Origin of the sequence: Achromobacter sp. HZ01 (genome assembly GCF_003267925.1) — a bacterium.
GTDB classification, from domain to species: domain Bacteria; phylum Pseudomonadota; class Gammaproteobacteria; order Burkholderiales; family Burkholderiaceae_B; genus Achromobacter; species Achromobacter pulmonis_A.
The window spans coordinates 1,685,107-1,795,607 of record NZ_LWKV01000001.1; the positions used below are offsets into that span (position 1 = coordinate 1,685,107).

109 protein-coding genes (2 of these 109 only partly in view) are annotated in these 110,501 nt (G+C 69.1%); 56 read left to right on the forward strand and 53 right to left on the reverse strand.

Annotation, left to right across the window (positions count from 1 at the left end; genetic code table 11):
- Positions 1-790: the final stretch of an aromatic amino acid ammonia-lyase gene (locus A6B37_RS07835; protein WP_246842434.1), read on the forward strand. The gene continues 872 nt to the left of window position 1, outside the view; only the last 790 of its 1,662 coding nucleotides appear in the window; its start codon lies beyond the left edge, outside the window; it ends in the stop codon at positions 788-790.
- A 17-nt stretch (positions 791-807) separates the two neighbouring features.
- On the opposite strand, the gene A6B37_RS07840 is transcribed toward A6B37_RS07835, so the two are convergent.
- The 4 genes from A6B37_RS07840 to A6B37_RS07855 form a co-directional block, all read right to left on the reverse strand.
- Positions 808-1,401, reverse strand: a complete 594-nt coding sequence (locus A6B37_RS07840; RefSeq protein WP_111825393.1) for a 2-hydroxychromene-2-carboxylate isomerase — start codon at positions 1,399-1,401, stop codon at positions 808-810.
- Positions 1,398-2,732: an MFS transporter gene (locus tag A6B37_RS07845; RefSeq protein WP_111825394.1), complete on the reverse strand. Its 1,335-nt coding sequence runs from the start codon at positions 2,730-2,732 to the stop codon at positions 1,398-1,400. The genes A6B37_RS07840 and A6B37_RS07845 overlap by 4 nt, the downstream gene beginning before the upstream one ends.
- A gap of 46 nt (positions 2,733-2,778) precedes the next feature.
- Positions 2,779-3,564, reverse strand: coding sequence for an aldolase (locus A6B37_RS07850; protein WP_102771463.1), 786 nt, complete (start codon positions 3,562-3,564; stop codon positions 2,779-2,781).
- A 128-nt stretch (positions 3,565-3,692) separates the two neighbouring features.
- On the reverse strand, positions 3,693-4,568 hold the full coding sequence (locus A6B37_RS07855) for a LysR family transcriptional regulator (RefSeq protein WP_111825395.1): 876 nt from the start codon (positions 4,566-4,568) through the stop codon (positions 3,693-3,695).
- A gap of 177 nt (positions 4,569-4,745) precedes the next feature.
- Here A6B37_RS07855 and A6B37_RS07860 point away from each other — a divergent pair, with 177 nt between their 5' ends.
- Entirely contained in the window at positions 4,746-5,180 is a 435-nt protein-coding gene (locus A6B37_RS07860; RefSeq protein WP_102771465.1) for an NUDIX hydrolase, read from the forward strand.
- Positions 5,181-5,187: 7 nt separating this feature from the next.
- Here A6B37_RS07860 and gcvA read toward each other — a convergent pair whose 3' ends face one another.
- Positions 5,188-6,075 carry a transcriptional regulator GcvA gene (gene gcvA / locus A6B37_RS07865; RefSeq protein ID WP_102771466.1) on the reverse strand — a complete coding sequence of 296 codons (888 nt, stop codon included), beginning with the start codon at positions 6,073-6,075 and terminating at the stop codon, positions 5,188-5,190.
- A gap of 109 nt (positions 6,076-6,184) precedes the next feature.
- On the opposite strand from gcvA, the gene A6B37_RS07870 reads away from it, so the two are divergent.
- The 5 genes from A6B37_RS07870 to A6B37_RS07890 all read left to right on the forward strand — a co-directional run bounded on the left by A6B37_RS07870 (position 6,185) and on the right by A6B37_RS07890 (position 12,409).
- Positions 6,185-7,621, forward strand: a complete 1,437-nt coding sequence (locus A6B37_RS07870) for an amidase (RefSeq protein ID WP_111825396.1) — start codon at positions 6,185-6,187, stop codon at positions 7,619-7,621.
- Positions 7,618-8,871 (forward strand): MFS transporter, encoded by a 1,254-nt coding sequence (locus tag A6B37_RS07875; protein WP_111825397.1) that lies wholly within the window; start codon positions 7,618-7,620, stop codon positions 8,869-8,871. The genes A6B37_RS07870 and A6B37_RS07875 overlap by 4 nt, the downstream gene beginning before the upstream one ends.
- Positions 8,872-8,932: 61 nt before the next feature.
- Positions 8,933-9,742: an aminoglycoside phosphotransferase family protein gene (locus tag A6B37_RS07880; RefSeq protein WP_111825398.1), complete on the forward strand. Its 810-nt coding sequence runs from the start codon at positions 8,933-8,935 to the stop codon at positions 9,740-9,742.
- A 78-nt stretch (positions 9,743-9,820) separates the two neighbouring features.
- Entirely contained in the window at positions 9,821-11,215 is a 1,395-nt protein-coding gene (locus tag A6B37_RS07885) for a GntP family permease (protein ID WP_102771474.1), read from the forward strand.
- Between the two features lie 309 nt (positions 11,216-11,524).
- Positions 11,525-12,409 carry a crotonase/enoyl-CoA hydratase family protein gene (locus A6B37_RS07890; protein WP_102771476.1) on the forward strand — a complete coding sequence of 295 codons (885 nt, stop codon included), beginning with the start codon at positions 11,525-11,527 and terminating at the stop codon, positions 12,407-12,409.
- A 33-nt stretch (positions 12,410-12,442) separates the two neighbouring features.
- On the opposite strand, the gene pdeR is transcribed toward A6B37_RS07890, so the two are convergent.
- Both pdeR and A6B37_RS07900 read right to left on the reverse strand, forming a co-directional pair.
- Positions 12,443-14,440, reverse strand: coding sequence for a cyclic di-GMP phosphodiesterase (pdeR, locus tag A6B37_RS07895; RefSeq protein WP_111825399.1), 1,998 nt, complete (start codon positions 14,438-14,440; stop codon positions 12,443-12,445).
- Between the two features lie 278 nt (positions 14,441-14,718).
- Positions 14,719-15,714 carry a tripartite tricarboxylate transporter substrate binding protein gene (locus tag A6B37_RS07900; RefSeq protein ID WP_102771478.1) on the reverse strand — a complete coding sequence of 332 codons (996 nt, stop codon included), beginning with the start codon at positions 15,712-15,714 and terminating at the stop codon, positions 14,719-14,721.
- 219 nt (positions 15,715-15,933) lie between these two features.
- Between A6B37_RS07900 and A6B37_RS07905 the strand changes: the two genes are divergently transcribed.
- Positions 15,934-17,709, forward strand: coding sequence for an IlvD/Edd family dehydratase (locus A6B37_RS07905; protein ID WP_168202130.1), 1,776 nt, complete (start codon positions 15,934-15,936; stop codon positions 17,707-17,709).
- 8 nt (positions 17,710-17,717) lie between these two features.
- A complete protein-coding gene (locus A6B37_RS07910) occupies positions 17,718-18,401 on the forward strand; it encodes a GntR family transcriptional regulator (protein WP_111825400.1) in 684 nt (227 codons plus the stop codon).
- Here A6B37_RS07910 and A6B37_RS07915 read toward each other — a convergent pair.
- On the reverse strand, positions 18,398-18,982 hold the full coding sequence (locus tag A6B37_RS07915) for a cysteine hydrolase (protein WP_111825401.1): 585 nt from the start codon (positions 18,980-18,982) through the stop codon (positions 18,398-18,400). The genes A6B37_RS07910 and A6B37_RS07915 overlap by 4 nt on opposite strands.
- A gap of 223 nt (positions 18,983-19,205) precedes the next feature.
- On the opposite strand from A6B37_RS07915, the gene A6B37_RS07920 reads away from it, so the two are divergent.
- The 5 genes from A6B37_RS07920 (at position 19,206) to fes (ending at position 25,185) form a co-directional block, all read left to right on the forward strand.
- Positions 19,206-21,314: a TonB-dependent receptor gene (locus A6B37_RS07920; RefSeq protein WP_111825572.1), complete on the forward strand. Its 2,109-nt coding sequence runs from the start codon at positions 19,206-19,208 to the stop codon at positions 21,312-21,314.
- A gap of 23 nt (positions 21,315-21,337) precedes the next feature.
- Positions 21,338-21,631: a hypothetical protein gene (locus tag A6B37_RS07925; RefSeq protein WP_246842397.1), complete on the forward strand. Its 294-nt coding sequence runs from the start codon at positions 21,338-21,340 to the stop codon at positions 21,629-21,631.
- Positions 21,618-21,908, forward strand: coding sequence for a hypothetical protein (locus A6B37_RS07930; RefSeq protein WP_111825402.1), 291 nt, complete (start codon positions 21,618-21,620; stop codon positions 21,906-21,908). The genes A6B37_RS07925 and A6B37_RS07930 overlap by 14 nt, the downstream gene beginning before the upstream one ends.
- 12 nt (positions 21,909-21,920) lie before the next feature.
- Positions 21,921-23,537, forward strand: a complete 1,617-nt coding sequence (locus A6B37_RS07935; RefSeq protein ID WP_111825403.1) for a PepSY-associated TM helix domain-containing protein — start codon at positions 21,921-21,923, stop codon at positions 23,535-23,537.
- 64 nt (positions 23,538-23,601) lie between these two features.
- Positions 23,602-25,185: an enterochelin esterase gene (gene fes / locus A6B37_RS07940; protein ID WP_111825574.1), complete on the forward strand. Its 1,584-nt coding sequence runs from the start codon at positions 23,602-23,604 to the stop codon at positions 25,183-25,185.
- Positions 25,186-25,198: 13 nt separating this feature from the next.
- Here the strand turns inward: fes and A6B37_RS07945 are convergent, their stop codons facing one another.
- The 8 genes from A6B37_RS07945 to A6B37_RS07980 all read right to left on the reverse strand — a co-directional run bounded on the left by A6B37_RS07945 (position 25,199) and on the right by A6B37_RS07980 (position 32,431).
- Complete coding sequence (locus A6B37_RS07945) at positions 25,199-25,948, reverse strand: amino acid ABC transporter ATP-binding protein (protein WP_210405783.1); 750 nt, start codon at positions 25,946-25,948, stop codon at positions 25,199-25,201.
- A 27-nt stretch (positions 25,949-25,975) separates the two neighbouring features.
- Positions 25,976-26,668, reverse strand: a complete 693-nt coding sequence (locus A6B37_RS07950; protein WP_102771485.1) for an amino acid ABC transporter permease — start codon at positions 26,666-26,668, stop codon at positions 25,976-25,978.
- A complete protein-coding gene (locus A6B37_RS07955; protein WP_111825405.1) occupies positions 26,665-27,441 on the reverse strand; it encodes an amino acid ABC transporter permease in 777 nt (258 codons plus the stop codon). Before A6B37_RS07955 ends, A6B37_RS07950 begins: the two co-directional genes overlap by 4 nt.
- Before the next feature lie 16 nt (positions 27,442-27,457).
- The gene (locus tag A6B37_RS07960; protein ID WP_102771487.1) at positions 27,458-28,360 is read right to left on the reverse strand and encodes a transporter substrate-binding domain-containing protein; all 903 of its coding nucleotides are present in this window, start codon (positions 28,358-28,360) and stop codon (positions 27,458-27,460) included.
- Between the two features lie 67 nt (positions 28,361-28,427).
- Positions 28,428-29,582 carry an aminotransferase class V-fold PLP-dependent enzyme gene (locus tag A6B37_RS07965; protein ID WP_102771488.1) on the reverse strand — a complete coding sequence of 385 codons (1,155 nt, stop codon included), beginning with the start codon at positions 29,580-29,582 and terminating at the stop codon, positions 28,428-28,430.
- Positions 29,583-29,612: 30 nt separating this feature from the next.
- Entirely contained in the window at positions 29,613-30,014 is a 402-nt protein-coding gene (locus A6B37_RS07970) for an OB-fold domain-containing protein (protein ID WP_111825406.1), read from the reverse strand.
- 9 nt (positions 30,015-30,023) lie between these two features.
- Complete coding sequence (locus A6B37_RS07975) at positions 30,024-31,175, reverse strand: thiolase family protein (RefSeq protein WP_146748000.1); 1,152 nt, start codon at positions 31,173-31,175, stop codon at positions 30,024-30,026.
- An 8-nt stretch (positions 31,176-31,183) separates the two neighbouring features.
- Positions 31,184-32,431 carry a CoA transferase gene (locus A6B37_RS07980; protein WP_102771491.1) on the reverse strand — a complete coding sequence of 416 codons (1,248 nt, stop codon included), beginning with the start codon at positions 32,429-32,431 and terminating at the stop codon, positions 31,184-31,186.
- Between the two features lie 89 nt (positions 32,432-32,520).
- Between A6B37_RS07980 and A6B37_RS07985 the strand changes: the two genes are divergently transcribed.
- Positions 32,521-33,300 (forward strand): IclR family transcriptional regulator, encoded by a 780-nt coding sequence (locus A6B37_RS07985; RefSeq protein WP_111825408.1) that lies wholly within the window; start codon positions 32,521-32,523, stop codon positions 33,298-33,300.
- 21 nt (positions 33,301-33,321) lie between these two features.
- Here A6B37_RS07985 and A6B37_RS07990 read toward each other — a convergent pair whose 3' ends face one another.
- A complete protein-coding gene (locus A6B37_RS07990) occupies positions 33,322-33,873 on the reverse strand; it encodes a type 1 glutamine amidotransferase domain-containing protein (RefSeq protein ID WP_111825409.1) in 552 nt (183 codons plus the stop codon).
- A 257-nt stretch (positions 33,874-34,130) separates the two neighbouring features.
- On the opposite strand from A6B37_RS07990, the gene A6B37_RS07995 reads away from it, so the two are divergent.
- Complete coding sequence (locus A6B37_RS07995) at positions 34,131-34,502, forward strand: cupin (protein ID WP_102771494.1); 372 nt, start codon at positions 34,131-34,133, stop codon at positions 34,500-34,502.
- Positions 34,503-34,512: 10 nt separating this feature from the next.
- Here A6B37_RS07995 and A6B37_RS08000 read toward each other — a convergent pair whose 3' ends face one another.
- Both A6B37_RS08000 and A6B37_RS08005 read right to left on the reverse strand, forming a co-directional pair.
- Complete coding sequence (locus tag A6B37_RS08000) at positions 34,513-36,087, reverse strand: hypothetical protein (protein ID WP_111825410.1); 1,575 nt, start codon at positions 36,085-36,087, stop codon at positions 34,513-34,515.
- Positions 36,088-36,108: 21 nt separating this feature from the next.
- A complete protein-coding gene (locus A6B37_RS08005; RefSeq protein WP_168202132.1) occupies positions 36,109-36,846 on the reverse strand; it encodes an N-acetylmuramoyl-L-alanine amidase in 738 nt (245 codons plus the stop codon).
- A 201-nt stretch (positions 36,847-37,047) separates the two neighbouring features.
- Between A6B37_RS08005 and A6B37_RS25955 the strand changes: the two genes are divergently transcribed.
- Positions 37,048-37,830 carry a hypothetical protein gene (locus A6B37_RS25955; RefSeq protein ID WP_146748001.1) on the forward strand — a complete coding sequence of 261 codons (783 nt, stop codon included), beginning with the start codon at positions 37,048-37,050 and terminating at the stop codon, positions 37,828-37,830.
- Positions 37,823-38,773 carry a hypothetical protein gene (locus A6B37_RS25960; protein ID WP_146748002.1) on the forward strand — a complete coding sequence of 317 codons (951 nt, stop codon included), beginning with the start codon at positions 37,823-37,825 and terminating at the stop codon, positions 38,771-38,773. Before A6B37_RS25955 ends, A6B37_RS25960 begins: the two co-directional genes overlap by 8 nt.
- 9 nt (positions 38,774-38,782) lie before the next feature.
- Here A6B37_RS25960 and A6B37_RS08015 read toward each other — a convergent pair whose 3' ends face one another.
- Positions 38,783-39,691, reverse strand: a complete 909-nt coding sequence (locus tag A6B37_RS08015; RefSeq protein ID WP_102771499.1) for a LysR family transcriptional regulator — start codon at positions 39,689-39,691, stop codon at positions 38,783-38,785.
- 107 nt (positions 39,692-39,798) lie between these two features.
- Here A6B37_RS08015 and A6B37_RS08020 point away from each other — a divergent pair, with 107 nt between their 5' ends.
- From A6B37_RS08020 to ccmI, 16 genes are all read left to right on the forward strand, one after another.
- Positions 39,799-40,761: a 3-hydroxyacyl-CoA dehydrogenase NAD-binding domain-containing protein gene (locus tag A6B37_RS08020; RefSeq protein ID WP_111825412.1), complete on the forward strand. Its 963-nt coding sequence runs from the start codon at positions 39,799-39,801 to the stop codon at positions 40,759-40,761.
- A complete protein-coding gene (locus tag A6B37_RS08025) occupies positions 40,758-41,603 on the forward strand; it encodes a 3-keto-5-aminohexanoate cleavage protein (protein WP_111825413.1) in 846 nt (281 codons plus the stop codon). Before A6B37_RS08020 ends, A6B37_RS08025 begins: the two co-directional genes overlap by 4 nt.
- 141 nt (positions 41,604-41,744) lie before the next feature.
- Entirely contained in the window at positions 41,745-41,903 is a 159-nt protein-coding gene (gene napE, locus A6B37_RS08030) for a periplasmic nitrate reductase, NapE protein (RefSeq protein ID WP_042793085.1), read from the forward strand.
- Positions 41,904-41,926: 23 nt separating this feature from the next.
- The gene (locus tag A6B37_RS08035; protein ID WP_102771502.1) at positions 41,927-42,244 is read left to right on the forward strand and encodes a chaperone NapD; all 318 of its coding nucleotides are present in this window, start codon (positions 41,927-41,929) and stop codon (positions 42,242-42,244) included.
- On the forward strand, positions 42,228-44,723 hold the full coding sequence (gene napA / locus A6B37_RS08040) for a periplasmic nitrate reductase subunit alpha (RefSeq protein ID WP_102771503.1): 2,496 nt from the start codon (positions 42,228-42,230) through the stop codon (positions 44,721-44,723). The genes A6B37_RS08035 and napA overlap by 17 nt, the downstream gene beginning before the upstream one ends.
- A gap of 20 nt (positions 44,724-44,743) precedes the next feature.
- Positions 44,744-45,220, forward strand: a complete 477-nt coding sequence (locus A6B37_RS08045) for a nitrate reductase cytochrome c-type subunit (RefSeq protein ID WP_102771504.1) — start codon at positions 44,744-44,746, stop codon at positions 45,218-45,220.
- A 16-nt stretch (positions 45,221-45,236) separates the two neighbouring features.
- Complete coding sequence (locus A6B37_RS08050; protein WP_111825414.1) at positions 45,237-45,872, forward strand: cytochrome c3 family protein; 636 nt, start codon at positions 45,237-45,239, stop codon at positions 45,870-45,872.
- The gene (ccmA, locus tag A6B37_RS08055; RefSeq protein WP_102771506.1) at positions 45,859-46,533 is read left to right on the forward strand and encodes a heme ABC exporter ATP-binding protein CcmA; all 675 of its coding nucleotides are present in this window, start codon (positions 45,859-45,861) and stop codon (positions 46,531-46,533) included. The genes A6B37_RS08050 and ccmA overlap by 14 nt, the downstream gene beginning before the upstream one ends.
- Positions 46,499-47,164 (forward strand): heme exporter protein CcmB, encoded by a 666-nt coding sequence (gene ccmB, locus A6B37_RS08060; RefSeq protein WP_102771507.1) that lies wholly within the window; start codon positions 46,499-46,501, stop codon positions 47,162-47,164. The genes ccmA and ccmB overlap by 35 nt, the downstream gene beginning before the upstream one ends.
- Positions 47,165-47,168: 4 nt before the next feature.
- On the forward strand, positions 47,169-47,936 hold the full coding sequence (ccmC, locus tag A6B37_RS08065; RefSeq protein ID WP_111825415.1) for a heme ABC transporter permease CcmC: 768 nt from the start codon (positions 47,169-47,171) through the stop codon (positions 47,934-47,936).
- On the forward strand, positions 47,933-48,097 hold the full coding sequence (gene ccmD / locus A6B37_RS08070) for a heme exporter protein CcmD (protein ID WP_102771509.1): 165 nt from the start codon (positions 47,933-47,935) through the stop codon (positions 48,095-48,097). The genes ccmC and ccmD overlap by 4 nt, the downstream gene beginning before the upstream one ends.
- Positions 48,094-48,549 carry a cytochrome c maturation protein CcmE gene (gene ccmE / locus A6B37_RS08075; RefSeq protein WP_102771510.1) on the forward strand — a complete coding sequence of 152 codons (456 nt, stop codon included), beginning with the start codon at positions 48,094-48,096 and terminating at the stop codon, positions 48,547-48,549. The genes ccmD and ccmE overlap by 4 nt, the downstream gene beginning before the upstream one ends.
- Complete coding sequence (locus A6B37_RS08080) at positions 48,546-50,543, forward strand: heme lyase CcmF/NrfE family subunit (RefSeq protein ID WP_111825416.1); 1,998 nt, start codon at positions 48,546-48,548, stop codon at positions 50,541-50,543. Before ccmE ends, A6B37_RS08080 begins: the two co-directional genes overlap by 4 nt.
- Positions 50,543-51,064, forward strand: coding sequence for a DsbE family thiol:disulfide interchange protein (locus tag A6B37_RS08085; protein ID WP_111825417.1), 522 nt, complete (start codon positions 50,543-50,545; stop codon positions 51,062-51,064). The genes A6B37_RS08080 and A6B37_RS08085 overlap by 1 nt, the downstream gene beginning before the upstream one ends.
- The gene (locus tag A6B37_RS08090) at positions 51,061-51,525 is read left to right on the forward strand and encodes a cytochrome c-type biogenesis protein (protein WP_111825418.1); all 465 of its coding nucleotides are present in this window, start codon (positions 51,061-51,063) and stop codon (positions 51,523-51,525) included. Before A6B37_RS08085 ends, A6B37_RS08090 begins: the two co-directional genes overlap by 4 nt.
- Positions 51,522-52,760 (forward strand): c-type cytochrome biogenesis protein CcmI, encoded by a 1,239-nt coding sequence (ccmI, locus tag A6B37_RS08095; protein WP_111825419.1) that lies wholly within the window; start codon positions 51,522-51,524, stop codon positions 52,758-52,760. Before A6B37_RS08090 ends, ccmI begins: the two co-directional genes overlap by 4 nt.
- 2 nt (positions 52,761-52,762) lie before the next feature.
- On the opposite strand, the gene A6B37_RS08100 is transcribed toward ccmI, so the two are convergent.
- The 4 genes from A6B37_RS08100 to A6B37_RS08115 all read right to left on the reverse strand — a co-directional run bounded on the left by A6B37_RS08100 (position 52,763) and on the right by A6B37_RS08115 (position 58,456).
- Positions 52,763-55,951 (reverse strand): tetrathionate reductase subunit A, encoded by a 3,189-nt coding sequence (locus A6B37_RS08100; protein ID WP_111825420.1) that lies wholly within the window; start codon positions 55,949-55,951, stop codon positions 52,763-52,765.
- 24 nt (positions 55,952-55,975) lie between these two features.
- On the reverse strand, positions 55,976-57,013 hold the full coding sequence (gene nrfD / locus A6B37_RS08105) for an NrfD/PsrC family molybdoenzyme membrane anchor subunit (protein ID WP_111825421.1): 1,038 nt from the start codon (positions 57,011-57,013) through the stop codon (positions 55,976-55,978).
- 11 nt (positions 57,014-57,024) lie between these two features.
- Complete coding sequence (dsrO, locus tag A6B37_RS08110; RefSeq protein ID WP_102771517.1) at positions 57,025-57,792, reverse strand: sulfate reduction electron transfer complex DsrMKJOP subunit DsrO; 768 nt, start codon at positions 57,790-57,792, stop codon at positions 57,025-57,027.
- Positions 57,793-57,916: 124 nt separating this feature from the next.
- Positions 57,917-58,456: a DNA-deoxyinosine glycosylase gene (locus A6B37_RS08115; protein WP_102771859.1), complete on the reverse strand. Its 540-nt coding sequence runs from the start codon at positions 58,454-58,456 to the stop codon at positions 57,917-57,919.
- A gap of 156 nt (positions 58,457-58,612) precedes the next feature.
- Here A6B37_RS08115 and A6B37_RS08120 point away from each other — a divergent pair, with 156 nt between their 5' ends.
- Positions 58,613-59,476, forward strand: coding sequence for a pirin family protein (locus A6B37_RS08120; RefSeq protein WP_102771518.1), 864 nt, complete (start codon positions 58,613-58,615; stop codon positions 59,474-59,476).
- Positions 59,477-59,533: 57 nt separating this feature from the next.
- Here the strand turns inward: A6B37_RS08120 and A6B37_RS08125 are convergent, their stop codons facing one another.
- Genes A6B37_RS08125 through A6B37_RS08135 form a run of 3 tightly spaced genes read right to left on the reverse strand, consistent with a single transcriptional unit; the run spans position 59,534 to position 63,457 of the window.
- Positions 59,534-60,526 carry a tripartite tricarboxylate transporter substrate binding protein gene (locus A6B37_RS08125; RefSeq protein ID WP_111825422.1) on the reverse strand — a complete coding sequence of 331 codons (993 nt, stop codon included), beginning with the start codon at positions 60,524-60,526 and terminating at the stop codon, positions 59,534-59,536.
- A gap of 34 nt (positions 60,527-60,560) precedes the next feature.
- Positions 60,561-62,669, reverse strand: a complete 2,109-nt coding sequence (locus A6B37_RS08130) for an acetate--CoA ligase family protein (protein WP_111825423.1) — start codon at positions 62,667-62,669, stop codon at positions 60,561-60,563.
- A complete protein-coding gene (locus tag A6B37_RS08135; protein WP_102771521.1) occupies positions 62,666-63,457 on the reverse strand; it encodes an enoyl-CoA hydratase/isomerase family protein in 792 nt (263 codons plus the stop codon). Before A6B37_RS08135 ends, A6B37_RS08130 begins: the two co-directional genes overlap by 4 nt.
- Before the next feature lie 124 nt (positions 63,458-63,581).
- Between A6B37_RS08135 and A6B37_RS08140 the strand changes: the two genes are divergently transcribed.
- Positions 63,582-64,400, forward strand: a complete 819-nt coding sequence (locus A6B37_RS08140) for a helix-turn-helix domain-containing protein (protein ID WP_111825424.1) — start codon at positions 63,582-63,584, stop codon at positions 64,398-64,400.
- A 33-nt stretch (positions 64,401-64,433) separates the two neighbouring features.
- Here A6B37_RS08140 and A6B37_RS08145 read toward each other — a convergent pair whose 3' ends face one another.
- On the reverse strand, positions 64,434-65,327 hold the full coding sequence (locus A6B37_RS08145) for a LysR family transcriptional regulator (RefSeq protein ID WP_111825425.1): 894 nt from the start codon (positions 65,325-65,327) through the stop codon (positions 64,434-64,436).
- A 121-nt stretch (positions 65,328-65,448) separates the two neighbouring features.
- Between A6B37_RS08145 and A6B37_RS08150 the strand changes: the two genes are divergently transcribed.
- The 3 genes from A6B37_RS08150 to A6B37_RS08160 are packed head-to-tail and all read left to right on the forward strand — an operon-like array spanning position 65,449 to position 67,982.
- Positions 65,449-66,357 carry an NAD(P)-dependent oxidoreductase gene (locus A6B37_RS08150; protein WP_111825426.1) on the forward strand — a complete coding sequence of 303 codons (909 nt, stop codon included), beginning with the start codon at positions 65,449-65,451 and terminating at the stop codon, positions 66,355-66,357.
- Positions 66,358-66,399: 42 nt separating this feature from the next.
- Positions 66,400-67,368: a tripartite tricarboxylate transporter substrate binding protein gene (locus A6B37_RS08155; RefSeq protein ID WP_246842398.1), complete on the forward strand. Its 969-nt coding sequence runs from the start codon at positions 66,400-66,402 to the stop codon at positions 67,366-67,368.
- A 32-nt stretch (positions 67,369-67,400) separates the two neighbouring features.
- A complete protein-coding gene (locus A6B37_RS08160; protein ID WP_111825427.1) occupies positions 67,401-67,982 on the forward strand; it encodes an amino acid synthesis family protein in 582 nt (193 codons plus the stop codon).
- Between the two features lie 36 nt (positions 67,983-68,018).
- Here the strand turns inward: A6B37_RS08160 and A6B37_RS08165 are convergent, their stop codons facing one another.
- Together A6B37_RS08165 and A6B37_RS08170 are read right to left on the reverse strand one after the other, a co-directional pair.
- The gene (locus A6B37_RS08165; protein ID WP_111825428.1) at positions 68,019-68,969 is read right to left on the reverse strand and encodes a tripartite tricarboxylate transporter substrate binding protein; all 951 of its coding nucleotides are present in this window, start codon (positions 68,967-68,969) and stop codon (positions 68,019-68,021) included.
- A gap of 131 nt (positions 68,970-69,100) precedes the next feature.
- Positions 69,101-69,790 carry a FadR/GntR family transcriptional regulator gene (locus A6B37_RS08170; protein ID WP_102771527.1) on the reverse strand — a complete coding sequence of 230 codons (690 nt, stop codon included), beginning with the start codon at positions 69,788-69,790 and terminating at the stop codon, positions 69,101-69,103.
- A gap of 106 nt (positions 69,791-69,896) precedes the next feature.
- Between A6B37_RS08170 and A6B37_RS08175 the strand changes: the two genes are divergently transcribed.
- From A6B37_RS08175 to A6B37_RS08205, 7 genes are all read left to right on the forward strand, one after another.
- Positions 69,897-71,468 (forward strand): amidase, encoded by a 1,572-nt coding sequence (locus A6B37_RS08175; RefSeq protein WP_111825429.1) that lies wholly within the window; start codon positions 69,897-69,899, stop codon positions 71,466-71,468.
- Between the two features lie 156 nt (positions 71,469-71,624).
- Positions 71,625-72,836 carry an ABC transporter substrate-binding protein gene (locus tag A6B37_RS08180; RefSeq protein WP_111825430.1) on the forward strand — a complete coding sequence of 404 codons (1,212 nt, stop codon included), beginning with the start codon at positions 71,625-71,627 and terminating at the stop codon, positions 72,834-72,836.
- Between the two features lie 83 nt (positions 72,837-72,919).
- Positions 72,920-73,810: a branched-chain amino acid ABC transporter permease gene (locus tag A6B37_RS08185; protein ID WP_102771530.1), complete on the forward strand. Its 891-nt coding sequence runs from the start codon at positions 72,920-72,922 to the stop codon at positions 73,808-73,810.
- 2 nt (positions 73,811-73,812) lie between these two features.
- Complete coding sequence (locus A6B37_RS08190) at positions 73,813-74,781, forward strand: branched-chain amino acid ABC transporter permease (RefSeq protein ID WP_111825431.1); 969 nt, start codon at positions 73,813-73,815, stop codon at positions 74,779-74,781.
- Entirely contained in the window at positions 74,781-75,518 is a 738-nt protein-coding gene (locus tag A6B37_RS08195) for an ATP-binding cassette domain-containing protein (RefSeq protein WP_111825432.1), read from the forward strand. Before A6B37_RS08190 ends, A6B37_RS08195 begins: the two co-directional genes overlap by 1 nt.
- A complete protein-coding gene (locus A6B37_RS08200; RefSeq protein WP_102771533.1) occupies positions 75,511-76,245 on the forward strand; it encodes an ABC transporter ATP-binding protein in 735 nt (244 codons plus the stop codon). Before A6B37_RS08195 ends, A6B37_RS08200 begins: the two co-directional genes overlap by 8 nt.
- Complete coding sequence (locus A6B37_RS08205; RefSeq protein ID WP_102771534.1) at positions 76,245-76,739, forward strand: ureidoglycolate lyase; 495 nt, start codon at positions 76,245-76,247, stop codon at positions 76,737-76,739. The genes A6B37_RS08200 and A6B37_RS08205 overlap by 1 nt, the downstream gene beginning before the upstream one ends.
- A 187-nt stretch (positions 76,740-76,926) precedes the next feature.
- Here the strand turns inward: A6B37_RS08205 and A6B37_RS08210 are convergent, their stop codons facing one another.
- From A6B37_RS08210 to A6B37_RS08220, 3 genes are all read right to left on the reverse strand, one after another.
- A complete protein-coding gene (locus tag A6B37_RS08210) occupies positions 76,927-77,553 on the reverse strand; it encodes a class I SAM-dependent methyltransferase (protein WP_111825433.1) in 627 nt (208 codons plus the stop codon).
- A 7-nt stretch (positions 77,554-77,560) separates the two neighbouring features.
- On the reverse strand, positions 77,561-79,417 hold the full coding sequence (locus A6B37_RS08215) for a phosphoenolpyruvate carboxykinase (GTP) (RefSeq protein WP_102771536.1): 1,857 nt from the start codon (positions 79,415-79,417) through the stop codon (positions 77,561-77,563).
- A 141-nt stretch (positions 79,418-79,558) separates the two neighbouring features.
- Positions 79,559-81,181, reverse strand: coding sequence for an acyl-CoA synthetase (locus A6B37_RS08220; RefSeq protein ID WP_111825434.1), 1,623 nt, complete (start codon positions 81,179-81,181; stop codon positions 79,559-79,561).
- Positions 81,182-81,318: 137 nt separating this feature from the next.
- Here A6B37_RS08220 and A6B37_RS08225 point away from each other — a divergent pair, with 137 nt between their 5' ends.
- From A6B37_RS08225 to A6B37_RS08235, 3 genes are read left to right on the forward strand one after another with little or no spacing between them, the layout of a single operon-like run.
- A complete protein-coding gene (locus tag A6B37_RS08225) occupies positions 81,319-82,596 on the forward strand; it encodes a Zn-dependent hydrolase (protein WP_111825435.1) in 1,278 nt (425 codons plus the stop codon).
- A 4-nt stretch (positions 82,597-82,600) separates the two neighbouring features.
- Positions 82,601-82,936 carry a thioredoxin family protein gene (locus A6B37_RS08230; protein ID WP_102771539.1) on the forward strand — a complete coding sequence of 112 codons (336 nt, stop codon included), beginning with the start codon at positions 82,601-82,603 and terminating at the stop codon, positions 82,934-82,936.
- Complete coding sequence (locus tag A6B37_RS08235) at positions 82,933-83,880, forward strand: DMT family transporter (RefSeq protein WP_111825436.1); 948 nt, start codon at positions 82,933-82,935, stop codon at positions 83,878-83,880. The genes A6B37_RS08230 and A6B37_RS08235 overlap by 4 nt, the downstream gene beginning before the upstream one ends.
- Here the strand turns inward: A6B37_RS08235 and A6B37_RS08240 are convergent, their stop codons facing one another.
- Positions 83,881-84,777, reverse strand: a complete 897-nt coding sequence (locus A6B37_RS08240) for a DMT family transporter (protein ID WP_111825437.1) — start codon at positions 84,775-84,777, stop codon at positions 83,881-83,883. It abuts the gene before it with no gap.
- Complete coding sequence (locus A6B37_RS08245; protein WP_111825438.1) at positions 84,768-85,496, reverse strand: GNAT family protein; 729 nt, start codon at positions 85,494-85,496, stop codon at positions 84,768-84,770. The genes A6B37_RS08240 and A6B37_RS08245 overlap by 10 nt, the downstream gene beginning before the upstream one ends.
- 120 nt (positions 85,497-85,616) lie before the next feature.
- On the opposite strand from A6B37_RS08245, the gene A6B37_RS08250 reads away from it, so the two are divergent.
- Positions 85,617-87,095: a PLP-dependent aminotransferase family protein gene (locus A6B37_RS08250; protein WP_111825575.1), complete on the forward strand. Its 1,479-nt coding sequence runs from the start codon at positions 85,617-85,619 to the stop codon at positions 87,093-87,095.
- On the opposite strand, the gene A6B37_RS08255 is transcribed toward A6B37_RS08250, so the two are convergent.
- Positions 87,088-87,384, reverse strand: a complete 297-nt coding sequence (locus A6B37_RS08255) for a hypothetical protein (RefSeq protein WP_102771543.1) — start codon at positions 87,382-87,384, stop codon at positions 87,088-87,090. The genes A6B37_RS08250 and A6B37_RS08255 overlap by 8 nt on opposite strands.
- On the reverse strand, positions 87,384-88,016 hold the full coding sequence (locus A6B37_RS08260; RefSeq protein ID WP_102771544.1) for a LysE family translocator: 633 nt from the start codon (positions 88,014-88,016) through the stop codon (positions 87,384-87,386). Before A6B37_RS08260 ends, A6B37_RS08255 begins: the two co-directional genes overlap by 1 nt.
- 139 nt (positions 88,017-88,155) lie before the next feature.
- Between A6B37_RS08260 and A6B37_RS08265 the strand changes: the two genes are divergently transcribed.
- Positions 88,156-88,965, forward strand: coding sequence for a DUF72 domain-containing protein (locus A6B37_RS08265; RefSeq protein ID WP_111825439.1), 810 nt, complete (start codon positions 88,156-88,158; stop codon positions 88,963-88,965).
- Positions 88,966-88,967: 2 nt separating this feature from the next.
- Here A6B37_RS08265 and gorA read toward each other — a convergent pair whose 3' ends face one another.
- The 3 genes from gorA to nirK all read right to left on the reverse strand — a co-directional run bounded on the left by gorA (position 88,968) and on the right by nirK (position 91,892).
- Positions 88,968-90,326: a glutathione-disulfide reductase gene (gene gorA / locus A6B37_RS08270; RefSeq protein ID WP_102771546.1), complete on the reverse strand. Its 1,359-nt coding sequence runs from the start codon at positions 90,324-90,326 to the stop codon at positions 88,968-88,970.
- Between the two features lie 92 nt (positions 90,327-90,418).
- Positions 90,419-90,745 (reverse strand): c-type cytochrome, encoded by a 327-nt coding sequence (locus A6B37_RS08275; protein WP_111825440.1) that lies wholly within the window; start codon positions 90,743-90,745, stop codon positions 90,419-90,421.
- 64 nt (positions 90,746-90,809) lie between these two features.
- Entirely contained in the window at positions 90,810-91,892 is a 1,083-nt protein-coding gene (gene nirK, locus A6B37_RS08280; RefSeq protein WP_102771548.1) for a copper-containing nitrite reductase, read from the reverse strand.
- Between the two features lie 196 nt (positions 91,893-92,088).
- Here nirK and A6B37_RS08285 point away from each other — a divergent pair, with 196 nt between their 5' ends.
- Entirely contained in the window at positions 92,089-92,919 is an 831-nt protein-coding gene (locus A6B37_RS08285; protein ID WP_102771549.1) for a Crp/Fnr family transcriptional regulator, read from the forward strand.
- Positions 92,920-92,966: 47 nt separating this feature from the next.
- On the opposite strand, the gene A6B37_RS08290 is transcribed toward A6B37_RS08285, so the two are convergent.
- Both A6B37_RS08290 and A6B37_RS08295 read right to left on the reverse strand, forming a co-directional pair.
- On the reverse strand, positions 92,967-93,692 hold the full coding sequence (locus A6B37_RS08290) for an SUMF1/EgtB/PvdO family nonheme iron enzyme (RefSeq protein WP_246842436.1): 726 nt from the start codon (positions 93,690-93,692) through the stop codon (positions 92,967-92,969).
- A gap of 196 nt (positions 93,693-93,888) precedes the next feature.
- Positions 93,889-96,174: a nitric-oxide reductase large subunit gene (locus tag A6B37_RS08295; protein ID WP_102771551.1), complete on the reverse strand. Its 2,286-nt coding sequence runs from the start codon at positions 96,172-96,174 to the stop codon at positions 93,889-93,891.
- Between the two features lie 218 nt (positions 96,175-96,392).
- On the opposite strand from A6B37_RS08295, the gene A6B37_RS08300 reads away from it, so the two are divergent.
- On the forward strand, positions 96,393-97,151 hold the full coding sequence (locus tag A6B37_RS08300; protein ID WP_111825442.1) for an amino acid racemase: 759 nt from the start codon (positions 96,393-96,395) through the stop codon (positions 97,149-97,151).
- Here the strand turns inward: A6B37_RS08300 and A6B37_RS08305 are convergent.
- On the reverse strand, positions 97,099-97,809 hold the full coding sequence (locus A6B37_RS08305) for a Crp/Fnr family transcriptional regulator (RefSeq protein ID WP_102771553.1): 711 nt from the start codon (positions 97,807-97,809) through the stop codon (positions 97,099-97,101). The two genes, A6B37_RS08300 and A6B37_RS08305, sit on opposite strands and share 53 nt — an antisense overlap.
- 151 nt (positions 97,810-97,960) lie before the next feature.
- Here A6B37_RS08305 and A6B37_RS08310 point away from each other — a divergent pair, with 151 nt between their 5' ends.
- Together A6B37_RS08310 and A6B37_RS08315 are read left to right on the forward strand one after the other, a co-directional pair.
- Positions 97,961-99,616, forward strand: coding sequence for an acyl-CoA synthetase (locus A6B37_RS08310; RefSeq protein WP_102771554.1), 1,656 nt, complete (start codon positions 97,961-97,963; stop codon positions 99,614-99,616).
- A gap of 28 nt (positions 99,617-99,644) precedes the next feature.
- Complete coding sequence (locus tag A6B37_RS08315) at positions 99,645-101,411, forward strand: acyl-CoA dehydrogenase (RefSeq protein WP_111825443.1); 1,767 nt, start codon at positions 99,645-99,647, stop codon at positions 101,409-101,411.
- 167 nt (positions 101,412-101,578) lie between these two features.
- Here A6B37_RS08315 and A6B37_RS08320 read toward each other — a convergent pair whose 3' ends face one another.
- Positions 101,579-102,814, reverse strand: coding sequence for an MFS transporter (locus A6B37_RS08320; RefSeq protein WP_246842399.1), 1,236 nt, complete (start codon positions 102,812-102,814; stop codon positions 101,579-101,581).
- A 91-nt stretch (positions 102,815-102,905) separates the two neighbouring features.
- On the opposite strand from A6B37_RS08320, the gene A6B37_RS08325 reads away from it, so the two are divergent.
- Positions 102,906-103,355 (forward strand): helix-turn-helix domain-containing protein, encoded by a 450-nt coding sequence (locus tag A6B37_RS08325; RefSeq protein ID WP_111825444.1) that lies wholly within the window; start codon positions 102,906-102,908, stop codon positions 103,353-103,355.
- Here A6B37_RS08325 and A6B37_RS08330 read toward each other — a convergent pair.
- The 9 genes from A6B37_RS08330 to A6B37_RS08370 all read right to left on the reverse strand — a co-directional run.
- Entirely contained in the window at positions 103,352-104,314 is a 963-nt protein-coding gene (locus A6B37_RS08330) for a pyridoxamine 5'-phosphate oxidase family protein (RefSeq protein ID WP_111825445.1), read from the reverse strand. The two genes, A6B37_RS08325 and A6B37_RS08330, sit on opposite strands and share 4 nt — an antisense overlap.
- A gap of 17 nt (positions 104,315-104,331) precedes the next feature.
- Complete coding sequence (locus tag A6B37_RS08335; protein WP_111825446.1) at positions 104,332-104,970, reverse strand: glutathione S-transferase; 639 nt, start codon at positions 104,968-104,970, stop codon at positions 104,332-104,334.
- 107 nt (positions 104,971-105,077) lie between these two features.
- Complete coding sequence (locus tag A6B37_RS08340; RefSeq protein WP_168202133.1) at positions 105,078-105,983, reverse strand: LysR family transcriptional regulator; 906 nt, start codon at positions 105,981-105,983, stop codon at positions 105,078-105,080.
- An 87-nt stretch (positions 105,984-106,070) separates the two neighbouring features.
- Positions 106,071-106,433, reverse strand: coding sequence for a hypothetical protein (locus A6B37_RS08345; protein WP_111825447.1), 363 nt, complete (start codon positions 106,431-106,433; stop codon positions 106,071-106,073).
- Positions 106,430-106,888: a hypothetical protein gene (locus A6B37_RS08350; RefSeq protein ID WP_102771561.1), complete on the reverse strand. Its 459-nt coding sequence runs from the start codon at positions 106,886-106,888 to the stop codon at positions 106,430-106,432. Before A6B37_RS08350 ends, A6B37_RS08345 begins: the two co-directional genes overlap by 4 nt.
- 8 nt (positions 106,889-106,896) lie before the next feature.
- Positions 106,897-107,883 (reverse strand): tripartite tricarboxylate transporter substrate binding protein, encoded by a 987-nt coding sequence (locus A6B37_RS08355; RefSeq protein ID WP_111825448.1) that lies wholly within the window; start codon positions 107,881-107,883, stop codon positions 106,897-106,899.
- A 54-nt stretch (positions 107,884-107,937) separates the two neighbouring features.
- Complete coding sequence (locus A6B37_RS08360; RefSeq protein WP_111825449.1) at positions 107,938-108,993, reverse strand: 3-keto-5-aminohexanoate cleavage protein; 1,056 nt, start codon at positions 108,991-108,993, stop codon at positions 107,938-107,940.
- Between the two features lie 110 nt (positions 108,994-109,103).
- Positions 109,104-110,072 carry a tripartite tricarboxylate transporter substrate binding protein gene (locus A6B37_RS08365; RefSeq protein WP_102771564.1) on the reverse strand — a complete coding sequence of 323 codons (969 nt, stop codon included), beginning with the start codon at positions 110,070-110,072 and terminating at the stop codon, positions 109,104-109,106.
- An 89-nt stretch (positions 110,073-110,161) separates the two neighbouring features.
- Positions 110,162-110,501: the 3' portion of an AraC family transcriptional regulator gene (locus A6B37_RS08370; RefSeq protein WP_111825450.1), read on the reverse strand. Its footprint extends 710 nt past the window's final position; only the last 340 of its 1,050 coding nucleotides appear in the window; its start codon lies off the right edge, out of view; its stop codon occupies positions 110,162-110,164.

The window sequence follows — 110,501 nt, forward strand, 5'->3', positions numbered from 1 at the left end:
GCAGCAGGACGCCCAGCGGCCGCTGCAGGACCCGCTGAGCTTTCGCACGGTGAGCCAGGCGCACGGCGCGGCGCGCGACATGCTGGACCTGCTGCAACGGCAGCTGCAGCTGCAGATCAACAGTTCCGACGACAATCCCACCGTGGCCCTGGACGCCCGCCCGCCCGAGACGGCGCAGCCCTACGAGCGCCAGTTCTACGTCACCGAAGGGCCCGTCCGCGGCGCCGTGCTGCCCAGCGCCGGATTCGATCCCAGCGGCTGGGCGCTGCCCCTGCAGGGCATGACGGTGGCCCTGTCCCAGGTGGCGCAATTGTCGACGCAACGCACGCTCAGGCTGACGGACCCGGGCTTCACCGGCCTGCCGAGGTTTCTGAGCCCGGGCAACGGCGCGATCGGCTATGGCCCCATCCAGAAAACCGTCTCCTCGCTGGCGGCGGAGATCCGGACCCTGTCCATGCCGATGTCGACCGACGTGCAGCCCCAGGCCGGAAACATCGAGGACGTGGGCACCAACGCGCCCGCCTCCGGACGCAGGCTGGCCGCCCAGGTCGACCGCATGACGACGCTGCTGGCGGTGGAGCTGATGCACGCCGCCCAGGCGGTGGACCTGCGCATTGCGAAACAGCCCGATTTCAAGACCGGTGCGGGCACCGGGGCCTTGTGGCGCGAGTTCCGCAAGCAGGTTCCTTACATGGCGGAGGACCGCCGCAACGACGTCGACATCGTGCGTGCCGCCGAATTCCTGGCGCGCGGCCGCAGCCAGGCCGAAGCAGGCGCGACCGCGCGGTGAAACGGGCGGCGCGCCGCCTAGGCCGCGACCGCCTCCTCCAGCATGTCGAGCCTGTCCTGCCCCCAGAACAGCTCGCCGCGATAGACGTAGGACGGCGACCCGAATACCCCGGCTGCCACCGCGGCATCGGTGTTGCGCCGATAGGCTGCCTCCGTTTCGGGCCGCGCCGCCGCCTCCAGCAGCGCCGCGGCGTCCAGGCCCTCGCGCTGCACGATGGCGCGTAGCGTGGCCGGGTCGGAAATATCCTGCTCGTCGCACCACTGCGCTTTCAGAATGGCCTTGTACAGGGCCGCCACCGGCAGGCCCGCGCTGTCGGCCGCGATGACGATGCGCGAGGCCAGGCTGGCGTCCGGGCACATGTGGGCCGGCTGCGGATTGACGTGGATGCCCAGCTTGCGGCACCAGCGCGCCAGTTCCGCCACGCGGTAGGCCTGGCGCTCTGGCGCGCGCCGGCCCAGCAATATGCCGCCGGTGCGGGCGTAGACCTCGGGCAGGTCTACCGGCAGGTAGCGGATCGCCGCCTGTCGCCTGGCCGCCAGCGCCTCCAGGCGGTCGGCGCCCAGGTATGCCCAGTCCGAATTCATCCAGAAGTAATAATCGATGGTCTTCATGGCGTCCTCAGGTCCGTGCGGGTCGGCACGCGCAGCACGGGCGCAGCGGCTTCGCTGCGCATGCGCCAGGCGCTGTACAGGGCGACCAGCCCCAGGAGCGCCAGATACCACACCACGTACTTGGGATCGCCACCGCCTTTGGCCAGCAGCCAGGTCGCCACGATGGGCGCAAGCCCGCCGCCGATGGCGCCGGAGACCTGCACCGCCAGCGAAATTCCCGTATAGCGCACATGGGCCGGGAACTGGCTGGAAAACAGTGTGCCCTCCGGCCCGTACAGGCAGGCATACACCAGGCCGATCGCCAGGCACACCGCCGCGATGATCCAGCCAGTCTCACGGCTGCCCAGCCACAGGAAGAACAGCGGCGCGCACACCAGGATACCGATGGTGCCGGCCATGAACACCCACTTGTGACCGATGCGGTCGCCCAGCATGCCGAACAGCGGCATGGTGATGAGCGCCAGCGCCGCGCCCCAGATGGTGGCGTCCAGCATCACCGAGCGGGGGATGCCCAGCGTGCCGGTCGCGTAGGCCAGGGAAAACGTCACCACGGTATAGAACCAGGTCACTTCCGCCAGCCTCGCGCCCACCACCACCAGCAGCGCGCGGCGATGGTTTTTCAGCACCTCGGCCACCGGCACTTCGACCTTGGCGCCCTTGTCGCGCATCTGCTCGAAGTCCGGCGATTCGGCCACCTTGACGCGGATGAACCAGCCCACCAGCAGCAGCACCACGCTGGCCAGAAACGGCAGGCGCCAGCCCCAGGCCAGCATGTCGGCCTCGGGCAGGGACGCGACCGCCCCCATCGCCAGTGACGACAGGATCAGGCCCGGCGCCACGCCGGCCTGCGGCAGGCTGCCGAAGAAGCCCTTTTTGCCATTGGGAGCGTGCTCTACCGCCATCAGCACCGCCCCGCCCCATTCGCCGCCCACCGCGATGCCTTGCAGAAAACGCATCAGCACCAGCAGCACCGCGGCCCAGTAGCCGATCTGCTCGTAGGAAGGAATCAGTCCGATCAGTATCGTGGGCACGCCCATCAGCAGCAGCGTGATCAGCAGCATGGACTTGCGGCCTATCTTGTCGCCGTAGTGGCCGAAGATCACGCCGCCCAGCGGCCGCGCGAAAAAACCCACCGAATAGGTGGCGAACGCCGCCAGCGTACCGGTCAGCGGATCGAAGGCCGGAAAGAAGATCTTGTTGAAGATCAGCGCCGCGGCCGTGCCATAAAGAAAAAAGTCGTACCACTCGATCGTGGTGCCCATCATGCTGGCCAGTCCGGCCGTCACGTATTCGCGGCGCGAGCGCGCAGCCGCTGGCTTGGTCGTCATCATGTCGTGACTCCCCGAAAAGTGTCTGGAGGAATGCCGCGCAGCGGCGTCAGGCGGCCGGCAGCGGCAGGGGCGCGACGCCATGCGTCTGCCGGGCCCAGTAGTTGAACGTCGCGTTGACGATCGAGGGCTTGAGCAGGTAGTCGTGCGCTTCGCGCGCCAGCGCATCGTCCACGGGCGTGAGCGGGCCGAACGCCTGGGCGCGGATCTGCATGCGGGCGGCGCGTTCGAGGTACACCGACAGGTAGGTCGCCTCTTCGCAGGACTGGCCCGCCGTCAGATAGCCATGGTGGGCCAGGATGATGGCCCGCTTGGCGCCCAGCGCCTGGGAGATGATGACGCCCTCCTGGTCTGCGATCGGCACGCCCGGCCATTCGCCCAGAAAGGCGCAATCGTCATGCAGCGGCGTCATGTCCATCTGGGCGACCACCAGCGGCTGGCGGGCCGCCGCCAGCGCCGAGGCCCAGGGCGAATGCGTGTGGATGATCGACTGCACGTCGGGCCGGGCCTCGTAGACCCACAGGTGAAAACGCGTGGCCGGATTGGCCATGCCCTCGCCCGTCAGCGTGTGCAGGTCGCGGTCGACCTCGATGAAATCGGCCGGCGTGGCTTCATCGAAGCCCAGGCCGAAGCGCAGCGTCCAATAGGCGCCGGGCCGCTGCGAGCGCATGCTGATCTGCCCGGCCAGGCCGGCCTCCTGCTCGGTCATGGCCAGGATGCGACAGGCGTAGGCCATGGTCTCCTGGATGCTGCGCGGCACGGCATGCAGATGGCGCGCCATTTCCTGCGTGGCGCGGGTGTCGAAGTAGGATTTTTCCCTTAACGCGGTATTCATGTCTTCCCCTGTTATGCCTGCGGCGCACGGCGCGCGCAGTATCGACAGTATGGAAACCGCGGCGCAATCCAGCCATGCAGCCAGGGTCATAGCTGCTATTCGGCGCGCCGTTCGAGGCGGCCGCCGGGCTATTGCAGGGCGATGCGGACGGCGCTGGCCAACAGGTCGCTCACCAGAGGCAAAGGCTGGCGGCGCGCAAGCGTGATGGCGACCACGCGCCGCCGCAGGATCGGGCTGTGGATGCGAACCTTGCGCAGGCCGTAGTCGTTGAGCAGCTTGTCGGGGATGCGCGAAGGCAGGATACAGGCGCCCACCCCGGAAGACACCAGCTTGAGCATGGCGTCTATGGTCTCGGCCTCGGCGACGAACTCGGGCTCCAGCCCGGCGCTGTGGATCATCTTGCGCAGGGCGTAATGCGGCGGAAAACCGACCAGCCGCAGGCTCATGCCAGCCAGGTCCGCGTTGTCCACCAACGGCTGGCCGCCCTGCACGATCAGGCACATATCGTCGTCGAACAGCGTGGTCGAGGCCAGGTTGTCCGAGGCGACCGCCGAATCGTAGACGAAGCCCACGTCCGCCTTGCCGCTTTCCACCAGCGCCACCACCTCGGGCGAACTGCGGCCCATGACGGAAAGATTCACGTGATCATGCCTGCTGACGAAACTGGCCACCACCTCGGCCATGAAGTAATAGCTCAGCGTATGCACCGTGGCCAGACGGACCGTCCCCTGGGTGATGCCCTCGCGCTGGCGCACCGCCTCCAGCGTACGGTCGATGCTGCGGTAGGCCGGCGATATGCCGTCCAACAGGCGGGCCCCGGCCTCGGTCAGTTCCACCCCGCGCCCGGTGCGCGTGAACAGCGGCTTGCCCACGTGCGCTTCCAGCGCGGCCAGTTGCCGGCTGAGTCCGGACTGCGTCTGATCCAGCTCCTCCGCCGCCCGCGACAGCGATTTCAATTCGGCTATCCGCAGGAAATAGCGCAACTGCCGGTCCGGTGTGTCCATGCTGCAAGCCCCTGTTGTCGATCGCATGCGCTCGTGGCGGCGCGTGGCGACAGTGTGCACCAGGAATCGGGGCCGGCACCACGGGGATTTGCGCTACTGTCATATGATGAACGGGTCAACACGACAGGCAGGTCCGCCGCGGCGTATCCCGGCCCGGCGCTCAAATAACACTCCGCAATGACCACACATCCCATTCCCGCCACGATCGCGGCCGTGGTGCGCGACGGCCAGGTGCTGCTGGTTCGCCGCGCCAATCCTCCCGATGCGGGCCGCTGGGCGTTTCCCGGCGGCAAGATCGAGGCCGGCGAGCGCATCGAGGACGCCGCCGCGCGCGAACTGCTGGAGGAAACCGGTGTGCGCGCCGAGCCGGTGCAGGTGTTCGACGCGGTGGACGTGTTCGACCGCGACGAGTCGGGCGCGCTGCGCCGCCATTTCATCCTGATCGCGGTGCTGTGCCGCTGGCGGTCGGGCGAGCCCGTCGCCGGCGACGACGCCAGCGAGGCCCGCTGGGTGCCGCTGCACGAACTGGAACGGCATACGCTGGCCACCAGCCTGGGCGTGGCGGAACTGGCGCGGCGGGCCGCGGCGCTGACCGCGGCGGGCAGCGCCTGAGGCGCGCTCATCGGGCGCCCGATTCCCGCAGCCAGTCGCGAAACGCGCGCGCCTTGTCCGGCAGCGCGGCCCTGCCCGGCCAGACCAGGTAGTACGCAAACTCTTCCAGCCTGGCCTGGTCCGCCAGTTGCACGAGGCGGCCCGAGGCCAGTTCGTCGGCCACCATCGCGGCCGGCAACAGGCCCGCGCCCTGCCCCGCGGCGACCGCTTTCAGAAGCAGGCCGCCGTCGTCGAAGGCCGGACCTCTCGGCATACCCGCGTCTTCGACGCCCTGGGCCGCGAACCATAGCTGCCAGCCGCTGCGCGCCTGATCGTGCACGCGCGGCCAGTCCAGCAGGTCGCGCGCGCTGCGCGGCATGCCCAGGGTGGCGACGAGTCCGGCCGCGGCCACGGGCACGACCGCCACGGTCAACAGGTGTTCGCTCTGCAAGCCCGGATAGCGGCCCAGTCCGTGGCGGATCGCGATGTCCGCGCCGTCGCGACCGAACGCCGCCAGGGCGTTGCCCGTGACGATCTGCAAATCGATTTCGGGATGGCGGGCATGAAAATCGGCCAGCCGCGGGATCAGCCAGGCCGAGGCGAAGAACGCGGTGGTGCCGACCACGAGAACGCGGCTGGCCGGCGGCGAGGCGACGCGCGCCGAGGCCGCGAGTATCTGGCGGAAGGCGTTGCGCACCGGCGGCAGGAAATCGCGGCCCGCGTCGGTGAGCTGGATGCGGCGGTTCATGCGCAGAAACAGCGCCACGCCCAGATGCTGCTCTAGCGTCTTGACCATCTGGCTGACCGCGCCGGGCGTCACGCACAGTTCCTCGGCCGCGGCCTTTACCGACAGGTGGCGGGCCGCGGCCTCGAAGGCGCGCAAAGCGTTTAGCGGAGGCAATCTGGATGGCGACACAATGTTTAGTTTTTCTAATGCGAAAAGCATAGAAATCATGGCTTGTACGGGCTTGTTTCCAGGGATTAACTTGCAGTCCTTGCCCTTGTACACGTTAGATAAAGCATAGATGAACTCCCTACCAGCCATCAAGCCGGGCGCTGCCCTCCATTATCTGGAACTGACCGAGCTGGCCGCGCTGATCCGGTCGGGCGACGCGTCGCCGGTCGAGGTCACGCGCGCCCAATTGCAGCGAATCGAAAAACTGGACGGCGTCTTGCGCAGCTATGCCCGCGTTACGGCGGCGTCGGCGCTGCGCGAGGCCGAGGCGGCCGAGGCCGAGATCCGCGCCGGCCGCTATCGCGGTCCGCTGCACGGCGTGCCCATCGCGTTGAAGGATCTGTTCCGGCGCAAAGGCGTGCCGACGGCCGCCGGCGGCGTGCTTCACCGTGACAAGCCGGCGGACTACGACGCCACCGTGACGCGCCGGCTGCGCGAGGCGGGCACGGTGTTGCTGGGACAGTTGCAGATGACCGAGGGCGCCTATTCGGATCACCATCCCGACATCGCGCCGCCGCGCAACCCATGGAACGCCGCCTACTGGACCGGGATCTCGTCCAGCGGATCGGCGGTGGCGACGGCGGCGGGCCTGTGTTTCGGCGCGACGGCCTCGGACACCGGCGGCTCGATCCGCTGGCCGAGCGCCGCCGCCGGGCTGACGGGCATCAAGCCGACCTGGGGCCGCGTCAGCCGCCACGGCGCCTTCGAACTGGCGCCGTCGCTGGATCACATGGGCGTCATGGCCCGCAGCGCGCGCGACGCCGCGGTGCTGCTGCAGGCTATCGCCGGCCCCGACCCGCTGGACCCGACCGCGTTGCAGGCGCCCGTGCCGCCTTACGCCCGGCTGGCCGGGGAGCCGGCGCAAGGACTGCGGATCGGCATCGACGCGGACTGGAACGGCGACGGCGCGGACGCGCAGACGCTGGCCATGACGGCCGCCGCGGCGCAGGTGTTCCAGGAACTGGGCGCGACGCTGGTGCCGCTGCGCTTTCCGGCCGCCGACGCGGAACAGGCCGTACGCGATTGGGCGCCGAACTGCGCGGTGGAAGCGGCCGTGGCGCACGCGTCCAGCTATCCCGCGCGCAGCGCCGACTACGGCCCGGTCCTGGCGTCCGTGCTGGACGCGGGGCTGGCGCTGTCCGGCACGGACTACCAGCGCATCCTGCTGCGGCGCATGGCCTTGCGCGGCAAGGTGGACGCGTTGTTCGGCGGCGTCGATGCGCTGCTGACGCCGGTACAGCCGATGGCGCCGCTGACGCTGGCCACCGTCAGCACGCTGGGCCGCCAGCCAGGGCTGGTGGCCGCGTTGCAGCGCTATACCTGCGTGTTCGACATGACCGGCCATCCCTGCCTGACGCTGCCCGCCGGACTGTGCGAAGCAGGCATGCCCATGGGCGTGCAGCTCGTGGCGGCTCATTTGAACGAGGCCACGCTGTTGCGCCTGGGCGCCGCCTTCCAGGCGGCGACGCGCTGGCACCTGAGCCGCCCGCGGGAGTACGCCGAATGACCACCCCCGCGCAACCGCTGGGCGGCCGCAGCCGCGCCGCACCGATCTTCCACGGATGGCGGGTGGTGGCCGCCGCCTTTGCCATTACCTTGCTCGGCTTTGGCAGCGCGTATTCTTTCAGCGCGTTCGTCGAGGCGCTGCAACAGGAGTTCTCCGCCACCCGCGGCGCAGTATCGCTGGTGTTCTCGCTGGCGGGTTTTCTGTATTTCGGCTTCGGCGCCATCAGCGGTCCGCTGGCCGACCGCTACGGTTCACGACGGCTGGCCGTGGCCGGGATGCTGCTGCTGGCGGCGGGCCTCGCGCTGGCGGGCGCGGCGCGCAACATGACGCAGGTCTACGCGGCGTATGGCCTGGGCGTCGGACTGGGCATAGGCTGCTCTTACGTGCCGGTGGTCGGCGCGGTGCAGCGCTGGTTCGAACGCCGCCGCGCAATGGCGTCGGGACTGGCGGTCAGCGGCATCGGAGTGGGCACGCTGCTGGTGCCGGCGCTGGCGGCCGTCCTGATCGACCACTGGGGCTGGCGCGGCGCGTATCTGATACTGGCCGCGGGCGTGGCGCTGGCCGGCTGCGCGGCGGCGCGCTGGATCGAGAATTCTCCCGCGGACCGCGGCCTGCTGCCCGACGGCGCAGCCGGTCCGCGGCCCGCCGACGCGGCGCGCGCGGCGGCGCCCGGCCTGCCGGTGCGGACGGCGGTGCGCAGCAAGGCTTTCGTCCTGTTGTACCTGGCCTGCCTGGCCGGCGCCTTCGGCGTATTCGTCCCCTTCGTGCATCTGGTTCCTTACGCCCTGGACCGGGACATCGAGCCGGCGCTCGCCGTACTGCTGCTGGGCTCGATAGGCGCGGGCAGCACGGCCGGCCGCTATCTGCTGGGCGCGCTGGCCGACCGCCTGGGCCGGCGCGCGTCGCTGGCCGCCATGTATGCCGGCATGGCGGCGACGCTGGCGTTATGGGGCGCCTGCGGCCAGTTCTGGACGCTGGCGCTGTTCGCGCTGGCCTTCGGTCTGTTCTACGGCGGCTGGGTCGCGCTGCTGCCTGCCGTGGTCATGGACTACTTCGGCGGCCGCCATGTCAGCGGCATCATCGGCGTGCTGTACACCAGCGTGGCGTTCGGCACCCTGATCGGCCCGGTTGCGGCCGGCTACGCCTATGACCTGCGCGGCGGCTACACGCTGCCCATCGCCATCAGCGCCGCGGTCAATCTGCTGGCCGCGGCGCTCACCGGGCTGCAGCCGGGTCGCGGCGCGCGCTGAGCCGGAGCCGAGCGCCGCTTCCACTACCATAGGCCTTCCGATCAAGACCGCCACGGCTGCCATGTTCGACGCCTACCTGTCCCGTTGGAATCTGACGCCCGACGGCGCCCCCATCGTCACCCATGCGGCGCGGCTGCTGCCGGTGCTGCATCGCGGCCAGCCCGCCATGCTCAAGGTCTCCCACGAGGAAGATGAAAAACAGGGCGGCGTGCTGATGCGCTGGTGGGACGGGCACGGCGCGGCGCGCGTGCTCGCGCACGACGACGAGGCCATTGTGCTGGAGCGCGCCACCGGCGGCCGCTCGCTGGCGGAGTATGCGCGCAACGGCCGCGACGACGAGGCGACGCGCATCATCTGCAGCGTGCTTCAGGAACTGCACGCGCCGCGGGCCAAGCCCTTGCCCGAACTGCGCCCGCTGGAGTCCTGGTTCGCCGATCTCTGGCCCGCCGCCCGCGCGCGCGGCGGCATCCTGGCCGAGAGCGCCCGCCATGCCCGCGTCCTGCTCGACAGCCAGCGGGACCTGGCGGTGCTGCATGGCGACGCGCACCACGACAACATCCTGGACTTCGGCGCTCGCGGCTGGCTGGTCATCGATCCCAAGCGCCTGTATGGCGAGCGCGCGTTCGACTACGCAAACATCTTCTGCAACCCGGACCTGTCGGACCCCGAACCGCCGGTGGCCATCGTGCCCGGCCGCTTCGAGCGGCGCCTGGAAATCGTGGCCGGGCAAGCCGGCCTGGAGCGCCGCCGGCTGCTGCAGTGGGTGGTGGCCTGGTGCGGGCTGTCCGCCGCCTGGTACCTGAACGATGGCGACGACGCCGCCGTCGACCTGGACATCGCGGCCCAGGCGCAGGCGCTGCTGGCGCGCTGATCGCGCAATAAGCAATCCGGTTTGTTGCGGTAAGGTGGAGGCCCCTCACCCCTCGTCTCTTCATTCCTGGAGTACCGAATGACCGGATTGATCATCGTGGTGACGGCGCTGGCGTTCCTGATGCTGGCGGCGTATCGCGGCTATAGCGTGATTCTCTGCGCGCCCATCGCGGCCATGGGCGCGGTGCTGCTGACGGACCCATCGGCGCTGGCGCCGGTGTTCTCGGGCATTTTCATGGAGCGCATGGCGGGCTTCGCCAAGCTCTATTTCCCCGTCTTTCTGCTGGGCGCCGTGTTCGGCAAGCTGATCGAGCTGTCGGGCTTTTCGCGCGCCATCGTGCAGGCGGTGCTGCGCCTGATCGGTGCCGAGCGCGCCATCATGGCCATCGTGCTGGTCTGCGCGGTGCTGACCTACGGCGGCGTGTCGCTGTTCGTGGTGGTGTTCGCGGTGTACCCCTTCGCCGCCGAGATGTTCCGCCAGGGCGGCATCCCCAAGCGGCTGATGCCGGGCGCGATCGCGCTGGGCGCGTTCACCTTCACCATGACCGCCCTGCCCGGCACGCCGCAGATCCAGAACATCATCCCCACCACGTTCTTCGAGACCACGACCTGGGCGGCGCCGTGGCTGGGCCTGATCGGCGCGGCCTGCACGCTGACGGCCGGCATCGCCTACCTGGAATGGCGGCGCAAGCGCGCGGCGGCGGCCGGCGAAACCTACGGCACCGACCTGCGCAACGAGCCCGCCACCCCGCCCGGCGAGCGCCAGCACCATCCGCTGATCGCGCTGCTGCCGCTGGTGGTGGTGGGCGTGGCCAACTATCTGCTGACGCGCTGGATTCCGGGCTGGTATCCGGCCGGTTCCGAAGTGGCGCTACCCGGCCTGCCCCAGCCGCTGCCGGTCAACGCGCAGGACCAGGTCGCGCTGTGGGCGGTCATGGGCGCGCTGATCGCGGGCATCGCCACCATCCTGCTGTTCTCGTTCTCGGCCATCCGGGCGCATTTCGCCGAAGGCAGCAAGAGCGCGGTGTCGGGCGCGCTGCTGGCCTCCATGAACACCGCCGCCGAGTACGGCTTCGGCGGCGTGATCGCCGCGCTTCCGGGTTTTCTGCTGGTGGCCGACGCGCTCAAGGCCATACCCGACCCGCTGGTCGGCGAGGCGGTGGCCGTGACTTCGCTGGCCGGCATCACCGGTTCGGCCTCGGGCGGAATGAGCATTGCGCTGGCCGCCATGGCGCAGACCTTCATCGACAGCGCCAACGCCGCCGGCATCCCGATGGAGGTGCTGCACCGGATCGCCGCCATGGCCAGCGGCGGCATGGACACGCTGCCGCACAACGGCGCGGTGATCACGCTGCTGGCCGTGACCGGCCTGACCCACCGCCAGTCCTACGGCGATATTTTCGCCATCACGCTGATCTCGACGCTGTCGGTTTTCGTGACGATCGCCGTCTATTACCTGACCGGCATCGTCTGAAGGCGGCGGCCGTCGCCCTCTCCCCCTCGTTCCTAAGCATGAGCCGGGCCACCCCGCCCGGCTCGCCGGGCGCCGCCCGGAGAGCCGCGTATTTGCTCGCCCCCTCATCCCTTCTCCGTATGCGCGCCTCGGCTGAGGGGTTGAGCGCCGCGCCGCGCCCGCATTTTTTCTCCAACGATCACTCCGGCCTTTGCATTACGGAGAACTCTGGCCAGTCGCATGAGTTTTGCATGAGACGGAAGCCCGAAGGTCTGTATTAGGCTGAAGCCGCAGTACTCCGACTCACCTTGATCGATTGGACGAAAGTAAATGAATCAGCTCATTCATCCGGACTGCCACCCCTTCACCGCCGCCGGCAATCTGAAGCAGATCTCCGCGTTTTACGAGGAGGGACGTCGAGTCATGTGGATGATGCTGCGGGCACACCCGCGGCCGTGCTTCAACCATGAATTGATCGACGAGATCATGACCCTGGCGCGCGCCGCCAAGGATTCCGGCCTACCCATCGACTTCTGGGTCACGGGCTCGCTGGTGCCGCAGATCTACAACGTCGGCGGCGATCTCAACTTCTTTGCCGAGGCGATCCGCACCGGCCGCCGCGAGGCCCTGCGGGCCTACGCCCGGGCCTGCGTGGATTGCGTGCACGCCGCCACCCGCGGCTTCGACACCGGCGCGATCTCGCTGGCCATGATCGAGGGCACCGCGCTGGGCGGCGGCTTCGAGGCGGCGCTGGCGCACCACTTCGTCCTGGCCCAGAACACCGCCCGCATGGGCTTCCCGGAAATGGCGTTCAACCTGTTCCCGGGCATGGGCGGGTACTCGCTGGTGGCGCGCCGTTCGGGCATGAAGCTGGCCGAGGAACTGATCGGCACGGGCGAATCCCATACCGCCGAATGGTTCCATGCGCGCGGCCTGGTGGACGTGCTGTTCGAGCCGGGCGACGCCTACAAGGCCACGCGCACCTTCATCGACGTGATGCGGCCCAAGCTCAACGGCATGCGCGCCATGCTGCGCGCGCGCCAGCGCGTGCTGAGCCTGCCGCGCTCCGAGCTGATGGACATCACCGAGGATTGGGTCGAGGCCGCGTTCTCGATCGATCCCAAGGACCGCGCCTACATGGAACGCCTGGTGATGGCGCAGAACCGGCGCAGCGCCGTCACGTCCGAGTCGGGCACGGAAGCCACCATGCATTGATCCCCGGCGCGCCGGGCCGGCTGCTGCAAGCGATCAGGCGATCAGGTGCAGCCGGCGGCGCTGGGCCAGCCAGGCCGAGAATTCGGCCGCCGGCATGGGCTTGGCGTACAGATAGCCCTGCTTGGCGTCCACCCCGAGCGAGTCCACGAACACCGCTTCCTCCAGGGTTTCCACGCCCTCGGCTATCACCTTCAGTTCCAGCGTGCGCGCCACGGCGACGATGGCGCGCGCCAGCGCCTGCGACACCGGATTCTCGTTGACCCCGCGCACGAAGCTGGCGTCGAGCTTGATCGCGTCCAGCGGAATCCGGGCCAGCTGCGACAGAGAGGAATAGCCGGTGCCGAAGTCGTCCAGGTGCACCCGCGCGCCCAGCTGGCGGAACTGCTTGATCAGTTCTATGGCCGCGTTTTCGTCTTCGATCAGGCAGCTTTCGGTGAGTTCGATGTCCAGCAGGCACGGATCCAGGCCGGCGTCGCTGGTCGCGCGCATGAACTCGCTGACCACGCCCTTGTCGTTCAGCTGGCGCGCCGAGATGTTGACGGCGATCCGGATGTTCAGGCCGTCCTGCTTCCAGGCGGCCGCCTGGCGCGCGGCCTCGCGCATGACCCAGACGCCCAGCGGCGAGATCAGGCCCGATTCCTCGGCATAGGGAATGAAGGCGCTCGGACAGACCATGCCGCGCTCGGGCGAACGCCAGCGCAGCAGCGCCTCGACGCTGGTGACCTCGCCCGTGCGTCCGGCCAGCTTGGGCTGGTAGTACAGCATCAGGTGGCCTTCGGTCAGGGCCTTGCGCAGGTTGGTGTCGAGCCACACGTAGTCCGCGTTGCGGCGGTCCATCTCGGGCTGGAACACGCGGTAGGTATGGCGTCCGGCTTCCTTGGCCACGTACATGGCGATGTCGGCGCTGCGCACCACGCTGTCGAGGTCGTCGCCGTGGTCGGGGTACATGGCGATGCCGATGGAGCAGCTGGTGTAGACCTCGATCAGCCCCTGGCGGAACGGTTCGCGCAGGCGCTCGATGATGCGCTGGGCGGTGGCTTCCAATTCCCAGGGCTGGGCTTCTTCCTGCAGCACGATGAATTCGTCGCCGCCCAGCCGCGCCAGCGTCTGGCCTTCGGACAGGCAGGACGAGATGGCCACCGCCACCGCCTTGAGCAGGTGGTCGCCGAAGCCGTGGCCGTAGTGGTCGTTGATGCGCTTGAAATTGTCCAGGTCCAGGAACAGCACGCCGCCGCGCGCGTCCGCGCCGGCCGCCAGCGCCGTCTTCAGCCGCGTCGTGATCGCGTGGCGGTTCGGCAGGTTGGTCAGCATGTCGGTATTGGCCAGCACGCGCAGGCGTTCCTGGGCCTGGCGTTCTTCCGTGATGTCGGTGCCCGAACAGATCAGGTAGGTGCGTTTCTCGCCGCTGCCGCTGGTGACGAACTTGTTGCGGAACAGGAACAGGCGCGGGCCCTTGACCGTGTTGATCACCCGCTCGGCCTCGTAGGACTGGCCGTGCTTGTAGAACTCGGCGATGTTGCGCCGCGACGCGATGGCCTCTTCGCGCGTCATGAACATGTCGAACACGCTGCGCCCGACGATGTCCTGTTCGCGCTTGCCGGTGTATTCCTCGCTCAGCTTGTTGAAGCGCTGCACCCGGCCGTGCTGGTCGACGATGACGATGACCGAGTTGGCCTCGGACACCACGGTCTCGGCGAAGGACAGGCCCTCGACCAGGTCCTTGGCGACGGATGCGGTATCGGAATGGGCGGACGCGGTGCCGGCCCATTCGTTGGGGTTGATCTTGCGGCCCACCAGGTGCAGACGCACCGGGTCTCCGTACAGCGTGATGTCGATCTGGAGGCTGGAGGTAATGCCGGTCAGCGCGCGTATCGCCGCCGCCTGCTCGGGACGCAGGGCCGTGGCGATGTTCGCCGCGCCCTTGACCGCGGCCAGCTCGAATGCATCGCTATCGGCGGCAAGGCGCCAGTACGGGCTATGCGTGCCGAAATGCGTATACAGGATCGATCTTTCGTCCTGGCTGTCTGTCACGTTTGTATCCCCCTGCCGCCCTAGAGCGGCCCGCAAAGTACATTACGGCTTAGTCAATTCAGGGTCAACCTCCCCCAGAGGGGCCGCCGGGGATTATTGCGGAATATTGCGGCCGGTCCCAGGGGCGTTGCGGCGTCTTGCCGCAACAATCCCCAGGGGCCGCAAACCGTTTGATGCGCGCGCTTGCATTTTCACGCAAGCCTTGTTGCGCGCCCGACACAGCCGCGCCGGAACGTCCGCAAGTGACGTAACGGCGCAACCTCGACGCGGGCGTATCGTCACTCTCCCTTGACGCCGGCCTCGTCGATCACCTTGGTCCAGCGCGCCACTTCGGCCGACACGCGGGCGCTGGCGTCGGCCGGCGTGGTCCAGGTGGCGATCGCGCCCTGCTTGAGCAGGGAGGCCTGGACGTCGGGCTTGGCCAGGATCTTCTTCAGTTCGCCGTTCAGGCGCTCGATCACCGGCGCGGGCGTGTTGGCCGGCGCCACGATGCCGAACATGGAGCTGACCTCGAAGCCCTTCAGGCCGGCCTGCTCGGCGGTGGGCACGTCGGGCAGCGCGTCCACACGCTGCGGCGAAGTCACCGCCAGCGCGCGCAGCTTGCCGGCCTTGATGTTGGCCTGGGCCGCCGGCACCGTCTCGATCATGCTCAGTACCTGGCCGCCCATCAGGTCGGTCATGGCCGGGCCGCTGCCCTTGTAGGGCACGTGCAGCACGTCCACGCCCGCCGTGCGCTTGAACATTTCGCCGGCCAGGTGCTGCGGCGAGCCGTTGCCGGCCGAGGCCATGGTGATGAAGCCCGGCTTGGACTTGGCCAGCGCGATGAATTCCGCCAGCGTGTTGGCCTTCACCGACGGGTTCACCACGAACACCAGCGGCACCGTGCCGACAATGGAAACCGGCGCGAAGCTCTTTTCCACGTCGTAGGTGACGCGGCCGCGGTACAGCGCGGCGTTGATCGAATGGCTGGTCAGCGCGCCCATCAGCAGCGTATAGCCGTCGGCCGGCGCCTTGGCGACCTGGTCGGCGCCGATGTTGCCGGCCGCGCCCGCGCGGTTCTCCACCACCACCGACTGGCCCAGCGCGCCGGTGAGTTCCTGCGCCAGCACGCGGCCGATCACGTCGGTGGCGCCGCCCGGCGGATAGGGCACGATCATGCGGATCGGCTTGTCGGGATAGCTGTCGGCGGCCAGCGCCGGAGCGGAAACGCCGGCGCACAGCGCCAGCAGGGAAAACAGGACGGCGCGGCGCGGCCGCAGGCGCAGGTCTGACATGTAGGTCTCCTGCCGGGATGGGTATAGGAATTGGAGCAACGCCCGGCTCGTCAACGGCGCCAGTTTAGGGTGGGCCACTTGATTGAAGAAGCAGAATTTTTCTATCGACTGATCTTATATTCAGATCAATAGAAATCGTCGTACAAAGCGCTTGCGGCTGTGTGCAAAGGCTCGCTATGATGCCGCCATCAAATTATCAATAATATTATCGAGATAAAGATGACGGACGAGACCCACAACGACAAGCCGGCCCCCGGCCCCTTCGACAGCGCCGGCGCAGCCGCCCGCGGCGTGGCGCGCGGGCTCACCAACTACGGCGACACCGGCTTTTCGCTGTTCCTGCGCAAGGCCTTCATCAAGGGCGCCGGCTACACCGACGACGCGCTGTCGCGTCCCATCATCGGCATCGTCAACACCGGCAGCAGCTACAACCCGTGCCACGGCAACGCCCCGCAGCTGATCGAAGCGGTCAAGCGCGGCGTGATGCTGGCCGGCGGCCTGCCGATGGACTTCCCCACCATTTCGGTCCACGAAAGTTTCTCGCAGCCCACCAGCATGTACCTGCGCAACCTCATGTCCATGGACACCGAGGAAATGATCCGCGCACAGCCCATGGACGCCGTGGTGCTGATCGGCGGCTGCGACAAGACCGTGCCCGCCCAGCTGATGGGCGCGGCCTCGGCCGGCGTGCCGGCGATCCAGCTGGTCACCGGCTCCATGCTGACCGGCTCGCACCGCGGCGAGCGCGTGGGCGCCTGCACCGACTGCCGCCGCTACTGGGGCCGCTATCGCGCCGAAGAGATCGACGCGCAGGAGATCGCGGACGTCAACAACCAGCTGGTGGCCAGCGTGGGCACCTGTTCCGTGATGGGCACGGCCAGCACCATGGCCTGCATCACCGAAGCCCTGGGCATGATGGTCGCCGGCGGCGCCTCGGCGCCGGCCGTCACCGCCGACCGCGTGCGCGTGGCCGAGAAAACCGGCGCCACCGCCGTGGCCATGGCCGCCGCGCGGCTCACGCCCGACCGCATCCTGACCGGCAAGTCCATCGAAAACGCCCTGCGGGTGCTGCTGGCCATCGGCGGCTCCACCAACGGCATCGTGCACCTGACGGCGATCGCCGGACGCCTGGGAATCGACATCGACCTGGCCGGCCTGGACCGCATCAGCCGCGAGACGCCGGTGCTGGTGGATCTGAAGCCCTCCGGCCAGCACTATATGGAAGACTTCCACCACGCCGGCGGCATGCCCGCGCTGCTGCGCGAACTGCGCCCCTACCTGCACCTGGACGCGCTGACCGTGTCCGGCCGCACGCTGGGCGAAGAGCTGGACGACGCGCCGCCCGCCTTCGCGCAGGACGTGATCCGCAGCGCCGCCTCGCCCATCTATCCCGTGGGCGGCCTGGCCGTGCTGCGCGGCAACCTGGCCCCCGGCGGCGCCATCATCAAGCAGTCGGCCGCCAACGCCCAGCTCATGGAGCACGAGGGCCGCGCCGTGGTGTTCGAAGACGCCGAGGACATGGCCCGGCGCATCGACGACGAGGCGCTCGACGTGACCGCCGACGACATCCTGGTACTCAAGCGCATCGGCCCCACCGGCGCGCCCGGCATGCCGGAAGCCGGCTACATGCCCATTCCCAAGAAGCTGGCGCGCGCCGGCGTCAAGGACATGGTGCGCATCTCCGACGGCCGCATGAGCGGCACCGCGGCCGGCACCATCGTGCTGCACGTCACGCCCGAAGCCGCCATCGGCGGGCCGCTGGCCTATGTCGAGAACGGCGACCGCATCCGCCTGTCGGTGTCGCGCCGCGAGATCTCGCTGCTGGTCGACGACGCCGAACTGGCGCGCCGCGCCGCGGCCCGGCCGGTCAGCCGCCCGGTCGCCGAGCGCGGCTACCGCAAGCTGTTCCTGCAGACGGTCACGCAGGCCGACCAGGGCGTGGACTTCGACTTCCTGCGCGCCGCCGTCACGCGCGACACCGTGCCCGGGAAGTAAGCCGGCCCATGAACGCGATCGCGCCCGACAGCCTGCAAGCGCAGGCCCCCGACGCCGTCCAGGCCGCCATGGAGGCGCTGGAAGAAGACATCGTCTTCGGCCGCCTGCACCCGCGCGAACGGCTCACCGAAGACGAACTCATGGCGCGCTTTTCCATGAAGCGCCATGCCGTGCGCCAGGTGCTGGCCGGGCTGGAACTGCTGGGCGCGGTCGAAAAAAAGCGCAACGTCGGCGCCGTGGTGCGCGCCTTCCCGGCGCGCGAAGTCCGCGAACTCTACGCGCTGCGCGAAATGCTGGAGGTCCAGGCCGCCAGCCTGATCCCGCTGCCCGTGCCGCCGGCCAGGCTGGCCGCGCTGGTGGCGGTGCAGCGCGAACATGACGCGGCCGTCGCCGACGGCGACGCGCGCCGCGTGTTCCGCAGCAACCAGTCCTTTCACCGCGAATTCTTCAGCCTGCCGGACAACACAGTGCTGGCCCAGGCCATCGAGGAATACGCCCGCCGCACCCATCCCATCCGCTTCGGCACGCTGACCTCGGCCGCCAGCCGCGAACGCTCGCGCCAGGAACACTGGGCGCTGATCCACGCATTGCGCGACGGCGACCGCGACACGCTGATGACCGTGTGCCGCAACCATCTTCAGCCCTCGCGCGACGCCTACCTGGCCTCGCTGCAGGCGCGCCTGGGCGGCTAGGCGAGCAGCGCCAGGGCCTGCTCCAGGGACAACACCGTGCTGCGGGACTCGAACGCCGTCGCGAACAGGCGTTCGTGCACCACCGGGTCCGGGTCGTAGCAGCAATCCTTGACCGTGAACAGCCGGAAGTCCGCATCGCTGGCATAGGCGATGGACGACAGCATCACCCCGGTGGACGCGATGCCGGCCATCATCAAGGTATCCACGCCCGCCGCCGACAACCGCTCCTGCAGCCCGGTGCCGAAGAATGCGCTGGCCCGGTGCGCCACGATCAAGGGCTCGTCCTCGCGCCGGCCCAGTTGCGGCGCGATCTCGTCGTCGACGAACAGCCCCATCCGCCTGATCCCCTGCCCGTTCTTGTTCAGCGCGCTGACCTCCGGGTAGCCCGCGCTGAATCCGATGCGCACGAAATACACCGCGACGCCCCGGCGCCGCGCGGCATCGCACAGCGCGCGGGTGTTGGCCAGCAGCGCCGGCGCGGCCGAAGGAAACAACGCCATGATGTCCGTCTGGTAATGCATGACCAGCAGCGCGGTGCGCGCGGGCGCGATGGCGGAATCGGAATCGAGGTCTGAGGACATATCGGTCGGCTGGCAGTGGGGAAATCGACTCTAGCACGGCTTGTCATGGATCAAGCCGGCGTTGCGGCAAGCGTCCCAGATTGGCAAACAGGGCTAGTCTTAAAAGATATTTATTCGATATCATTCTCATTTGCATTTTGAAATGGAGCGGAAATTGTCCAACCAGCGGCTACACCAACTCGACTCGCGAATGCTGCGGCTCGCGCCCGGCCTCGCGCTAAGCATGCTTCTGCCGCTGCCCAACGCCTGGGCGCAGACCGCGCCGCCGCCGGCCACGCTGCAGCCGGTCACGGTCACCGCGGGTTCGCTGGGCGACGAGGACCTGCCCCCGCCCTATGCCGGCGGCCAGGTGGCCGAAGGCGCGCGCCTGGGTCTCATGGGCAACCAGAGCGTCATGGACACGCCCTTCAACGTCACGAGCTACACCGCCGAACTCATCCAGAACCAGCAGGCGCGCACGCTGGCCGATGTCATGGCCAACGACCCGTCGATCCGCTTCACCACGTCCAGCGGGCACGCGTACGAAAACTTCCGCATCCGCGGCTTCGACGTCAACCAGAACGACGTGGCCATCAACGGCATGTACGGCCTGGCGCCCATGGGACGCACTCCGCTCGAATTCGTCGAGCGGGTCGAAGTGCTCAAGGGGCCGAACGCCCTGTTCAGCGGCATGGCGCCCAGCGGCGCGGTCGGCGGCAGCGTCAACCTGGTGCCCAAGCGCGCCGGCGACACGCCCGCCGCCACCTACGGCGTGAACTGGCAGGCCGACGGCCAGCTGGGCGCCACCATCGACGCCGGCCGGCGCTTCGGCGCGGGCAACGCCTGGGGCGCGCGCGTCAACGGCTCGTTCAGCGACGGCGCCACCACGCTGGACGGCCAATCCCGCAAGCGCGAATTCTTCTCCGCCGGCCTGGACTATCGCGGCAGCGCGCTCACCGCATCCATAGACGCCTACCATAGCCAGGAATCGTTCAGCGGCGGCACGCCGGCCATGTTCTGGTTCGGCGGCTCGGTCGTTCCCGAAGCCCCCGATCCCCGCACCAACCTGTTCAGCACCGGCTACGGCAACATACAGAGCAACGCCGTCATCGGGCGGGCCGAATACCGTTTCAACGACCATGTGTCGGCCTTCGCCGGCGTGGGCTGGCGCGCCAGCCACCAATCGGGGCTGATCAACGGCACCCACGCGCGGCAGATCGACGCCGAGGGCAATTTCACGGGCGTCATCGTCGGCCAGCGCGCCTACACCGACGCCAGGTCGGCCGAGGCCGGCCTGCGCACGCGCTTCGAAACGGGCGGCGTCGGCCACGAACTGGTGCTGCAGGCCTCCCGGCTCGACCTGGAAGACGGTTCGTCCATAGGCGCGCGCTCCACCTTCAGGTCCAACATCTACGATCCGGTCACGCCGGTCATGCCGGCCATGCCGGGCAGCGCGCCCAAGACGGCGGAGAACACCCTGTCCAGCCTGGCGCTGGTGGACACCATGTCCTTTCTCGACGACAAGCTGCGGGTGACCGCCGGCTTGCGCAACCAGCGCGTCAAGACCACGAACTTCGACAGCGCCGGCAAGACGACGACCCGCTACGACAAGGACGCCGTGACGCCCGCGGCCGCCATCGTCGTCAAACCGTGGGGGCCGGACGTCTCGCTCTACGCCAACTACGTGCAGGGCCTGAGCAAGGGCGACAGCGTCACCGACACCACCGCCAGCAACTACGGGCAGGTGTTCGCGCCCTACAAGACCGAGCAGAAGGAACTGGGCGTCAAGTGGAACGCGGGCGCGTTCGTCAATACGCTGGCCGTTTTCCAGATCGACAAGCCCATGCTGGTCGCCCAAGGGTCGGCCTCCAACCCCACGTATGCCGACGGCGGCGAAAAGCGCGTGCGCGGCGTGGAATGGAACACCTTCGGCGAACTCGCGCCCGGGCTGCGCGTGCTGGGCGGCGTCACCTATTCCCAGGGCAAGCAGGTCAAGACCGCTTTCGGCCGCTACGACGGCAATACCCCGGTCGGCGCGCCGCGGTGGCAGGCCAATACCGGGCTGGAATGGGACACCCCGTGGGTGCCCGGCCTGACCCTGAGCGGCCGCGTGCAGGCCACCTCCAGCCAGTACGCCGACGCCGCCAACAAGCTGCGGCTGCCGGGCTGGGGCCAGCTGGACCTGGGCGCGCGCTACGCCATGCAGGTCAACGGCCGCGACGTGGTGCTGCGCCTGAACGTCAACAACGTGTTCGACAAGCACTATTACGCCGGAAGCTTCAGCGACACCACCCCGATCGCCACGCTGGGCCCGGCGCGCACCGTCACGGCCTCCGCCAGCATCACCTTCTGAGCGCCAGCGGAAACCTTGCCAAGATGATTATCCAAACGCTGATCGCCCTCAGCCTGGCCGCCATATTCCTGGGCTGCTTCTGCATCTATCGCGCCTCGCCCAACCAGCGCTGGCGGCCCCTGCCCTGGCCCACGCTGCCGGCGCGCACGGCGGGCCTAGTCCTGCTGGCGCTTGGCGGCTGGGGCTGCCTGTACACCCATACGCGCGTCGCGGCCGTGTTCGTGTTCTGCACGGCCCTGATGCTGTTCTTCAGCCTCATCCCCTACCTTGGCGCTCTCGCGGGATCGCACGGGAGCGATACCCATGAAACCCGGTAAGCCCGCCGCCATCCGGCGCGACTGGATATCCAAGAGCCTGGCGGGCGCGCTGCTGGGGTTCGCGCTTGCCATCGGCGCCAGCGCCGCGCTGGCCGCGCTGACCGCCGGCATTCCCCTGGTGACGCGCTCGCAGCTCGTCATGTGGCTGGTGCCGCCCGTCTGGCTCGGCGTGCTCGGCACCGTCTATTTCTTCACCAGCGGCGCGCGCGCCTGGGCCTGGCTGGGCGGGGCATGCCTGGCGCTGTATGGCGCGCTGTTCCTGACCGGCGCGCTTTGACGGAGACACGCCATGAAAGCCGACCTGATACGCATCTACAAGTCCGTCCATACCTGGACCGGCATTCTGACGGGCATGGCGTTGTTCATCGCGTTCTACGCGGGCGCGCTGACGGTCTTCAAAGAGCCCATCGTCCGCTGGGCCACGCCGAATCCGACCGTCTCGTACCTGCCGCTGGACGAGACCCCCGGCCTGATCGCCAGCGTCCTGGCGGCGCGGCCCGAGGTGGCCGACGGCTTCGCCATCCATCTGCGCAACGCCGAGCACGTGCCGGCCCGCATGGGCTGGGATGAGGCCGACGGGAATGACGGCGATGCAGCGTCGAAGCGCCATTACATCGCCTACCTGGATGCGGGCGGGCTGCAAATGGAGCAATCCAGGCCCAGCGGGCTGGCGTCCTTCGTGGACGTGCTGCACCGCGTGGTGGGCTTGCCCGTCGACAGCGATCCCGCCCGCTGGTTCATGGGCGTGGTCGCGTCGCTGTACGCGCTTGCGCTGGTCTCCGGCGTCATCGTGCTGCTGCCGTCGCTGGTGAAGGACTTCTTTGCCCTGCGCACCGGCCGCAACCTCAAACGCATGTGGCTGGACGCGCACAACGTGGTGGGCATCGTTTCCCTGCCCTTCCATATCGTCATGGCGCTCAGCTCGGTCGTGTTCGCGTTTCACGACGGCATCTACGACCTGCAGGACAAGCTGATGTACGAGGGCAAGCTGGCGGCGGTGTTCCAGCGCGCGGGTCCGCCCGAAACCGCCGGCCCGCGCGATCCGGCGACCCTGCTCACGCCCCGGGAGCTGGTGGCCCGGGCGCGCGAGTTCGCGCCCGGCTTCGAACCCGAAACGCTGCAATACCAGCGCATCGCCGGCCCGCGCGCCCTGGTGCGCGTATGGGGCAAGAACGAGCGCGCCGTTTCGCCCAGGGCAATGGGCGGCTTCCTGGCGCTCGATCCTTATTCCGGCAAGGTCCTCAGCACCGACTACCTGCCGGGCGGGCAGGACACGCCCAATCTCTGGATCAGCAGCTTCTTCGCCCTGCATATGGCGTCCTTCGGCGGAGCGGCCGTGAAATGGCTGTACTTCCTGCTCGGGCTGGCGGGCGCCTGGCTGTTCTACAGCGGCAACCTGCTGTGGATCGAAACACGCCGCAAGCGCGCCGACCGGCGGACCGGCGCAATACCCGCGCAACGGCTGGACACGCGCCTGATGGCCTCGGCCACCGTCGGCGTCTGCCTGGGAAGCGTATGCGGGATTTCGCTGATGATGCTTGCGTCCAAGTGGCTTCATGGGCGCGTGGGCGACCTGGACGCCTGGCTGCAAGCGCTGTACTACCTGGCTTTCTTCGCGTGCATCGCCTGGGCCTTCCTGCGCGGCGGCGCGGCGGCGGGCGTGCATCTGCTTAGGCTGGCCGCGGCGCTGGCCCTGGCGATCCCGGCGACCTCGCTGCTGGGCGCCCTGTTTCCCGCGTCCGGCCTTTGGGCGCACGCGTCGGCGGCGACCCTGGCCGTGGACGCCACGGCGCTGGCGATGGCCCTGGGGTTCGCCTGGCTGGCGCAGGCCAGCGCGCGCCGCATCGCGCGCGGCGAGCCCGACAGCGTATGGGCGCCCAGGCTGCCGCTTGCCAGCACCGAATAGCCGCCGCGGCGCTCAGATTTTCTCTCGATGACTTATCGGCGCCATGCCGATGAAATGGATGGACATGCATACACAAAAAGGTTTGGAATGGCGCGCACGCGCATCGGCGGCGGCGCTCGCGGGCGCATTGGCGGCGGCGGCGCCGCAAGTCGCCGCCGCGCAATCCGCTCAGGGCACGGTCACGCCGCAGGCCTCTTCCGACGAACGGATCTCCCTGCAGAAAGGCGAGTTCCTGGCCGGAACCTGGGCCGCCGACAGCGGCGTGACGCTGGACCTGCTGGACGCCGCCGGCCGCCACGTACGCCGGCTGAGCGACCATGAAAAACCCGCCGGCACGCTGATGCTGGTGGCGCCGGCCGACGGCGCCTTTACGGTGCGGGCCCAGGGGCGCGGCGCGTACCGGTGGACGGTCACCGAACGCCTGCCGTTGTCGGCGCAGCATGCGCCCGCCGCGAAGATAGACAGCCCGCGCCTGGCCGCCCTGGCGCAGACGCTGGCTTCGGGCGGCGCCACGGCGTCCTTCTGGGACGAGGTGGCGCAGACCGGCGCCCCGCTGGTCGAGCCGGTGGACGCCTCGCGCGACCGCGTCACGTTCCTGTGGCGCGGCGCCGAACGCAATGTCCGCCTGTTCGGCGGCCCCTCTTCGGACCATGCGCAGCTGACCCGGCTGGGCGACTCCGACGTCTGGTACGTCAGCTTCGTCGTGCCCCGCTCCACGCGGCTGTCCTACCGCCTGGCGCCCGACGTGCCGGAACTGCCTGGCTCCGGCATGGCGCGCCGGCGCGCCATCCTGGCGACCGCGCAAGCCGACCCGTACAACCCCCGCGCCTATCCCCGGCGCGGCATCGACCCGTTCCAGACCTACTCGGTTCTGGAACTGGCCGACGCCCCGGCGCAGCCCTGGGTCGCGGCGCGCGCGGACGTGCCGGCCGGCACGGTGGAAACCCGGGAATTGCACAGCGCCATCCTGGGCAACACGCGCAAGATCCACCTGTACCGTCCGGCGGGCTGGCAGCCTGAGGCCGCGCAAAACCACGTGCTGGTGCTGTTCGACGCCGGCGCCTACCTGGGCCGGGTGCCCACGCCGACCATACTGGACAACATGATCGCCGCCGGCGTCATCCCCCCGACCGCGGCCCTGCTCATCGACAATCCCACGGCCGATTCGCGCAGCCAGGAACTGCCGCCCAACCCGGCGTTCGCCGACTTCCTGGCGCGCGAGCTCATGCCGTGGGCGCGCAAGCAAGGCCTGGGCGCGCCGGCGGCGCGCACCATCGTCGGCGGATCGAGCTATGGCGGCCTGGCCTCGGCCTACGCCGCGCTGCGCCATCCCGACGTGTTCGGCAACGTGCTCAGCCAATCGGGCTCGTACTGGTGGTCGCCGGCCGGCGAAGAGGACCAGTGGCTGACGCGGCAGTTCGCCGCTGTGCGCAAGCTGCCGGTACGCTTCTTCCTGGGAGCGGGCCTGTTCGAATCCGGGCGCGGCAGCCAGCCGGGCATACTCGAAACCAACCGCCATCTGCGCGACGTGCTGCGCGCCAAGGGCTATTGGGTAGAACACCGCGAGGTGGCCGGCGGCCACGACTACCTGGTCTGGCGCGGCACCTTGTCCGACGGGCTGCTGGCGCTGATCGGGACCGGCAAATAGGCGCCGCGCTGCCTCAATGCACCACCTGCTCCAGGAAACGCCGCGTGCGGTCGTGGACCGGGGCGTCGAAGATCTGGCCCGGGCAGCCCTGCTCGATCACCTGGCCCTGGTCCATGAACACCACGCGGTCGGCGACCTGGCGGGCGAAGCCCATTTCGTGTGTCACGCAGATCATGGTCATGCCGTCGGCCGCCAGCGCCAGCATGGTGTCCAGCACCTCCTTGACCATCTCCGGGTCCAGCGCGGAAGTGGGCTCGTCGAACAGCATGACCTTGGGGCGCATGCACAGGGCGCGCGCGATGGCCACGCGCTGCTGCTGCCCGCCGGACAACTGGCCGGGGTACTTGCCGGCCTGGTCCGCGATGTGCACGCGGTCCAGGTAATGCGAGGCCAGCTCGCGCGCCTCGGCCCGCGACACGCCCTGGCAATGCACCGGCGCCAGCATGCAGTTCTCCAGCACGGTCAGGTGGGGAAACAGGTTGAAGCTCTGGAACACCATACCCACCTCCTGGCGCGCGCGGGTCAGCGCCGCGCCGTCGTGGGCCAGGGCGTGCCCCAGCACCAGCACCTCGCCGTCCGTATAGCTCTCCAGCCCGTTGACGCAGCGGATCATGGTGGACTTGCCTGAACCCGACGGCCCGCAGACGATGACGCGCTCGCCCTGCGCCACCTCCAGGTCTATGTCCTTCAGCACGTGGAACGCGCCGTAGTGCTTGTTCAGCCTGCGCAGCTGGACGGCAGGCGTGGCGTCGATCGCAGTCATGGTCATTCTCCAGTCGGGGCGCGGCGCTCAGGCGTGGACGGCCACGGCATTGCGTTTGCGCAGGTAGGCGACGGCCTGCGAGGCCAGTACGGAAATCACGAGATAGGTCGCGGCGACGGTCAGGTACATTTCGACCAGGCTGGCGTCGCGCTGCGCGATCTTCGAGGCCGCGCCCAGCATGTCGGTGATCGAAAGCACGTAGACCAGCGAGGTGTCCTGGAACAGGATGATGGTCTGGGTCAGCAGGATGGGGCTGACCGAGCGCAGCACCTGCGGCAGCACCACCAGCCAGTAGGTCTTGGCCGTGGACATGGACAGCGCCCGGCAGGCCTCGTACTGCCCTTTCGGGACGGCGTTCAGGCCCGCCCGGATGATCTCGGCGTAATAGGCCGCCTCGAACAGCGCGAAGGTGATGAAGGCGGTATACACCGGCCCCACCGGCACGGGGCGCGGCGCGCCGGTCATCCACATCAGCACCATGGGCACCAGGAAGAAAAACCAGAACAGCACCATGATGAGCGGGATGGCGCGCATCAGCGTGACGTAGGCCGTGGCCAGGGGCGCGAGCACGGGCACCTGCAAGTGCCGCACCAGGGCCAGCGCCACGCCCAGCACCAGCCCGCCGGCGAAACTGCTGGCGGTCAGCTGCAGCGAAAAGCCCAGCCCTTCGAGCAGATAAGGCGCCGCGCGCTCGATGGCGCCGAAGTCGATGCTGTTCATGGCGTCGACACCTCCTTAAGCGATTTGCGCCAGCGCAGGCGGCTGCGCGGTGCCGGATCGGGCTGCTGGCCTGGAATGCGCAGGCGGCGTTCGATCAGCCGCATGCAGGCGTACACCAGGCAGGCCAGCAGCAGGTACAGCAGCGTCGCCGCGCCGAAGGCCTGGAAGGTCTGGAAGGTGAACTCGTTGATCTGGCGCGCCTGCGCGGTCAGCTCCAGCACGCCTATGGTCAGCGCCACGGAACTGTTCTTGAATATGCCCATGACCTCGCTGGTCAGCGTGGGCATGATGATGCGCAGCGCCTGCGGCAGCAGCACCAGCCGGTAGATCTGCAGGCCGCGCATGCCCAGCGCTTCGGCGGCCTTGCGCTGGCCCGGCGGCAGCGCCTCGATCCCGGCCTTGACCTGTTCGGCCACCCGCGCCGCCGTGTACAGCGCCAGCCCCAGCAGGGCCGGGATGACGCTGCCCCACGGCGGCGGTATGGCCTTGACCGCGTCGCCCCAGGCGCGCGGCAGCAGCTCGGGCATGACGAAGTACCAGACGAACATCTGCACGATCACGGGAATGTTGCGAAAGACCTCCACGTAGATCCGCGCCAGCGCCGCCAGCAGCGGCCGGCGCGTGGTGCGCGCGCAGCCGACCGCCACGCCCAGCGCGAACGCAACGGCCCAGCCTGCCAGGGCCAGGAACAGCGTCCAGCCCAGGCCGCTCATCAGCCAATCCAGATAGCGTTCGCCGCCTTCCGGCACTTCCTCGAATAGCACGCTGAACATGGCCGCCCCGCCGCGATCAGAAATCGACCTTGTCGCTGGGCGAGGCGATGCGTTCGCGCAGCCGCTCCGGAACCGGGAAGTTCAGATTGACGTTGCGCGGCGGAATCGGCGACTCGAACCATTTGCGGTAGGCCTGCTCGAACGAGCCGTCCTTCATCATCCCCGTCAGCACGCCGTCGACCAGGGCCTTGAACGGCGCGTCGTCCTTCTTGAACATCAGGCCGTAATAGCCGGGCTGGTAGCCGCCCTCCAGGAAGGTGAAGGCCGCCGGATCGCGGGAATTGGCGCGCTCGCCGGCCAGCAGGATGTCGTCCTCCAGGAAGGCGGCCGCGCGCCCGTTGCTCAGGGTCAGCATGGATTCGCCGTGGTCCTTGGCCTGGATGACGTTCACGCCCAGCTTGTCCTTGTCATTGGCGGCCCGCACGAAGCCCACGGCGTTCGAACCCTGGGTCACCACCACCGTCTTGCCCTTGAGGTCGGCCGGCCGCTTCATGCCCGATTCGGTGCGCACCAGCCAGCGCGGCTGGCTCGCGAACGTGGCCACCGAAAACGACACCTGCTTCTGGCGCGCCAGGTTGTTGGCCGTGCCGCCGCATTCGATGTCCACGGTCCCGTTGACCACCAGCGGGATGCGGTTGGAGGAGTTCACCGCCACCTGCTTGACCGCCAGGTCGGGCATGCCGAGCTGCTGCTTGATGCGATCGACGATGGCGGCGCACAGGTCCAGCGAAAAGCCCACCGGCTTTTGCTGCGCGTCCAGGAAGGAGAACGGCACCGAGGACTCGCGGTACCCCAGCGTCACCGCGCCGGTCTCCTTGATCTTCTGCAGGGTAGGCCCCTGCGCCTGGGCCCAGGCCGAGGACGCCGCCAGCGTCAGCGCGCAGGCCGCGGCATAGCGAAAGAATGTGCTTTTTTGCATGACATGCCCCTTGATTCAGGCCCGGCCTCGGGACCGGGCGATTAACGTCGCAGGCGACACCTCTTCCTCAGGCCGATACGGGCGCCTGCAAGCCGGCGGCGATGATCCCGGCGACGCGGTCCACGTCCTCCGGGGTATTGAACAGGCCGAAAGACACGCGCACGCCGTCGCGCTCCGGCGAAACGCGCACGCCCTGCTGCGCCAGGAAACCGATCCATTCACCGGGCGGCAGGTCCAGCACGTAGATATGGGCGCGGCGCGCGCGCTCGCGCGGCCCGACCAGGCCCACGCCCAGCGCGTCCATGCGTTCGATCAGCCGGTCGCCCAGCGCCAGCACGTGGCGCTCGATGGCGGCGACGCCCACGCTTTCGATCAGGTCCAGCGCGGCGTCCAGCGCGTGGATGTCGGGCAGGTTGTAATTGCCGATCTCGAAGCGGCCGGCGTCCTCGCGCAGCGCCAGGTCGTCGGGATTGGCGATCAGGTCGGCGGGCGGACGCGCCAGCCCCGCCGTGGCCAAGTACACCGGCTGCAGCTCCGTCAGCGCCGCATCGACGTACAACAGGCCCAGCCCCTGCGGCACCAGCAGCCCCTTGTGGCAGCCCGCCGCCAGCATGGAGATGCCCATCGCCTTGACGTCTATGGGCAGCACGCCCACCGACTGCATGGCGTCGACCACCAGATAGATCCCGCGCTGCCGGCACAGCCGGCCGATGTCGGCGACGTCGTGGCGCTGGCCGGCATGGAAAGTCACGTGCGACAGCGAAATGGCCCGGGTGCGCGCATCCACGCGGGGTGCGAACAGCGCCGCGTCGGCCACGCCGCCCGGCAGCCGGACGAAACGCACTTCCACGCCGCGCCGCTTCAGGTTGAGCCAGGCGTAGGCGTTGTTGGGATGGTCGCCCTCGATCAGCACGACGTTGTCGCCCGGCGCGAAGTCGATGGCGTTGGCCGCGATGTTCAGGCCTTCCGAGGTGTTCTTGGTGAAGGCCAGCTCGCGCGCCTGCGCGCCCAGGAAGGCCGCGACGCGGGCGCGCACCCGCTCCACCCTTTCCAGCCACACCGGCTTGGGCCCGCCGGACTCGCTGGCCTCCTGGTAGAAGCGCTCGAGCGCCCGGCGCACGCTGGCGGCCAAGGGCGACTGGTGCGCGGTGTCCAGATAAAGCATGCGGGCGCTGACGGGAAAATCCCGGCGCACTTCGGTGCTGGCATGAAAGTCGGACATGGCGTGTCTACCGAAAAAAGTGGCGGGGACTCAAGCCAGGCGGAAGGCCGCGATCTTCTGGCCCGGCCCGTGCTCGACGAAGGCCGCCCGTACCGGCCGGCCGATCAGCGACGCGCCATCGGTCGGCGCGCCGGGCAGTTGCCCATACAGGCACGGCCCCTCCTCCAGTTCGACGGCGGCGAAGACATAGGGCGCCTCGGAATTGAAGCCGTCGTGGTGGGTGCGCCGCACCGTCGTATGCGAAATCACCTTGCCGCGTCCGCTCGCGACCACCCATTGCAGGCCGTCGGCGCGGCAGAACGGGCAGCACACCCGGGGATAGAAGACGTGGCGCTGGCAGGCGCCGCAATACTGGATCATCAGCCGGCCCTCGTTGCACCCCTGCCAGAAGGGCTGGTTCAAGGCGTTGATCCGCGGTTGGGGCTTGAGCATGTGGACTCCTCAGTGCACGCGTTCGAGAATGGCGGCGCTGGAACACAGGCCGCGGCCATACGCCACCATGCCGTAGCCGGAGACCAGGCCCAGCCGGCAGTCCAGCTGCCGGCCTTCGGCGCGGCCCAGCAGCTGGGCGGCGGCCTCGTACACGCCGATCATGCCGCCGCTGGCGCCGGCCTGCCCTGCCGACAGCTGGCCGCCGCCGGTGTTCACCGGCAGCGCGCCGCGCCAACTCAGGTCGTTATGGCGCACGTATTCGTGGGCCCGGCCCGGCTCGCACAGGCCCAGTCCTTCCATCTGCACGAAGGCCATCACCGGGTAGTCGTCGTAAAGCTGGGCGAACTGCATCTGCGCCGGGTCCCTGCCCGCGCGGCCGTAGAGCCGGTCGGCCAGGCCCGCCCAGCCGCCCGGCACCGAATAGGGGTCGTTGGCCGGATAGTTGTGGATCTCCTCGGCCGCCAGGATGCGCAGCGACGGCCCTTTCAGGCCGGCGGCCACGCGTTCCGAGGCCAGCACGATGGCGTCGCCTCCCACGCAGGGCATGACACAGTCGTACAGGCGCAGCGGGTCGGCGATGGGCTTGGCGTTGAGGTAGTCGTCCATGCTCAGCGGCGTCTTGAACAAGGCGTTGGGATTGCGCAGCGCGTTCTCGCGCAGGGCCACGCAGAAGCGGCCGAAATCCTCGCGCGTGGCGCCGTGCCGTTCCATGTACAGGCGCGTGTGCAGCGCGAACATGCCGTTGGCCCCGCCGAAGCCCTGCGGCGACATGTACTCCTTGATGGAGCCGTTGAAGTGGTCCAGGGTCTCGTTGTGCGCGGCCACGTCGAAGGCGTCGGCGGCCAGCACCAGCGCCACGTCGCAGGCGCCGTCGCGGATGGCGCGCGCCGCGTGGGCCATGCCGATGATGCCCGAGGCGCCGCCGTACAGTCCCTGGAACAGGAACCGCGCCTCGATCCCCAGGTGCTCGGCCACGGTGGGCGCGTTGTCCGGCGGCAGCAGAAAGCAGGTGACGGCCAGCCCGTCCACGGCGCTCCACGGCAGGCCGGCGTCGGCCAGCGCTGCCGCGCCCGCCTCGTACATCAGGCGCTGCACGCCGCGCTCCGAACGCTTGGCGTAAGGCGCCTGCCCCGCGCCCACGATGCGCACTCCCTCGAACATCCCGGCCATCAGATCACCCCCTGCGCGCTCAGCGCGTCGAATTCCTGCTGCGACAGGCCCAGCATGCCCTGGTAGATTTCGCGGTTGTCGGCGCCCAGGGCGCGGCCGGAATGGCGCACCTCGCCCGGGGTTTCCAGAAAGCGCGGCACCACGCCCTGCATGCGCACCTCGCCGAAATCGTCGTCGCGCACCGCCACGATGTTCTGGCGCGCCTGGTAGTGCGGATCGCGCACGATGTCGCTGATGTCCAGCACCGGCCCGGCCACCACCTCGGCCTGCTCGAACAAGGCCATGATCGACGCGCAGTCGCGTTCGCGGAACCAGCCGGCGATGATCTCGTCCAGCGCCGTGTCGTGCTCGCAGCGCCTGGCGTTGTCGGCGAATCGGGGATCGGTGATGAGCTCGGGCATGCCCAGCGCCTGGGCCAGCCGCTCGAACGTGCGCTGCGAACTGGCCGAGATGCCCACCCAGCGCCCGTCGGCCGTCTGATAGGTATTGCGCGGCGAATCCTCGGCCAGGCGGTTGCCCAGGCGCTGCTTGACGATGCCCAGCTGGTCGAAACCGATCACCTGGGACTCGACCAGGCGGAACAGCGGCTCATACAGGCTGACGTCGATCTCCTGCCCGCGGCCGGTGCCGTGGTCGCGGTTGTACACCGCGAACATGGCCGCCATGGCCGCGAAGGTGGAGGCCACCGAATCGGCCATGGGAAAGCCCGGCAGCGTGGGCGGGCGGTCCGGCGCGCCGGTGAAGGACGGAATGCCGGAAAACGCCTCCGCGATCGTGCCGTAGCCGCCGCGCCGGGCGTAAGGGCCGGTCTGGCCGAAGCCCGAGACCCGCACCATCACCAGGCGCGGATTGATGCGCGCCAGCTCCTCGTAACCGAGTCCCCAGCGCTCGAACGTGCCGGGGCGGTAGTTCTCGATCAGCACGTCGGCCTCGCGCACCAGCTCCCGAAACAGCTCCTGGCCGCGCGGATTCGACAGGGTCAGCGTGATCAGCCGCTTGTTGCGGGCGATGACCTTCCACCATAGCGACAGCCCGTCCTTCATCGGCGTCCAGTGGCGCATCGAGTCGCCGGAGCCGGGCAGCTCCAGCTTGATGACGTCGGCGCCGAAATCGGCCATCTGCGTGGCCGCCAGCGGCCCGGCGATCATATTGCCCGCATCGATCACGCGCAGTCCCGCCAGGGGGCCCTTGCGGGTGGCCTGCGCCTCAGGGTCGGCGCCGGCTACGGTCTCGGAGAAAGTCGACATGGTGGGTTCCGCTCTCGCTTGGAAAGAAAATCCGCTCCGTGATAAACTTCCAAATATTGGAAGTTTTTCTTTCACTAATTGGATTCATTATGGTCAGCGATTCACCACCTGTCCCTAGGGATCAACCCCTAGACCGGCTGCTGCATGTGCTCGACGTGGTGGCGCATGCCGAACGCCCCATCACCATGACCGACGTGGCCGCGGCCTGCGGCCTGCCCGTGCCCACCGTGCACCGGCTGGTCGCGCAACTGGAAGAGCGGCAGCTGCTCAAGCGCGTGCTCGGCACCAAGAAGCTCATGGTCGGGGCCGCGCTGGTCAACCTGGGGATGGCCGCCGTCTCGGCCGCCATGCGCGCCGACCAGAGCCACCAGATCCTGGTCGCGCTGTCGAACCGCATCGGCGAGCACTGCCAGATCGGGCAGCGCGTGGACGACGACGTGGTGTATGTGGACGCCGCCTACGCCACCCGTTCGCAGGGCCTGCACTTCGAGCACGGCCGCCGCTCGCCGCTGTACTGCACGTCCATAGGCAAACTGTTCCTGTCGGAGATGCCGGCTGACCGGTTCGAATGGTGGCTGGCGCACGCCGTGCTGGAGCCGCGCGCGCCCAACACCATCGTGTCGGCGGACGTGCTGCGCAAGGTGATCCACAAAGTGCGCAAGGAACAATGGGCGGCAAGCAACGAGGAAGTCATGGCCGGCGTGGTCGGCTGCGCCGTGCCGGTGCGCGACGCCCAGGGCAAGCTGATCGCCGGCCTGGGCATTTCCGTGCCCAGCGCGCGCGTGGCCTACGACGCGCTGGCCGGGTTCCGCCAGCCCATGGAAGCCGCGGCCGCCGAAATCGCCGCGGCCATTGCAGCCGCGCAATAGCGGCGCGGCATGGGGCGGCGTTCAGCCGCGCCCCTGCTCCAGCGCCTCGATGAACGCCCGGCTGAACGCGGGAATATCGTCGGGCTTGCGGCTCGATATCAGGTTTGCGTCGATCACGACTTCCTGGTCCACCCATTCGGCGCCGGCGTTGCGCAGGTCGTCCTGCAACGAAGGCCAGCTCGTCATCCTGCGGCCCCGCACCAGGCCGGCGGACACCAGCAGCCAGGGGCCGTGGCAGATGACGGCCACGGGCTTGCCGGCCTCCAGCAGCGCCCGGGCCAGCTCCTGCGCCTTGGGCTGCATGCGGATGTCGTCGGCGTTGAACACGCCGCCCGGCAGCAAGAGGCCGTCGAAGACTTCCGGCTCCGACGCGGCCTGCGCGAAAGTCAGGTCCACGGGAAAGCGGTCGCCGAGCTTCTGGTGGTGCACGCCCTGGATGGGGTCGGTGCGGGCCGAGACCAGCACGGTGCGCGCGCCCTGCTCGTGGAGGCGGTCGCGCGGACCGGTCAGTTCTACCTGTTCGAAGCCGTCGACGGCCAGTATTGCGATGGTCAGGTCTTTGAGTGTCGCCATGATTGCTCCTGGTTCGCGGCCCGGCAGAGGCTGCGCGGCGCGCCGGGCCGCGCGCGCCGCGGCAATCAGGCAGCAAGCGGCATGCCGCCGGTCACCGCGACAGGCTCCGGCGCAGCGGCGCGCGGCCCTCCACGGACAAGGTCCTGGACAAATCGGCCATGGCCCTCCTGAAGGAAGAACCTGAACCATACTGAAAGTCAGGCATCGCAGCGGGACATACAATCATCAGGTGCACGCACACCACACCGGAGACGCTCATGGCGCTCAAGCACGCAACGCCCTTGGAAGTCATAGACCTGTTCCATCCGCGGCCGTCCCTGGAGCCGGACCCGCCGGCCAGCGTCAGCCTGCTGCGCACGAAAGAGCTGCAACTGATCCGCCTGGTGCTGCCGGCGGGGCACCGGCTCCCCTGGCACCAGGTGCCGGGCGTATTGACGCTGCAGTGCCTCGTCGGGCGGGTCGATGTCGAAACCCCGCAACGCCAGTGCACGCTGGCCGAGGGACAGCTGGTGATGTTGCAGGGCAACGAACCCCACAGCCTGCACGCGCAGGCGCCCACGGTCGCGCTGCTGACGCTGGCGCACCATCCGCCGGGCGCCTGGCAGCCCAGGGACGACGAGGACGGCTAGGCTTTTCCGGCTATACCGGCCGGGCTTCGATCCGCAACGTGCCTTTCAGGCCGGGGCGGGTCTTCTGCGCGATGGCAAGCTCAAAACCGAAGCCGGTGCCGTCGCCAAGCGCGTGGGTTTCGACGCTTAGCGTCGCCTTGCCGGGGTTGTCGTCCTGATAGCCGTACTTGATGCGCCATCCCCCGAGCGCCGCCGCATCGGGGAACGCTTCCACCAGGATCAGCTCGCGCATGATGTAGCCGCCTTCGTAGTGGCGCTTCATGAAAAGCAGGCCGTCGACGCTGTAGTCGGGAACCAGCACCTTGATGTCGAACGCGAAGCTCACCGATTTCGACGCCTTCACACTCTTGGACGGATCGAGGAATACCGAGAACAGATAAGGGCTCCTGGCGCGGTCCGGCGGACGCATGGTGCCTTTCTTGCCCGGGAACAGCTCATCGTAGGTGCGGAATATCGCGGAACATTCCCGCACCTCGCGGCGGGTCATCTGCCATTGGCAGCCGCGCACGCTCACGGTGACCTCGAACTGATAGGAAGCCTGCACCTCCTTGCCCGCATCGAACTCCTTCTGCACTTCGGCCGGCAGCGTGATGTCGTCGACATCGAGTATGCCGTCGACCCGCAGCGCGCCGAACAGGAATCGCGTCAGATTCTGGTAACCCTCCTCGGAATTCACGATGCCATAGTGGCCCGAATGGCTGCGGTGCACGAAGGCGCGCGGCGAACTCACGTCCTTGCCGTCCGCGCCGAGACCGTGCGTGGTGGCGTTGTCGATGCGGACCAGGCCATCGCTCGCGTCGCCCGCCCCCCAGGCGGAAAGCCCCGCGGCCACCGTATAGTCGCGCGGATTGGTGCCCACCAGGTTGAAGATACGCTCGGGCGGGAAATTCTTCACCACCGCGACGTCCTCGCTCGACGACAGGCCCAGGTAGTCGGCCATGCGGTCCCGATTGAAGTTGTTGGCGTCACCGAACGACAGCCAGCCGGGCACGTTGCGCACGATGCGCATATCGATGCCGTTGTGCGGCGTGGCGTAGGTGAACAGCTTGTCCACCGCCGCGCGCGCCTGCGCGCTGCCCAGCTTCGGATTCTGCAACAGGGCGCGGCACACCAGCCCGCCCATGGAATGCGCCACCAGGTGCACGCGGAAATGTTCTTTGGCGACCCCGCTCCTGGGATTGGCGCAGATCTTGTCCCGCAGGCGCAGTATCAGCTCGCCCAGGCCTTGCGCGAAATGCTCGATCGGAGGCGTTTTGCCCGTGCCGAAATCCTGGCTGGCCTCGTCGTAATAGCGGTAGATGACGACGCTGCGGTACGGAATCTCGCAATCGGGCCGCTCGGAAGCGACCATGTCCTCGCCGTCCTCGAACACGTCGCGATAGCCGTGCTCGCTCATCAGGCGCACCAGCGGCGACTCGAAGTAGTAGCGCTTGACGTCGCCGGTCCATGCCATTCTGGACTTGGTCGAACCGATATTGAAGCCCATGTACGGGTCGGCGACCGTATCTTCGATCTCGCTTTGCATGGCGGCAAAGCCCCGCACATAGATGATGGGATGGTATGGGGCCAGCGGATTCTCGCTCATCGGGATTCTCCCTTTTCTCGATTAATCGTGTATGCGCGACCAATCGAACCCTCGCGCCGGGTCCCATCCGAATCGGCCGATCGGATTGACGTCTTCATGGCCGACGACGAAGCCCTTTTTGTTGGGGATTCCGTACTTGCCGCAAAGCAGGACGACCAGCTTGCGCAACGATGCGTACATGGCATCGGGGTAGACGGAAGGGTCCGCGTTCACCGAGCCGACGCCCAGGGTTTCGATGCCGATGGAGTAGTTGTTCGGGTCCGGATCGTTCTCGAAATTGACCGGCTTGTCGGTCGCCCAGCGCTCGTTGAAGTACCGGAAACTGTCCCAGGCGCCGCCGTCCGGCTGCGCAACGAAAACCGCCTCGGTCTTGTCCCAGACGGGATTCAGGTCGCCATCCAGATAAATGGACCCCGGCGGGTAATTCTTGTACCAGGAGAAGTACTTCAGGTACTTCTGCCATTCCTTGCCGCCCTTTTTGTACAAGGACGCGGTGCTTTTATCTATGCCTGAATGGTAGGCGCGGCCCGCATCGGGCACGAACTGGAAAAGCCCGCCGTCGCTGTGAACCAGATAGTGCGAGCTGACCGATTTCGGCGCGGTGAACGTCCTGCGGACCGAAGAAAAATCCTTGGTTCCCGTGACGTGAATGACGATATGGGTGGGAACCTTGTCCCGGGGTCTTCTCGCATTGGAATTGTTCGTTTTTATTCTGTTGTCCGGCGGTACGAGGGCATTCCATTCTTGATCGGGTTTCACGATGGCCTCACTGGTCCGGCGCCCTCGCCGCAGTGGCGGCATCGCCGCTGCCCGGAAGCGCTGCCGGCAACTTTCCCCGATTCAGCCGTTGTTCAGCCATACCTCAAATTGGGTATGCGGAAATGCGGGAAGCGCTCGCATAATCCGACGGCGCGCTACCCGTCCGAGACGTCCGTGCAGCATCACACCGGAGTTGCGATCATGAAGATTCCAAAGTGTGTGGATCGACCAAGGTTCATCCGTGTGTTTTCGCCAGGCGGCCGGATGATTGCCGCTGTGCTTTCGTTCTTTTGGGCGTTCGCCGTCATGGCAGAAGCCTGTCCGGACGGAGACGCGAGCCTGGTGCAGGTGCGTAATGTCATCAATGACCTGGGAAAAAGCGGTCGCGCTCCCGCAGGGGCAGAGTGCGGATATGGCTGGGCAGAAGGTATCAATTTCGATAAACCTTCGCTAACCGATCAAGTGCTAATCAGCTTTTTCCTTGAAGTGGCCGATCTCCACAGGCAAGCTTACCTTAAGCGCTTGGCAGAGGGCTTGGTTGCCATCGCCAACAGTTATCTGGACAAAGAGATAGCCGTAAGAGAGAAATTCATAGAGCAGGTCCTTGCCGCGGATGACGAGACCCGAAAGTCTGAATCGCTACAGCGGGCCACTGTCAAGCATCTGTCAGCCATGGCCACAGCATATGTAAAGAGAAAAAAGTACGCCGAAATAGCCGAATACCTTTCCCAAAAGCCAACAAATATTATTGACCATGAAGCTGTCCGCGCATGGCTGCAAGCGGTGTCTTCCTGCGACAAATTCGATGGCGATCCAAACGTAAACCTATGCGCCGTCAAGGACAGACAGATCTGCCAGAAGACAATCTCCGATTTCCTCGCATCCGTGGACGAAATGAAATCGCAACTCTTTTCTTCCAAGACAGGAAGGGAGATCGCCGTCCTTCGGCGTCTCACCGCAGACGGAGGATGCTTGAATGATTAATGCATCTATATGTGCGCGTCTCGCCGGAATGGCCTTTTTTTTGATCTCTATCCCGGTGCAAGCCGTTGAACCCGCTTCGCAGCCGAATCACACGCAGCCGACTGAAGTCAAAAACGACAACCAGCCGCCCGAGATAAAAATCGAGAAGCAACCATTAGAAGTCAGCGCCGCAGGCGATCCGACGAACCGGGTTGGCAGCCCGGTGCTCATAGTCCTTACATTCAAGAACATAAGCTCCAGTCTTCAGATAATTACCAACGCCAGCATAACCATCGATGCCTCCGCAAACAGCCGCTTCAACGGGGAAGATCCCTGCGATCTCGATGGCACCGGCGAAATAACACTAAAACCTGGAGAAATATACAGCCAAAGCTGTCGATTTCCCGTGGTGAAAAAACAGCAGGGCAACGATAAAGGCGTTGCTCAACCCGTGACGCCAGCCGATGGCGGATGGATCTACCCGTCCTGGTACGACCGCTTGTTCAGCGCCAATCTTCGGCTGTCGGTAAATGTCACCCTCGAAAAAGAAGCTTCCAGCGGCAAACGTTCCCCGAATTTCCGATTTTTTCCTATGGTTCCAGTCCAGGCCAGCGAAATCAGCATCTTCATCGGCGGCGCGGTCGGCGCCATGCTGCTGGCGATATTCGTCTGGGTGGAACGCCTGCTCAAGAATCCCCGGGTACGCGAGCGATGGATTCGGAATCTCTTCGTGACCGCGCTGACGGGCCTGCGCGGCGCGCTGCTGTCGGCCATCGCGCTTTTGCTGGGACAGACGACGCAGGGGATCGGCTCGCCCGTGGTGCTGACCGTCACGGACTTCAGCGGCGGCGTGCTGATAGGCTTGTTTTCCTATCCGCTTGCAGCCTGGATCTCTTCGACGCTGAAACTCGATGGCGAGTTTTTCGGCGCTGCAAGCAAGGAAAAACCCGGCGCCATCAGCTAAGCCATTCCGCTACCGCCACTCTCCCGCCAGATAATCCTTCAACACCCGCACCAGCGCCGCGGCCGCGGGCGACAGGCTGCGGTTGCGCGAGGTGACCAGGCCGATTGAGCGTTCCGCCACCGGACCGATGAGCGGGCGCTGCACGATGCCGTTCTGGGCCACGGCGCCGGCGGCGATTTCGGGCAGCGCGGCGACGCCGAAGCCGCATTCGACCATGGCCACGATGGTGGTCAGGTGTTCGGCCTCGAACGCGGGCGTGAAGCGGATGCGGTTCTGCAGAAAAGCCCATTCGGTGTACTGGCGCACGCTGCTGGGCTGCACCATGGAGACGTGGGCGGCGTCGGCGCTGTCGGCCCAGCGCAGCGGGCCGCGCGCGCGAGCCAGCGGATGGGTCTCGGGGATCAGCAGCAGGAAGCTGTCGGACATCAGCGGTTCGTAGTGCAGGTCGGCGTGCTGGGGGTCGGCCGCCGTCAGCGCGAAGTCCACTTCGCCGGCGCGCACCAGGTCGAAGGCCGGCCCCGACAGCGTGTCGCGCACCTTGAGGGCGACACGCGGGTGGGCCTGGCGGTAGGCCATGAGCACCCGCGGCAGCAGGCGCGCGGCGACCGAGGGCAAGGCGGCCACCGAGACCTGCCCTTGCTCGGCGTTGACGATGCCGCTGACCGCGGCCACGGCGTCGCGAAACGCCACCTGCAGGCTCGCGGCCTGCTGCATGAAGACTTCGCCGGCCGCGGTGAGCCGGACCGTGCGCGTGGTGCGGTCGAACAGGCGCACGCCCAACGCGTCCTCGATGCGCTGGATCTGCGTGGACAGGGCCGACTGCGACAGGTGCAGCTGCGCCGCCGCCTGGCGGAAATTGAGCGTGCGGCCCAGCACCAGCGTGGTGTCGATGTCGCGCATCGAGAGATTGATCTGCATGGGTCTACATTGATCTGATTTGAAGATCATTCTATCCAAAAAATCTGATTCATCAATCAAAGCGGCTTCTCTACACTCGGCTCCAAGCTAGAAACAAGGAGCTATGCATGCAGACGGACGCGAAAGCGCTGCCCAATCCGGGCGCGGCGCACGCGGTGGTGGTGGGCGGCGGGACCATGGGCGCGGACGTCGCCGTGGTGCTGACCCGCGCCTCGTGCCGCACGACGGTGATCGAATCGAACGCGGAGCGCGCCGCTGGCGTGCCGGCGCGCGTGGCCGCCAATCTGGAAGCCATCGGCCGCCAGCAGAACGCGGCGCTGGTGGCCACGGCGCCGGACCTGGACGCGGTGGACTGGTCCGGCGTGGACCTGGTCATCGAGTGCATCCCCGAGCGCCTGGACATCAAGCAGGCCCTGTTCGCGGAACTGGAGCGGCGCGCGCGGCCCGACACCATCCTGGCCAGCAACAGTTCCAGTTTTCCGATCAGCGCGATCGGCCAGGGGCTGGCGAGCCAGGGCCGCATGCTGGGCCTGCACTTTTTCATGCCGGCTCACCTGGTGCCGCTGGTCGAGGTGGTGCTGGGCGCGGGCAGCGACGGCGCTTGCGCGGACGCGCTGATCGCCTTCATGCGGCGTTGCGGCAGCGTGCCGGTGAAGGTGGCCCAGGACCTGCCGGGCTTTCTGGCTAACCGGCTGCAGCACGCGCTGTCGCGCGAGGCCTTCGACCTGATCGACCGCGGCATCGCGTCGCCGGAAGATGTGGACGCGGCGGTGCGCTTCGGTTTCGGCTTTCGCTTCCTGGCCGCCGGGCCGGTGATGCAGCGCGACCACGCGGGCATCGACGTGCATGCCGCGGCCGGCGCCACCATGTACCCGACGTTCTGCAACGCCGACCGGCCCGCGCGCTGCCTGACCGAGCGCGCCCAGGACGGCCGCCACGGCATGAAGGCCGGCCAGGGCTTCTACGCCTGGACGCCCGAGACCATCGCGGCCGAGCGCGAGCGCTACGACCGCCTGCTGCGCGCCGGCCTGGACCTGATGGCGCCCGAACTGCCGGAGATCCAGCCATGAACGCAGCCGCCCTGCCGCGCGCGGCGCTGGCCGATACGCCGGCCATCATCACCGTGGCGCCCAACGGCGCCTATAAGAAAGCCGCCGACCATCCCGCCGTGCCGCTGACGGCCGAGGCCCTGGCGCGCGAGGCCCGCGCCTGCCTGGACGCGGGCGCGGCCATGATGCACATGCACGTGCGCAAGCCCGACGGCAGCCATCTGCTGTGCGCCGACGCCTACCGCGAGGCGCTGGCGGCGGTTCGGCGCGCGGTCGGCGACGAGCTGCTGGTGCAGGTGACCAGCGAGGCGGCCGGCGTCTACAAGGCGGCCGAACAGATCGCCGTGGTGCGCGAGCTGCAGCCCGAGGCGGTTTCCATCGGGCTGCGCGAAATCGCCGTGCCGGACATTCCGGAAACGGAGCTGGCGGCCTTCCTGGCCTGGCTGGCCGAGCGCCGCATCATGACGCAGATCATCCTGTATGACGAAGGCGACGTGCGGCGCTGGCTGGCCCTGCGCCAGCGCGGGCTGGTGCCGCCCGGCGCCTGGTCGGTGCTGTTCGTGCTGGGCCGCTACAGCGCGGGCCAGACTTCATCGGCCTACGACCTGCTGCCGTTCCTGTCGGCGTACGACCATTCCCTGCCCTGGGCCGTCTGCGCCTTCGGCCCCGAGGAAAACGCCTGCGTCACGACGGCGGCGGCGTTCGGCGGCCATATGCGCGTGGGCTTCGAGAACAACCTGAAGCTGCGCGACGGCAGCGTGGCGCCCGGCAACGCGGCGCTGGTCGCGCAGGCCGCCGAAGGCGCGCGCGCGCTGGGCCGGCCGCTGGCCGACGCGGCCGCCGCGCGCCGCATCTACGGATAAGTGCGCTGAAGCCCGCGCCGGCGACGAGCCGGCGCCCGCGCAACACCGCGGCGCAACATTGACGCCCCGCAAGGGCATCTGCTAAAAACTGCGACATCCGCACGTTAAACGCAATGCCCCAACGTCGTAGCGAGGTGGTGTGTGCAAAACGAGTCTGATGGCTACACAAAGCCGCAGGAGCTACGCAGTTTCCTGTTCCTGACGGCAGTCATGGCCCCCGTCCTGTCGGTCATTATCGTGGCGGGTTACGGTTTCCTCGTCTGGTTCTATCAGCTGTTCGCCGGCCCGCCCGGCAGCTGACCAGACGCGACGGAACCGCTCCCATGTCCGCGCTCCCCCAATCCGCGCCCCCTGCGGCGCCGCCAGAGCTGCACATCGCCAGCATGGTGGTGCACGCGGCGCCCCCGCGCATCAACGAAGTCCGTGCCGCGATCCTCGGGATCGCCAGCGCGGAAATCCATGCCGCTTCCGATACCGGGAAACTGGTGGTCACGCTGGAAGCTCCCTCCACCGACGACATGATGGCGCGGATATCGGAAATCCAGCGCCTCGATGGCGTGCTGGCCTCGGCGCTGGTCTACCAGCATTCCGACACGCTGGACGCGATGAACGAGGAGATTGACGATGGCAATGGCTCGTAGGGACTTCATCAAGCAATCCGCCGCCGCGGCGGCCGCCACCGTCGCCGGCATCCCCATCGTCGGCTACACGCAGAACATCGTCACCGAATCCGAGGCCGCCAAGCTCAAGTGGTCCAAGGCGCCCTGTAGGTTCTGCGGGACCGGCTGCGGCGTGAACGTCGCCGTGAAGGACAACCAGGTCGTGGCCACGCACGGCGATTTCAACGCCGAGGTCAACAAGGGCCTGAACTGCGTCAAGGGCTACTTCCTGTCCAAGATCATGTACGGCAACGACCGGCTGACCCAGCCGCTGTTGCGCATGAAGGACGGCAAGTACGCCAAGGATGGCGAGTTCGCGCCGGTGTCCTGGGACCAGGCCTTCGACGTGATGGCCGAACAGTTCAAGCGCGTGCTCAAGGACAAGGGCCCGGAGGCCGTGGGCATGTTCGGCTCGGGGCAATGGACCGTCTGGGAAGGCTATGCCGCGCTCAAGCTGATGAAGGCGGGCTTTCGCTCCAACAACCTGGACCCGAACGCGCGCCACTGCATGGCCTCGGCCGCGGTGGGCTTCATGCGCACCTTCGGCGCCGACGAGCCCATGGGCTGCTACGACGACATCGAGAACGCCGACGCCTTCGTGCTGTGGGGCTCGAACATGGCGGAGATGCACCCCATCCTGTGGACCCGCGTCACCGACCGCCGCCTGTCCGCGCCCAAGACCAAGGTGGCGGTGCTCTCCACCTTCGAGCACCGTTCGTACGAGCTGGCCGACCTGACGCTGACCTTCACCCCGCAGACCGACCTGGCGATCCTGAACTACATCGCCAACTACATCATCGAGACCAAGCGGGTGAACCGGGACTTCGTCGACAAGCACACGGTGTTCCACCAGGGCAACGCGGACATCGGCTACGGGCTGCGCCCCGACCATCCGCTGCAGAAAGCCGCCAAGAACGCCGACAAGGCCGGTGGCTCGCACCCCATCACCTTCGAGGAATTCGCCAAGTTCGTCTCCAAGTACGACCTGGACTACACCTCCAAGCTGAGCGGCGTGCCCAAGAAGCAGCTGCAGGACCTGGCCGAGCTCTATGCCGATCCCAAGGTGCGCGTGACCTCGTTCTGGACCATGGGCTTCAACCAGCATACGCGCGGCGTGTGGGCCAACAACATGGTCTACAACATCCACCTGCTGACCGGCAAGATCTCCACGCCGGGCAACAGTCCGTTCTCGCTGACCGGCCAGCCCTCGGCCTGCGGCACGGCGCGCGAAGTGGGCACCTTCTCGCACCGCCTGCCGGCCGACCTGGTGGTGACCAATCCCAAGCACCGGGCCCATGCCGAAGCACTGTGGCAGCTGCCCGACGGCACCATACCCAGCAAGGTGGGCGCGCACGCGGTGCTGCAGAACCGCATGCTCAAGGACGGCCAGATCAACGCCTACTGGGTGATGGTCAACAACAATATGCAGGCCGCTGCCAACCTGATGAACGAAGGCCTGCCGGGCTACCGCAACCCCGAGAACTTCATCGTGGTGTCGGACGCCTACCCCACGGTCACGACCATCTCCGCCGACCTGATCCTGCCGGCGGCCATGTGGGTCGAGAAGGAAGGCGCCTATGGCAACGCCGAGCGCCGCACCCAGTTCTGGCACCAGCTGGTCAACGCGCCCGGCCAGGCGCGCTCCGACCTGTGGCAACTGATGGAGTTCTCCAAGCGCTTCAAGGTCGAGGAGGTCTGGCCCGCCGACCTGCTGGCCAAGAAGCCCGAGTACCGCGACAAGACGCTGTTCGACGTGCTGTTCGCCAATGGCAAGGTCAACCGCTACCCCAACACCGAGCGCGCCAAGGACTACGCCAACCAGGAGTCGGACGCCTTCGGCTTCTATGTGCAGAAGGGCCTGTTCGAGGAATACGCCGAATTCGGCCGCGGCCATGGCCACGACCTGGCGCCGTTCGACACCTATCACGAAGTGCGCGGGCTGCGCTGGCCCGTGGTCAAGGGCAAGGAGACCCTGTGGCGCTACCGCGAAGGCAGCGACCCCTATGTGAAGCCGGGCGCCGGCTTCGAGTTCTACGGCAATCCGGACGGCCGCGCGGTGATCTATGCCCTGCCCTATGAGCCGCCGGCGGAGTCGCCCGACAAGGAATATCCGTTCTGGCTGTCGACCGGGCGGGTGCTGGAGCACTGGCATTCCGGCTCCATGACGCGGCGCGTGCCGGAGCTGTACAAGGCCTTTCCCAACGCGGTCTGTTTCATGCATCCGGACGATGCCCAGGAGATGGGCCTGCGCCGCGGCGTCGAGGTCGAGATCGTGTCGCGCCGCGGCAAGATGCGCACGCGTCTGGAGACCCGCGGACGCGACAAGCCGCCGCGCGGCCTGGTGTTCGTGCCCTGGTTCGACGCCAGCCAGCTGATCAACAAGGTCACGCTGGACGCCACCGACCCCATCTCGTTCCAGACCGACTTCAAGAAGTGCGCGGTCAAGATCGTCAAGGTCTGAAAGGCGAACCGGAGACAGCCATGAAGCTACGCGCCCTCACCCTCACCTTGTGCGCCGTCCTCGCTACCGCCGCCTGGGCCGCGCCGCCGCTGGAACTGGAAGACCCGATGCGCGGGCCGACGCCGGTCGCCCAGGAGACCGATCCGCCGCTCATCAGCCCGATCGAGAACAAGGACATCAAGCGGATGCGCACGTATTCGATGCAGCCGCCCACCATCCCGCACAAGATCGACGGCTACCAGATCGACAAGAACTTCAACCGCTGCCTGGCCTGTCACGCGCGCGTCAACACCGAGGAGACCCAGGCGCCGCCGCTGAGCGTGACCCACTACATGGACCGCGACAGCAACGTGCTGGCCGAGGTGTCGCCGCGCCGCTACTTCTGTGTGCAATGCCACGTGCCGCAGGCCGAGGCCAAGCCGCTGGTGAGCAACACCTACCAGGACATAGACGTGATCCTCAAGCGCCTGACGGCTCCGGCGTCCGACAAGAAGTAAGGCGCGGGAGGCTGCCATGGTCAAACTCATCAAGCGCTACTGGAACATCGTCCGCCGGCCCAGCGTGCATTTCAGCCTGGGCTTCCTGACGGTGGGCGGGTTCATCGGCGGCATCCTGTTCTGGGGCGCCTTCAACACCGCCATGGAGCTCACCAACACCGAGAAGTTCTGCACCGGCTGCCACGAGATGCGCGACAACGTATACGCCGAGCTCAAGGGCACCATCCACTTCACCAACCGCTCGGGCGTGCGGGCGCTGTGCTCGGACTGCCACGTCCCGCACAACTGGACCGACAAGATCGCGCGCAAGATGCAGGCCTCCAAGGAGGTGTGGGGCAAGATCTTCGGCACCATCGACACGCGCGAGAAGTTCGTCGACAAGCGGCTCGAACTGGCGCAGCACGAATGGGCGCGCTTCAAGGCCAACGATTCGCTGGAATGCCGCAACTGCCACAACTACGACTACATGGACTTCACGCGCCAGAGCGTGCGCGCGCAGAACATGCATTCCACCTATCTGGCCGACAAGAGCAAGACCTGCATCGACTGCCACAAGGGCATCGCCCACCAGTTGCCCAACATGGGGCCGGGCGGCGCTTCGATGGGGGCCGCCCCGGAGACGGGCAAAGAGGTCGCGCGTGCGTCCCGCTGACGCGCCGCCGCCCATGCTGGGCGCGCGCGGCCTGGTCGGCCGCCGCGGCGGCGCGGCGCCGGTGGATTTCGAGCTGTACGCCGGCCAGCTGCTGCACGTACGCGGCGCCAACGGCAGCGGCAAGACCAGCCTGCTGCGCACCCTGGCCGGGCTGCTGCGCCCGCAGGCCGGCAGCGTGCTGTGGCGCGGCGCCGACGCGCGCCGCGACCTGCCGGCGTACCACGCCGGCATGGCGTTCCTGGCGCATGGCAATGGCCTGTGCGCCGAACTGACCGCGGCCGAGAACCTGCGCTACGCGCTGCACGTCGCCGGCACGCCGCAGGCGGCGCCGCGCATTGCCGAGACCCTGCGCGGCTGGCGCCTGGAGCGCTGCGCCGACGTGCCCGCCCGGCGCCTGTCCCAGGGGCAGAGCCGGCGGCTGGCGCTCGCGGCCATCGTGCTGGGCGCCAAGCCGCTGTGGCTGCTGGACGAGCCCGACGCCGGCCTGGACGCGCCCAGCCTGGCGCAGCTGCACGCCGCGCTGCAAGCCCATCTGGCCGCCGGCGGCGCGGCCGTGGTGGCCTCGCACCGCGAGCCGGGCACGGCCGCGGCGCAAACCCAAACCCTGGACATGGATGACTACGCGGATGCTGGGCACGCTGTCGCAGTTGGCGTTACGTGAGATACGGCAGGCCTGGAGACGGCCGGCGGATACGCTGGGCGCCACCCTGTTTTTCGTCGTGGCGGGCTCGATGTTCCCGCTGGCGGTAGGACCCGACCCGGCGCTGCTGGCGGCCATCGGGCCGGGCGTGCTGTGGGTCTGCGCGCTGCTCGGCGTGCTGCTGACCCTGAACCGCCCCTTCGCGCAGGACTACGAGAACGGCGCGCTAGAACAGCTGCTGGTGTCGCCGCATCCGCTGCCGCTGCTGGTGGGCGCCAAGCTGGCCGCGCACTGGTTCAGCAGCTGCCTGCCGCTGATCCTGGCCAGCCCGGTGCTGGCCCTGCAGTTCGGCCTGCCGCCACAGGCCATCGGCATCCTGGCGCTGTCGCTGCTGCTGGGCACGCCCACGCTGGCGCTGGTGGGCGGACTGGGCGCGGCGCTGACGCTGGGCCTGCGCGGCGGCGCGCTGCTGCCCCTGCTGGTGCTGCCCCTGTACGTGCCGGTGCTGATCTTCGGCGCCGGCGCGGTGTCGGCCGCCCATGACGGCATGGGCGCCGGCCCGCAGCTGTCGCTGCTGGGCGCGGGCCTGTGCCTGGCCATACTGCTGTGCCCCTGGAGCGCCTCGGCGGCGCTGCGCGTGGCGCTGGACTGACGCCATGCAGAATCCGCCCCTCAACTCATATCCCGCCGCCGGCGCGTCCTGGCTGCGCTACGCCTCGCCGGCGCTGTTCTACCCGCTGGCCGGGCGGCTGATTCCGTGGCTGGCGCTGGCCGCGGCGCTGCTGGGCGGCGCCGGGCTGGTCGTGGGCCTGGCCGTGGCCCCCACCGACAGCCAGCAGGGCGAGGTCTACCGCATCCTGTTCATCCACGTGGCGGCGGCCTGGATGTCCATGTTCCTGTACCTGGTGATGGCGCTGTACGCGGCGCTGGGCCTGGTCTTCAACACCCGCCTGTCGTTCATGATGATGCGGGCGCTGGCGCCCACCGGCGCGCTCTTCACCTTCCTGACGCTGTGGACCGGCGCGCTGTGGGGCAAGCCGACCTGGGGCACGTGGTGGGTCTGGGACGCGCGCCTTACGTCCGAGCTGATCCTGCTGTTCCTGTACCTGGGCTTCATGGCGCTGCAGGCCGCCTGCGACGACGCCCAGCGCGCCGACCGCGGCGGCGCCATCCTGCTGCTGGCCGGCGTGATCAACGTGCCCATCATCTATTTCTCGGTGCGCTGGTGGAACACCCTGCACCAGGGCGCTTCCATCAACCTGACCGCCGCGCCCAGCATGGCCGGCATCATGGTCACCGCGATGCTGCTGATGGTGGCCGCGTTCTGGCTCTACAGCGCGGCGGCCGGGCTGGCGCGCGTGCGCGGCATCATCGCCAAGCGCGAGCCGGCCGCCATCGGGCGCGCCGCGCGGGAGGCGCGATGAGCTGGGACGCGCTGTTCTCGATGCAGGGCCACGGCCCTTACCTGCTGGGCGCCTACGGCGTGACGCTGGCGCTGATCGGCGTCGAAGCGTTCGTGCTGTGGCGCCGCGCCCGCGCCCGGCGCGCGGCGCGGCAGGCGCAACCCGGCGGAGGCCGCCCATGAGCCCGCGCAAGCGCCGCGCCCTGGCGATCGCCGGCGGCCTGGGGCTGCTGGCCCTGGCCGCCGCGCTGGTGCTCAATGCGCTGCAATCGAACCTGGTGTTCTTCTTCAGCCCGACCCAGGTGGTGGCCAGGGAAGCGCCGGCCAGCGGCAGCTTCCGCGTGGGCGGCCTGGTCGAACAGGGGTCGCTGCGGCGCGAGGCCGATGGCCTGACGCTGAGCTTCGTGGTGACGGACACCGCGCACACCGTGCCGGTGAGCTACCAGGGGCTGCTGCCGGACCTGTTCCGCGAGGGCAAGGGCGTGGTGGTGGCCGGCAAGCTCGGCGCCGACGGCGTGTTCCGCGCCACCGAGGTGCTGGCCAAGCACGACGAGAACTACATGCCGCCCGAAGCGGCCGACGCCATCAAGCGCGCCGGCGCCGCGCCCGCCCATCTGATGCGGGAGGCGCAATGATTCCGGAGATCGGCCTGTTCAGCCTGATCCTGGCGCTGCTGGCGGCGCTGGCCCAGGGCATACTGCCGCTGGTGGGCGCGGCCACCGGCTGGCAGGCCGGGCTGCGGGTGGCGCGGCCGGCCGCCGTCGGGCAGTTCGGCCTGACCACGGTGGCCTTCTGCTGCCTGGCCTGGGCCTTCGTGGACAACGATTTCTCGGTGCTGTACGTGGCCGCCAATTCCCATGCCGACCTGCCCGCCGGCTACCGGTTCGCGGCGGTATGGGGCGGGCACGAGGGATCGCTGCTGCTGTGGCTGTACCTGCTGACCGCCTGGACGCTGGCGGTGGCCATGTGCAGCCGCCGGCTGCCGCTGCCTTTCGTGGGACGGGTGCTGGCCGTGATGGGCTGGATCAGCGTGGGCTTTCTGCTGTTCCTGCTGTTCCTGTCCAATCCGTTCGAACGCCTGATGCCGCCGGCCATGGCCGGGCGCGATCTGAATCCGCTGCTGCAGGACCCGGGCATGATCGTGCATCCGCCCATGCTGTACATGGGCTATGTCGGCTTTTCCGTGGCCTTCGCCTTCGCCATCGCGGCGCTGCTGTCCGGCGAGCTGGACGCGATGTGGGCGCGCTGGGTGCGGCCGTGGACGCTGGCGGCCTGGACCTTCCTGACCGTAGGCATTCTGCTGGGCAGCGCCTGGGCCTACTACGTGCTGGGCTGGGGCGGCTGGTGGTTCTGGGACCCGGTGGAAAACGCCTCGTTCATGCCCTGGCTGGCCGGCACTGCCCTGATCCATTCGCTGATCGTGACCGAGCGCCGCGGCGCCTTCCGCAGCTGGACGGTGCTGCTGGCCATCTGCGCCTTCTCGCTCAGCATCCTAGGCACCTTCCTGGTGCGCTCGGGCGTGCTGACCTCGGTTCACGCCTTCGCGGTCGACCCGGGCCGCGGCCTGTACATACTCGGGTTCATGACCCTGATCGTGGGCGGCTCGCTGACGCTGTATGCCTGGCGCGCGCCCACGGTGGGCCTGGGCGGCGGCTTCGCCCTGCTGTCGCGGGAATCGCTGCTGCTGTCGAACAACGTGGTGCTGACGGTGGCGGCCGGCTCGGTGCTGCTGGGCACGCTGTATCCGGTGGTGCTGGACGTGCTGGAGTGGGGCAAGATCTCCATCGGCCCGCCCTACTTCGAGGCCGTGTTCGTGCCGCTGATGACGCCGGCCATCTTCCTCATGGGCGTGGGGCCGGTGGCGCGCTGGAAGCAGGCGGAACTGCCGGACCTGCGCCGGCGCCTGCGCGCGGCCTTCGCCGTCAGCGTGGCCACCGCCGTGCTGCTACCGCTGGCCATGCCCGGCCCGGCGCGGCTGGGCTCGCCCATGGTGATACTGGGGCTGTGGCTGGCGGCATGGTCGGTGGCCAGCGCCGCCGCCCATGCCTGGCAGCGCCTGACCGACGGCGACGGCCACTGGCTGCGCCGCCTGGGCCGCCAGCCGCGCGCCTGGTATGGCATGCTGCTGGCCCACGCCGGCGTGGGCATATTCATCGCCGGCGTCACGCTGGCCAACGGCTACGAGGTCAAGCAGGAACTGCGGCTGGCGCTGGGCGAGACGCGCGAGGCCGGCGGCTACCGCTTCACCTTCGCCGGCCTGGGGCCGGCCGCCGGCCCCAACTACAGCGCGCAGCGCGCGGTCTTCACGGTGACGCGCGACGGCAGGCCGGTGACCACGCTCTATCCGGAAAAGCGTCTCTACACCGTGCAGGACATGGCGCTCAGCCAGGCCGACATCGACAGCGGCTTTACCCGCGACCTGTTCGTGGCGCTGGGCGAACCGGTGGGCGATCAGGCCTGGACGGTGCGCCTGCAGGTCAAGCCTTTCATGACCTGGATCTGGTCGGGCTGCATCCTGATGGCGCTGGGCGGGCTGCTGGCGGCCGGCGACAAGCGCTACCGCCGCGCGCTGGAGGCGCAGGCGCGCATGCCCGCGCCGGTGGCCGCGCCCACCCGGGAGGGCGCCTGATGCTGCGTTACCTGCTGCCGCTGGCCGCTTTCCTGGCGATGGCCGTGTTCCTGGCGATGGGGCTGTCGCGCGATCCGCGCGCGGTGCCCTCGGTCCTGATAGACAAGCCGGCCCCGGCCATCGGCCTGCCGGTGCTGCTGGCGCCGGACCGGAAACTGGACGAGCAGGCGCTGCGCGGGCAGGTCTGGCTGCTGAACGTGTGGGCGTCGTGGTGCGGCCCCTGCCGCGACGAACTGCCGGTGCTGCGCGAGGTCTCGCAGCGCCACGGCATCCCCCTGTACGGCCTGAACTACAAGGACAAGCCGGACGACGCCATCGCCTGGCTGGCGCGCAACGGCAACCCGTACATCGCCTCGGCCAGCGACGCCGACGGCCGCATCGGCATCGAGTACGGCGTGTACGGCGTGCCGGAGACTTTCGTGATCGACAAGCAAGGACGCATCCGCTACAGGCAGCTCGGCCTCATCACGCCCGAGATCTGGAGCGCCCGCATGCTGCCCGTGATCGAGGCGCTGCAATGAAGGCGGCGGCCATGCTCGCGGCGCTGGCGCTGGTCCTGGCGCAGGCGCAGGCCCAGGTCCAGGCCCCGGCGGCGGCCGCGCCGGCGCTGTCGGCCGAACAGGAGCAGCGCGCCGACAAGCTGGCGCACGGCCTGCGCTGCCTGGTGTGCCAGAACCAGACCCTGGCCGAATCCAACGCGCCGCTGGCGCAGGACATGCGCGACCTGATCCGCGGCCAGCTGGCCGCCGGCAGGACCGATGCGCAGATCATGCGTTTCTTCGAGGAGCGCTACGGCGACTTCGTGCGCTACGACCCGCCGTTCAAGCCGATCACCTGGCTGTTGTGGCTGGGCCCGTTCGCGCTGCTGGCGCTGGGCTTCGCCGTGCTGCTGCGCACGCTCAGGCGCCGCGCCGGCGCGCGCGCGCCGCTGACCGCCGACGAGCGCGAACGCGCCGCCCGTTTCCTGGACACCGGCTCATGACCGCGCTCTGGATTGCCGTGCTCGTGCTGCTGCTGGCGACCCTGCTCTGCCTGATCCCGCCGCTGCTGCGCCGCGCGCCGGCGGCGCAGGCCGCCGAGGCCAGTGTGCGCGCCTTTTACCTGGCGCAGCGCGAGCAGCTGGAGCGCGACCTGAAGAACGGCAGCCTCAGCCCCGAGGCCCGGGCCCGCGCCGAAGAGGAACTGCAGCGCGACCTGCTGCAGGACCTGGCGCTGCGCCGCAGCCGCGCCGCGCCGTGGGCCGGCCAGCGCGCCGGCGTGGCCGCCGCCTGCCTGCTGAGCGTGCTGATTCCGGTGGCGGCGGTGCTGCTCTACGGCCAGCTGGGCAATCCGCGCGCGGCGGCCAGCGCGGCCGCGGTCGTGGCCGCCGCCGAGCCGCACGCGGGCGCCTCCAACGACGATATGGCGATGGCGATCAACGCGCTGGCCCGGCGCCTGCGGTCCGCCCCCGACGACCCCGACGGCTGGTATGTGCTGGCGCGCTCTTACGAAACCCTGGGACGCTACAGCGACGCGGTGGCCGCCTACCGGCAGGTGCTGCGCCTGGCGCCGGACCAGCCGGCGGTACTGGCCGACCTGGCCGACGCGCTGCTGTCGGCCAACCAGGGCGCGCCCGACGCGGAATCGATCGCCGCCGTCGCGCAGGCCCTGGCGGCCCAGCCCGACCAGCCCAAGGCCCTGGCCTTGGCCGGCATGATGGCGCTGCGCCGCGGCGACGCGGCCGAGGCGCTGGCGCACTGGGAGCGCCTGCAGGCGCGGCTGCCGCCCGACTCGGAAGCGGCGCGCCAGATCCAATCGAACATCGCGCAGGCGCGCGCCATGGCGACGGGTTCGCCGCCGCCGGCCGCGGCCACCGCGGCCAAGGCCACTGCCACGGCCCGCATCAGCGGACGCGCCCGCATCGCCGATGCGCTGCGCGCGCAGGTCCAGCCCACCGATACCGTATTCATCCTGGCGCGGCCGGAGGACGGCCCGCGCATGCCGCTGGCGATCCTGCAGATGCAGGTCTCCGACCTGCCGCGCGATTTCGTGCTCGACGACAGCAGCGCGATGTCGCCGCAGGCGACCCTGTCGGGCGCCAGCAAGGTGCGCGTGGAGATCCGGGTAAGCCGCGCGGGCGCGGCGGCCGCCCGGCCCGGAGACCTGGGCGGCGCGCTGGCCGGCGTGGCCGTGCCCAGCGACGGCGTCGACCTGGTGGCCGATACCATCGTGCGCTAGCGTCAGGCGCGCTCGATGCGGGCCGGCAGGCCCTGGCGCACCGCCGCGCCCGAAACCCAGTCGATCCAGACGTTGGCGTGCGCGCCGCGCGTGGCGTCGCCGAAGCCCAGGTCGTTCAGGTTCACGCCCGCGCTCAGCGCCGGATCGTGCGGCATGGGCTTGCCGTCCACGATATGCGCGCGCACGCCCAGCTCGGTATGGCCGTAGCCGTGCTCGATGCCGACCGCGCCCGGCTGGATGCCGTCGCGCAGCAGCGCCAGCCCGGTGACCGCGCCGCCCGGCGTCACGATGCGCACCGGATCGCCGTTGCGCAGGCCCAGGCGCTCGCCGTCCTGGCGGTTGATCGACACCGGGTTGTGCGGATGCACCTGGCGCAGGCGGCTCACGCCGATGGACATGGAGCTCATCAGGTTGGACTTGAACGAGCTGAGCAGGAACGGCCATTCCTGCCTGCCGTATTCGGCGCGCATGTCGCGGCCGTCGGCCAGGCGCGTCGGATACCAGGTCGGACAGCCGCTGTAGCGCTCGCCGGTGAGCGAATGGCGAAAGCCCGCCAGCTCCTCGCTCCAGACCGTCAGCGGCTTGGCATAGGCCGCGCGCAGGCGGCGCGCGGCGCCCTCGCCGACCCAGGCGTCCTCCATCTTGTCGAAGCGGCCGCCGCGGCTCATCAGCATCGCGACCTGGCGCCACTCGCCCGGCTTGAGCTTTTGCTGCAGCAGGTCCTTGTAGCGGTCCACGCCGGTCAGCGCCATGTCTTCGTCGCTGGCCTCGGGCACCGGGCGGCCCGCGGCGAACGCGATATTGGCCATGCCGCGCAGGAAGAAGTCCTCGGGCGTGTCCAGCGCATACTTGCCGCCCTCCTTGTCCGAGATCGCGCCGGCGCCGAAGCCCGGCATGTCCAGCCGCTTGGCGCAGGCGATCAGGAAGGTCTCCAGGCACACCGGCTCGCCGCCGGCCGTACGCGCCACGCGCGGCTGCACGGCCGGCCAGCGCACGGTGGAGGCCTTGGCCACCACGTCGGCCCACGGCGCCGACACGCCCCAGCTTTCGTAGGTCACGGTGTCGGGCACGATGTAGTCGGCCAGCGCGTTGGTTTCGTTGATGAAGGGATTGATCGACACCGACAGCGGCAGCAGGCGCGGGTCTTTCAGCTTGTCGGCCACGACGTTGCGGAAGCCGGCGACGCCGTAGACCGGGTTGCCCATGTGGTTGAACCAGACCTTGGCGCGGTACGGATAGCCCGCCAGCGCGGAGGCCAGCATCTCGGAGCTGAGCCCGCCAGTGGCCGGATACCAGGGCGCTTCGGCTGGATAGACGGGCTGGCCGGCGGCCTGCTTGCGCTTGAATTCGCTGGACTTCTCGTACGGGAAGCGGTTGCGCGACAGCGGCACGCCCTTGGGCGCGGCGCGGTTGGCGAAGCCGGCGATGTTGTAGCGCGGCCCCGGGCCGTAGGGCGGGAACGGGCCGCCGTCCAGCAGCAGGCCGCCCTCCACGTTCAGGTTGCCCACCAGCGTGTTGAGCATGGCGATGGCGTACGCGGTATAGAAGCCCGCGCCGCTCATGGTGCCGCCGTGCGCGTCGGCCACGGCCTGCTTGCCGTGGCTGGTGAAGCGCTCGGCCAGCGAGGTGATCTTCGCGGCCGGCACGCCGCTCAGTTCGGCGTATTCGTCCAGCGTCTTGCGGCGCGCTTCCTCGCGCAGCAGCGACAGCGAGGAGCGCACGCGCAGCGACTGCGGCGCGCCCTGCATGCCGGGCGCGGCCACGGCCTGGTCCACGAACAGCGCGGCCGGCACGGCCGAGGTGTGCGGCGCCAGCGTGCCGTCTTCCAGGCGCACCACGTACACGTCTTCCCACTTCTCGTCGGCGTCCGCCGGACGCGGCCAGCCCAGGTCGGCGCCGCGCAGGAAACTGCCCTGGCGCGGATGGCCTGCTTCGGCCACGACCAGGTGGGTGGCGTTGGTCCAGGCCGCCTCGCCGGCGGCCTGCATGGCGGCCGGGCCGGGCTGCGACAGCATGCGGGCGTCGAAGCGTTCGTGCTCCAGCATCCAGCGGATCATGCCCATCACCAGCGCCAGGTCGCCGGCCGGGTTGACCGGCAGCCACTCGTTGCCCGTTCCGGCCGACAGGCTGGAGGACGCGGGCAGCATGGGCGAGACGACCACATACGAGAAGCCGCTTTCTTCCGGACGCACGCGGGCCTCGGCCAGCTGGCGCGCCTGGCGCTGGAACGGGTTGCCGGCCTGCGCCGGCGAGGTGCCGATGAACAGGCCGAAGCGGGCGTGGTCCCAGTCCGGCTTGCCATGCGGCATGCCCTTCAGGTCGCCGAGCGCGGCGCCCGCGCCCACGCGGAAGCTCTGGCCGCAGTACGAGCCGTGATTGCTGACGTTGACCGTGCCGAACGATTGCGCGGCGAAGCGCTGGATCAGCGGCGTGCGGCCTTCGTTGCCGGCATCGGTGAACAGGAGCTGGTTGACCTTGGCGCCGTATTCCGGGTTCTGCGGATCCAGCGGCGTCTCGCGGTCGTAGATGGCGCGCAGCCCGTCCACATGGCCTTCGCCGAACAGGTCGCCGCCTTCGCAGACCTCCTGCACCAGCTGCTCGAAGGAGATGGTCTGCCACTTGCCCGCGCCGCGCGGGCCGACCCGCTTGAGCGGCTGCAGCACGCGGTAGGGGCTTTCCAGCTGCTCCAGCATGGACGAGCCGCGCGCGCAGGAAGTGGCCCGCCCTTCCAGTCCGTTGTCGCCGCCCAGCTGCGCGTAGACGTCGCGCACCGGCGTCTCCATCGCGGCCGGCTGGGTGGTGGCCAGCGGATGGTAGGGGTTGCCCGCCACCCGCATGATGCGGTTTTGCTCGGTGTCGACGCGCAGCCGCACGCCGCACTGGGTCCAGCAGCCCAGGCAGCTGGAAGGGCTGACGGTCTGGCCCGGCTGGGCGCTCAGCGCGCCGGTCAGCGGGTCGATGCGGAACTCCGGGGTCAGCGAATTGCCGCGCACGGCGTGCGCCGTGGGCGCGCCGGCCGTGCCCTGCGCCAGTCCCTTGACCGCGCGCGCCACGGTTTCGCCGTAGCCGGCCGCGAAGGCCGCCATGCCGCCGGCGACCAGGCCGCCGCGCACCATCAGTTTGCGCCGCGCTTCGTCGCGCGGCTGCTCCGGCGCTGCGCCAGGCTTGCCGTCTTTGTGTTGCTTGTCCATTGCTTCGTCTTCCAGGTTCTTGCGTCAGGCCGATGCCGTGCCCGGCTTGCGCGCCGGGAACAGTTCCAGGGCCCAGGTCACGGCGGCGACCAGCGCCACGCACAGGCCCAGCACGCCCACCATGCCGAGCAGGCCATCGCTGCCCCAGGGCATGTCGTACAGATAGAGGCCGGCGCCATACTTCGGCACGCCCTGCACGCTCATGAACACGACCCAGCGGAATATCCAGGCGGCGGCCAGCATGGTCAGCGCCAGCGCGGCCGAGGGCAGCGGCTCGGCCAGCGTTCGGGCCGGGCGCTGCAGCAGCGCGATGATGCAGAAGGCCGTGATCACGGCGCCCGCCAGGCTGATGCGCCAGATGGGGAATTGCGCGAACAGGCGCAGGGCCGCGTCGAACGACGGGTCCAGCCCCAGCAGGCCCAGCAGCGCCCAGGCGCCGGCGCCCAGCGCCATCATCACCACGGCGGTCACGCTCAGGCGGCGCAGCATGTCCACCGGCAAGGCGCGCATGCCGCCGGGCAGCCAGCGGCCCATCAGGAACATGGCGCCCAGCGCGCCCAGCCAGGCGGTCAGCGCGAAGTTCACGGGCAGGAACACCGTGTGCCACAGCGGCCGCGAACGCAGCACCATGACTTCGGCGCCGGTATAGACCAGGATGGACAGCGCCGACAGCGCCAGCAGCACGGCCGTCGCGCGCAGCACGCCGACGCGGCCCCACCACCAGGCCGCGCTGAACAGCAGCGCCAGGCCCACGAAGGCCGGCAGCAGCAGCGCGCCCAGCCACATCCACGACCAGAGCGTGAGCTGGGTATAGAAATGCCAGAAGCGGCCCGGCTGGTGCAGGTCGGCCAGCAGCGACACGGGCGCGGCGGTGGCGCTGACCAGCAGCACCGCCACCGCCGCCGGCAGCAGACGGCGCGCGGAAGACCCCTCGCGCCCGAAGGCCGAGAAGGCGGCGGTCAGCGCCGTGGTGGCGCTGATGCCGATGAGGAAGAAGTACTGCACCGCCCAGGGCAGCCAGGCGGCGTCGTAGACCGGCGTGAGCAATTCGGAGATCTGCATGGATATCCCCTTCAATGGGCGCCGGCCAGCCGCACGCCGGCCTGGCCGTCGACCTGGTGGACGAACGCATCGGGCAGGCCGATGTAATAGACGTGGGGATCGGTCTTCATCTCGGGCTTGAGCACCTTGACCTCGTCCTTGTGCTCGGCCAGCAGCCGCGAAATCGCGCTATCCGGATCGTTCAGGTCGCCGATCACGCGGGCGCCGCCCACGCAGCTTTCCACGCAGGCCGGCAGCAGGCCGGCCTCCAGCCGGTGCTCGCAGAACGTGCACTTGTCCGCGGTCTGGGTTTCGTGGTTGATGAAGCGGGCGTCGTAAGGACAGGCCTGCACGCAATACGCGCAGCCGACGCAGCGCTCGTTGTCGACCAGCACGATGCCGTCCTCGCGCTGGAACGTGGCCTGCACCGGACAGACCGGCACGCAGGGCGGGTTGTCGCAGTGGTTGCACAGGCGCGGCAGCATCACCATCGCGGCCGGGCCGTCGTCGGGCTTGACCTCGTATTGCAGAACGGTGGTGCGGAACTGGCCGATGGGGGGCAGGTTCTCCATGGAACAGCTGACCGTACAGGATTGGCAGCCGATGCATTTGCGCATGTCCACCACCATGCCGTAGCGCTTGCCCGCCATGCCGGGGCGGCGCGGCGGCTGCCCGTTGAGGCCGGCGGCCTCGGCATGGATGGGAATGACGGTCGCCGCCGCCCCCAGCCCGAGTAGTCCTTTGAGGAAGCCACGTTTACCCGGCAAAGGCGTTTCCGGGGGGCTGGCGGGGGGATGCATACGGATTCTCCAAGCGCATAAGTGTTACGTGAATAAACTTATCACTCGGGGTTATATAGAGGCTTGATATGAATCAACGGGGGACGGATTAATCGCGAATCCGTCCCCAGAATGCCTCACCGGGTCAGTCCGCCGGCCTGAGCGCCCTGCTCCAGACGGCCAGTTTCTGCTCGAACGAGGCCGCGGCGTGGGCCGGGCTGGTCGAGGGCAGCGCGACGTATTCCAGCCCGGCGTCCAGACCCGGCAGGACGTGGCGCCGGTACAGCGCGGCGGCCTTGGCGCCGTTGAAGCAGACCCGCGCGATGCCCGGGTGCCGTTCCAGGAATGCGGCGAAATCGTTGGCCACCAGCGTATCGGCGCGGATGTCGGCGTCCAGGCTGCCCGGGCGTTCGCAGGCTTGCAGCACGTCCCATAAGGCGACCCCGCCCGCCTGCAGCGCGGCCAGCCGGGCCGCGTAGTCCAGCGCCGGATCGAAGCCGAAAACGCGGGCCGCGATGGGCCAGAAGGCGTTGCGCGGATGCGCGTAATAGCGGGCCTGCCTGAGCGAGGCCACGCCGGGCATGGAGCCCAGCACCAGGACGCGCGCATCGGCGCGCGCCACCGGCGCGAAGCCCTGCACCCGGTCGTCATGCCCTGCCCGGGCCGGATCTGTGGAACGTTGCATGGCCACAGAATACGCCAACGGCAAAATCCCGCGCCATCGTTCAGCTTATGGAACAGTGCTTATCAATGGCAGGGACTACCGCCAGCGGCCTTGCGCCCTTATCTTCATAGACATGACGAACGGCCCCGATGGGGCCGCGCAACAGGAAATACGACCATGAAGAAGATCCTCGGTTTGCATGCCAGCCCCCGTCCCCACTGGGTGGGCGACGGCTTCCCGGTGCGCTCTATGTTCTCCTATAGCGACAAGGGCAAGAACACCAGCCCGTTCCTGCTGCTGGATTACGCCGGCCCGGCCCGCTTCGAGCCGGCCGACCAGCCGCGCGGCGTGGGCCAGCATCCGCATCGCGGCTTCGAAACCGTGACCATCGTCTACAGCGGCGAAGTCGAGCACCGCGATTCCACCGGCAAGGGCGGCGTCATCGGCCCCGGCGACGTGCAATGGATGACCGCCGCCTCGGGCATTCTGCACGAGGAATTCCATTCCCATGAATTCACCCGCAAGGGCGGAGAACTGGAAATGGTGCAGCTGTGGGTCAACCTGCCGGCCAAGGACAAGAAGGCCCCGGCGGGCTACCAGAGCATCCTCGACGCCGACATCCCGGCGGTGGCGCTGCCGGACGGCGCGGGCACGCTGCGCGTGATCGCGGGCGACTACGCGGGCCACGCGGGGCCGGCGCGCACCTTCACGCCCATGGACGTGTGGGACGTGCGCATGAGCGCCGGCAAGTCGGCGACCTTCCCGATCGCCGCCGGCCGCAACAGCATGCTGGTGATGCTGCGCGGCACGGTGCTGGTCAACGGCGAAACCGTCGCCCGCGACGCGCAGCTGGCGCTGTTCTCGCAGGACGGCGAGGACATCAGCATCGAGGCCAACAACGATGCGGTGTTCCTGATCCTGAGCGGCGAGCCCATCGACGAGCCGGTGGTCGGCTACGGCCCCTTCGTGATGAACTCCCAGGCCGAGATCGTCGAGGCCATCCAGGACTTCAACGCCGGGCGTTACGGCCAGATGCATTGAAGCGGCGGGGCCGGCGGCGGCCGGCCCCGCAACGGGTTTTCCGCCGGGCCGGCGCGCCTAGGGCTGCTCGGCGATTCCCGCCTGCTCCACGATCCTGGTCCAGCGCGCTTCCTCCTGCTTCACGTACGCGTCCAGCTCCTCGGGCGTTCCGACCTGGGCGGCCAGTCCTTCCAATTCCAGCGCCGCCTGGAACGCCTGGTCCGTCGAGACCTTCTTGATCGCGGCGTTGAGGCGGTCGATGACGGGCCTGGGCGTGCCCTGGGGCACGAACACGCCATACCAGCTGTCGACGAAGTAGTCCGGCTCGCCGGACTCGGCCACGGTCGGCACGCCCGGATAGGCGGGCGAACGGTTCTTGGTCGTCACCGCCAGCGCGCGCAATTGCCGGTTCTTGACCTGGCCGCTGACGCTGGCCGAGGTCGAGAAGATCATGTCGATCTGGCCGCCGATCAGATCGTTGATGGCGGGTCCCGCCCCCTTGTACGGCACGTGCAGGATGTCGGCCCTGCCCAGGCTCTTGAACAGCTCGCCCGCCAGGTGCGCGGAGGTGCCGTTGCCATAAGAGCCGAACGTCAGCTTGCCCGGATTGGCGCGGGCATAGGCCAGGATGTCCTGCACGCTGTTGAAGCGGGACTTGGCGGACACGACCAGGACGTTGGGCGATTTGCCTATCATCGCCACCGCCGCGAAGGCCTGGTCTGTGTCGTAGGGCAGCTTTTTCTGCATGGCCGGATTCACGGCGTGGGCGAAGGTCGCCATCAGCATGGTGTAGCCGTCCGCCGGGCTTTTGGCCACGTTTTCGGTGCCGATGATGGTGCTGCCGCCGGGCCGGTTCTCGACGATGACGGACTGCCCCAGTTCATCGGTCAGTCCCTTGGCCAACTGGCGCGCGACGATGTCGGTGCCGCCGCCCGGCGTGAACGGCACCACGATGCGCAGCGGCCGTTCCGGAAAAGCGGCCTGCGCCGGCGCCGCCGCCAGAACGCCCGCCACCGCCGCCGCGGCGGCCAGGGCCCGGACGCATCGCGTCGATATGCTGCTGAAGTTCATTGTCGTCTCCTCGTGTTTTTTAACGCCCGTACGCTCAAGGCGCACGGGGATGGTCCAGCACCGCGACGCCGTCGGCCGCGCATACGCCCTGCCCCATGCGCCTGACGAACAGCGGATTGATCTCCGCCTCGGCCAGCCGGTCCTGCAATGCCTGCGCCATGCGGGCGAAGGCCAGCACGGCCTCGACCAGGGCCGGCACGTCGGCCCGTTCGCGGCCGCGATAGCCGTCCAGCAAGGGCCAGGTCTTCAGGCGCCGCAAGGCCGCCTCGACCTGCGCGGGCGTCAGCGCCGCGCCGTCTTCGGGCAGCAACAGCAGCGTGGTGTCGCGGATCAGTTCGGCGACGACGCCGCCCATGCCCAGCAGAATCGCCGCGCCCAGCGGGTCCTTGTGCAGCCCGACGATCACTTCGGCGGCCCCGGTCACCATCTCCTGGACCAGGAAGGCGTCGGGCCGGCGGCCCGTATGCCGCTGCACGTCATCGGCCATCCGCCGCAGGCGGGCCGCCACGTGTTCGGCCGGCACGCCGACCGCCACGCCGCCCACGTCGCTCTTGTGCGTGATCTCGCCGGACAGCAGCTTCAACACGACGCGGGGCCCGAGCTGCCGCACCGCCTCGGCGGCCTGTTCCTCGGTATGCACCACGATTTCCCGGACGCCCGGAATCCCGAAGCGGGCGAACAGCGCCTTGGCCTGGGCTTCGTCCAGCTGTCCCTGCCCGGGGCAGTCCACCGGCGCGCGCGGCGCCGGCGCGACGGCTTCGGCCTGCGCCGGCAGGCCGCGCGGGCGCGCCTGCCACATGGCCGACAAGGCGGCGCTGACGCTCTCGGGCGTATGGAAGGCCGGGATGCCGTAGCGGCCCAGCGTCTCGGCAGCCTGCGGCGCGTGCGGGCTGATGTAGGCCAGCAGCGGCTTGTCCGAAAGCGCCAGCGTGTCCTTCAGCGCGCCGGCCATCAGTTCGGGCCGGGCCACGCCGGACGAACCCACGATGACCACCATCGCGTCGTACTGGTCGCTCTCCAGCACGATGCGGATGGCGCCGCGCAGCAGTTCGGGCTGCAGGCCCGCCAACGTCACGTCGATGGGATTGCGGTCCAGCGCCGCATGGTCGCCGGTCTGCAGCGCCCGCAGGGCCGCGCCGCAGCGCGCATCGGGCGCGGGCAGCGCGAAGCCCGTCACGCCCAGACTGTCGGCCACCAGGGTGCCCGCCCCGCCGGTCGAGGTCAGGATGGCGACCCGCCGCCCGCCCAGCGGACGTCCGCTGGCCAGGGCCAGGGGAATGTCCAGCAGATCGGAAAACGTCTGCGCGCGGATGATGCCGGTTTCTTCGAACAGCGCGTCGTACATGGCGTCGGCGCCGGCCAGCGCGCCCGTGTGCGAGGCCGCGGCCTGCGCGCCCGAGTCGGAGCGGCCGATCTTGAACGCCACCACGGGCTTGCCCGCGCGGGCGGCCTTGCGCGCCGCCGTGCGGAACGTCCGGGGATTGCGGATGCTCTCGACATAGAGCGCGATCACGCGGGTCGCGGGGTCGTCGGCCAGCGCGTCGACGAAATCCGCCAGGTCCAGGTCGACCTCGTTGCTGGTGGAAATCAGCTTGGAAAACCCGATGCCGCGCGCCGTGGCCCGCGACAGCAGCGCGCCCAGGATGCCGCCGCTTTGCGACACCAGGCCGATGCCGCCGCTGACCAGGCCGTCCATCTCCAATGCGCCGCTGGCCGACAGCACGATGCGGTCGGTCAGGTTGACCAGGCCGATCGTGTTCGGCCCGAGTATGCGCATGGCGCCCGCCGCCTCGCGCAGCTCGCGCTGGCGGCGCGCGCCCGCCTCGCCGGTTTCCGAATAGCCGCTGGCCAGCACGATGGCCGCGCCCGCACCGATATCGGCCAGCTCGCGCACGGCCTGCTGCGTGCGATCGGCGCCCAGCAGCACGATGGCCACGTCCGGCGCCTGCGGCAGCGAACGCACGTCCGGATAGCAGGCCAGCCCGTCGATCTCGGACGCTTTGGGATTCACGGGGTAGATGGCTCCCTGGAAACCGTGCTTGCGCAGGTACGCCACCGGCCGGCCCGAGGTCTTGGCGGGATCGGCCGAAGCGCCCACCACCGCCACGCTGCGCGGACGCAGCAGTTTCTCCAGCGCGCTCATTTGGACTGCCTCGCGGCCAGGAACGCGGCCACCGACTCGCGGTGCTCGGCGCTGGTGTAGCAGATGCCCTGCGCCTGGCTGCCCATGGCGAAGACCTGGTCGGCCGTCAATTCGGAACTCTGGTCCAGGATGGACTTGCTCAATGCCAGCGCGGTGGCCGAGCCCCGCGCGAGTTCGGCGGCCCAGGCCTGGGCGGCGCCCAGCTCCTCGCCCGCGGGCGCGAGCCGGTCGGCGATGCCCAGCCGCAGCGCTTCGTCGGCCTGCACCTTGCGGCCGGAATAGATCAGTTCCTTGGCGCGCGCCAGGCCCACGCGGCGAGGCAGGAAATACATGCCGCCGCCGTCGGGAATCAGGCCGCGGGCGATGTAGCTCCAGGTGAAGGTCGCGGCTTCGGAAGCCACGATGAAATCGCAGCTCAGGGCCGTGTCCGCGCCCAGCCCGGCGGCCGCGCCATTGACCGCCGCGATCGTCGGCTTGGGCATGCGGAACAGCAGGTTGACCGCATGATGCACGCGCTGCTGCCGCGACCAGCCGTTGAACCCGACCTCGCCGGCGGGCGCCTCCATGCGGCGCTGCATCCCGGCTATGTCGCCGCCGGCGCAGAAGCCCTTGCCCGCGCCGGTCAGCACCAGCGCGCGGACGGCGCGGTCCTGCGCCACCGCCTCCAGCGCGTGTATCAGTTCGGCGCGCATGGCGTCGCTGATCGCGTTGCGCTTGTCCGGCCGGTTCAGCGTGAGCGTCGCCACGCCGTCCTGCGATTGAAGTCCGATGTATTCGTACCCGCCCATCTCCACGCTCCGTCTTAGGGGTCTGGCCGGCGCGCTCCGTTGCCGGACCCCGCGCTGGCTATGACGACACAGTAGGCGCTACAGTTGCCGAATACACGCAGCTATTTCCATAGAGTGGAATTGCATGAACGCTCGTCCCCTTACCGATTCTTCGCCCGCGGCGCGCCGGCGCTTCGATGGCGTCAGCCAGAACCGCTCGCTGGAGCGCGGCCTGGAAATCCTGCGGGCGTTCAAGCCCGGCACCGATCTGCTGGGCAACGGCGAGCTGGCCGAACGCACCGGACTGTCGGCCGCCACGGTCAGCCGGCTGACGCAGACGCTGGTCACCAGCGGCTTCCTGGCGCATGACCGCCGCGCCCGCGCCTACCGGCTGGCCGCCCCCGTACTCAGCCTGGGGCATGCGATGCGCGCGGCGTCTCCGGTGCTCAAGGCGGCCACGCCGCTGATGCGCGAGGCCTCGAACAAGCTGCGCGTGAACATCGGCCTGGCCAGCGCCGACCGCGCCGAGATGGTCTACCTGGAATCCATCCGCTACAACCGCAAGGCGTCGCTGCGCACCATCGTGGCCGGCCAGCGCGTGCCCATCGAGCTGACTTCGCTGGGACGGGCCTATCTGGCCACCCTGGACGAGGCCGCCCGCGACGCCTTGCTCGCCGGCATCATGCGCGGCTATCGCAGCGCGTCCTGGAAACCGGTCATCGCCGACATCGGGAAAGCCATCGCCAAGGTCGCCAGCGCCGGCTATTGCCTGGCCTCGTGGCAGCCGGGCGTCGTCGCCATGTCCACGCCGCTGGCGCTGCCGGCGGGCGCGACGCTGGCCTTGAACCTCAGCCTGATCACCGACGAAACCCAGGCCTGGGTCGAACGGCGGCACGGCCCGGCGCTGCTGGCCTTGAAGCGCAAGATCCTGCATGAACTGGAGGCGCAGGAACCGGGACGATGAACCGGCCCGCCATCGCCCGCGCGGGGCAGGACGCTAGAGCGAGGCGCGCGCGTGTTCCTTGATCAGGCGCACGAACCGCTGCACGTGCCGGCTGGGACGCTCGAAGCGCGAGCGCACCAGGCTCAGCGACAGCGGAATCGATTCGCGCAGCGGCCGCGTCACCACGCCGGGCCAGCCCTGCTCGCCGACCGAGAACTGGTCCACGATCGCCACGCCCGCGCCGGCCCGCACCAGGGCGCAGGCCAGTTCCGCGCGCACGATGTCCACCGCCGCGCTCCAGCTGACGTTGGCGCGCTGGAACGCGGCCGCCACCAGTTGCCCGAAGGGAATGTTGCGGCTGTAGAGGATCAGCCGGTATTGCGCCAGCTCCGCCAGGCCCACCGCCGGCTGCGAAGCCAGCGGATGGCCTTGCGGCAGGATGCAGACCATTTCGCCGGTGGCCAGGGGCTCGACCACCAGGTTGGGATGGTCGATGGGCAGCACCGACACCGCCAGCTCGGCCTTGCGCCCCAGCAGTTCGTGCGCCATGTCCGCCAGCAGCGTGGTGTGGAACTTGAGCCGGACGCCGGGATACAGCTCCAGGTATTGCGCGATCACAGGCGGCACGAAGTTCAGCGCCAGGCTGGGGCTGGAGCACAGCGTCAATGCGCCCTGCGGGCGCTCGGCCAGGTCGCGCGCCAGCTCGTCGACGCGCAGCGCTTCCTCGAATAGCGGCCCCACCTCCTGGAACAGGCGGTGGGCCTCGGGGGTGGGCGTGAGCTTGCCCTTGTCGCGCTCGAACAATTGCAGCCCCAGGCTCAGTTCGGTATGGGCGATGAGGCGGCTGACGGCCGGCTGCGACACGAACAGCAGCCTGGCCGCCCCGTTCATGGAGCCGGTCAGCATGACCGCGCGGAACACTTCCATCTGCCTGAGCTTGAAACGCATGATCCGATAATCGTTTGTTATATCCCCTGCCGAACTTAGCATAACCGGGAAATGCGGGCGTTCATTAGCATTCCAGGAAGCGCCTGGAGCACTTTCCAGGCTGGTTCGATAAAGGGAATGCATGACACTCAAGATAGGATTCGTCGGCCTGGGCATGATGGGCCTACCCATGCTGGAAAACCTGGCGCGCGGCGAAGAGAACTTCGAGATCCTGGCCCATGACCGCGACCCCGCGCGGCTGGAACGCCTGGCGCAGCATCCGGCCTGGAACAGGACGCTGCGGCCGGCCGCCGACCTGCGGGCGCTGGCCGCCTGCGACGTGGTCATCACCATGCTGCCGGACAGCGCCGTGACCAACGCCGTCATCGAGGGCGAGCACGGATTGGCCGGCGTGATGCGCGCCGGTTCGGTGCTGCTGGACATGGGTTCGTCCAACCCCGCCGAGACGCTGCGGCTCGCGCCGCTGCTGCGCGAGGCCGGCGTGACGCTGATCGACGCGCCGGTGTCGGGCGCGGTGGCCAAGGCCGCCAACGGCACGCTGGCCATCATGATAGGCGCCGACGCCGATGGCCTGGAGCGCGTGCGGCCGGTGCTCGCGCGCATGGGCGCCTCGCTCATCCACACCGGCAAGGTGGGCTCGGCCCACGCCATGAAGGCGCTCAACAACTACGTCTACGCGGCCGGCCTGCTGGCGGCCAGCGAAGCGCTGACGATCGCGCGCCGCATGGACCTGGACCTGGACGTGTTCACCGAAGTGCTCAACGCCTCCAGCGGCCGCAACGTGGCCACCGAGACCAAGCTGCGCCAGTTCATCGTGCCGGGCACGTACAACGGCGGCTTCGCGCTGGCGCTGATGGCCAAGGACCTGCGCACCGCCGACTCGCTGCAGGCGCTGGCCGGCGTTTCCGCCTCGCAGCTGTCGCTGTGCACGGCGCTGTGGCAGCGCGCCCTGGAGGCCATGCCGGCCGGCGTGGACAACACCGAGATCCATCGCTACCTGGAACGCCTGAACGCTTGCGCGCCGGACTGAACGCGCCGGCCCAAACCATAACGACATCCACAGGAGACAGACATGAAACCATCCGCCGCCGCGCTCGGGCTGGCGCTCGGCCTGGGCGCGGCCCTGCTGGCCGCCGCCGCGCACGCCGCCTATCCCGACCGCCCCATCCGCATGGTCGTGCCCTTTCCGCCCGGCAGCATCACCGACGTGGTGGCCCGCAGCCTGGGCAAGGCCATGGCCGACGACCTCGGCCAGCCCGTGGTGGTGGAGAACAAGCCCGGCGCCAACGGCATCATCGGCACGCACGACGTGGCCAAGGCCAAGCCCGACGGCTACACCCTGGTCGTGGTGGGCGTCTCCACCGCGGCCAGCGGCGTGAGCCTGTTCAAGGACCTGCCCTACGATCCGGCCGCCGACCTGGCTCCCATCGGCGCGGTGGCCGAGACCCCTTACCTGCTGGTGGGTTCGCCGCGCATGCCGGGCACCAAGGTGTCCGATCTGTACGCCTACGGCGCCCGGCATCCGGGCAAGCTGACCTATGCCTATGGCTCGGGCAGCGCGCAGGTGTTCGGCGCCAAGCTGGCGGCCATGGGCAACATCGACGTCACGCCGGTGCCGTACCGCGGCGGCCCCCAGGCGCTTACCGACGTCATCGGCGGCACCGTGGACCTGACCTTCACCGACCTGGCCAACGGCCTGCAGCAGGCGCGCGCCGGCAAGGTCAAGCCCTACGGCGTCAGCACGCCCGAGCGCTTCGCGCTGGCGCCGGACATCCCCACGCTGAACGAAACCGGCGCGCCCGGCTTCGACCTGACGGTGTGGTTCGGCCTCATGGGCCCGGCCGGCCTGCCCGCGCCGGTGCTCGACCGCCTGTCGCAATCGCTGGGCCAGGCGCTGGCCAACGAGGAACTGAAGCAGACCTACGCGCGCCAGGGCCTGACCGTCAAGCGGCAAAGCCCCGCCGAGTTCGGCGGCTTCGTGCGCGCCGAAATCGGCAAATGGGCCGCCATCGTCAAGGAAACCGGCATTCCGCCGCAATGACTCCGTCTTTCGACTTTTCCAGGAACACTTCCATGTCGCTGATCGATATCCGCAAACGCTGCCTCGTCGTCGAGACCACGCTCCATGAAAACGGCCCGCCGCCCGCGCAGCCGCTCAAGCTCGCCGCGTCCTGCGCCGTCATCCGCAATCCCTACGCCGGCCGCTACGAGCCGGACCTCATGCCCTTCATGGCCGAGCTGCGCAGCCTGGGCACGCTGCTGGCGACCGAACTGGTGGAGACGCTGGGCGGCAAGGACAGGATCGAGGTCTACAGCAAGGCCGCCATCGTGGGCCTGGACGGCGAAATGGAACACGGCGCGGTCTGGCACGAAGCCGGCGGCTGGGCCATGCGCAGCGTGCTGGACGAGCCCAAGGCCATGGTCCCGGCGGTCAAGGCCGTGGCCGTGGCCGGCTACCGCATGATGGTGCCGGTGCACTACATCCACGCCTCTTACGTGCGCAGCCATTTCAACAGCATCGAAATCGGCATCCAGGACGCGCCGCGCGCCAACGAGATCCTGTTCGCGCTGGTCATGGGCACGGGCGGACGCGTGCATTCGCGGCTGGGCGGGCTGACCAAAGAAGCCGTCAAGGTGCACGACGGCCAGCGTTGAAGCCGGCGGCCACGCCCGCGGGCGTGGCCGGCGCGCTTACTGCTGCGGCACCTTCGCCTTGACGACGATGCGCTTCCACAGCGCGATCTCGTTTTCCTGGAAGGTGCGCATCTGCTGCGGACCGCCCGTCATGGGCGTGGCGCCCAGGCGTTCGTAGAAGCGCCGGGTCTCGTCCATTTTCGAGATTTGGGTGAACAGCTCCGCCAGCTTGGCGGTCTGCCCGGGCGGCGTCTTGGCGCTGACCATCGCGCCCACCCAGGTGTAGGCCTCGAAGCCCGGCAGCCCCGCTTCGCTTGCGGTCGGCACGTCGGGCGAGGTCGACACGCGCTTGTCCGACGCGACGGCGACGGCCTTGACCCGTCCGTCCTTGGCCAGCTCCTGCACCGCCGTCACTTCGGCGAAGGTGTAGTCCACCGTGCCCGAGGCCACGGCGGTGATGGCGTCGGCCGCGCCCTTGAACGGCACGTGTACGGCCTGGATGCCGGCGCTGTCGTTGAGCAGCTCGCCCATCAACTGGTAGCCGGCCGAGCCGGCGCCGAAGTTCACCTTGCCCGTATTGGCCTTGGCGTAGGCGATCAAGCCTTTCAGGTCGCCATACGTCGCCTGCGGCTTGACGGCCAGCATGGCCGGCGAGCGCATCATCATGGTCAGCGGCGAGAAGTCGGCCACCGGATCGTAGGGCAGCTGCTTGAACAGCGCGGCGTTCACGGCCAGCGTGGAATTGCTGCCGATGAAGATGGTGTAGCCGTCGGCGGGCGCGGCCAGCACGTTCTTGACCGCGATGAAGCCGTTGGCCCCGGGGCGGTTCTCGACCACCACGGGCTGGCCGGTCAACTCCTGCAGCTGGCGAGCGAAATAGCGCGCCGAGGTGTCGGTTCCGCTGCCGGGACCGAACGGCACCACGAATTTCAGCGGACGGGAAGGAAAGGTCTCGGCGTGCGCCGCGGGCAGCGCGGCCAGCAGGCAGCCGCCGATGGCGGCCGCCATCAATTGTCTTCTGTAGGTTCGCACCTGTGTCTCCTGGTCTGGTCTAGTTCTGACCTGACTCTAGAGGGCCGGCGCGCTTCGTGTCCAATATTAAGAATTTGCCTGCTGATATCGACTGCGTATCAAGGGGTTCAAGCGCCGGGGATCGTCAGCGACAGCCCGGCGCGGTCGGCCACGTTGCAGATATGGGCCCGCATCGCGCGGCGCGCGGCCTCGGGCGAGCCGGTGGCCAGCGCCTGGATGATCTCGGCGTGTTCGCGTATCGGCTCGCGCACGCGGGCCGGGTCGGCGAAGGCGACCTGGCGGCTGCCGTCGACCACGTCGGCGATGCTTTCGGCCAGGTCCAGCAGCATGGGGCTGCCGGCGATCTCGAACAGGCAGGCATGGAAGGCATGGTCGCCCTCGGACATCGTGACCAGGTCGCCGGCGTCGGCGGCCTGCTCCATCTGCGCGATGGTGGCGTGCAGGCGGCCCAGCCCGGCCTGGGTGACCACGCTGGCGGCCAGCCCCGCGGCCAGTTCTTCGAGCTGGTTGCGCACCAGGTAGACGTCGCGCAGCGCGTAGCGCCCCTGGAAGCGCCAGCGCCCGTAGGCGCTGCCCAGGCCTTTTTCGCCGGGCCGGGCGATGAAGACGCCGCGGCCGGCTTCGCTGCGCAGCAGGCCCAGGCCTTCCAGCATGGTGATGGCCTCGCGCAGCGAGGCGCGGCTCACGGCCAGCGACTCGGCCAGCTGGCGCTGGCCCGGCAGCTTGCCGGCCGCCGCCCATTCGCCGGCGCGGATGCGGGCCTGCAGCTGCTGGGCTATGTGTTCAACGGTATTCATCGCGGCGTCCCTCGGTGCGCAGGCCGGCGCGTAGCGTCGTTGACAGCCCATACCTGCCTCGGCATTATGACACCCAACTGGTCTGACCGGTAAGGACAAGCACGACATGACCGATCTGTACGAAAGATTCTCGCGCGCCGTCGACGCCCTGGCGCGGCTGGGCGACTACCCCTATGGCGAACGGCGCCAGGCCTGGCTCGACCGCCTGCGCGTCAACCTGCCGGAACTGGAGGCGCTGGACGCGCTGGCCCCGGAGACCGAGCTGGGCTATCTGGCGCCGCCGCCGGCCGCGCCCGGCGACAAGCTGCCGGCGGCCCAGGCCGGCCGCGGCATCGCCGTCTCGCGCCATGCGCCCGGCATCGCGGCCATTGCGCGCGAAGCGCGCGACGCGCCCGAGCGCGCGGCCGAACCGGCCAAGGCCGCGCTGGCCGCGGCCCGCCAGCAGGCCGGCCTGAACGCCTTCATCACGCTGTCGGACACGCCGGCGCTGGATGGCGCGGCCGCCGCCGCGGCGCGCAAGCTGCGGGAAGGCGCCGCCATGCCGCTGATGGGCGTGCCCTTCGCGGTCAAGGACCTGATGCAGGTGGCCGGCTTCTCGCAGACCAACGGCAGCGGCGGGCTCAAGCCTCCGCCCGCGCTGCGCGACGCGCTGGCCGTGGCGCGGCTGCGCGAGGCCGGCGCGCTGGTGGTGGGCACCACCAACCTGCACGAACTGGCCTACGGCATCACCAGCGAGAATCCGCATTACGGCTGGGTCGGCAACCCGCGGGCGGCCGGCTACACGGCGGGCGGCTCCAGCGGCGGCTCGGCCGCGGCGGTGGCCGCCGGCATCGTGCGCCTGGCCATCGGCACCGACACCGCCGGCTCGATCCGCATCCCGGCCGCGTGCTGCGGCGTGGTCGGATTCAAGCCCACTTTCGACGCGATTTCGCGCGACGGCGCGCAGGCGCTGGGCGCCAGCCTGGACCACATCGGCCCGATCGCCACCAGCGTGGCCGACGCCGCGCTGGCCTACTCCATCATGGCCGGCCAGGCCGAACGCACCGTCAGCGTCGGCGCGCTGCGCGGGCTGCGCGTGGGCGTGCCGCGCAATTACTTCTACGCGCCGCTGGCCGAGGACGTGGCCCACGCCGTGGACCAGGCGCTGGCCCGCATGCAGGCCGACGGCGCGGTGCTGGTGCCGATCGACCTGCCCGGCGTCGAACACAGCGCCGCGCTGCAGTTCGCCACGCTGTGCAGCGAAGCCACCGACATCCATTGGCGCCGCCTGGTCGACCAGCCCGAGACCCTGGGCGCCGACGTGCGCGTGCGGCTGGAGATCGGCCAGTTCTTTCCCGCCACCTGGTACGCCCGGGCGCAGCGCGGCCGCGCCGTGCTGGCGCATAGGTTCGAGCAGGCGATGCAGGCGGTGGACGTGCTGGTCACGCCCACCCTGCGCATCGAGCCGCCGCGCTCGGGCGGCGGCGCGGTCGAGATCGGCGGACAGGAGGTGCCGCTGCACACCGCCGTAACCGGCCTGACCATGCCCTTCAACCTGACCGGCATGCCCGCGCTGACGCTGCCTTGCGGCAGCGGTGCCAACGGCCTGCCCATCGGCTTGCAGATCGCGGGCGCGCGCGGCGCCGACTGGCGCGTGCTCAACGCCGCGGCGCGGGTGGAGGCGCTGCTGGCTGCCTGAACGCGGCGCGGCCGGGCGGCCGCGCATGCTGGTAAACACTAACTGGTCAGACCAGTCCGACAGGATTAAAAAACAAACGACGTTCCCGACCGCCGATCCCGTGCGTTTCGCGCGCACGCCGGCACCGCCGCAGCGCCTTCGCCTAAGGAAACCACGATGAAACTGCTTCGCTTCGCCGCAGCCGTATCCGCGGTCGTACTTGCCTCCTCCTCCGCCCTCGCCGCCGACCCCATCGTCATCGGCGTCAGCATCGCGCAATCCCCGCCCGGCTCGGTGGTGCAAGGCACCCAGGTCAAGGACGGCGTCGAGATCATCACCAAGATGATCAACGACAAGGGCGGCGTGCTGGGCCGGCCGCTGAAGATCGTCTACGAAGACAACCAGGGCATCCCTGAAAAAGGCCGCGCCGCGGCCGAGAAACTCATCTCCCGCGACAAGGTCGTGGCCGTGACCGGCGGCCACCAGAGCTCGGTCTGCCTGGCGGAAATCGAAGTGGCCCACCGCTACAAGGTGCCCTACGTCAATACCAACTGCTGGTCCGACGACGTGCGCGCCAAGGGCTACCCCGAGGTATTCAACCCGGCCAACTACAACACACGCGTCTCCAGCGCCATGGCCGACACCATCGCCGCGCTCAAGGTCAAGAGCGTGGTCGCCTTCGCCGAGAACACCGACTACGGCATCGGCCAGGCCAAGCTGCTGGGCGAATTCCTCAAGAAGGCCGCGCCCCAGACGCAATACAAGTACGTGGCGCTGGACCGCGCCGGCAAGGACTTCACGCCCGCGGTGCTGCCGCTGCGCGCCAGCCCGCCGGAACTGGTGGTCAACATCATGCTGCCGCCGGCCGCCTACATCCTCATGAACCAGCTGTACGAACAGGGCGTGGCGCCCAGCGCTCACACCTGGTTCTACGACGGCGCCGGCATCGCCGACTACCCCGACTTCTGGAACAACGTGAAGGAAGCCGGCAAGTACATGCTGGCCTTCGGCCTGTACCACCCGCAGATGCCCATGCCGCAGCTCGGCCTGGACGTGGGCGCCGCCTACCAGAAGCAGGCCAAGACCGAACCCAACCGCCTGATCTTCCAGGCCGCGGACTCGGTGCTGCTGATCGCCCGCGCCATCGAAGAGGCCAAGTCCACCGACAGCGCCGCCATCATCAAGACCCTGCAAGGCATGCAGTTCGAAGGCGTGCGCGGCAAGTTCAGCTTTTCGCAGCAGCCCGGCTACAGCTTCCAGCAATGGGTCGACATCCCGTACGTCACCTATCAGCTGACCGAGGTCGGACAGCCGCTGAGCAAGACCACGCTGATCCAGGCTTCGGGCCAACCGCTGCAGATCGACAAGGCCGTCAAACCGGAAAAATGACCGCCCCCCGTGGAGGCGTTTTACGCCTCCACTCCTGAACCGCTATGCGCGCCGGAAAATTTCCCGGCGCCGGGGAGCATCGAGTGCTGGCACTGGACCTGTTCGTCAACGGCCTGATCATCGGCCTGTACTACGCGCTGATGGCGGTCGGCCTGACCATGATCTTCGGCATCCTGAAGGTCGTGAACTTCGCCCACGGCGAGTTCTACATGATCGGCGCCTATACCTATACCCTGGTGTCGCTGGCGCTGGGCGTGCCGCCCTGGCTGGCGCTGCCGGTGGCCGCGGCCGCCGGCGCGCTGCTGGGCTGGGCCACCGAACGCTGGCTGATGCGCCCGCTCTACGCCGGCTACGGCTCCTGGGGCCTGATGAAGGACGAGTACGCGGTGGTCGTCACCTTCGGCCTGTCGCTGCTGCTGATCAATCTGGTGGACAAAGTCGTGGGCCCCTACCCCATGCGCGGGCCGGCGCTGTCGGACGTGACGCGCATGGCCGTCGGCCCTTTCATGATGAGCGGCCAGAAGCTGATCACGGCCGGGCTTTCCATCGTGCTGCTGGTCGGGCTGGCGCTGTTCATCAAGCGCTCGCTGTGGGGCCGGCAGGTCCAGGCGGTGGCGCAAAACCGGCTGGGCGCCTCCATCGCCGGCATCGACACCGCGCGCGCCAGCAGCATCATCTTCATGGCCTCGGGCGTGCTCGCCGCGCTGGCCGGGGCGCTGCTGGCGCCGGTCATCAATCCGGCGCCGGACGTGGGCGCGTTCCCCGCCATCAAGTCCTACGTCATCGTGGTGATCGGCGGCATGGGCTCGATTCCCGGCAGCATCCTGGCGGCGCTGGCGCTGGGCGTGCTGGAGAGCTTCGGCGCGGTCTATCTGTCCTACGACTACCGCGACACCTTCGGGCTGGCGCTGCTGATCCTGATCCTGCTGTTCCGGCCGCGCGGCCTGTTCGGCGAACGCGCGCGGGAGGTCTGAACATGGAACCGCTGGCTCATCCCAATCTGCTGCGCAACAAGCTTAGCCAGGAAATGCGCCTGTCGCTAGTGTTCCTGGCGGTGCTGGCGCTGCTGCCGCTGGGCGTGTCCTCGCCGTACTGGCTGGGCGTGCTCATCGTCAGCATGTATTTCGCCATGCTGGCCACGGGCTGGAACCTGCTGGCCGGCTACACCGGCCAGTTCTCGCTGGCGCCGGCGGCCTTCGCCATGCTGGGCGGCTATACCACCGGCCTGCTGGCCTACCACTGGCAGGCGCCGCTGTGGCTGGGGCTGCCGCTGTCGGCGGTGGTGCCGGGGCTGATCGGGCTGGTGCTGGGCCGCATCGTGCTGCGGCTGTCGGGCCCCTACCTGGCGCTGACCACGCTGTCGTTCGCCGAGATCGCGCGCCTGGTGATCTACAACTCCATCGACTTCACCCGCGGCGACCAGGGGCTGAACGTGCCGGCGCTGATCCAAAGCCGGCTCGGCAACTATTACCTGTTCCTGGGCGTGCTGGCGGCGGTCACGCTGCTGGTGTTCCTGCTGCTGCGGGCGCGTCCGGGCCGTTTCCTGCAGGCGATCCGCGACGACGAGATCGGCGCGGCCAGTCGGGGCATAGACGTGGTGCGCTACAAGACCCTGGCCTTTCTGGTGAGCTGCGCGATCTGCGGCTTCGCCGGCGGCCTGTACGGCACGTTCGCGCAGCTGGTCAGCCCGGAGCTGGGCATCGTGGCGCAGACCGGCATCGTCATCGCCATGGTGGTGATAGGCGGCATGGGCACGCTGGTCGGCCCGCTGCTGGGCGCGGTGCTGGTGTACGTCGCCTCCGAACTGCTGCGCGACGCCGGCAATATCCAGATGATCGTGTTCGCGCTGCTGGTCATCGTGTTCGCGCGCTTCTTCCGCGAAGGACTGTGGGGCCTGGCGCGCCGGGCCGCGCTGCGCCGTTGCGCCAACGCCAAGGGGGCCTGATGCCGCTGCTGCAGATATCCGGAATACGCAAGCGCTTCGGCGGCCTGCTCGCCGTCAACGGCGCGGGCATGGACGTGGCCGACGGCGAACTGCTGGGGCTGATCGGCCCCAACGGCTCGGGCAAGACCACCTTGCTGAACGTGCTGTCGGGCCACCTGGAGGCCGACGCCGGCGAGGTCCGGCTGGACGGGCGCAGCGTGCTGGGCCTGGGGCCGACCCGCCTGACCCGGCTGGGCGTGCTGCGCATGTTCCAGATGACGCGGGTCTTCAACCGCGTGAGCGCCTACGACAACCTGGTGGTGTGCGGGCTGGCGCTGGGCCTGGACGAGGCCGGCGCCAGCAGGCGCGCGCTGGAACTGCTGGAGGAGCTGAAGCTCGGCCACGTCATGCACCTGGACGCCGGGCAGCTGTCGGGCGGCCAGAAAAAGCTGCTGGAGTTCGGCGCGTGCTTCATAGTGCCGCCGCGCGTGGCGCTGCTGGACGAGCCCTTCGCCGCGGTGCACCCCGTCATGAAGGAAACCATGTCGGCGTTCATCCGCCGCCGCAACCAGGACGGCCAGACCTTCATCCTGGTCAGCCACGATATGCCGGTGGTGGTGGACCTGTGCCCGCGCTCGGTCTGCATGAACGCCGGCCGCGTGCTGGCCGACGGCCCGACCCAGCAGGTGCTGCGCGAGCCGGCCGTGATCGAGGCCTACCTCGGCGAAGCACAACACGAGGAGCGCGATCATGGCTGACACGCTGCTGGCGATGGAGAACGTGACCGCCGGCTACCTCGGCGACATCGACGTGCTGCGCGGCGTTTCGCTGACGGTGCAGGCCGGCCGCATCAGCGGCCTGATCGGGCTGAACGGCGCCGGCAAGTCCACGCTCATGAAGGCCATCTGCGGCTTCCTGCCGCCCAAGTCCGGCCGCGTCACGCGCGCCGGCCGCGATATTTCCGGGCAGGCGCCGCACCGCATGATCGACGACGGGCTCTGGTACATCCCGCAGGAATCCAGCCTGTTTCCCTACCTCACGGTGGAGGAGAACCTGCGCCTGCCGCTGGAAGGCCGTCGCAAGCGCTACGGCGACGTGCTGGAGGCGCGCTACGCCGACACGCTGGAGCGCTTTCCGGTGCTGAAGGAAAAGCTCAAGGACCAGGCCGGCAACCTGTCGGGCGGGCAGCAGAAATCGCTGGAATTCGCCAAGGCCTACATGGTGCAGCCGCAGGTCTGCCTGATCGACGAGCCCAGCATCGGCCTGGCCCCGCGCGTGGCCGCCGAGGTGTTCCAGTGGATCCGCGCCTTCGCCGACGCGGGCATGGGGATTCTACTGGTGGACCACAACGTGCGCCGCGTGGTGGCCATGTCCAATCACATCTACGTGCTGAGCCTGGGCGAGATCACCGCCTCCGGCTCGCCCGAGGATTTCGCCGGCGACCTGCACGAGCAGGTGCGCGAATGGCTGGGGATCAATTTCTGATGGATACACGGACCTTGACGGCGCAGCCCCTCACGGCCGAGGCCTTCGCGCCCTATGGCGAAGTCGTCAGCAGCGCGGGGCGCGGCGGCCGCAGCATCAATGCCGGCACCTCGCTGCGGGTGGAGATGGACGAGCCCGACATCCTGGGCGACGGCGGCCGGCCGTCGCTGTCGGTGTTCCGCGCGCGCGCCATCGCCCTGCCCTTCGCCGCGCGCGAACTGGAACGCCACCGCCTGGGCAGCCAGACCTTCCTGCCCCTGGCCGCCGCGCCCTATGTGGTGCTGGTGGCGCTGGGCGCGGACGCGCCCGACCCGGCCACCTTGCGCGCCTTCCTGGCCGCGCCCGGCGCCGGCGTCACCCTGCGCCGCGGCGTCTGGCATCACCCGCTGATGGCGCTGGCGGATGGGGATTTCGCGGTGCTGGAGCGCGCGGGCGCGCAGGTGGATTGCGAGGTGGCGCCGCTGCCGGGGGGGGATTGGGTGGTGCTTGCTTGAGGGGGGGTGTGGGGATGAATGGCGGCTTGCGCCGCCTGATGGGTTTCGCGCGTTCGGCGTTCGTGTTCTTGGTCAGGGTCTCTCGCGCTGCACCCATCCTACGGCCGTAATATCGCATCGTAGGATGGGTGCAGCGCGAGAATCCACGGGCAAGAACCCAATCATCGAACGCGCGAAACCCATCACCCTAAACCCGCCGCCACACACTGGCCAGCCACGGCTGCTGATCTCGCGGCAAACCCTGCGGCCGATAGTAATGTTCGAGTTCCTCGAATCCGGCCTCTTTCATCAACCCCCGCCAGCCGTCCAGGTCGTGGTAGGCGCCGTAGCGCCCGCGGTTCCAGCCTTCCTGGTTGCCGCCGCGCGGATTGGAGCTGAACAGCGCCCCGCGCGGCTTGAGCGCGGCGCGCAGTTCGCGCAGCACCCGGGGCAGTTCCTGGCCGGGCACGTGGAACAGCGCCGCATTGGCGTAGATGCCGTCGAAGCGGCCGGCGGGCAGGGACAGCTTGAGAAAGTCCTGCAGCCAGACTTCGCAGCCGCTGGCCTGGCGCGCCATCTCGACGAAGCGCGGCGTGCCGTCCAGGCCCACCGCGCGGTGGCCCAGCCCCGTGAACGTCTTGAGGTCGCGGCCGGGACCGCAGCCGAAGTCCAGGATGTCGCACGGCGGCGCGCCCTCGATGTGGCGCAGCAGCGCGGCGATGTTCTGGCTGACATCGTGGTCGCGCGTGCCGGCCTCGAACGATTCGGCGTTCTCCTGGTAGTGCGCCAGGGTCAGCGCACTGATCTTGGCCAGGTCCTCGGCGTCGAGCCTCATGGGGCCGTCAGGCCGCCAGGCGGCCTTCGATCCGGGCCTTGGCGGCCGGCAGATCGGCGGGCAGGCCCTGCTCCAGCTGCTTGAACAGCTGGTCGTGCAGCGCCAGCTCGTCGCGCCAGGCGGCGGCGTCCACCGACATCACCTGCTCGAACTTGTCCGGGCTGAATTCCAGGCCGGTCCAGTCGATGTCCTGGTAGCTGGGCGAAATGCCGAACACCTGCTCCACGCCCTTGGACTGGCCGTCGATGCGGCCCAGCATCCAGCGCAGCACGCGCATGTTGTCGCCGAAGCCCGGCCACACGAACTTGCCGTCGGGCCCCTTGCGGAACCAGTTGACGCAATAGATGCGCGGCAGCGTGGCGCCGGCGGCTTCGAGCTGCTTGCCCAGCTTCAGCCAGTGGTTGAAGTAGTCGCTCATGTTGTAGCCGCAGAACGGCAGCATGGCGAAGGGATCGCGGCGCACCACGCCCTGCTGGCCGGCGGCCGCGGCGGTGGTTTCCGACCCCATGGTGGCGGCCATGTAGACGCCTTCGACCCAGTTGCGGGCCTCGGTGACCAGCGGCACGGTGGTGGAACGGCGTCCGCCGAAGATGAAGGCGTCGATGACCACGCCCTTGGGGTTTTCCCATTCGGGGTCGATGGACGGGCATTGCGCCGCCGGCGCGGTGAAGCGCGCGTTCGGATGCGCGGCCTTGCGGCCGGTTTCGCGCGCGATGGCCGGCGTCCAGTCCTGGCCCTGCCAGTCGGTCAGGTGCTCGGGCGGGGTGTCGGTCATGCCTTCCCACCAGACGTCGCCGTCGTCGGTCAGCGCCACGTTGGTGAAGATGACATTGGCCTTGAGCGTGGCCATGGCGTTGAAGTTGGTCTGCTCGCTGGTGCCCGGGGCCACGCCGAAATAGCCGGCTTCCGGGTTGATGGCGTGCAGGCGGCCGTCGGGGCCGGGCTTGATCCAGGCGATGTCGTCGCCGATGGTGGTGACCTTCCAGCCGTCCATGCCCTGGGGCGGGATCAGCATGGCGAAGTTGGTCTTGCCGCAGGCCGACGGAAAGGCCGCGGCCACGTGGTACTTGCGGCCCTTGGGCGAGGTCACGCCCAGGATCAGCATGTGCTCGGCCAGCCAGCCCTGGTCGCGGCCCATGGTCGAGGCGATGCGCAGCGCGAAGCATTTCTTGCCCAGCAGCGCGTTGCCGCCGTAGCCCGAGCCGTAGCTCCAGATCTCGCGGGTCTGCGGGAAGTGGACGATGTACTTGGTGGGGTTGCACGGCCAGGCCACGTCGGCCTCGCCGGGCGCCAGCGGCTTGCCGACCGAGTGCACGCAGGGCACGAACTCGCCGTCGGTGCCCAGCACCTCGTAGACCTGCTTGCCCATGCGCGTCATGATGCGCATGTTCACCGCCACATAGGGGCTGTCGGAGAGCTCCACGCCGATGTGGGCGATGTCGGAACCCAGCGGGCCCATCGAGAACGGCACCACGTACAGCGTGCGCCCGCGCATGGCGCCTTCGAACAGGCCGTTGAGCGTGGCGCGCATCTCGGCCGGATCGGCCCAGTTGTTGGTCGGGCCGGCGTCCTCGGGACGGTCGGAACAGATGAACGTGCGGTCCTCGACCCGCGCCACGTCGGACGGATCGGACCAGGCCAGATAGGAATTGGGCCGCTTGGCGGGGTTCAGCCTGCGCAGGGTTCCCGATTGCACCATCTGCTCACAGAGCCGGTCGTACTCCTCCTGGGAGCCGTCGCACCAGACGACGCGTTCGGGCTTGGCATGCGCGACGAAGCTCGCCACCCAGTCGATCAGGCCACGGTGCTTGACGTAGGCAGGTACGTTCAAGGCCGCCAATCCCCCATCCAAAGGCTTATCCATCGGGGTTATCTCCATACTAGTCAGCGAATGATGATACGGCCCCAGTTTGAGTGGGGCCGTATCAATTTGGGCCATCATACTTGCAGCCACAGGCTGCCCGTCAACCCATCCTCTTGGACGAAGTGTCACGGGTTGAGACGGCTACCCGTAGCGTCCGTCGCGCAGCTCCCGGCGGATGATCTTGCCCGTTGCAGTGGTCGGCAAACTGGTTACAAAGCGGATGGCGCGCGGGTATTCGTGCGCCGCCAGGCGGGTGCGCACGTGGGCCTGCAGGGACTTCACCAGCGCCTCGTCGCCCTGCACGCCGTCGTTCAGGACCACATAGGCCATCACGATCTCGGTGCGCTCGGCGTCGGGCACGCCCACCACCGCCGCCATGCGCACGGCCGGATGGCCCAGCAGGCAGTCCTCGATCGGACCCGGGCCGATGCGGTAGCCGGCGCTGGTGATGACGTCGTCGTTGCGGCCGACGAAGCGGATGAAACCCTGCGCGTCGCGCACGCCCTGGTCGCCGGTGAGCAGGTAGTCGCCGGCGAATTTCTCGGCCGTGGCCTGCGGGTTGTTCCAATAGCCCAGGAACATGACCGGGTCCGGCCGCAATACGCCGATATTGCCTTCCTGTCCATCGGCCACTTCGACGCCCCGGTCGTCCACGATGGCGACCCGGTGCCCCGGCGCGGCGCGGCCGATCGAGCCGATCACCGGATCGAACAGCGACGAGCACGAGGACACCAGCATGTTGCACTCGGTCTGCCCGTAGAACTCGTTGATGGTGACGCCCAGCACGCGCCGGCCCCAGTCGATCAGCTCGGCGCCCAGCGACTCGCCGCCGCTGGCCACCGAGCGCAGCGCCAGCGAGCCGGCCCCGGGCGGCTGGGCCACGGCGCGCATCATCTTCAGCGCCGTGGGCGGCAGGAACGTATGCGTCACGCCGTGGCGCGCCATCAGCTCGAAGGCGGCGGCGCCGTCGAACTTCTCGAAGCGGCGCGCCAGCACCGGCACGCCGTGGTGCCAGGACGGCAGCAGCACGTCCAGCAGCCCCCCGATCCAGGCCCAGTCGGCCGGCGTCCACATCAGCGCGGCGTTTTCGGGAAAGAATTCGTGCGACATCTCCACGCCGGGCAGATGGCCCAGCAGCACGCGCTGCGCATGCAGCGCGCCCTTGGGCTTGCCGGTGGTTCCCGACGTGTAGATGATGACGGCCGGATCGTCGGCCGAGGTGGCCGCCGGCGCGTAGTCGTCGGACTCGGCGGCCAGCGCGGCATGGAACGGCACGGCGTCGTCGACCGCCTCGTCGTCGATGCAATAGACGACCTTCAGTTCCGGCAGGCCGGCGCGGATTTCGCGCAGCTTGCGGCAGCCGGCCGCGTCGGTCACCAGCGCGGCCGCTCCGCTGTCGGCCAGCCGGTACTGGATGGCGTCCACGCCGAACAGCGTGAACAGCGGCACCGCCACCGCGCCCATCTTGTAGATCGCGATGTGGGCCACGGCGGTCTCGGGCGCCTGCGGCAGGTAGACGGCCACCCGGTCGCCGCGCCGCACGCCGTGGCGCGCCATGCTGTTGGCCAGGCGGTTGGACAGCGCCTTGATCTGGTCGAAGGTATAGCGCGACTGCGCGCCGTCGCTTTTCTCGTAGATCAGGGCCAGGCGGCCGCTGCCGTCGGCCCATTTGTCGCAGGCGTCCACGCCGATGTTGTAGGCCGCCGGCACCTGCCATTGGAACTGGGACGCGAGCTGCGCGTAGGAATCGGCTCTGGACAGCATGGTTTGTCTCTCGTGGTTTGAATTCTCGTTGGCGCGCGGCATCCGGGCCATGCGCCGGCACCGATATAGTAAGCCGCGCGCGCCGCGATGGCCGCTGCCGCGCATGCCATAATTGCACGCGCACTCCAGGAAGTCTCATGCCGCAAACCGCCTCCTCCGCCTTTCCTCCGCTGAACGCCGAGCGCCTCTGGGCCCGCGCCGAAACCCTGTCCCGCTACACCCTGCCCGACCAGCCCTGGACCCGCCGCGCGTTCTCGCCGCAGTTCGACCAGGCCCGCGCCTGGCTGCGCGGCGAATTCGAGGCCGCCGGCCTGGCCACCCGCCTGGACGCCGGCGGCAACCTGATCGGCACGCTGCCCGGGCGCGATCCCGCGCGCAAACCCATCGCCACCGGCTCGCACTGCGACACCGTGATGAGCGGCGGCCGCTACGACGGCATCATCGGCGTGCTGGCCGGCATCGAAGTGGCCCACACGCTGCGCGAACACGGCGTGCAGCTCGAACACCCCTTCGAGGTCATCGATTTCCTGTCCGAAGAGCCCAGCGACTACGGCATCTCCTGTGTCGGCAGCCGCGCGCTGTCGGGCCAGCTGAGCGCCGACATGCTGGCCTCGCGCAACCCCGAGGGCGAGACGCTGGCCGAAGGCATCGCCCGCATCGGCGGCGACCCGGCGGCGCTGGGCGCGCCGCTGCGCCGCGCCGGCGAAACCGCGGCCTTCGTCGAACTGCACATCGAACAGGGCCCGGTGCTGGAAAGCCGCGGCCTGCCCATCGGCGTGGTCACCAACATCGTCGGCATCCGCCGCGTGCAGATCACGGTCCAGGGCCAGCCCGACCACGCCGGCACCACGCCCATGGACATCCGCCGCGACGCGCTGGTGGGCGCGGCCCGCATCATCGACGCCGCGAACCGCCAGGCCAGCGCCGCCAGCGGCAATCCGCATTACGTGGTGGCCACGGTCGGGCGCCTGTCGATGACGCCCAACGCGGCCAACGCGGTGCCCGGCCTGGTCGAACTGACGCTGGAAGTGCGCAGCGACAGCGACGCGGTGCTGGACGCCTTTCCCGAAACCCTGATGGCCGGCGTGGCGCAGGACCTGAAGGCGCTGCGGCTGTCGGCCGGCTGGACCCAGCTCAGCCGCGCGCGGCCCACCGACTGCGCGCCGCTGGTGATGGACGCGGTCGAGGCCGCCGCCGGCCAGCTGGGCTACGCCAGCATGCGCCTGCCCAGCGGCGCCGGCCACGACGCGGTCTACATGGCGCCCACCGGCCCCATCGGCATGATTTTCATCCCCTGCCTGAACGGGCGCAGCCACTGCCCCGAGGAATCGATCGAACCCGCGCAGCTGCTGGATGGCACCCGCGTGCTGTACCAGTCCGTGCTGCAACTGGACCGCGTGCTGCGCGGCGCCTGAGACCATGGAACAGATAGAACTCAACGACAGCACCGCCGACCGCTACCTGCTCGACGCCCCCGGCCTGTCGCTGCTGGTCTTTCACAGCCGCACCTGCGGCAACTGCCGGGTCGCGCGCGAGCAGCTGCCGCGGCTGGAACTGCCGGTGGAGCGCCTGTGCTGGGTGGACGCCGGCGAGAACGGCGGCCTGGTCGAGCGCTACGAAGTCTTCCACCTGCCCGCCATGTTCGTGACCCGCGACGGCGCGTTCTTCGGCCCGGTGCAGGCCAGCCTGGCGGAATGGGACCTGCGCCAGCAGATCGGCCTGGCCCTGGACAGCTATCCGGCGGAACTGCCATGAGCGCGGCGCCGGCTCCCAGGCCGCTGCGCCAGCCGCTGGACGCGCTGGCGACCGGCGCCATGCTGCTGCTGTGCGTCTGCTGGGGCTTCCAGCAGATCGCGATCAAGCTGGTGGCCGACGACGTCGCGCCCATCATGCAGATCGGCCTGCGCTCGGCCTTCGCGGCGCTGGTGCTGGCCGCGGTGGTGTGGCGGCGCGAGGGCGCGCAGGCCGTGCGCGACGGCACCGCCCTGCCCGGGCTGGTGGTGGGCCTGCTGTTCGCCGGCGAATTCCTGTTCGTGGCGCAGGGCCTGGTCTACACCACCGCCTCGCACATGTCCGTGTTCCTGTACACCGCGCCCATCTTCGCCGCGCTCGGGCTGCACTGGCTGCTGCCCGAAGAGCGCATGAAGCCGCTGCAGTGGCTGGGCGTGGCGATCGCGTTCTGCGGCATCGCCATCGCGTTCCTGGGCAAGGGCCGTCCCGAAGGCCAGGCCGGCGCGCCCGACATGCTGCTGGGCGACGCGATGGGCCTGCTCGCCGGCCTGCTGTGGGGCGCCACCACCGTGGCGATCCGCAAGACCTCGCTGTCCGAGGCCGCGCCCGCCAAGACCCTGCTCTACCAGATGGCGGTGGCGGCGGTGGCGCTGCTGGCCTACGCCGCGGCCACCGGCAGCGACGGCTTCCGCTACACGCCGCAAGCGCTCGCCAGCGTGGCCTTCCAGTGCGTGGTGGTGGCCCTGTCCAGCTACCTGGCCTGGTTCTGGCTGCTGCGCCGCTACCTGGCCTCGCGCCTGTCGGTGCTGTCTTTCATGACCCCGCTGTTCGGCGTGAGCTTCGGCGTGCTGATCCTGGACGAACCGCTGGACGCCGCCTTCGTGCTGGGCGCGGCGCTGGTGCTGTCCGGCATCACGCTGGTCAGCGGCGCGGAACTGCTGCGCGAGAAGCTGCGCCGCGTGCGCTGATCAGGCCCGGCGCCGGCGCGGCGCCGCGTCCAGGTTCAGCACGATCAGCGCCGCCCCCGCCAGCACCAGGGCGAAGCCCCACCAGTCCATGGCGGCGGGCCGGTCGCCCACCAGCGCCATCGCGCCCAGCACGCCCACCACCGGCACCATCAGCGTGGTCAGCGTGGCCACCGTGGCGCTGACCCGCTCGCTCAGCACGAACCAGAGCCAATAGGCCACCGCCGTGCCCAGCACGATGTGAAACGTCAGCGCGCCCGCGACGCGTCCGTTCCAGCCGTGCAGCGGAAAGCGTTCGCCGGACAGCAGCACGCCCGCCAGCGCGCAGCCCGCGCCCACCACCAGCTGCCAGGCCGTGACCACGATGCGGTGGCCGGCCACCGGCCGCGCCTTCAGATAGACCGTGCCGGCGGCCCAGCCGAACGCCGCCACCAGCGGATACGCCAGGCCCAGGGCCGCCGCCGCGTCATGCCCGCCGAAGACCGCGCGCAGCACCGGCCATGCCAGGATGGCCACGCCGGCCGCGCCCAGCGCGAGCGCCAGCGCGCGGCGCCGGTCCAGCCGTTCGCCCAGCACCGCCCACGCCAGCAGCGCCGACATCATGGGCATGGTGAAGGTCAGCACCGCCGCGCGCGAGGTGCTGGTGCTGAGCTGCGCCCAGGCCACCGCCAGGTTGAACACCGCGATGGCCAGCAGGCCGCCCACCACGATGCCCGCCCACGAAGCGCGCGGCGGCAGCAGATCGAGCCGCTTGACCCGCGCCAGCAGCAACAGCAGCAAGGCGCCGCTGCCCAGCCCCAGCAGGCGCAGGGTGAAGGGCGGGACGACGCCCAGCACGATTTTCACGGCCGGCCAGTTCAGCCCCCAGAACAGGGCCAGCGCGACGGGGATCAGGCGCACGCGGCGCGGGCCTCGGCGATCATGGCGGCCAGCCCGCGGCGCTGGCGGCCTTCGGCGTCGAAGTTGTCCGCGCCCAGCCACTGTTCGTAGGCCGCGCGCAGCGCCGGCCATTCGCCGTCCACGATGGAGAACCAGGCCGTGTCGCGGCTGCGGCCCTTGTAGACCGTGGCCTGGCGGAACACCCCTTCGAACTCGAAGCCCAGGCGCGCGGCGGCGGCGCGCGACGGCGCGTTGAGGCTGTCGCACTTCCATTCGTAGCGGCGATAGCCCAGTTCGTCGAAGACGCGGCGCATCAGCAGGAACTGCGCCTCGGTGGCGATGCGGGTGCGCTTGAGCTGGCGCGAGAAAGACACGAAGCCGACCTCGATGACGCCGTTGGGCGGATCGATGCGCATCAGCGCCAGCGTGCCGACGGCGCGGCCCGATTGCAGGTCGATGATGGCGTGGTGCATGGGATCGGGGCCGTCCTGGACCTTTTCGGCGAACGCCCGGTAGGCGGCCTCGTCGGCGAAGGGGCCCACCGACATGTAGGTCCAGTCGCTGTCGTCGGGCGCCCGGCTGAAGGCCTGGTACAGATCCGCCGCGTGGCGCTCGGCCGACAACGGTTCGAGCCGGCAATAGCGGCCGGAGAGCGCCGTGGCGGGCGGGCGCGGGCGCGCCGTCCAGCCGGGCATTTCCGGGCCGATGGGTTGCTGAAAAGCGTTGACGCGGGCGGGCATTCGGACCTCTTCCTGGTTGGCGCGCCGCCGGGATGGCCGGACGCGATCTGCATGGCCTCACGATATCGGAACCGTGGCATGATAAAAAGCACCACGCCTAAGGACTTTAATAGGGCCATGATGACCTCCTCCGCCCTGCTCGCCAGCCCGCTGGCGCGCGGCCCCGGCGCCCTGCCGCGCCAGCGCCAACTGATCCAGCGCCTCAAGCAGGCCATCCTGGCCGGCCAGCTGCCGGCCGGCGGCAAGCTGCCCTCGTCGCGCGCCCTGGCCGAAGAGCTGGAGATCTCGCGCAACACCGTGCTGATCGCCTACGAGCAGCTGACGGCCGAAGGCTTCGTGATCGCCGACCGGCAGGGCACGCGGGTCGCGCCCTTGTCGGCCGCCGCCGGCGCGGCCGGCCAGGCCGCCGCGCCGCCCTCCCCGGTTCCGGCCACGGCCCGGCGCCTGGCGCGCATCGTGTCCACGCGCTACGCGCACGACGGTTCGCTGCCGCTGACGCCCGGCACCCCGGCGCTGACGCAGTTCCCGGCCAGCGCCTGGCGCCGCGCGCAGGACCGCGCGCTGCAGGCCGCGCCGGCCGCCGCGCTGGGCTATGGCGATCCGCTGGGCGAACCGGCGCTGCGCGAAGCCATCGCCCAATACCTGCGGGTCTCGCGCGGCGTGCGCTGCGACGCCTCGCGCATCGTCATCACCGAAGGCGCGCAAGGCGCGCTGGCGCTGTGCGTGCAGCTGCTGACCAACCCCGGCGATACCGCCTGGCTGGAAGAGCCCGGCTACCGCGGCGCCAAGGCCGCCTTCCACGGCGGCGACCTGGAGATGCTGCCGCTGCGCGTGGACGACGACGGCATCGTGATCCCCGACAGCGCCTGGCGCGACCATCCGCCGCGGCTGATCCAGACCACGCCGTCGCACCAGTACCCCACCGGCGCGGTGCTGTCGCTGACCCGCCGGCTGGACCTGATCGAGCGCGCGCGGCAGGCCGGCGCCTGGATCATCGAAGACGATTACGACAGCGAGTTCCGCCACCAGGGCGAACCCATCGCGGCCATGCAGGGCCTGGTGGCCGACGCGCCCGTGCTGTATGTGGGCACCTTCAGCAAGACCATGTTCCCCGCCCTGCGGCTGGGCTATCTGGTGCTGCCGCGGGCGCTGGCGGCGCAGGCCATGCCGTCCGTCGTCGAGATGCTGCGCGGCGGCCACCGGCTCGAACAGCTGGCCATGGCGGCCTTCATCGAAAACGGCCAGTTCTCGCGCCATCTGGGGCGCATGCGCCGGCTGTACCGGGAACGGCAGGCGGCGCTGCGCGACGCGCTGGCCGCCCATTTCGGGATCGAGCACGAAGTGCTGGGCGGACACAGCGGCCTGCACCTGACGGTGCGGCTGCCGCCGGCGTACCCGGACCAGGAAATCGTGCGGCAGGCGCGCGCGCTGGGGATGAACCCGAGCGCGCTGTCCTCGTTCGCGGTGTCGCCCCGGCCGCAGGACAACGGCCTGGTGATCGGCTACGGCAACACGGGCGCGGAGCGCTTTCCGGCGCTGCTGCAGCGGCTGCGCGAGGTCGCGCTGGAATGCGGCGGGCGGCGCCGGCCGCTCAGTTGATCAGCCCGCCCAGCACCAGCACGGCCAGGAACAGCCAGAAAACGAAGCCCAGGATGGAGCGGCGCAGCAGCGACTTGACCGCCGCCCACAGCAGCATGAGCCCCAGCACCAGCAGGACCAGGTTGAACACGGACGGGCTCATGCCCATCGCGCCGGCCAGGCCCGAATAGAAATCGCCCAGCGCGCCGCCGATGCCGCCCAGCAGCCACTTCAGCCCCGCCACGATGCTGCGCAGGGCTTCGCCGAGCATCCCGCCCAGCGAAGCGAAGAATCCGTCGCCGGCCCCCATCAGCGCCGCGCGTCCGTCAGCATGCGCACGGCCAGTCCGGCCAGCACGGTGCCCATCAGCCAGCGCTGCGCCGCCATCCACAGCGGACGGCCGGCCAGGAAGCCGGCGATGGAGCCGGCCATGATCGCGATGAGGGCGTTGACCGAAAGGCTGATGGCGACCTGGGTCATGCCCAGCGCCAGCGACTGCGCGAACACGCTGCCGCGCTCGGGCTGGATGAACTGCGGCAGCAGCGATACGTACATGATGGCGATCTTGGGATTGAGCAGATTGGTCAGCAGCCCCATCATGAACAGCGTGCGCGGGCTGCTCCTGGGCAGTTCGCGCACCTGGAACGGCGAGCGTCCGCCGGGGCGCAGCGCCTGCCACGCCATGTACAGCAGGTACAGCGCGCCGCCGATGCGCAGCGCGTCGTAGGCGTAAGGCACGGCCATCAGCAGCGCCGTGATGCCGAAGGCGGCGCAGCATACATAGAAGACGAAGCCGACCGCCACGCCGCCCAGCGAGATCAGGCCGGCCTGGGCGCCCTGCGAGATCGAGCGCGACACCAGGTAGATCATGTTCGGCCCGGGGGTGAGCACCATGCCCAGGGCCACCAGGGCGAAAGTCAGGAAATGGGCGAGATCTGGCATGATGGAGCGGCAAGTGGGGAGCGTAGACAGACACCTTAGCGCAAAACGGTGGCGCAACAGAAACTTTCCCGCGGGGCGTTTACGCGCCAGTGGCGCCGGCGATACAGTTGAGCGGTCGGTTTTCCCTGGAGCGTCCGGAATGTCCCCACAACACCGCGCCGGCGCGATCCGCGTCGGCATAGGCGGCTGGACCTACCCCGCCTGGCGCGGCGTCTTCTACCCCGAAGACCTGCCCCACGCGCAGGAACTGGAATACGCCAGCCGCCAGCTCACCGCCATCGAAGTCAACGGCACCTACTACAGCAGCCAGAAACCCGCCACCTTCGCCAAGTGGCGCGACGCCACCCCGGACGGTTTCGTGTTCACGCTGAAGGCCTCGCGCTACGCGACCAACCGCCGGCAGCTGGCGGGCGCCAAGGATTCGGTCGAGCGCTTCGTGCACAGCGGCATCGCCGAGCTCGGCCCCAAGCTGGGCCCCATCGTCTGGCAGTTCGCGCCGACCAAGACCTTCGACGCCGAAGACTTCGGCGCTTTCCTGGAACTGCTGCCGGAGCGGGTGGACGGGCTGGCGCTGCGCCACGTGCTGGACGTGCGCCACCCCAGCTTCCTGTGCGAGGACTACCTGAGGCTGGCGCGCCGCCACCGCGCCGCCACCGTGTACACGGACAGCGACGACTACCCCTCGATGGCCGATTGCACGGCCGATTTCGTGTATGCGCGGCTGATGCGCGCCAGCGCCGGCTTCAAGGCCGGCTACGCGCCCAAGGCGCTGGACGCCTGGGCCGCGCGGTTGCAGGCCTGGGCCGGCGGCGCGCAGCCCGCCGACCTGCCGCGGGCCGGCGAGCCGGCCGGGGCCGCGGCGCAGCCGCGCGACGTCTACGCCTTTTTCATCAACGGCGCCAAGGAACGCGCGCCGGCGGCGGCGCGCGCCCTGATCGAGCGCTTGTAGGCTTATTGCGCGACCGGCGTGCGCAGGGTCACGAATTCCTCGGCGGCCGTGGGATGGATGCCGATGGTTTCGTCGAACACCTGCTTGGTCGCGCCGGCCTTCAGCGCCACCGCGATGCCCTGGATGATCTCGCCGGCGTCCGGGCCCACCATGTGCACGCCCAGCACGCGGTCGGTGTCGGCGTCGACGATCAGCTTCATCAGCGTCTTTTCCTGCGACTCGGTCAGGGTCAGCTTCATGGGACGGAAGCGGCTTTCGAACAGCTTGATCCGGTGGCCGGCGGCGCGGGCCTCTTCGGTCGTCATGCCCACCGTGCCGATGTTGGGCAGGCTGAACACCGCGGTCGGGATCAGCTGGTAATCCACCTTGCGGTATTCCTCCGGACGGAACAGGCGCCGCGCCACCGCCATGCCCTCGGCCAGCGCCACCGGCGTCAGCGGCACGCGGCCGATCACGTCGCCGATGGCCAGGATGGAAGGCTCGGCGGTACGGTACTCGTCATCCACCTGGATGAAGCCGTCGTCCTTGAGCCTGACGGCGGTGTTCTCCAGCCCCAGGTTGTCCAGCATGGGGCGCCGGCCGGTGGCGTAGAACACGCAATCGGTCTCGATCACCGAGCCGTCCTTGAGCGTGGCGGCCAACGTGCCGTCGGCCCGCTTGTCGATGCGCGCGACCTCGGCGTTGAAACGCAGGTCCACGCCTTTCTTCTCCAGTTCATCGCGCAGGTGCTCGCGCACGCCCTGGTCGAAGCCGCGCAGGAACAGCGGGCCGCGATAGGCCTGCACGGTCTGCGCGCCCATGCCGTTGAAGATCGAGGCGAATTCCACCGCGATGTAGCCGCCGCCCACCACCAGCACGCGGCGCGGCAGCGCCTCGAGGAAAAAGGCCTCGTTCGAGGTGATGGCATGTTCCTTGCCCGGAATGTCCGGCACCTGGGGCCAGCCGCCCGTGGCCACCAGGATGTGGGCGGCGCTGTAGGTCTTGCCGTTGACTTCGACCGTGTGCGGGTCCTGGATGCGGGCATGCCCTTCCAGCAGCGTCACGCCGCTGTTGACCAGCAGGTTGCGGTAGATGCCATTGAGACGCTCGATTTCACGATTCTTGTTGGCGATCAGGGTGGGCCAGTCGAACGCGGGTTCGCCGGCGTTCCAGCCGAAGCCCCGGGCCTGTTCGAAGTCTTCGCTGAAATGGGCGCCGTAGACCAGCAGCTTCTTGGGCACGCATCCCACGTTCACGCAGGTGCCGCCCAGGTAGCGGCTTTCCGCCACCGCCACGCGCGCCCCGAAACCGGCCGCGAAACGCGCCGCGCGCACGCCGCCCGACCCCGCGCCGATCACAAACAAGTCGAAATCAAATGCCATGATGTTTCCTTCGCGCCGCCGCAGGACCGCGCGTTCTGTGTCTGGGAAAACCGTATTTAACACCACGCGGCGGGCCGATGCGTCCTGCGTCCCTATTGTGCGGCGGCCATCATGAACTCCACGGCGGCGCGCAGCGCGGCCTCGTCGGCCGACGAGCCGCCGCGCGGCGGCATGGCGCCCTTGCCCTTCATGACCGTCGCCACCAGCGCGTCGGCGCCCTGGGCGATGAGCGGCGACCAGGCCTGCTTGTCGCCCAGCCTGGGCGCGTTGGCCACGCCGCTGGCGTGGCACACGAAACAGGCGGATTTGTAGACTTTTTCGCCGGCCGCATGGACGGTGGCCGAGGTTTCCGCCTGCGCCCATGAAGCCGGCAGGCCGGCCAGTGCGGCCGCCAGCAGAATGCGTCGTAATGTGGACATGGCAAAGCTCCGTCGGAAGATCTCTGGGGGTGAAGGCCGGACGCGGGCGCCCGGCCCCGGACGTTCAGCGCGGGATCGGGCCCGGAGCCTTGATCTGCTTCATCAGGTCGTCGTTCCACTTGCCCTCGACCTTGATGTGGCCGGCCGCCCCCAGCTCGAAGGCTTCGATCAGGTTGTGGTTCAGGTAGGCGTACACGCCCGGCTGCTTGAAGGTGTAGAGCGCCGCGCCCGCCGAGCCGCCGCGGATGAACCAGGTCTCCAGGTCACGCTGCGGCGGATTGGCGAACTTGCCGGTTTCCCAGACCCAGTCGCCGTGGCCGCCGATCAGATGCGGACGCGTGTCGCGGTTGGCCTGCGAATGGATCAGCATCACGGTTTCGCCGACCTTGGCCTGCAGCGCGTTGGCCCCGGTCAGCGCGCCCACCTTGCCGTTGAACACGATGTGCGACGGCGTAAGCGTGCGCATCACCTCGACCGTGTCGGCGTAGCTTTCCACCAGCGTGGCGTAGTCCTTGTACTTGCCGTTTTCGTCCTTGGGGATGTAGAGGTCGAATTCGCCTATCGTGTAGACGCGGTCGTAGCGCAGCGGCTTGCCTTCCGGGTCTTTCAGGCCGTCGCGCGGCAGCACCATCAGCACGCCGCTCATGCCGGCCACCACGTGCCACGGCACCATGCCTTCGGGCGCGCAGTGGTACACGAAGGTGCCGGTCCGGTCGGCCTTGAAGCGCAGCGTGGCCTGCTGGCCCGGATCGACGTTGGTCAGCTTGGCGCCGCCCAGCGCGCCGGTGGCGGCGTGGAAGTCCACGTTGTGGCGCATGGCGTTGGTGGCGGGGTTGACCAGCGTCAGCTCGACGTAGTCGCCCTCGTGCACCACCAGCGTCGGGCCGGGCATGGACCCGTTGAACGTCATGGCCTGAAGCGTGGTGCCCTTGTCGTCGATGACCATCTTCTTTTCCTCGATGCTCATTTCGAATTCGACCACTTTCGGGCCCGACGTCGCGACCTGCTCGTGCGGGTGGACCATCGGCGGGGCGACCAGCGTGACCTTGGCGCGCGGCAGCTTGTCGGCATCCTGCGCGAACACGGCCGTCGCGGCCAGCGTGAAAGCCAGCGCCGCAGCCAGCAAGGGGGGCCGTAGTGCGTTCATATCCAGCTCCTTATCCAGTTCTTCAATCGCCGGGAAAGCCGGCACCCCTATTGAAGAACCGACGCAGGCGCCGTTCTTTGCTGTAGCGCAAACTCGAAGGCGGGCGCGCGCGCCGGGCGCATTGTCAGCGCGGGACTGCGGTGTCAACATGAAGCCATGGAGATTCGTCCGTCTCCCCCCGTTTTCTAGGACCGCCATGCCTTCCCCGCTTTGTCACGCGCTGCTGCGCAACCTGGAGATCTTCAAGCCTCTTTCCGATGCGCAATTGAAGTCCGCGTTGCGCGGCGCCCAGCCTTGCCGGCTGGTCGCCGGCGCCGCCGCCTACCGCCAGGGCGGCATCGCCTCGCACTTCTTCGTGCTGCTCAGCGGCCGGCTGAAAGTGGCGCAGATCACCGCCGACGGCGAACAGGTGGTGGTGCGCTACGTCAACCCGGGCGACATGTTCGGACTGGCCCGCGCCATGCGCCAATCGCGCTATCCCGCCACCGTGCAGGCCGTGCTGGAAAGCGTGTGCCTGGCCTGGCCGGACGAGTTGTGGGAGCGTTTCGTGGGCAACCATCCGCAGCTCGGCGCGATGGCGCTGCAGACCATGGGCCAGCGCCTGCAGGACGCGCACCTGCGCATCCAGGAACTGTCCACCGACGAGGTCGAGCAGCGCGTGGCGCGCACGCTGTTGCGCCTGGTGGAAAGCGCCGGCCAGCCCACCGCCGGCGGCATCGGCATCAGTTTTCCGATCACGCGCCAGGACATCGCGGAAATGACGGGCACCACGCTGCACACCGTCAGCCGCCTGCTGAGCGACTGGCGCCAGCGCGGGATCGTCGACGGCAGCCGCAAGCGCATCGTGCTGCGCTCGCCGGCCGCGCTGGCGCGCGTCTGCAGCGACGCCCAGGCCGCGCCCGACTGTTCGGGCTGTACTTCCTGCCTGGACGGCCCGCCGCCGGCCGAGCCGCCGCCCGCGCAGCGCCGTAGGATGGGTGCAGCGCGAGCGTTCTTGAGCGAGGACGCCTATCTCGAACGCGCGTAACCCATCAGGCGGCCCCAGCCGCCGGGTTTCGCAGCAAAACTCCAACATCAGCCCGCGACGGCAGCCTCGTCCAGCACCAGCCTCAGGCCCAGGTTGGCCGGCGGCAGGCCGACCGAGCAGGCCCCGCTCTTGGGATCGCGGATGAAGTCCGGCAGGTAGGCCACGTGGCGCCCGGCCGCGATCCGGATGCCGCAGTTGCGGCCGCCGTCGGCCTCGCCGGCCGGCGCGTCCAGGACCCGCACCGCATGGCAGTCGCTGGTCCAGTCCCACACGCTGCCGGCCATGTCCATCAGGCCGCTTGCGTTCTCGCCGTAGGCGCCGAACGCGCGCACCTCGGCGTCCTCCCGCTGGCGGTTGCTCTGCGCGTCGTATTCGGCCAGCCAGCGTTGGGCGGGATCGTCGCCGGCGTCGGGCAGCGCAGCCTGCTCGCGAAAGGCTTCGCCGGCCGCGTAAACCCATTCCGGATAGGTGGGCAGGCGCCAGCGCCGCCCGGTGCGCGCCGACAGCCAGGCCGCATACGCCGACGCATCGGTCCAGCTGACGCCCACCGCCGGCATGTCAGGCGCGCCCGCGCCTCGATGCGCGCCGTCCAGCGGCTTGCAGCCGCCCGCCTTCACGCAGGCCGCGTATTCGGCCTGGCTGACCTGGTGTTTCATGATGGACAGCCCGCGCGGAAAACGCGCCGTCAGCGGCGCCGGGGTCACCGGATAGCCGCCGCGCAGCGTCGTGTCGGAAGGCCGGTACGACACTTCGCCGGCCGGCAGCCGCAGCACCTGCGGCAAGGACGCAGGGGCCCGGTCTGCGGGCCCGCATGCGGTCAACGATAAGAGGATTGCGGCGATCGACAGGCTGCGCACGGACGAGGCTCCGGTTGCGTTCCGGGGCGGGACGCCCCGGGACCTGGATCTATTGGACCGGCTCCCGCCGCCGCCCTCTTTGCGCTGGCGCAATGAGGGCGGCGAACCGGGATCAGCCGCGGGCCGGACGGGCCTGCAGCCGCGGCTCGTTGGGCACGGCGCGGCCGCTCAGCAGGCCCAGGATGACCTGCACCACCATCGCCAGCGCGCCCAGCAGGAACACCACGTCGCCGAAGGTGCGGCCCCAGCGCAGGTTCTGCAGGATCTCCTGCTGCATGAAGGCTTCGCTGCGCGCGTACCACATGCCCTCGCTCACGCTGGCCTGGAACTGGATCAGTCCGATCGGCAGCAGGCTGGTGAAGATCATCAGCGCCAGGCCGATGTTCAGCCCCCAGAACGCCAGCTTCATCAGGCCGGGGTTGAGCGTGTAGTGCGGACGGATGTAGCGCAGCACCATGAGCGTGAAGCCCAGCGCCAGGAAGCCGTACACCCCGAACAGCGCGGCGTGCGCGTGGACCGGCGTGGTGTTCAGGCCCTGGATGTAGAACAGCGACACCGGCGGGTTGATCATGAAGCCGAATACGCCCGCGCCCAGCATGTTCCAGAAGGCCACCGCGACAAAGCACATCAGCGGCCACTTCAGGTTGTTCATCCACGGCGCGCGCGACTTCAGGCGCCAGTTTTCCCAGGCCTCGTGGCCCAGCACGATCAGCGGCACCACTTCCAGCGCCGAGAAGCTCGCGCCCACCGCCATCACCGGCGTGGTGGCGCCGGCGAAATACAGGTGGTGGAAGGTGCCCGGCACGCCGCCCAGCATGAACAGCGAGGCCGAGGCCAGGCTGGCGGTGGTGGCCATGCGGCGCGACACCAGGCCCATGGTCGAGAAGATGAAGGCCAGCGCGGTGGTGGCGAAGACTTCGAAGAAGCCCTCGACCCACAGGTGCACGATCCACCAGCGCCAGTATTCCATGATCGTCAGGTGGGTGCGCTCGCCGTAGAAGAAGCCGGCGCCGTAGAACAGGCCGATGGCGCCCGTCGACGCAGTCAGCAGCGCCAGCAGGTTCTTGTCGGTGCCCTTGGTGCGCAGCGCCGGCACGATGCCGCGCAGCATCAACACCAGCCAGAAGCACAGGCCCACGTACTTGCCGATCTGCCACAGGCGGCCGAGGTCCACGTACTCATAGCCCTGATGGCCCAGCCAGAAGTTCAGGTTCGGCGGCATGATCTGGGCGATCGCCAGGTAATTGCCGATGTACGAACCGACCACCACGACCACCAGCGCCCAGAACAGGATGTCGACGCCCAGCTTCTGGTACTTGGGATCGCGCCCGCCGTTGATCACCGGCGCCAGGAACAGCCCGGCCGCCAGGAAGCCGCTGGCGATCCAGAACAGCGCGCTCTGGATGTGCCAGGTGCGCACCAGCGAGTATGGGAACCACTGCGACAGGTCGACGCCGTAGAACTTCTGCCCTTCGACGGTGTAGTGCGCGGTGAAGCCGCCCAGAAGCACCTGGAACCCGAACAGCGCCGCGACCAGGAACACGTACTTGCCCAGCGCCCGCTGCGAGGGCGTGAGCGCGAAGCTGGTCAACGGATCCTTGGCGGGCGCCTCGGGTTCCGGCTCTTCCTCGCCGCGCAGGAACGCCCAGGCCCACACCAGCAGGCCGATGCCGGCCAGCAGCACCACCACGCTGACGATGGACCAGACAATGTTCTCGGTGCTGGGCGTGTTGCCGATCAGCGGCTCGTGCGGCCAGTTGTTCGTGTAAGTGACGTCCTGGCCCGGGCGCTCGGTCGCCGCGGCCCACGCGGTCCAGAAGAAGAACTGCGTGAGCTGCGCGCGCCGCGCCGGATCGGGCAGGGTGTTTTCCTTCATGGCGTAGCTTTCGCGGGTGCGATGCTGCGACGGCGCGTCGGAGAACAGCAGGTCGTAGTAGGCCGCCGTCTGCGCCATCGCCCGCGCGCGGCGCGGACTGACCGTGAGCGTGTCGGTCGCGGCGTCGGTGCCGTTGCCGCGGTATTCGGCCTTCAGGGCCTCGCGCAGCGCGGCCTGCTCGGGCGTGGACAACTGCGCGTAGTCCTTGCCGTGCGCGTCGCGCGCGGCCAGGTCCAGCCAGGCCGTCAGTTCGCGGTGCAGCCAGTCGGCCGTCCAGTCGGGCGCCTGGTAGGCGCCGTGCCCCCAGATCGATCCCAGCTGCATGCCGCCGATCGATTGCCAGGCGGTCTGGCCGTCCAGGATGTCGTCACGGCCGAACAGGCGGGTGCCGTCGGCCGACACCACCTGGCCGGGGATCGGCGGCGCCTTTCGGTAGACTTCGCCGCCATAGAAACCCAGCAGTGCGAATGTGATCGTCAGCACGGCGATCAGCGTGAACCATAATTTCCGATACGGACCCATGATGGGAACGCCCTCCAGTGTTGCGGTTTTTGGGTACGCTCCTATATGCGAATTCCGTGCCAGAAAAATTTCCCTTTAAATCAATGGATTGTGATTTATCGGGTTTTTTTTACCGTGATACATAAGGGTATAAATAACTCCTTAAAGGTCATTTCTACCCTCTTGCGCCATTTACGATGGCGCAGCCTCTTCCCGTCCCTCTACAAGGAGCCGACCGCATGGTGACCGCAAGCGACAACCCCGCCCCCTTGCATATCGGCATCGTGGCCTGCTCGGCCGAAGGCGCGGCGCTGTGCTATCGCACGCTGTGCGCCGAAGGCGCGCAGCGCCTGGGTCCGCACGCGCACCCCGAGATCTCGCTGCATACGCATTCGCTGGCCGACTACGTGGCCTGCCTGGACCGCGGCGATCTGGACGGCGTGGGCGCGCTGATGCTGTCCTCGGCGCACAAGCTGGCGCGCGCCGGCGCCGATTTCCTGATCTGCCCCGACAACACCATCCACCAGGCGCTGGACCCGATATTGGCGCGCTCGCCGCTGCCCTGGCTGCACATCGCCGCGGAAGTCGCCGCCCAGGCGCAGGCGCGCGGCCACCGCCGCCTCGGCATCCTGGGCACGCGCTGGCTGGCCGACAGCGAGGTCTACCCGGACAAGCTGGCCGAACGCGGGCTGCAATGGCTGCGCCCCGAACCGCAGGACCGCGCGCTGGTGGGCCGCATCATCATGGACGAACTGGTGTACGGCGTCTTCAAGCCCGAATCGGTGGCGCGGCTGCAAGCCGTGGTCGAGCGCCTGCGCGCGGCCGGCTGCGACGCCGTGGTGCTGGGCTGCACCGAACTGCCGCTGGTGCTGGACGACGCCAATTGCGCGCTGCCCACGCTGGACTCCACCCGCATCCTGGCGCGCGCCGCGCTGGCCCGCGCGCTCAGATCTGCTCCAGCCCGTACTGGCGCAGGCGCTCCAGGTCCAGCACCTTGATCTGGTTGTAGGCCAGCGCCAGCATGTCCTGGTCGGCCAGGGCCTGCAGCGCCTGATTGACCCGCTGGCGCGACAGGCCGGTGAGATAGCCCAGCTCCTCCTGCGAAATCGCCAGGGTCAGGTCGGTGGACGGATACAGCCGCGGATTGAACAACTGCGCCAGCGACTGCGCCACCCGCGCGTCCGCGTCCAGCAGGCGGTGGTTCTGGATGGAGGCGATGAATTCGCCCATGCGGTCGTTCAGCTGGCCGATGACGAAATGCGAAAACGGCAGGCTGGCCGCCAGCAGCGCGTGGAAGGTCGCCGCCGGCACCAGCAGCACCAGCGAGGGCTGGATGGCCACCACGTCGTACTTGCGCAATTCGCGCTTGATCACGCTGCCCTCGCCGAACCAGCCGCCCGGCGGCACGCCCGAAAACGTACAGCTGCGCCCCGACTCGTTGTAGATGGCCAGTTTGAGCAGGCCCGTATGCACGCCCAGCCAGTAATCCGAGGGCGCGTTGCGCCGCGCGATCCAGGCGCCGGCGTCCACGCGCTCGGCGCGCGAGCTCGCCAGGACCAGCTCCTGGTGTTCGGCCTGCAGCGCGCCGAACCAGGCGCAGGCGGCGAACAACGGCGCCGGTTCTTCGGCGGAAACGATGTTTGAAACGTCGGACATGGGAAGATCCGTGTAAAACTCGAGATGGGTCTGTCATGCAGGTGACAGACTGCATTTTCCGGCCGCCGATAAGCTCTAGCAAGCGACGCGGAACAAACGCCCTCCGCGCAAAGAATATCCGGGTGCCTTCCGCATCCGACAGGAGACAAGCATGAGCAGCATGTACGAGCACGGCCTCGCGCGCCGCGAGGCCAATTACACGCCCCTGACGCCGGTGGATTTCATCGCCCGCGCCGCCGAAGTGTATGGGCAGCGCCTGGCCGTGGTCCACGGCAAGGTGCGGCGCAACTGGGCCCAGACCTACGAACGCGCGCAGCGCCTGGCCGGCGCGCTGGAGCAGGCCGGCGTGCGGCGCGGCGATACGGTCGCGGTCATGCTGCCCAACATCCCCGCCATGGTCGAGGCCCACTTCGGCGTGCCCATGCTGGGCGCGGTGCTCAACACCCTGAACACGCGGCTGGACATTCCCAGCGTGCTGTTCATGCTGGGCCACGGCGAGGCCCGGGCGCTGATCGTGGACACGGAATACGCCGAGGTCGCGCGCCGCGCCGTGGCCGAGTATCCCCACCTGAAACTGATTTCGGTGCACGACCTGGAGAGCGCGCCCGCCGCCCTGCCCGGCGCGATCGACTACGAAGACTTCCTGGCCGCCGCGCCGGCGCGCTACGACTGGCAGCCGCCGGCCGACGAATGGGACGCCATCGCGCTGAACTACACGTCCGGCACCACCGGCGATCCCAAGGGCGTGGTCTACCACTACCGCGGCGCCTATCTCAACGCGGTCAGCAACATCCTCGAATGGGACATGCCCAAGCATCCGGTCTATCTGTGGACCCTGCCCATGTTCCATTGCAACGGCTGGTGTTTCCCGTGGACGGTGGCCGCGCGCGCGGGCGTCAACGTCTGTCTGCGCAAGGTCGACCCCAAGATGGTGTTCGACCTGATCCGCGACGAAGGCGTGACCCATTACTGCGGCGCGCCCATCGTGCAAAGCGCGCTGGCCAACGCGCCGGCCGAAATGCGGGCGGGCATCCGGCACACCGTGCGCACCATGGTCGCCGGCGCGGCGCCGGCGCCGGCCGTCATCGCCAAGATGCGCGACATCGGTTTCGAGCTGACCCACGTCTACGGCCTGACCGAGGTCTACGGCCCGGCGGCCGTGTGCGCGCGCCAGGACGCCTGGGACGCGCTGGAAGACGAGCAGCGCGCGCTGCTCACCGCCCGCCAGGGCGTGCGCTACCACCTGCAGGCCGGCGTGTCGGTGCGCGACCCGGAAACCATGGAACCGGTGCCGCCCGACGAGCAGACCGTGGGCGAAGTCATGTTCCGCGGCAACATCTGCATGAAGGGCTACCTGAAGAACGAGCGCGCCACCGACGCCGCGTTCGCCGGCGGCTGGTTCCACACCGGCGACCTCGGCGTGATGACGGCCGACGGCTACGTCCGCATCAAGGACCGCAGCAAGGACATCATCATCTCGGGCGGCGAGAACATCTCCAGCATCGAAGTCGAGGATGCGCTCTACCGCCATCCCGCGGTGGCGGCGGCCGCGGTGGTGGCCATGCCCGATCCCAAGTGGGGCGAAACCCCGTGCGCCTTCATCGAGCTCAAGCCCGGCTGCAGCGCCACCGCCGAGGAAATCATCGCGCATTGCAGAAGCCTGCTGCCGGGCTTCAAGGTCCCGCGCGCGGTGCGCTTCGGCGAACTGCCCAAGACCTCCACCGGCAAGATCCAGAAGTTCGAACTGCGCGCCGCCGTGGGCGCGACCTCGGCCATCGACCTGGCCGCCCCGGGCAAGACGGCCTGACCACACCCCATCCAGGAGCGCCAACGCAATGACGTACCAAGCCCCCGTGAAAGACATGCTGTTCGTGCTGAACCGCCTGGCCGGCCTGCCCCAGGTGGCCGCCCTGCCCGGCTTCGAGGAAGCCACGCCCGACACCGTGCAGGCCGTGCTGGAGGAATCCGCGCGCTACGCCGGCGACGTGCTGGCGCCGCTGAACCAGCCGGCCGACCGCGAGCCCAGCGCCTGGCGCGATGGCGCGGTGACCACCTCGCCCGGCTTCAAGCAGGCCTTCCGCCAGTACGCCGAAGCCGGCTGGCAGGGCATGACCCATCCGGTCGAGTACGGCGGCCAGGGCCTGCCGGGGCTGCTGGGCTCGCCCTGCTCCGAGATGCTCAACGCCGCCAACCTGTCTTTCGCGCTGTGCCCGCTGCTGACCAACGGCGCGATCGAGGCGCTGCTGACCGCCGGCTCGCCCGAGCTGCGCGAGCGCTACATCGGCCCCATGATCGAAGGCCGCTGGACCGGGACCATGAACCTGACCGAGCCGCAGGCCGGCTCCGACCTGGCCATGATCCGCTCTCGCGCGCAGCCCGCGGACGACGGCACCTACCGGATCTCCGGCACCAAGATCTTCATCACCTATGGCGAACATGATCTCGCCGAGAACATCGTGCACCTGGTGCTGGCCCGCCTGCCCGACGCGCCCGAAGGGGTCAAGGGCATTTCGCTTTTCCTGGTGCCCAAGTTCCTGGTCAACGAGGACGGCACGCTGGGCGCGCGCAACGACGTGCAATGCGTGTCGATCGAGCACAAGCTGGGCATCAAGGCCAGCCCCACCGCGACCTTGCAGTTCGGCGACGCCGGCGGCGCGGTGGGCTATCTGGTGGGCCAGGAAAACCGCGGCCTGGACGCCATGTTCATCATGATGAACGCCGCCCGCTACGCCGTCGGCGTGCAGGGCATCGCCGTCGCCGACCGCGCCTATCAGCATGCGCAGGCCTATGCCGCCGAGCGCGTGCAGAGCCGGCCGGTGGACGGCTCCTCGCGCGAGGCCGTGCCCATCATCCAGCACCCCGACGTGCGCCGCATGCTGGGCACCATGCGCGCGCTGACCGAGGCCGGCCGCGCGCTGGCCTACGTCACCGCCGGCCATGCCGACCTGGCCCACGCCAGCCCCGACGCCGAAGCGCGCAAGCGCCACCTGGCGGTCCAGGAATTCCTGGTTCCCATCGTCAAGGGCTGGTGCACCGAGATGTCGATCGACGTGGCCAGCCTCGGCGTGCAGGTGCATGGCGGCATGGGCTTCATCGAGGAAACCGGCGCCGCGCAGTACTACCGCGACGCCCGCATCCTCACCATCTACGAAGGCACCACCGCGATCCAGGCCAACGACCTGGTGGGCCGCAAGACCCTGCGCGACGGCGGCGCCGTCGCCCGCGCCCTGCTGGCCGAAGTCCGCCAGACCGAAGCGGCGCTGGAGGCCAGCGGCGATCCCGCCGCGGCCCGCATGCTCGCGCCCCTGCGCCGGGCCAGCGCGGCGCTGTCCGACGCCGTCGATTTCGTGCTGGCCAACGCCGCCAGCCATCCCAACGCGGTGTTCGGCGCCGCCGTGCCCTACCTGCTGCTGGCCGGCACCACCCTGGCCGGCTGGCAGATGGCGCGCGCCCTGCTCGCCAGCCTGGCGCACCGCGACGAAGACCCGGCGTTCCACGACGCCAAGATCGCCACCGCGCAATGCTATGCGCTGCACAAGCTGAGCCAGGCGCCGGGGCTGGCGGCGGTGGTGCTGGGGTCGAAGGATTACGCGATGCCTTGATTGGGGTGTGTATGGCCGCCCCCCCAAGCGTAGGATGGGTGCAGCGCGGGAATCCTTGAAGAAGAACGCGAACACCCAGCGCGCGTAACCCATCAGGCGGCGATAGCCGCCGTTTTCCGCGGCAAGAAAAAAACGCCGGCTCCCGCCGGCCGATGGGTTACGCGCGTTCAACGATGGATTTCTTGTGCCGCCTGTCTCGCGCTGCACCCATCCACATCCCGCACGCTTGCGCGGCGCGGCAGCGTCAGCGCCCAGAACGCCAGCGCCGCCAGGCTGATCGCCGCGCCCAGCGCGCAGACGCCCGGCCATCCGGCCTGCGCGTATACCGCGGTCGAGGCGATCGAGCCCAGGCCGCTGCCGGCGGCGTAGAACATCATGTAGCCGCCCACCAGGCGGCTGTGCGCCTGGGCGCTGATGCCGAAAATCAAGGCCTGGTTGGTGACGTGCAGCGCCTGCAAGGCCACGTCCAGGACCAGCACGCCCAGCGCCAGCAGCCACAGGCTGTGTTCCAGCAATGCGATCGGCGCCCACGACAGGCACAACAGCGCCAGGCCCGCCGCCGTGGTGCGCTCGCCCAGCCCGCGATCGGCCAGCCGGCCGGCGCCGGCGGCCATCAGCACGCCGACCACGCCCACCAGCCCGAAGGCGCCCACCGCCGTATGCGTCAGCGAATGGGGCGGTGCGCTCAAGGGCAGCACCAGCGCGGTCCAGAACGCGCTGAAGGCGGCGAACATCAGCATCGCGATCGTGCCGCGCACGCGCAGCACGCGCTCTGACGCGAGCAAGTCGTAGAGCGAACGCAGCAGCGCCCAGTAGCCCAGGTCCACCGTGGGCAGGCGGCGGCGCGGCAGGCGATAGGCCAGCACCACCGCAAGCGCCGCCGCCAGCGCGGCCGACACCAGGTACACCGCGCGCCAGCCCCAGGCGTCGGCCACCACGCCGGCCAGCACCCGGGCCAGCAACAGCCCGGTCACCACGCCGCCCTGCGCGGCCCCGACCACGCGGCCGCGTTCGCCCGGCGCGGCCAGCGCCGCCGACAGCGCCAGCAGGCCCTGCGTCATCGCCGTGCCCAGCAGGCCCAGCGCGACCATGCCGGCCAGCAGCCAGGGCGCGGCGGGCGCGACCGCCACGGCCGCCAGCGCCAGCACCAGCAGCCCGAGCTGGCCGATCATCAGGCGACGGCGGTCCAGCAGGTCGCCCAGCGGCACCACGAACAGCAGCGCCAGCGCGCAGCCCAGCTGCGTGGCCGTCACCACCACGCCCACCGCCGCCTCGGACAGGCCGAACTCGCGGCCGATGGCGTCCAGCAGCGGCTGCGCGTAATACACGTTGGCCACGCTCAGGGCGCAGGCCACCGCAAGCAGCAGCACCAGCGAACGCGGCATGGGAGAGTCGTCGGACATGGCGATTCCTTTTGGTTTCATTACAAAACCAGAATACTAGGATTCAAGGTTTTATAATGCAACCATTATTTTTCCTGCGCGAGGAATCGGCATGGTCAAACGCACGAGTTTCGAAGGCGCCGCCTGCCCGGTCGCGCGCTCCCTGGACGCCATCGGCGACTGGTGGTCGCTATTGATCGTGCGCGACGCCTTCGACGGGCTGCGCCGCTTCGGCGAATTCCAGAAAAGCCTGGGCGTGGCCAAGAACATCCTCAGCGACCGCCTGCGCACGCTGACCGCGCACGGCATCCTGGCCGCGGCCCCCGCCTCCGACGGCAGCGCCTACCAGGAATACGTGCTCACGGAAAAAGGCCGTGCGCTGTTCCCGGTGATCGTCGGCCTGCGCCAATGGGGCGAAGACCACTATTACGGCCCCGCCGAGCCCCACTCGCTGCTGATCGACCGCAAGCGCGGCCAGCCCGTGCGCCGGCTGGAAGTGCGCGCGCAGGACGGCCGCCCGGTCGGCCCGGAAGACACGGTGGTGCAGAAGACGGACCCCTAGGATCCGGCCCACTGCCCGGTCGCCAGAGAGGCCGGCGAATAGGCCTCGAAACGCCAGCGCAGCGCCAGCGCGCCCGGACGGAACGCCACGCGGCGCGCGTGCACCCGCCACAGCCGTTCGGCGCCCTCGAACCGCGCGATCTCGGGGCTGTCCAGGATCACTTCGGCGCGTCCGGCCAGCTGCAGCACGTCGCCGCGCTCGAAGTCGATGAACAGCAGCCCGGCGCGCGGGTTCAGCACCATGTTGCCCAAGGTGTTGAAGTAGCGATTGCCCGAGAAATCCGGGATGGTCAGCACATTGCCCGCCACCCGCACGAAGCCCGGCTTGCCGCCGCGGTGCGACACGTCCACGGCGCGCTCGCCGGCGTCGGCGTAGCTGGCCACGAACAGGGTGTCGGACCGCGCGATCAGCGCGCGGGCGGCGGTGTCCAGCCCGTCGCGCTCGCGCGGCGCGCCGGCGAAACGCAGCGCCGGCGAACGGGAGAAATGGAAGTCGCGGGCCTGTATGTACTTGGGGCAGTTGCCGAAGGACTGCGCCACCGCGATCTCGAAACGCTTGCCGTCCCAGGCCGAAATGCGGCCGTTGACCCGGTTGCGCCGGCGCGTGTGCAGCTCGATGCCCAGCACGCCCACCGGCCGGTCCGGTCCCAGGCCGGCCAGCAGCGGATCGTCGGCGTCGGGCGTGGCGCAGACGCGCAGCACGCGCGGATCGGGCGAGACCGCGAAGCCGGGCGGCCCCTCCAGCACGCCGGCCCAGGGATCGCCCTGCCCGTCCACCGCGCCGGCCACCAGGAACGGCAGCTGCGCGAAGAATTCGCGGTGCTGGTCCGGCATGTAGTCGCGGATGACCTTGGGCCCGGTCTGCTGCATGCGTTCGGCCACGCCGGCGTGGCGTTGCAGCAGGGTTTCGCCGGCATGCCAGGGCGACGGCGTTGCGGCAGGCGTCGAAGCGATGGACATGATTGCGCTCCCTGCCATCACGCGGCCAGCAGGCCCACCGGCGAGCAAGCCATGGGCACGAAGCGCGGCAGGCCTTCGATGCGGCGCAGCCAGGCCCGCAGCGCCGCATAGCCGTCCAGCGACACATTGCCCTCGGGCGCATGCGCCACATAGGCATAGCAGGCGACGTCCGCGATCGAGGGCGCCGCGCCGGCCAGAAAGTCGCGGCCGGCCAGCTCGCGGTCCATGACCGCCAGCAAGGCATGGGCGCGCGCCAGCGTGCTGTCCACGTCGTAGGGCGCACCGAACAGCGTCACCAGGCGCGCTGCGGCGGGACCGGCGGCCAGCGGCCCGGAAGCCACCGACAGCCAGCGCTGCACCGCGGCCGCGCCGACGGCGTCCTCGGGCAGCCAGGCCTGGCCGCCGTAGCGCCTGGCCAGGTAGACCAGGATCGCGGTGGAGTCCGCCACCACCACGCCGCCGTCATCGATCACCGGCACCTGGCCGAACGGATTGAGCGCCAGGAACGCGGGGCGCTTATGTTCGCCGCCGCGCAGGTCCACGTCGATCGTCCAGTGCGGCACATCGAGCAGGGACAGCATGAGCGCCACGCGATGGGCATGGCCGGACAGCGGAAAGCTGTAGAACGTCAGGATGGAAGGCTGGGCGGTCTGCATGAGGTTTCTTCAATGGGGCTGGAGACAGGCCCATCTTGGCCCCGCGCCGGCCGCGGGGGAACGGCCGGCCGCGGCAAAACACTCTTGCAGGCGGTGAAAGAATGCGGCTAGGCCGGCAGCGCGGCCAGGTCGCGGCGCAGGGCCTCGACGCAGAAATCGACGAAGCTGCGCACCTTGGCCGAACTCTTGCGGCCTTCCGGATACACCACGTGCACCGGCAAGGGCGGCAGTTCGAAGTCGCGCAGCACCACTTCCAGTTCGCCGCTGGCCAGGTGACGCGCGACCTGGTAGGACACCACCTGCGTCAGGCCCCAGCCCTCGCGGGCCGCCAGCACCGCGGCCTGGAACGAGGTGACCGTCAGCTGCGAATCGACCCGCACGCGCCTGGGCTGGCCGTCCTGCAGGAAGCGCCATTGCGGCCCGCGCCCTTCCATCGCCGCGGTGATGGTGCAATAGCGCTGCAGCTCGTCCGGATCGCGCGGCGCGCCATGTTCGCGCAGGAACGCGGGCGCGGCGCACACCACGCGGCGCACCTCGCCCACCTGCACGGCGGTCAGCGACGAATCGGGCAAGGCGCCGATGCGCACCGCCACGTCCACGCCTTCGTCGAGCAGATTGACCACGCGGTCCACCAGCAGCGTGCGCACCGAGACTGCGCGGTGCGCGCGCAGATAGCCCAGCACCGCCGGCATCACGTGCAGCTCGCCGAACAGGGCCGGCGCGGTGATGCTGAGCGCGCCGCGCGGGGCGGCCATGGCGCCGGCCGCGGCGTCATCGGCCTGCTCCACTTCTTCGAGGATGCGGCGGCAGTCCGCGGCATAGCGCTGGCCGGCCTCGGTCAGGCGCAGGCTGCGCGTGGTGCGCACCAGCAGCAAGGCGCCCAGCCGCCGCTCCAGCGCCGCCACGCTGCGTGTGACGCTGGGCGCCGACATCTCCAGGCGCCGGGCGGCGGCGGCGAAGCTCTGCGCCTCGGCCACCGCCAGGAATACGGTCATTTCATGGAATCGGTTCACGGTGCGCCGCCAGGGTCGCGGCGAGGCCGCCGCGCAATGTCGGACGATATTAGAAGCGGCTCCCGGACCCGTCAATCCGGCGCCGGATCACAGCGCACGCGCCCGCGCGCCTATCGCGTCGAGCAGTTCCAGCGCCCTGGCCGCAGCGCCGGCGCCGCCTTCCATGTCGCCGCGCACGTGCAAGGGGCGCAGTTCCTCGATCGCTTCGAGCTGCGCGATCAGCAGCGGTTCGGCCAGCCGGTACTTGCGCAGCACGCTCACCATGCACATGGACGCGTGCACCATGTCTTCGGACTCGTCGCTGACGCCAGTCCTGTGCAGCGTGTAATTGACCCAGTGCGTGGCCGCCAGCATCGCCGCCTCGATGCGGATCTCCCAATCCGCGTCGGTGAGCTTGGCGAGCGAGCGCTCGATCCGCCGCGCCTTGGCGCGATGATGGTCAGGAATCATCTGCGCGCCTCCGGAAGGACCAGCGCGTCATAGACTGCGATGGCTTCCGACAGCGCACCGTCGCAGGCATCGACTATGGCCTGCGTCGGAACGCGGTCGCCCCGCAGGCAGGGATCGCGATAGGTTTCCAGTTCGTGCAGCGCGGCTTCCAGGCGCTGCACGGGCTCGGGCATTTCCCCTGGAATCGCCGGCCAGCCGACATGGCTGACGTCGCCCGGGCCGCGCAGTTCACGCCGCCAGCCGCCGTCGGGCTGCGGCACCACGTGCACGCCTGGAATGGTCGAGAAAACACGGTCCTCGCTGGTCAGCCCCACCGCGTGCAGCGCGGCGTTCCAGATATTGGTTCCGGCCGTCAGGCCGGTCCAGTACCACAGCTCGAAATCCTCCAGGGGGTCGAGCCTGGCGCGCAGCCGCAGCAGGCGGCCGATCTTTTCGGCATGGGAAGCGATCTTCATGGCCTGTCTCAATCCGCCTGGATATTGCCGTCGACCACGACCTTGCGCCAGGCCGCCAGGTCGTCCTTTATCGTCTGCACGAACGCCTCGCGGCTGACGGCCTGCGCCGGCGGCACGTTGGCCTGCAGCAGCGCCTGCCTGAACGCCGGCTGCACCTGTTCGCGGTTGATGACGGCGTGCAGGCGCTCCACGATTTCCGGCGGCGTGCCCTTGGGCGCGAAAATGCCTTGCCAGCCCGCGGCGGTGAAGGGATAGCCCTGCTCGGACAACACCGGCACCTCGGGCAGCCGGGGGCTGCGCACCGTGCCGGTCAGGGCGATGGGCCGCAGCTTGCCCTGCTCGATGAAGCCCAGCGGCGCCACGACATCGACCCAGCCTATCGGCAGCTCGCCCGACACGATGTTGGTGAGCAAGGAAGGCGAGGTCTTGTACGGAACGTGATTGATGCGCAGGCCCGCCCGCTGCTTGAGCCACTCCATCGTCAGGTGGCCGTTCGAGCCCACGCCCCAGCTTCCGTACGAAGGGTACTTGTCGGGATCGCTGCGCAGCAGCGCCACCAGTTCGGGCAGCGTCCTGGCCGGCACCGACGGATGCACCACCAGCAGCACCCCGCCCACGGAGGACAGCGCCACCGGCTCCAGGTCGCGCAAGGTCCGGATCGATATGGCGGGATTCAGGGCCTCGGCCATCACCATGGACGAGGCCGTGCTGTGCAGGATCGTATAGCCGTCCGGCGCCGCGTTCTTGACCGCGGCCGAACCGATCAGCCCGTTCGCGCCGGGCCGGTTCTCGACCACGAAAGGCTGGCCCAGCGCGTCCTGCAGGCGGGCGTAGAGCTGGCGCGCCAGCGTGTCCAGCACGCCGCCCGGCCCGCCGGGGACGATTACCTTGACCGGCCGCGCGGGCCATTCGCCGGCGCCCTGGGCGCGGACCAGGCCGCCCGCCAGCGCCGCCGTCGCGCCGAGTATGAGTTGCCTGCGAGTCAACGATGCCATGATTCATCCATCCCGTGGTTCAGGTTCGCGGCCGGACCGGCCGGCCGCCCGGTTTCAGTCCGGCTTGCGCAGAAAGCCCTGGTTGCCGCCGTTGCGGTTGGGCGCGAAGCCGTTGGCCCGCAGCGTCTCGTCGGCGGTCTCGTAGAACACGCCGATCTTCATGATCTCGCGCGCCTGCTGCGCGGTGGCGATGGGGCGGCCGAATTCGCCGGAGATGCGGACCAGCTGCCTGATCTGCTCGACCGAGCTCATCTTGCCCGTGCGCGTCTGGTTCCACAGCACGTCCTCGATGCCGCAGCGCACGTGCAGGCCCAGGGCGATGCCGATCATGTTGATGGGCAGCACGTTCAGCACCGAGCTCTCCACCGTGACCACCGCGCCGTCGGGCACGGCGCGCAGCATGTTGGCCAGGTTGTAGATGTTGGCCTGGTCCATGCCGCCGCTGATGGCGACCCAGTTCATCACCAGCGGACCCTTGTAGACGCCGCGGCGGATCATGCGCTCGATCGTCTCGAAGCTGTTGATGTTGTAGACCTGGAACTCGCTCTGGATGCCCGCCGCCGTCAGGCGCCGGATGTGCTCCTCGGCCCAGCTGGGATTGGAGGGCACGATCATGTCCTTGTAGGTCGAATACAGCTCCGGAAAGCCGCGCGAAACGCCCCGGAAGTCATCGACGCCGGCATGTTCGGTGACGTTCATCTGCGTGGTGTTGACGGTCACCGTGACCTGGTCGGGCTTGGGATCGAGTTCGGCCAGCATGTGGCGGGTGTCGTCGCTCAGCCACTTGGCCGCCTGCCCTTCCTCGGGCGCGAAGCTGATGGAGCCGCCGACCTGGATGATCATCTCGGGCACGGCCTCGCGCACGCCGGCGATCAGTTCGTTGAACATGGACAGGCGCTTGCTGCCCTTGCCGTTGGCTTCGCGCACGTGCAGGTGCAGCACGGTGGCGCCGGCTTCGTAGCAGTCCACCGCCTTCTGGATCTGCTCTTCCATCGTGACCGGAATGTCTTCGGGAAAGTCCGAAGGAATCCAGCCCGGCGCGTAAGGCGCGGCGGTGATGATCAGGGGCTGCTGGTTTTCGGGATACAGATGGCCGTCTAGGAAATTCATGGCTGGATGCTCCGCTGGGGTGGAAATGGAAGGGTTGCGGCGCCGGGCGTGCGCGGCCGTGCCGGCGCGCGCAGGCGCGCCCGTGTCGCGTGGGAAACGGTGCGGGCGGGTCAGTTCGCCCGGATGTCGAACTTCTTGACGATGGCGGCGTTGCGCTGGAACAGCTGCCGGTTTTCGGCCAGCAGCGCGGCCGTATCGGTGCTCACGTCGGGCTCCAGGCCCACGTCACCGAGCTTCTGCTGCACCGTCGGCGCGCTGGCCGCCTTGCTGACGATGGCCTGGAGCCTGGCCAGTACCTCGGGCGGCAGCTTGCTGGAACCGTAGAAGCAAACCTGGCCCTGGAACTGGATTTCGGGGTAGCCCAGCTCGCTCATCGTCGGCACCTCGGGAAAATACCTGGACCGGTTCTTTCCGGCGACGGCATAGGCGCGCAGCCGGCCGCTCTTGATCAGCGGCAGGGACGTCACCATGCCGTCGAACATCACGTCGACCTGCCCGCCGATCACGTCCTGCAGGGCCTGCGGCGATCCCAGGTAGGCCACGTGCTGCATGTCCAGCCCGGCCTGGCTGCTGAAGATCAGCCCGGAGTACTGCGACACCGTGCCCGTGCCGTAGCTGGCGAAAGAAGACTTGCCCTTGCGCGTCTTCAGGTGCTCGACCAGGCTCGGGAAATCCTTGGCCGGATAGTCCGCCGAACTCACCAGCGCATAGCTGGTGAACGCCACCCGGGCGATGGTGACGATATCGCCCAGCGGGTCGTACGGCACCTTCATCACCTGCGGCGCCTCGACCAGCATGTTGTTCGGCCCGAGCGCGATGGTGTCGCCGTCGGGATCGGCCTTCAGCATGGCGCTCAGGCCTATCGAGCCGGTCGCGCCGGGACGGTTCTCGATGACCACGGGCCGGCCGGTGTCCGCGGACATCTGCTGCCCGATCACGCGGGCGGCGATGTCTATCGTGCCGCCCGGCTGTCCCGGGACGATGACCCGCAAGGGCTTGCCGCCCAGCGCCCAGGCGCTGAACGCCAGCGACCATCCGATCAAGGCCACGGCGGGCCGTGCAAATCGCTGCAGTCTCATGTCCGTCTCCTGTGCTTTCTTATGTCGGACGGATGCGCGCTGCGCAATGCCTGTCCTGTGGGCATAAGTATCTGCCGGACGCTGCGCGCTCACTTGCTTTTCTGGGACACAAGTTTGCTTTTTTGGGACATGGACCCGGCCTGCCTGCTCCACTCGGTGGCGCTGCAGCCGAACAGGCCGCGGAACCAGTGGCTGAAGCTGCTGGCGCGGGCGAAACCCAGCAGCTCCGCCACCTCGCCCAGCGGCAGGTCGCTCTCGCGCAGATGGTGTCTGGCCAGGTCCGAGCGCACCTGGTCGAGCAGCCGGCTGAAGCTCAGCCCTTCCGCTTCGAGCCGGCGGTGCAGCGTGCGGCGGTCGACGTGCAGGAAGCGCGCCACATCCTGCGCGCTGCACGCGCCGCTGGGCAACAGCGCCAATATGACCCGGCGA

Bases quoted from the DNA above. Each gene is read 5' to 3' on its own strand.
- A6B37_RS07840 (WP_111825393.1), bottom strand. From the start codon at position 1,401: ATGAAGACCATCGATTATTACTTCTGGATGAATTCGGACTGGGCATAC.
- A6B37_RS07845 (WP_111825394.1), bottom strand. From the start codon at position 2,732: ATGATGACGACCAAGCCAGCGGCTGCGCGCTCGCGCCGCGAATACGTG.
- A6B37_RS07850 (WP_102771463.1), bottom strand. From the start codon at position 3,564: ATGAATACCGCGTTAAGGGAAAAATCCTACTTCGACACCCGCGCCACG.
- A6B37_RS07855 (WP_111825395.1), bottom strand. From the start codon at position 4,568: ATGGACACACCGGACCGGCAGTTGCGCTATTTCCTGCGGATAGCCGAA.
- A6B37_RS07860 (WP_102771465.1), top strand. From the start codon at position 4,746: ATGACCACACATCCCATTCCCGCCACGATCGCGGCCGTGGTGCGCGAC.
- A6B37_RS07870 (WP_111825396.1), top strand. From the start codon at position 6,185: ATGAACTCCCTACCAGCCATCAAGCCGGGCGCTGCCCTCCATTATCTG.
- A6B37_RS07875 (WP_111825397.1), top strand. From the start codon at position 7,618: ATGACCACCCCCGCGCAACCGCTGGGCGGCCGCAGCCGCGCCGCACCG.
- A6B37_RS07880 (WP_111825398.1), top strand. From the start codon at position 8,933: ATGTTCGACGCCTACCTGTCCCGTTGGAATCTGACGCCCGACGGCGCC.
- A6B37_RS07885 (WP_102771474.1), top strand. From the start codon at position 9,821: ATGACCGGATTGATCATCGTGGTGACGGCGCTGGCGTTCCTGATGCTG.
- A6B37_RS07890 (WP_102771476.1), top strand. From the start codon at position 11,525: ATGAATCAGCTCATTCATCCGGACTGCCACCCCTTCACCGCCGCCGGC.
- A6B37_RS07900 (WP_102771478.1), bottom strand. From the start codon at position 15,714: ATGTCAGACCTGCGCCTGCGGCCGCGCCGCGCCGTCCTGTTTTCCCTG.
- A6B37_RS07905 (WP_168202130.1), top strand. From the start codon at position 15,934: ATGACGGACGAGACCCACAACGACAAGCCGGCCCCCGGCCCCTTCGAC.
- A6B37_RS07910 (WP_111825400.1), top strand. From the start codon at position 17,718: ATGAACGCGATCGCGCCCGACAGCCTGCAAGCGCAGGCCCCCGACGCC.
- A6B37_RS07915 (WP_111825401.1), bottom strand. From the start codon at position 18,982: ATGTCCTCAGACCTCGATTCCGATTCCGCCATCGCGCCCGCGCGCACC.
- A6B37_RS07920 (WP_111825572.1), top strand. From the start codon at position 19,206: ATGCTTCTGCCGCTGCCCAACGCCTGGGCGCAGACCGCGCCGCCGCCG.
- A6B37_RS07925 (WP_246842397.1), top strand. From the start codon at position 21,338: ATGATTATCCAAACGCTGATCGCCCTCAGCCTGGCCGCCATATTCCTG.
- A6B37_RS07930 (WP_111825402.1), top strand. From the start codon at position 21,618: ATGAAACCCGGTAAGCCCGCCGCCATCCGGCGCGACTGGATATCCAAG.
- A6B37_RS07935 (WP_111825403.1), top strand. From the start codon at position 21,921: ATGAAAGCCGACCTGATACGCATCTACAAGTCCGTCCATACCTGGACC.
- fes (WP_111825574.1), top strand. From the start codon at position 23,602: ATGCATACACAAAAAGGTTTGGAATGGCGCGCACGCGCATCGGCGGCG.
- A6B37_RS07945 (WP_210405783.1), bottom strand. From the start codon at position 25,948: ATGACTGCGATCGACGCCACGCCTGCCGTCCAGCTGCGCAGGCTGAAC.
- A6B37_RS07950 (WP_102771485.1), bottom strand. From the start codon at position 26,668: ATGAACAGCATCGACTTCGGCGCCATCGAGCGCGCGGCGCCTTATCTG.
- A6B37_RS07955 (WP_111825405.1), bottom strand. From the start codon at position 27,441: ATGTTCAGCGTGCTATTCGAGGAAGTGCCGGAAGGCGGCGAACGCTAT.
- A6B37_RS07960 (WP_102771487.1), bottom strand. From the start codon at position 28,360: ATGCAAAAAAGCACATTCTTTCGCTATGCCGCGGCCTGCGCGCTGACG.
- A6B37_RS07965 (WP_102771488.1), bottom strand. From the start codon at position 29,582: ATGTCCGACTTTCATGCCAGCACCGAAGTGCGCCGGGATTTTCCCGTC.
- A6B37_RS07970 (WP_111825406.1), bottom strand. From the start codon at position 30,014: ATGCTCAAGCCCCAACCGCGGATCAACGCCTTGAACCAGCCCTTCTGG.
- A6B37_RS07975 (WP_146748000.1), bottom strand. From the start codon at position 31,175: ATGTTCGAGGGAGTGCGCATCGTGGGCGCGGGGCAGGCGCCTTACGCC.
- A6B37_RS07980 (WP_102771491.1), bottom strand. From the start codon at position 32,431: ATGTCGACTTTCTCCGAGACCGTAGCCGGCGCCGACCCTGAGGCGCAG.
- A6B37_RS07985 (WP_111825408.1), top strand. From the start codon at position 32,521: ATGGTCAGCGATTCACCACCTGTCCCTAGGGATCAACCCCTAGACCGG.
- A6B37_RS07990 (WP_111825409.1), bottom strand. From the start codon at position 33,873: ATGGCGACACTCAAAGACCTGACCATCGCAATACTGGCCGTCGACGGC.
- A6B37_RS07995 (WP_102771494.1), top strand. From the start codon at position 34,131: ATGGCGCTCAAGCACGCAACGCCCTTGGAAGTCATAGACCTGTTCCAT.
- A6B37_RS08000 (WP_111825410.1), bottom strand. From the start codon at position 36,087: ATGAGCGAGAATCCGCTGGCCCCATACCATCCCATCATCTATGTGCGG.
- A6B37_RS25955 (WP_146748001.1), top strand. From the start codon at position 37,048: ATGAAGATTCCAAAGTGTGTGGATCGACCAAGGTTCATCCGTGTGTTT.
- A6B37_RS25960 (WP_146748002.1), top strand. From the start codon at position 37,823: ATGATTAATGCATCTATATGTGCGCGTCTCGCCGGAATGGCCTTTTTT.
- A6B37_RS08015 (WP_102771499.1), bottom strand. From the start codon at position 39,691: ATGCAGATCAATCTCTCGATGCGCGACATCGACACCACGCTGGTGCTG.
- A6B37_RS08020 (WP_111825412.1), top strand. From the start codon at position 39,799: ATGCAGACGGACGCGAAAGCGCTGCCCAATCCGGGCGCGGCGCACGCG.
- A6B37_RS08025 (WP_111825413.1), top strand. From the start codon at position 40,758: ATGAACGCAGCCGCCCTGCCGCGCGCGGCGCTGGCCGATACGCCGGCC.
- A6B37_RS08035 (WP_102771502.1), top strand. From the start codon at position 41,927: ATGTCCGCGCTCCCCCAATCCGCGCCCCCTGCGGCGCCGCCAGAGCTG.
- napA (WP_102771503.1), top strand. From the start codon at position 42,228: ATGGCAATGGCTCGTAGGGACTTCATCAAGCAATCCGCCGCCGCGGCG.
- A6B37_RS08045 (WP_102771504.1), top strand. From the start codon at position 44,744: ATGAAGCTACGCGCCCTCACCCTCACCTTGTGCGCCGTCCTCGCTACC.
- A6B37_RS08050 (WP_111825414.1), top strand. From the start codon at position 45,237: ATGGTCAAACTCATCAAGCGCTACTGGAACATCGTCCGCCGGCCCAGC.
- ccmB (WP_102771507.1), top strand. From the start codon at position 46,499: ATGCTGGGCACGCTGTCGCAGTTGGCGTTACGTGAGATACGGCAGGCC.
- ccmC (WP_111825415.1), top strand. From the start codon at position 47,169: ATGCAGAATCCGCCCCTCAACTCATATCCCGCCGCCGGCGCGTCCTGG.
- ccmD (WP_102771509.1), top strand. From the start codon at position 47,933: ATGAGCTGGGACGCGCTGTTCTCGATGCAGGGCCACGGCCCTTACCTG.
- ccmE (WP_102771510.1), top strand. From the start codon at position 48,094: ATGAGCCCGCGCAAGCGCCGCGCCCTGGCGATCGCCGGCGGCCTGGGG.
- A6B37_RS08080 (WP_111825416.1), top strand. From the start codon at position 48,546: ATGATTCCGGAGATCGGCCTGTTCAGCCTGATCCTGGCGCTGCTGGCG.
- A6B37_RS08085 (WP_111825417.1), top strand. From the start codon at position 50,543: ATGCTGCGTTACCTGCTGCCGCTGGCCGCTTTCCTGGCGATGGCCGTG.
- A6B37_RS08090 (WP_111825418.1), top strand. From the start codon at position 51,061: ATGAAGGCGGCGGCCATGCTCGCGGCGCTGGCGCTGGTCCTGGCGCAG.
- ccmI (WP_111825419.1), top strand. From the start codon at position 51,522: ATGACCGCGCTCTGGATTGCCGTGCTCGTGCTGCTGCTGGCGACCCTG.
- A6B37_RS08100 (WP_111825420.1), bottom strand. From the start codon at position 55,951: ATGGACAAGCAACACAAAGACGGCAAGCCTGGCGCAGCGCCGGAGCAG.
- nrfD (WP_111825421.1), bottom strand. From the start codon at position 57,013: ATGCAGATCTCCGAATTGCTCACGCCGGTCTACGACGCCGCCTGGCTG.
- dsrO (WP_102771517.1), bottom strand. From the start codon at position 57,792: ATGCATCCCCCCGCCAGCCCCCCGGAAACGCCTTTGCCGGGTAAACGT.
- A6B37_RS08115 (WP_102771859.1), bottom strand. From the start codon at position 58,456: ATGCAACGTTCCACAGATCCGGCCCGGGCAGGGCATGACGACCGGGTG.
- A6B37_RS08120 (WP_102771518.1), top strand. From the start codon at position 58,613: ATGAAGAAGATCCTCGGTTTGCATGCCAGCCCCCGTCCCCACTGGGTG.
- A6B37_RS08125 (WP_111825422.1), bottom strand. From the start codon at position 60,526: ATGAACTTCAGCAGCATATCGACGCGATGCGTCCGGGCCCTGGCCGCC.
- A6B37_RS08130 (WP_111825423.1), bottom strand. From the start codon at position 62,669: ATGAGCGCGCTGGAGAAACTGCTGCGTCCGCGCAGCGTGGCGGTGGTG.
- A6B37_RS08135 (WP_102771521.1), bottom strand. From the start codon at position 63,457: ATGGGCGGGTACGAATACATCGGACTTCAATCGCAGGACGGCGTGGCG.
- A6B37_RS08140 (WP_111825424.1), top strand. From the start codon at position 63,582: ATGAACGCTCGTCCCCTTACCGATTCTTCGCCCGCGGCGCGCCGGCGC.
- A6B37_RS08145 (WP_111825425.1), bottom strand. From the start codon at position 65,327: ATGCGTTTCAAGCTCAGGCAGATGGAAGTGTTCCGCGCGGTCATGCTG.
- A6B37_RS08150 (WP_111825426.1), top strand. From the start codon at position 65,449: ATGACACTCAAGATAGGATTCGTCGGCCTGGGCATGATGGGCCTACCC.
- A6B37_RS08155 (WP_246842398.1), top strand. From the start codon at position 66,400: ATGAAACCATCCGCCGCCGCGCTCGGGCTGGCGCTCGGCCTGGGCGCG.
- A6B37_RS08160 (WP_111825427.1), top strand. From the start codon at position 67,401: ATGTCGCTGATCGATATCCGCAAACGCTGCCTCGTCGTCGAGACCACG.
- A6B37_RS08165 (WP_111825428.1), bottom strand. From the start codon at position 68,969: ATGGCGGCCGCCATCGGCGGCTGCCTGCTGGCCGCGCTGCCCGCGGCG.
- A6B37_RS08170 (WP_102771527.1), bottom strand. From the start codon at position 69,790: ATGAATACCGTTGAACACATAGCCCAGCAGCTGCAGGCCCGCATCCGC.
- A6B37_RS08175 (WP_111825429.1), top strand. From the start codon at position 69,897: ATGACCGATCTGTACGAAAGATTCTCGCGCGCCGTCGACGCCCTGGCG.
- A6B37_RS08180 (WP_111825430.1), top strand. From the start codon at position 71,625: ATGAAACTGCTTCGCTTCGCCGCAGCCGTATCCGCGGTCGTACTTGCC.
- A6B37_RS08190 (WP_111825431.1), top strand. From the start codon at position 73,813: ATGGAACCGCTGGCTCATCCCAATCTGCTGCGCAACAAGCTTAGCCAG.
- A6B37_RS08195 (WP_111825432.1), top strand. From the start codon at position 74,781: ATGCCGCTGCTGCAGATATCCGGAATACGCAAGCGCTTCGGCGGCCTG.
- A6B37_RS08200 (WP_102771533.1), top strand. From the start codon at position 75,511: ATGGCTGACACGCTGCTGGCGATGGAGAACGTGACCGCCGGCTACCTC.
- A6B37_RS08205 (WP_102771534.1), top strand. From the start codon at position 76,245: ATGGATACACGGACCTTGACGGCGCAGCCCCTCACGGCCGAGGCCTTC.
- A6B37_RS08210 (WP_111825433.1), bottom strand. From the start codon at position 77,553: ATGAGGCTCGACGCCGAGGACCTGGCCAAGATCAGTGCGCTGACCCTG.
- A6B37_RS08215 (WP_102771536.1), bottom strand. From the start codon at position 79,417: ATGGATAAGCCTTTGGATGGGGGATTGGCGGCCTTGAACGTACCTGCC.
- A6B37_RS08220 (WP_111825434.1), bottom strand. From the start codon at position 81,181: ATGCTGTCCAGAGCCGATTCCTACGCGCAGCTCGCGTCCCAGTTCCAA.
- A6B37_RS08225 (WP_111825435.1), top strand. From the start codon at position 81,319: ATGCCGCAAACCGCCTCCTCCGCCTTTCCTCCGCTGAACGCCGAGCGC.
- A6B37_RS08230 (WP_102771539.1), top strand. From the start codon at position 82,601: ATGGAACAGATAGAACTCAACGACAGCACCGCCGACCGCTACCTGCTC.
- A6B37_RS08235 (WP_111825436.1), top strand. From the start codon at position 82,933: ATGAGCGCGGCGCCGGCTCCCAGGCCGCTGCGCCAGCCGCTGGACGCG.
- A6B37_RS08245 (WP_111825438.1), bottom strand. From the start codon at position 85,496: ATGCCCGCCCGCGTCAACGCTTTTCAGCAACCCATCGGCCCGGAAATG.
- A6B37_RS08250 (WP_111825575.1), top strand. From the start codon at position 85,617: ATGACCTCCTCCGCCCTGCTCGCCAGCCCGCTGGCGCGCGGCCCCGGC.
- A6B37_RS08255 (WP_102771543.1), bottom strand. From the start codon at position 87,384: ATGGGGGCCGGCGACGGATTCTTCGCTTCGCTGGGCGGGATGCTCGGC.
- A6B37_RS08260 (WP_102771544.1), bottom strand. From the start codon at position 88,016: ATGCCAGATCTCGCCCATTTCCTGACTTTCGCCCTGGTGGCCCTGGGC.
- A6B37_RS08265 (WP_111825439.1), top strand. From the start codon at position 88,156: ATGTCCCCACAACACCGCGCCGGCGCGATCCGCGTCGGCATAGGCGGC.
- gorA (WP_102771546.1), bottom strand. From the start codon at position 90,326: ATGGCATTTGATTTCGACTTGTTTGTGATCGGCGCGGGGTCGGGCGGC.
- A6B37_RS08275 (WP_111825440.1), bottom strand. From the start codon at position 90,745: ATGTCCACATTACGACGCATTCTGCTGGCGGCCGCACTGGCCGGCCTG.
- nirK (WP_102771548.1), bottom strand. From the start codon at position 91,892: ATGAACGCACTACGGCCCCCCTTGCTGGCTGCGGCGCTGGCTTTCACG.
- A6B37_RS08285 (WP_102771549.1), top strand. From the start codon at position 92,089: ATGCCTTCCCCGCTTTGTCACGCGCTGCTGCGCAACCTGGAGATCTTC.
- A6B37_RS08295 (WP_102771551.1), bottom strand. From the start codon at position 96,174: ATGGGTCCGTATCGGAAATTATGGTTCACGCTGATCGCCGTGCTGACG.
- A6B37_RS08300 (WP_111825442.1), top strand. From the start codon at position 96,393: ATGGTGACCGCAAGCGACAACCCCGCCCCCTTGCATATCGGCATCGTG.
- A6B37_RS08305 (WP_102771553.1), bottom strand. From the start codon at position 97,809: ATGTCCGACGTTTCAAACATCGTTTCCGCCGAAGAACCGGCGCCGTTG.
- A6B37_RS08310 (WP_102771554.1), top strand. From the start codon at position 97,961: ATGAGCAGCATGTACGAGCACGGCCTCGCGCGCCGCGAGGCCAATTAC.
- A6B37_RS08315 (WP_111825443.1), top strand. From the start codon at position 99,645: ATGACGTACCAAGCCCCCGTGAAAGACATGCTGTTCGTGCTGAACCGC.
- A6B37_RS08320 (WP_246842399.1), bottom strand. From the start codon at position 102,814: ATGTCCGACGACTCTCCCATGCCGCGTTCGCTGGTGCTGCTGCTTGCG.
- A6B37_RS08325 (WP_111825444.1), top strand. From the start codon at position 102,906: ATGGTCAAACGCACGAGTTTCGAAGGCGCCGCCTGCCCGGTCGCGCGC.
- A6B37_RS08330 (WP_111825445.1), bottom strand. From the start codon at position 104,314: ATGTCCATCGCTTCGACGCCTGCCGCAACGCCGTCGCCCTGGCATGCC.
- A6B37_RS08335 (WP_111825446.1), bottom strand. From the start codon at position 104,970: ATGCAGACCGCCCAGCCTTCCATCCTGACGTTCTACAGCTTTCCGCTG.
- A6B37_RS08345 (WP_111825447.1), bottom strand. From the start codon at position 106,433: ATGATTCCTGACCATCATCGCGCCAAGGCGCGGCGGATCGAGCGCTCG.
- A6B37_RS08350 (WP_102771561.1), bottom strand. From the start codon at position 106,888: ATGAAGATCGCTTCCCATGCCGAAAAGATCGGCCGCCTGCTGCGGCTG.
- A6B37_RS08355 (WP_111825448.1), bottom strand. From the start codon at position 107,883: ATGGCATCGTTGACTCGCAGGCAACTCATACTCGGCGCGACGGCGGCG.
- A6B37_RS08360 (WP_111825449.1), bottom strand. From the start codon at position 108,993: ATGAATTTCCTAGACGGCCATCTGTATCCCGAAAACCAGCAGCCCCTG.
- A6B37_RS08365 (WP_102771564.1), bottom strand. From the start codon at position 110,072: ATGAGACTGCAGCGATTTGCACGGCCCGCCGTGGCCTTGATCGGATGG.